Annotated in this window: 92 protein-coding genes, 16 pseudogenes and 1 other annotated feature; of the genes and pseudogenes, 60 read left to right on the top strand and 48 right to left on the bottom strand. The window is 57.9% G+C overall.

What is annotated here, in order from left to right:
- Nucleotides 1–193: 193 nt before the first annotated feature.
- The 5 genes from B9Z01_RS32955 (at nt 194) to B9Z01_RS32935 (ending at nt 6,918) form a co-directional block, all read left to right on the top strand.
- The gene (locus B9Z01_RS32955; protein WP_085489720.1) at nt 194–1,147 is read left to right on the top strand and encodes a LysR family transcriptional regulator; all 954 of its coding nucleotides are present in this window, start codon (nt 194–196) and stop codon (nt 1,145–1,147) included.
- A 275-nt stretch (nt 1,148–1,422) separates the two neighbouring features.
- Nucleotides 1,423–2,568, top strand: a complete 1,146-nt coding sequence (locus tag B9Z01_RS32950) for a DUF2827 domain-containing protein (RefSeq protein ID WP_085489719.1) — start codon at nt 1,423–1,425, stop codon at nt 2,566–2,568.
- Nucleotides 2,565–3,713 (top strand): DUF2827 domain-containing protein, encoded by a 1,149-nt coding sequence (locus B9Z01_RS32945; RefSeq protein WP_085489718.1) that lies wholly within the window; start codon nt 2,565–2,567, stop codon nt 3,711–3,713. Before B9Z01_RS32950 ends, B9Z01_RS32945 begins: the two co-directional genes overlap by 4 nt.
- Nucleotides 3,714–3,904: 191 nt before the next feature.
- Nucleotides 3,905–5,032, top strand: a complete 1,128-nt coding sequence (locus B9Z01_RS32940; RefSeq protein WP_085489717.1) for a DUF2827 domain-containing protein — start codon at nt 3,905–3,907, stop codon at nt 5,030–5,032.
- A gap of 95 nt (nt 5,033–5,127) precedes the next feature.
- Complete coding sequence (locus tag B9Z01_RS32935; protein WP_208626352.1) at nt 5,128–6,918, top strand: tetratricopeptide repeat protein; 1,791 nt, start codon at nt 5,128–5,130, stop codon at nt 6,916–6,918.
- Between the two features lie 314 nt (nt 6,919–7,232).
- Here B9Z01_RS32935 and B9Z01_RS32930 read toward each other — a convergent pair.
- A pseudogene (locus B9Z01_RS32930) lies at nt 7,233–7,663 on the bottom strand (IS3 family transposase); the annotation flags it as partial.
- Nucleotides 7,272–7,387: a sequence feature (AL1L pseudoknot), on the bottom strand. (Overlaps the previous pseudogene by 116 nt.)
- A 526-nt stretch (nt 7,664–8,189) precedes the next feature.
- Between B9Z01_RS32930 and B9Z01_RS32925 the strand changes: the two are divergent.
- From B9Z01_RS32925 to B9Z01_RS32910, 4 genes and pseudogenes are all read left to right on the top strand, one after another.
- The gene (locus B9Z01_RS32925) at nt 8,190–8,888 is read left to right on the top strand and encodes a response regulator transcription factor (protein WP_085489714.1); all 699 of its coding nucleotides are present in this window, start codon (nt 8,190–8,192) and stop codon (nt 8,886–8,888) included.
- Complete coding sequence (locus B9Z01_RS32920) at nt 8,885–10,294, top strand: FecR family protein (RefSeq protein ID WP_244196222.1); 1,410 nt, start codon at nt 8,885–8,887, stop codon at nt 10,292–10,294. The genes B9Z01_RS32925 and B9Z01_RS32920 overlap by 4 nt, the downstream gene beginning before the upstream one ends.
- Before the next feature lie 168 nt (nt 10,295–10,462).
- Entirely contained in the window at nt 10,463–11,062 is a 600-nt protein-coding gene (locus tag B9Z01_RS32915) for a DUF4136 domain-containing protein (protein WP_085489712.1), read from the top strand.
- Nucleotides 11,063–11,251: 189 nt separating this feature from the next.
- Nucleotides 11,252–11,799: pseudogene (locus B9Z01_RS32910) on the top strand (IS66 family transposase); the annotation flags it as partial.
- Nucleotides 11,800–11,930: 131 nt separating this feature from the next.
- On the opposite strand, the pseudogene B9Z01_RS32900 reads toward B9Z01_RS32910, so the two are convergent.
- The 22 genes and pseudogenes from B9Z01_RS32900 to B9Z01_RS32795 form a co-directional block, all read right to left on the bottom strand.
- Nucleotides 11,931–12,453, bottom strand: a pseudogene (locus B9Z01_RS32900) (transposase); the annotation flags it as partial.
- Between the two features lie 104 nt (nt 12,454–12,557).
- The gene (locus B9Z01_RS32895; protein ID WP_167387605.1) at nt 12,558–13,199 is read right to left on the bottom strand and encodes a DUF3540 domain-containing protein; all 642 of its coding nucleotides are present in this window, start codon (nt 13,197–13,199) and stop codon (nt 12,558–12,560) included.
- 31 nt (nt 13,200–13,230) lie between these two features.
- Nucleotides 13,231–14,280 carry a pentapeptide repeat-containing protein gene (locus B9Z01_RS32890; RefSeq protein WP_085489708.1) on the bottom strand — a complete coding sequence of 350 codons (1,050 nt, stop codon included), beginning with the start codon at nt 14,278–14,280 and terminating at the stop codon, nt 13,231–13,233.
- A complete protein-coding gene (locus tag B9Z01_RS32885; RefSeq protein WP_085489707.1) occupies nt 14,277–16,502 on the bottom strand; it encodes a DUF2169 family type VI secretion system accessory protein in 2,226 nt (741 codons plus the stop codon). Before B9Z01_RS32885 ends, B9Z01_RS32890 begins: the two co-directional genes overlap by 4 nt.
- Nucleotides 16,503–16,513: 11 nt before the next feature.
- Nucleotides 16,514–19,201 carry a type VI secretion system tip protein TssI/VgrG gene (gene tssI / locus B9Z01_RS32880; protein WP_085489706.1) on the bottom strand — a complete coding sequence of 896 codons (2,688 nt, stop codon included), beginning with the start codon at nt 19,199–19,201 and terminating at the stop codon, nt 16,514–16,516.
- A 78-nt stretch (nt 19,202–19,279) separates the two neighbouring features.
- Entirely contained in the window at nt 19,280–21,943 is a 2,664-nt protein-coding gene (locus B9Z01_RS32875) for a type VI secretion system Vgr family protein (protein WP_085489705.1), read from the bottom strand.
- A gap of 62 nt (nt 21,944–22,005) precedes the next feature.
- A complete protein-coding gene (locus tag B9Z01_RS32870; RefSeq protein WP_085489704.1) occupies nt 22,006–24,672 on the bottom strand; it encodes a type VI secretion system Vgr family protein in 2,667 nt (888 codons plus the stop codon).
- A 24-nt stretch (nt 24,673–24,696) separates the two neighbouring features.
- Nucleotides 24,697–27,465: a type VI secretion system ATPase TssH gene (gene tssH / locus B9Z01_RS32865; protein ID WP_085489703.1), complete on the bottom strand. Its 2,769-nt coding sequence runs from the start codon at nt 27,463–27,465 to the stop codon at nt 24,697–24,699.
- On the bottom strand, nt 27,462–28,484 hold the full coding sequence (locus tag B9Z01_RS32860; protein ID WP_143809132.1) for a type VI secretion system baseplate subunit TssG: 1,023 nt from the start codon (nt 28,482–28,484) through the stop codon (nt 27,462–27,464). Before B9Z01_RS32860 ends, tssH begins: the two co-directional genes overlap by 4 nt.
- Nucleotides 28,481–30,361, bottom strand: a complete 1,881-nt coding sequence (gene tssF, locus B9Z01_RS32855) for a type VI secretion system baseplate subunit TssF (protein WP_085489701.1) — start codon at nt 30,359–30,361, stop codon at nt 28,481–28,483. The genes B9Z01_RS32860 and tssF overlap by 4 nt, the downstream gene beginning before the upstream one ends.
- Complete coding sequence (locus B9Z01_RS32850) at nt 30,358–30,825, bottom strand: GPW/gp25 family protein (protein WP_085489700.1); 468 nt, start codon at nt 30,823–30,825, stop codon at nt 30,358–30,360. The genes tssF and B9Z01_RS32850 overlap by 4 nt, the downstream gene beginning before the upstream one ends.
- A gap of 103 nt (nt 30,826–30,928) precedes the next feature.
- The gene (locus B9Z01_RS32845; protein ID WP_085489699.1) at nt 30,929–31,480 is read right to left on the bottom strand and encodes an Hcp family type VI secretion system effector; all 552 of its coding nucleotides are present in this window, start codon (nt 31,478–31,480) and stop codon (nt 30,929–30,931) included.
- Nucleotides 31,481–31,609: 129 nt separating this feature from the next.
- Nucleotides 31,610–33,133 carry a type VI secretion system contractile sheath large subunit gene (gene tssC / locus B9Z01_RS32840; RefSeq protein WP_085489698.1) on the bottom strand — a complete coding sequence of 508 codons (1,524 nt, stop codon included), beginning with the start codon at nt 33,131–33,133 and terminating at the stop codon, nt 31,610–31,612.
- Complete coding sequence (tssB, locus tag B9Z01_RS32835; RefSeq protein WP_085489697.1) at nt 33,130–33,672, bottom strand: type VI secretion system contractile sheath small subunit; 543 nt, start codon at nt 33,670–33,672, stop codon at nt 33,130–33,132. Before tssB ends, tssC begins: the two co-directional genes overlap by 4 nt.
- A 29-nt stretch (nt 33,673–33,701) precedes the next feature.
- Nucleotides 33,702–34,592: a type VI secretion system protein TssA gene (locus B9Z01_RS32830; protein ID WP_167387604.1), complete on the bottom strand. Its 891-nt coding sequence runs from the start codon at nt 34,590–34,592 to the stop codon at nt 33,702–33,704.
- A gap of 200 nt (nt 34,593–34,792) precedes the next feature.
- A complete protein-coding gene (locus B9Z01_RS32825) occupies nt 34,793–35,536 on the bottom strand; it encodes a SapC family protein (protein WP_085489695.1) in 744 nt (247 codons plus the stop codon).
- Nucleotides 35,537–35,632: 96 nt separating this feature from the next.
- Nucleotides 35,633–35,989 (bottom strand): DUF6277 family protein, encoded by a 357-nt coding sequence (locus tag B9Z01_RS32820; protein ID WP_085489694.1) that lies wholly within the window; start codon nt 35,987–35,989, stop codon nt 35,633–35,635.
- Between the two features lie 35 nt (nt 35,990–36,024).
- The gene (gene tssM, locus B9Z01_RS32815; RefSeq protein WP_085489693.1) at nt 36,025–39,582 is read right to left on the bottom strand and encodes a type VI secretion system membrane subunit TssM; all 3,558 of its coding nucleotides are present in this window, start codon (nt 39,580–39,582) and stop codon (nt 36,025–36,027) included.
- Nucleotides 39,531–41,027, bottom strand: a complete 1,497-nt coding sequence (gene icmH, locus B9Z01_RS32810; RefSeq protein ID WP_085489692.1) for a type IVB secretion system protein IcmH/DotU — start codon at nt 41,025–41,027, stop codon at nt 39,531–39,533. Before icmH ends, tssM begins: the two co-directional genes overlap by 52 nt.
- Nucleotides 41,024–42,385 (bottom strand): type VI secretion system baseplate subunit TssK, encoded by a 1,362-nt coding sequence (tssK, locus tag B9Z01_RS32805; protein ID WP_085489691.1) that lies wholly within the window; start codon nt 42,383–42,385, stop codon nt 41,024–41,026. The genes icmH and tssK overlap by 4 nt, the downstream gene beginning before the upstream one ends.
- 58 nt (nt 42,386–42,443) lie before the next feature.
- Entirely contained in the window at nt 42,444–42,971 is a 528-nt protein-coding gene (locus B9Z01_RS32800; RefSeq protein WP_085489690.1) for a type VI secretion lipoprotein TssJ, read from the bottom strand.
- 94 nt (nt 42,972–43,065) lie between these two features.
- On the bottom strand, nt 43,066–43,449 hold the full coding sequence (locus tag B9Z01_RS32795) for a hypothetical protein (RefSeq protein ID WP_143809131.1): 384 nt from the start codon (nt 43,447–43,449) through the stop codon (nt 43,066–43,068).
- Nucleotides 43,450–44,255: 806 nt separating this feature from the next.
- Between B9Z01_RS32795 and B9Z01_RS32790 the strand changes: the two genes are divergently transcribed.
- Nucleotides 44,256–45,137: a bestrophin family protein gene (locus B9Z01_RS32790; protein ID WP_085489688.1), complete on the top strand. Its 882-nt coding sequence runs from the start codon at nt 44,256–44,258 to the stop codon at nt 45,135–45,137.
- Between the two features lie 183 nt (nt 45,138–45,320).
- Here the strand turns inward: B9Z01_RS32790 and B9Z01_RS36520 are convergent, their stop codons facing one another.
- Both B9Z01_RS36520 and B9Z01_RS35960 read right to left on the bottom strand, forming a co-directional pair.
- Complete coding sequence (locus B9Z01_RS36520; RefSeq protein ID WP_420814748.1) at nt 45,321–45,722, bottom strand: septal ring lytic transglycosylase RlpA family protein; 402 nt, start codon at nt 45,720–45,722, stop codon at nt 45,321–45,323.
- Nucleotides 45,723–46,017: 295 nt separating this feature from the next.
- On the bottom strand, nt 46,018–47,079 hold the full coding sequence (locus B9Z01_RS35960; protein WP_085489686.1) for a peptidoglycan DD-metalloendopeptidase family protein: 1,062 nt from the start codon (nt 47,077–47,079) through the stop codon (nt 46,018–46,020).
- 828 nt (nt 47,080–47,907) lie between these two features.
- Here B9Z01_RS35960 and B9Z01_RS32775 point away from each other — a divergent pair.
- Nucleotides 47,908–48,605: pseudogene (locus B9Z01_RS32775) on the top strand (transposase); the annotation flags it as partial.
- A 142-nt stretch (nt 48,606–48,747) separates the two neighbouring features.
- Here the strand turns inward: B9Z01_RS32775 and B9Z01_RS36735 are convergent.
- From B9Z01_RS36735 to B9Z01_RS32760, 5 genes and pseudogenes are all read right to left on the bottom strand, one after another.
- Nucleotides 48,748–48,882: a hypothetical protein gene (locus B9Z01_RS36735; RefSeq protein ID WP_275937537.1), complete on the bottom strand. Its 135-nt coding sequence runs from the start codon at nt 48,880–48,882 to the stop codon at nt 48,748–48,750.
- Nucleotides 48,883–49,284: 402 nt separating this feature from the next.
- A pseudogene (locus B9Z01_RS32770) lies at nt 49,285–49,869 on the bottom strand (transposase).
- A 310-nt stretch (nt 49,870–50,179) separates the two neighbouring features.
- Nucleotides 50,180–50,783: pseudogene (locus tag B9Z01_RS36515) on the bottom strand (transposase); the annotation flags it as partial.
- A 260-nt stretch (nt 50,784–51,043) separates the two neighbouring features.
- Nucleotides 51,044–51,610: an MFS transporter gene (locus B9Z01_RS36510; protein ID WP_244196225.1), complete on the bottom strand. Its 567-nt coding sequence runs from the start codon at nt 51,608–51,610 to the stop codon at nt 51,044–51,046.
- Entirely contained in the window at nt 51,496–52,440 is a 945-nt protein-coding gene (locus B9Z01_RS32760; protein WP_244196219.1) for an MFS transporter, read from the bottom strand. Before B9Z01_RS32760 ends, B9Z01_RS36510 begins: the two co-directional genes overlap by 115 nt.
- Nucleotides 52,441–53,152: 712 nt before the next feature.
- On the opposite strand from B9Z01_RS32760, the gene B9Z01_RS35770 reads away from it, so the two are divergent.
- The 3 genes from B9Z01_RS35770 to B9Z01_RS35260 all read left to right on the top strand — a co-directional run bounded on the left by B9Z01_RS35770 (nt 53,153) and on the right by B9Z01_RS35260 (nt 55,139).
- A complete protein-coding gene (locus B9Z01_RS35770; RefSeq protein WP_167387602.1) occupies nt 53,153–53,428 on the top strand; it encodes a hypothetical protein in 276 nt (91 codons plus the stop codon).
- A 911-nt stretch (nt 53,429–54,339) separates the two neighbouring features.
- Complete coding sequence (locus B9Z01_RS35265) at nt 54,340–54,588, top strand: hypothetical protein (RefSeq protein WP_143809130.1); 249 nt, start codon at nt 54,340–54,342, stop codon at nt 54,586–54,588.
- Nucleotides 54,589–54,908: 320 nt separating this feature from the next.
- Nucleotides 54,909–55,139 carry a hypothetical protein gene (locus B9Z01_RS35260; RefSeq protein WP_143809129.1) on the top strand — a complete coding sequence of 77 codons (231 nt, stop codon included), beginning with the start codon at nt 54,909–54,911 and terminating at the stop codon, nt 55,137–55,139.
- A gap of 1,638 nt (nt 55,140–56,777) precedes the next feature.
- Here B9Z01_RS35260 and tnpB (B9Z01_RS36990) read toward each other — a convergent pair.
- Nucleotides 56,778–56,870 (bottom strand): IS66 family insertion sequence element accessory protein TnpB, encoded by a 93-nt coding sequence (tnpB, locus tag B9Z01_RS36990; RefSeq protein ID WP_085489733.1) that lies wholly within the window; start codon nt 56,868–56,870, stop codon nt 56,778–56,780.
- Entirely contained in the window at nt 56,871–57,305 is a 435-nt protein-coding gene (locus B9Z01_RS32745) for a transposase (RefSeq protein WP_143809128.1), read from the bottom strand. It abuts the gene before it with no gap.
- Between the two features lie 202 nt (nt 57,306–57,507).
- Here B9Z01_RS32745 and B9Z01_RS32740 point away from each other — a divergent pair, with 202 nt between their 5' ends.
- The 4 genes and pseudogenes from B9Z01_RS32740 (at nt 57,508) to B9Z01_RS36985 (ending at nt 59,794) form a co-directional block, all read left to right on the top strand.
- Nucleotides 57,508–57,753, top strand: a complete 246-nt coding sequence (locus B9Z01_RS32740; RefSeq protein ID WP_085489684.1) for a hypothetical protein — start codon at nt 57,508–57,510, stop codon at nt 57,751–57,753.
- 529 nt (nt 57,754–58,282) lie between these two features.
- A complete protein-coding gene (locus B9Z01_RS32735; protein WP_085489683.1) occupies nt 58,283–59,050 on the top strand; it encodes a response regulator transcription factor in 768 nt (255 codons plus the stop codon).
- Nucleotides 59,051–59,211: 161 nt separating this feature from the next.
- Nucleotides 59,212–59,621, top strand: a pseudogene (locus B9Z01_RS36505) (integrase core domain-containing protein); the annotation flags it as partial.
- 20 nt (nt 59,622–59,641) lie between these two features.
- A complete protein-coding gene (locus tag B9Z01_RS36985; protein WP_143809127.1) occupies nt 59,642–59,794 on the top strand; it encodes a Tn3 family transposase in 153 nt (50 codons plus the stop codon).
- A gap of 213 nt (nt 59,795–60,007) precedes the next feature.
- On the opposite strand, the gene B9Z01_RS32730 is transcribed toward B9Z01_RS36985, so the two are convergent.
- The 3 genes and pseudogenes from B9Z01_RS32730 to B9Z01_RS32725 form a co-directional block, all read right to left on the bottom strand.
- Complete coding sequence (locus tag B9Z01_RS32730) at nt 60,008–61,474, bottom strand: O-linked N-acetylglucosamine transferase, SPINDLY family protein (RefSeq protein WP_167387601.1); 1,467 nt, start codon at nt 61,472–61,474, stop codon at nt 60,008–60,010.
- 446 nt (nt 61,475–61,920) lie between these two features.
- Nucleotides 61,921–62,284, bottom strand: a pseudogene (locus tag B9Z01_RS36980) (IS21 family transposase); the annotation flags it as partial.
- Nucleotides 62,285–62,329: 45 nt separating this feature from the next.
- Nucleotides 62,330–63,556: pseudogene (locus tag B9Z01_RS32725) on the bottom strand (ISL3 family transposase).
- A gap of 855 nt (nt 63,557–64,411) precedes the next feature.
- Here B9Z01_RS32725 and B9Z01_RS36975 point away from each other — a divergent pair.
- Entirely contained in the window at nt 64,412–64,549 is a 138-nt protein-coding gene (locus B9Z01_RS36975) for a reverse transcriptase N-terminal domain-containing protein (RefSeq protein ID WP_085489681.1), read from the top strand.
- Between the two features lie 1,407 nt (nt 64,550–65,956).
- Here the strand turns inward: B9Z01_RS36975 and B9Z01_RS35245 are convergent.
- Nucleotides 65,957–66,148 (bottom strand): annotated as a pseudogene (locus B9Z01_RS35245) (IS110 family transposase); the annotation flags it as partial.
- Between the two features lie 1,130 nt (nt 66,149–67,278).
- Between B9Z01_RS35245 and B9Z01_RS36970 the strand changes: the two are divergent.
- The 8 genes and pseudogenes from B9Z01_RS36970 to B9Z01_RS36485 form a co-directional block, all read left to right on the top strand.
- Complete coding sequence (locus B9Z01_RS36970; protein ID WP_085489680.1) at nt 67,279–67,743, top strand: DUF746 domain-containing protein; 465 nt, start codon at nt 67,279–67,281, stop codon at nt 67,741–67,743.
- Between the two features lie 118 nt (nt 67,744–67,861).
- Nucleotides 67,862–67,984, top strand: coding sequence for a hypothetical protein (locus B9Z01_RS36730; RefSeq protein WP_275937536.1), 123 nt, complete (start codon nt 67,862–67,864; stop codon nt 67,982–67,984).
- 60 nt (nt 67,985–68,044) lie between these two features.
- Complete coding sequence (locus B9Z01_RS36725; RefSeq protein ID WP_275937535.1) at nt 68,045–68,170, top strand: hypothetical protein; 126 nt, start codon at nt 68,045–68,047, stop codon at nt 68,168–68,170.
- A gap of 735 nt (nt 68,171–68,905) precedes the next feature.
- Entirely contained in the window at nt 68,906–69,103 is a 198-nt protein-coding gene (locus B9Z01_RS36490) for a hypothetical protein (RefSeq protein ID WP_244196217.1), read from the top strand.
- Nucleotides 69,104–69,421: 318 nt separating this feature from the next.
- Nucleotides 69,422–69,638: pseudogene (tnpB, locus tag B9Z01_RS32700) on the top strand (IS66 family insertion sequence element accessory protein TnpB); the annotation flags it as partial.
- A 102-nt stretch (nt 69,639–69,740) separates the two neighbouring features.
- Nucleotides 69,741–70,610 (top strand): annotated as a pseudogene (locus tag B9Z01_RS32695) (IS66 family transposase).
- 351 nt (nt 70,611–70,961) lie between these two features.
- Nucleotides 70,962–71,433, top strand: a pseudogene (locus B9Z01_RS32690) (IS21 family transposase); the annotation flags it as partial.
- A gap of 170 nt (nt 71,434–71,603) precedes the next feature.
- Nucleotides 71,604–71,807 (top strand): annotated as a pseudogene (locus tag B9Z01_RS36485) (ATP-binding protein); the annotation flags it as partial.
- On the opposite strand, the pseudogene B9Z01_RS35235 reads toward B9Z01_RS36485, so the two are convergent.
- Nucleotides 71,796–71,906 (bottom strand): annotated as a pseudogene (locus B9Z01_RS35235) (TauD/TfdA family dioxygenase); the annotation flags it as partial. The pseudogenes B9Z01_RS36485 and B9Z01_RS35235 sit on opposite strands and share 12 nt — an antisense overlap.
- A 179-nt stretch (nt 71,907–72,085) precedes the next feature.
- Nucleotides 72,086–73,292 (bottom strand): annotated as a pseudogene (locus tag B9Z01_RS32680) (IS110 family RNA-guided transposase).
- Between the two features lie 459 nt (nt 73,293–73,751).
- On the opposite strand from B9Z01_RS32680, the gene B9Z01_RS32675 reads away from it, so the two are divergent.
- Both B9Z01_RS32675 and B9Z01_RS36480 read left to right on the top strand, forming a co-directional pair.
- Nucleotides 73,752–74,801, top strand: coding sequence for a PDDEXK nuclease domain-containing protein (locus B9Z01_RS32675; protein WP_085489679.1), 1,050 nt, complete (start codon nt 73,752–73,754; stop codon nt 74,799–74,801).
- A gap of 294 nt (nt 74,802–75,095) precedes the next feature.
- Nucleotides 75,096–75,782 (top strand): helix-turn-helix transcriptional regulator, encoded by a 687-nt coding sequence (locus B9Z01_RS36480; RefSeq protein ID WP_244196216.1) that lies wholly within the window; start codon nt 75,096–75,098, stop codon nt 75,780–75,782.
- A 15-nt stretch (nt 75,783–75,797) separates the two neighbouring features.
- On the opposite strand, the gene B9Z01_RS32665 is transcribed toward B9Z01_RS36480, so the two are convergent.
- Nucleotides 75,798–76,244 carry an SET domain-containing protein gene (locus B9Z01_RS32665; protein ID WP_085489678.1) on the bottom strand — a complete coding sequence of 149 codons (447 nt, stop codon included), beginning with the start codon at nt 76,242–76,244 and terminating at the stop codon, nt 75,798–75,800.
- 190 nt (nt 76,245–76,434) lie between these two features.
- Between B9Z01_RS32665 and B9Z01_RS32660 the strand changes: the two genes are divergently transcribed.
- Nucleotides 76,435–77,454 carry an IS110 family RNA-guided transposase gene (locus B9Z01_RS32660; RefSeq protein ID WP_085489677.1) on the top strand — a complete coding sequence of 340 codons (1,020 nt, stop codon included), beginning with the start codon at nt 76,435–76,437 and terminating at the stop codon, nt 77,452–77,454.
- 266 nt (nt 77,455–77,720) lie between these two features.
- Here the strand turns inward: B9Z01_RS32660 and B9Z01_RS32655 are convergent, their stop codons facing one another.
- Genes B9Z01_RS32655 through mobH form a run of 3 tightly spaced genes read right to left on the bottom strand, consistent with a single transcriptional unit; the run spans nt 77,721 to nt 82,695 of the window.
- Nucleotides 77,721–78,419: an IncC plasmid conjugative DNA transfer DtrJ family protein gene (locus B9Z01_RS32655; RefSeq protein WP_085489676.1), complete on the bottom strand. Its 699-nt coding sequence runs from the start codon at nt 78,417–78,419 to the stop codon at nt 77,721–77,723.
- Between the two features lie 11 nt (nt 78,420–78,430).
- Nucleotides 78,431–80,572 (bottom strand): type IV conjugative transfer system coupling protein TraD, encoded by a 2,142-nt coding sequence (gene traD / locus B9Z01_RS32650; RefSeq protein ID WP_085489675.1) that lies wholly within the window; start codon nt 80,570–80,572, stop codon nt 78,431–78,433.
- A gap of 26 nt (nt 80,573–80,598) precedes the next feature.
- Entirely contained in the window at nt 80,599–82,695 is a 2,097-nt protein-coding gene (mobH, locus tag B9Z01_RS32645) for a MobH family relaxase (protein WP_085489674.1), read from the bottom strand.
- Nucleotides 82,696–83,328: 633 nt separating this feature from the next.
- Here mobH and B9Z01_RS32640 point away from each other — a divergent pair.
- The 8 genes from B9Z01_RS32640 to B9Z01_RS32605 all read left to right on the top strand — a co-directional run bounded on the left by B9Z01_RS32640 (nt 83,329) and on the right by B9Z01_RS32605 (nt 90,532).
- Entirely contained in the window at nt 83,329–83,847 is a 519-nt protein-coding gene (locus B9Z01_RS32640; RefSeq protein WP_244196214.1) for a lytic transglycosylase domain-containing protein, read from the top strand.
- Nucleotides 83,844–84,893, top strand: a complete 1,050-nt coding sequence (locus B9Z01_RS32635) for a TadA family conjugal transfer-associated ATPase (protein WP_085489673.1) — start codon at nt 83,844–83,846, stop codon at nt 84,891–84,893. Before B9Z01_RS32640 ends, B9Z01_RS32635 begins: the two co-directional genes overlap by 4 nt.
- Nucleotides 84,886–85,308 (top strand): hypothetical protein, encoded by a 423-nt coding sequence (locus B9Z01_RS32630; RefSeq protein ID WP_143809126.1) that lies wholly within the window; start codon nt 84,886–84,888, stop codon nt 85,306–85,308. The genes B9Z01_RS32635 and B9Z01_RS32630 overlap by 8 nt, the downstream gene beginning before the upstream one ends.
- 11 nt (nt 85,309–85,319) lie before the next feature.
- Entirely contained in the window at nt 85,320–85,685 is a 366-nt protein-coding gene (locus tag B9Z01_RS32625; protein ID WP_085489672.1) for a VirB3 family type IV secretion system protein, read from the top strand.
- A gap of 89 nt (nt 85,686–85,774) precedes the next feature.
- The gene (locus tag B9Z01_RS32620; protein WP_420814751.1) at nt 85,775–88,375 is read left to right on the top strand and encodes a VirB4 family type IV secretion system protein; all 2,601 of its coding nucleotides are present in this window, start codon (nt 85,775–85,777) and stop codon (nt 88,373–88,375) included.
- Nucleotides 88,368–89,171 carry a conjugal transfer protein TrbJ gene (locus tag B9Z01_RS32615; RefSeq protein WP_244196213.1) on the top strand — a complete coding sequence of 268 codons (804 nt, stop codon included), beginning with the start codon at nt 88,368–88,370 and terminating at the stop codon, nt 89,169–89,171. The genes B9Z01_RS32620 and B9Z01_RS32615 overlap by 8 nt, the downstream gene beginning before the upstream one ends.
- Before the next feature lie 11 nt (nt 89,172–89,182).
- The gene (locus B9Z01_RS32610) at nt 89,183–89,467 is read left to right on the top strand and encodes a hypothetical protein (protein ID WP_085489670.1); all 285 of its coding nucleotides are present in this window, start codon (nt 89,183–89,185) and stop codon (nt 89,465–89,467) included.
- 36 nt (nt 89,468–89,503) lie between these two features.
- Nucleotides 89,504–90,532, top strand: coding sequence for a type IV secretion system protein (locus B9Z01_RS32605; protein WP_085489669.1), 1,029 nt, complete (start codon nt 89,504–89,506; stop codon nt 90,530–90,532).
- Nucleotides 90,533–90,534: 2 nt separating this feature from the next.
- Here the strand turns inward: B9Z01_RS32605 and B9Z01_RS32600 are convergent, their stop codons facing one another.
- Entirely contained in the window at nt 90,535–90,804 is a 270-nt protein-coding gene (locus B9Z01_RS32600) for a hypothetical protein (protein ID WP_085489668.1), read from the bottom strand.
- A gap of 75 nt (nt 90,805–90,879) precedes the next feature.
- Between B9Z01_RS32600 and B9Z01_RS32595 the strand changes: the two genes are divergently transcribed.
- Genes B9Z01_RS32595 through B9Z01_RS32580 form a run of 4 tightly spaced genes read left to right on the top strand, consistent with a single transcriptional unit; the run spans nt 90,880 to nt 94,539 of the window.
- Nucleotides 90,880–91,626, top strand: a complete 747-nt coding sequence (locus B9Z01_RS32595) for a VirB8/TrbF family protein (protein ID WP_085489667.1) — start codon at nt 90,880–90,882, stop codon at nt 91,624–91,626.
- Entirely contained in the window at nt 91,623–92,663 is a 1,041-nt protein-coding gene (locus tag B9Z01_RS32590; RefSeq protein ID WP_085489666.1) for a TrbG/VirB9 family P-type conjugative transfer protein, read from the top strand. The genes B9Z01_RS32595 and B9Z01_RS32590 overlap by 4 nt, the downstream gene beginning before the upstream one ends.
- Before the next feature lie 2 nt (nt 92,664–92,665).
- Nucleotides 92,666–94,000, top strand: coding sequence for a TraB/TrbI/VirB10 family type IV secretion system protein (locus tag B9Z01_RS32585; RefSeq protein ID WP_085489665.1), 1,335 nt, complete (start codon nt 92,666–92,668; stop codon nt 93,998–94,000).
- The gene (locus tag B9Z01_RS32580) at nt 93,997–94,539 is read left to right on the top strand and encodes a TrbG/VirB9 family P-type conjugative transfer protein (protein WP_085489664.1); all 543 of its coding nucleotides are present in this window, start codon (nt 93,997–93,999) and stop codon (nt 94,537–94,539) included. The genes B9Z01_RS32585 and B9Z01_RS32580 overlap by 4 nt, the downstream gene beginning before the upstream one ends.
- A 132-nt stretch (nt 94,540–94,671) precedes the next feature.
- Here the strand turns inward: B9Z01_RS32580 and B9Z01_RS32575 are convergent, their stop codons facing one another.
- The 3 genes from B9Z01_RS32575 to B9Z01_RS32565 all read right to left on the bottom strand — a co-directional run bounded on the left by B9Z01_RS32575 (nt 94,672) and on the right by B9Z01_RS32565 (nt 95,943).
- Nucleotides 94,672–94,974 (bottom strand): type II toxin-antitoxin system RelE/ParE family toxin, encoded by a 303-nt coding sequence (locus B9Z01_RS32575; RefSeq protein ID WP_085489663.1) that lies wholly within the window; start codon nt 94,972–94,974, stop codon nt 94,672–94,674.
- Nucleotides 94,971–95,213, bottom strand: coding sequence for a type II toxin-antitoxin system ParD family antitoxin (locus B9Z01_RS32570; protein ID WP_085489662.1), 243 nt, complete (start codon nt 95,211–95,213; stop codon nt 94,971–94,973). The genes B9Z01_RS32575 and B9Z01_RS32570 overlap by 4 nt, the downstream gene beginning before the upstream one ends.
- Before the next feature lie 175 nt (nt 95,214–95,388).
- Entirely contained in the window at nt 95,389–95,943 is a 555-nt protein-coding gene (locus B9Z01_RS32565) for a GNAT family N-acetyltransferase (RefSeq protein WP_085489661.1), read from the bottom strand.
- A gap of 343 nt (nt 95,944–96,286) precedes the next feature.
- Here B9Z01_RS32565 and B9Z01_RS32560 point away from each other — a divergent pair, with 343 nt between their 5' ends.
- From B9Z01_RS32560 to B9Z01_RS32485, 16 genes are all read left to right on the top strand, one after another.
- Nucleotides 96,287–97,174: an arginase family protein gene (locus B9Z01_RS32560; protein WP_085489728.1), complete on the top strand. Its 888-nt coding sequence runs from the start codon at nt 96,287–96,289 to the stop codon at nt 97,172–97,174.
- A gap of 54 nt (nt 97,175–97,228) precedes the next feature.
- Nucleotides 97,229–98,020 (top strand): ABC transporter substrate-binding protein, encoded by a 792-nt coding sequence (locus B9Z01_RS32555; protein WP_085489660.1) that lies wholly within the window; start codon nt 97,229–97,231, stop codon nt 98,018–98,020.
- Nucleotides 98,021–98,055: 35 nt separating this feature from the next.
- A complete protein-coding gene (locus tag B9Z01_RS32550; RefSeq protein WP_085489659.1) occupies nt 98,056–98,748 on the top strand; it encodes an amino acid ABC transporter permease in 693 nt (230 codons plus the stop codon).
- Nucleotides 98,749–98,762: 14 nt separating this feature from the next.
- Nucleotides 98,763–99,497, top strand: a complete 735-nt coding sequence (locus tag B9Z01_RS32545) for an amino acid ABC transporter ATP-binding protein (RefSeq protein ID WP_085489658.1) — start codon at nt 98,763–98,765, stop codon at nt 99,495–99,497.
- A gap of 29 nt (nt 99,498–99,526) precedes the next feature.
- Nucleotides 99,527–100,321, top strand: a complete 795-nt coding sequence (locus tag B9Z01_RS32540) for an IclR family transcriptional regulator (protein ID WP_244196211.1) — start codon at nt 99,527–99,529, stop codon at nt 100,319–100,321.
- Between the two features lie 783 nt (nt 100,322–101,104).
- Complete coding sequence (locus tag B9Z01_RS32535; RefSeq protein WP_085489656.1) at nt 101,105–101,779, top strand: DUF3577 domain-containing protein; 675 nt, start codon at nt 101,105–101,107, stop codon at nt 101,777–101,779.
- 590 nt (nt 101,780–102,369) lie between these two features.
- Complete coding sequence (locus B9Z01_RS32530; protein ID WP_085489727.1) at nt 102,370–102,789, top strand: antirestriction protein; 420 nt, start codon at nt 102,370–102,372, stop codon at nt 102,787–102,789.
- Between the two features lie 74 nt (nt 102,790–102,863).
- Nucleotides 102,864–103,406: a hypothetical protein gene (locus tag B9Z01_RS32525; RefSeq protein WP_085489655.1), complete on the top strand. Its 543-nt coding sequence runs from the start codon at nt 102,864–102,866 to the stop codon at nt 103,404–103,406.
- Between the two features lie 117 nt (nt 103,407–103,523).
- On the top strand, nt 103,524–104,060 hold the full coding sequence (locus B9Z01_RS32520) for a hypothetical protein (protein ID WP_085489654.1): 537 nt from the start codon (nt 103,524–103,526) through the stop codon (nt 104,058–104,060).
- 298 nt (nt 104,061–104,358) lie between these two features.
- A complete protein-coding gene (locus B9Z01_RS32515) occupies nt 104,359–104,919 on the top strand; it encodes a DUF3275 family protein (RefSeq protein ID WP_085489653.1) in 561 nt (186 codons plus the stop codon).
- A gap of 74 nt (nt 104,920–104,993) precedes the next feature.
- Nucleotides 104,994–106,100 (top strand): DUF6094 domain-containing protein, encoded by a 1,107-nt coding sequence (locus B9Z01_RS32510; RefSeq protein WP_085489652.1) that lies wholly within the window; start codon nt 104,994–104,996, stop codon nt 106,098–106,100.
- A gap of 72 nt (nt 106,101–106,172) precedes the next feature.
- Nucleotides 106,173–106,625: a hypothetical protein gene (locus B9Z01_RS32505; RefSeq protein WP_085489651.1), complete on the top strand. Its 453-nt coding sequence runs from the start codon at nt 106,173–106,175 to the stop codon at nt 106,623–106,625.
- Between the two features lie 300 nt (nt 106,626–106,925).
- Nucleotides 106,926–107,537, top strand: a complete 612-nt coding sequence (locus B9Z01_RS32500; RefSeq protein ID WP_085489650.1) for a hypothetical protein — start codon at nt 106,926–106,928, stop codon at nt 107,535–107,537.
- A gap of 317 nt (nt 107,538–107,854) precedes the next feature.
- Nucleotides 107,855–110,155 (top strand): DEAD/DEAH box helicase, encoded by a 2,301-nt coding sequence (locus B9Z01_RS32495; protein ID WP_143809125.1) that lies wholly within the window; start codon nt 107,855–107,857, stop codon nt 110,153–110,155.
- 130 nt (nt 110,156–110,285) lie between these two features.
- Nucleotides 110,286–110,639, top strand: a complete 354-nt coding sequence (locus B9Z01_RS32490; RefSeq protein ID WP_143809124.1) for a DUF3085 domain-containing protein — start codon at nt 110,286–110,288, stop codon at nt 110,637–110,639.
- A gap of 235 nt (nt 110,640–110,874) precedes the next feature.
- Nucleotides 110,875–112,146: a carbon-nitrogen hydrolase family protein gene (locus B9Z01_RS32485; protein WP_244196210.1), complete on the top strand. Its 1,272-nt coding sequence runs from the start codon at nt 110,875–110,877 to the stop codon at nt 112,144–112,146.
- Between the two features lie 116 nt (nt 112,147–112,262).
- Here B9Z01_RS32485 and B9Z01_RS32480 read toward each other — a convergent pair whose 3' ends face one another.
- The gene (locus tag B9Z01_RS32480; protein ID WP_244196223.1) at nt 112,263–113,357 is read right to left on the bottom strand and encodes an acyltransferase family protein; all 1,095 of its coding nucleotides are present in this window, start codon (nt 113,355–113,357) and stop codon (nt 112,263–112,265) included.
- Here B9Z01_RS32480 and B9Z01_RS36475 point away from each other — a divergent pair.
- Entirely contained in the window at nt 113,262–113,498 is a 237-nt protein-coding gene (locus tag B9Z01_RS36475) for a hypothetical protein (protein WP_244196227.1), read from the top strand. The two genes, B9Z01_RS32480 and B9Z01_RS36475, sit on opposite strands and share 96 nt — an antisense overlap.
- 182 nt (nt 113,499–113,680) lie before the next feature.
- Nucleotides 113,681–113,971 carry a hypothetical protein gene (locus tag B9Z01_RS32475; protein WP_085489647.1) on the top strand — a complete coding sequence of 97 codons (291 nt, stop codon included), beginning with the start codon at nt 113,681–113,683 and terminating at the stop codon, nt 113,969–113,971.
- A 291-nt stretch (nt 113,972–114,262) separates the two neighbouring features.
- Here B9Z01_RS32475 and B9Z01_RS36965 read toward each other — a convergent pair whose 3' ends face one another.
- A complete protein-coding gene (locus tag B9Z01_RS36965; protein WP_085489646.1) occupies nt 114,263–114,766 on the bottom strand; it encodes a restriction endonuclease in 504 nt (167 codons plus the stop codon).
- Nucleotides 114,767–115,343 lie beyond the last annotated feature (577 nt).

Genomic DNA, 115,343 nt, shown 5'->3' with positions numbered 1-115,343 from the left:
TAGGTAAATCAATGATAAGAAAATTACTACAGGAATAACGTTTTTTTATGATTCGAGCGGTGATAACGCGTGTGCCGCGCTCCGTGTACATGCAGCGGTGGTTGATTTGTTCGAGGCAACCGGACAACAGCAGATTTGCCAATGTAGCGGGTGGAATCACCGGAGGCGGTACGTAGAGTCCCCACATTCATTTATGAAGCTAAATCAACTACGCACATTCGTTACGGTAGTCGAGTGCCGGAGTATTCACCGGGGTGCGCTGGCTTTGGGTGTGTCACAGCCAGCGGTATCAACTACCATACGTGAATTGGAAACGATTTGCGGATCTCCTTTGCTGGTGCGCAGCGCAAAAGGTGTGACGGTTACAGAAGCGGGTGCCCTGCTTCTTGAACGAGCTCGTGCAGTCCTTGCTGATCTTGAACGACTGAAAGACGAATTGGTTCGCCTGCAAAGTGGGAAAGCTGGGAACGTTTCAATCGCTGTTTCGTCTGCGATTGCGAGTGTAATTTTACCCAGCACTCTCAGGAGTTTCAGGGAGAAGATGCCGCAGGTGCAGATCAACATTGCAGAAGTCGTTGATAGCGCCGATCTGCTAAAGGGAATACGCGAAGGGAGGTTCGACTTCGTGGCCATGCAAACACCATACAATTTCTCGCCCCCTCCTGACGATATCGAGCAGCTGGTGGATGTGAAGTTTCCGTTGATTCTCGGCTGCAGAGCCAGGCATCCGCTTGCGCATGTCACATCTATCAGGGAATTAAATGAAGCAGAATGGATTTTTCCGGCCACCGAAGATGACACCGTGACGCCCCTAATCGAACAGGATCTCTCGCACTATGGTCTGGGCATTCCGAAACGCACTATTCGCTGCCGATCCAATGCCGTCGCGCTTGAGCTCTTCGAGGCATTTGATGTGGTGGGAATATTTATTAAAAAAATGTCAGAAATCACTTTCAGACGCTATGGACTCGTACAAATTCCGATTAATGAAACTCTGCCTGATTTGCACGCTGGAATTTTTCAAAGGAATGGAAAAATTCCCACTGCAGCATCCGCTCTAATATTAGAAATTTTTCTTCAGGATTTTAAAAATTTCGGGGCGGCATTCCCGGTCGAGCCTGATGACGAGCACGCTGTGCTGGCCTGATCGGCATTATTGCAGGAAGCCCCGGCTGGAGCGCGCGCGTGGCGGGGGAATGCGGCAGAAACAGTCCTTAGACAATTCAATCAGGTGTCCACGAGGCCGGGTGTACGTTGGATGAAATCGTCAATTCACAATTGTTGACGCACGTCAATTCCAATTTATCTAGCATAATTCTGGGCATGACGGGGCCTGTCAAATAAGGTGGCAGTTGCGGGCGATAATTTGATGCTTTATCGTCACGCGGGCAAAAGCATCGTTCATCGGGGTTTGTACAAAAAATGCGCATTGGCATTTCGGTTCTTACGCATCAAAGTCAAAATATATGGCAAAATGGACTTGGCCAGAATGTCATTTTTCTGGCACAGCTTTTGCAGCGTTTGACCTTTGTTGAACGTGTTTCTCTTATAGACGTTGGCGATCAGGGGGTAATGCCATCCCAGGTTGATCAGTCGGCGCTTGGTCTGCGCGTTTTGACGATGCGAGACGCTACCGACGAAGTTGATGTGATCATCGAAATGGCCGGTGCGCTTGACGTGCAATGGCTTGATTTGATGCGTGCGCGCGGAAAGACGGTGGTTTACCTCTGTTGCGGCCAGCCTTTTGCGGGGTTGGCGGAGGCTGCCGTGTTTGAAAAGCCGGGCTGCTTCTCGCGCCCTGACCGTTGCGACGAAATCTGGTTGCTCCCCGAGTATCGGGTATTTACCCAGTTCCAGCGTATGTTGCATCGGTGCCCGGTGCATATCGTTCCATATCTGTGGGCTCCGCAATTTGTGGAAGAACGCATTCGCGAGGTGGAAGCGCTCGGATACTCATTCGGATGGAAGTGTGGAGTGCAGCGCGACGGGTTACGCACCGCAATCATGGAACCGAATATTTCCGTGGCAAAGACTTCCGTCATTTCCATGCTTGCATGTGATGAGGCTTATCGTGCTGACCCTTCCAGCATTCAGGCAATGCACGTTCTCAATACTTTGCACATGAAAGATCACCCGACGCTGCTGCATCTCGCCAATTCGCTTGATCTGGTGCGTCACCACAAAACGACCTTTCACGGACGGCACGATATTGTCGGTTTCATGGTGCAGTACGCCGATGCTGTAGTTTCGCATCAATGGATCAACGAACAAAATTATAGTTATCTTGACGCGCTCTACGGAGATTATCCACTCATTCACAATTCGGACTGGCTTAACGAATTTGGAGCCGGCTACTACTATCCGGGGTTCGATGCGACGCGAGGCGGAGAGAAGTTGCGCTTTGCGCGCGAGAGTCACGATGAAAATCTCGAAACGTATCGGAATCGATCGAGGGCTGTGTTCCAGGCAATCGACCCGTTCGCGCAACACAATCTCGATGCCTACGCGGAACGCCTGATGATGCTTCGCTCGAGTGCAAGGGTATCGAAAAGGAGTAGCTACGCATGAGCGCCGCATCGAAGAAACTCGCGCACGGCAAAAAGCTGAAAGTGGGTGTGTCCATCTTTGTTCGGAAAGGGCAGCAGTCCATGTGGGAGAACGGCATTTTCCAGAACTGCATTTTTCTGGTGATGCTGTTGATGCGCTCGCCGCTCGTAGGTGCGACGTATCTGGTAGCGGGCGGCGGAAATGGGACGCCCGCTGATGCCAAGGATTTTCTGGTTGATTCACCGGTACCAGTGATTGACATGAACGAGGCGGCGGCGACGCTCGATCTGATGATCGAAATGAGCGCCCAACTCGACCGCAACTGGATTATCCCGTTCCGTGACAAAGGCGGGAAAGTCGTTTCCATGCGGGTCGGCAACGACTACGTCATCGACATTGAACGCATGGTGTTCGACCTGTCCCACGGATTGCTTATTAGCGGAGCACCTTATGACGAAGTATGGACTATCCCCGAATACGAGAACAGCTGTGTGCCGTACTTTCGTAGTACGTTCAGGGCGCCCGTCCGGCTTGTCCCTCATCTTTGGAGTCCATTGGTCCTGCGGCGCGAAACGGAACGCCTCCCCGACGGGACAAGCTTCGGATATAAGCCTCATCGGCAGCGTTGGCGCGTCGGAATTTTTGAACCCAACATATGCATGGTGAAGACCAGCTTTATTCCGCTTTTGAGCTGCGAAGCTGCACATCGGGAAAACCCGGATGTGATCGAACACGTATGGGCCTACAACACGTTCCATATGAAGGATCGCGCCACTTTCAACGGGTTCGCGCGGAGTCTCGATATCGTCAACCATGGTCTCGCGTCGTTCGAAGGGCGCTTTCCATTTTGTCAGGTTGTAGCACCGAATGTCGATGCGATCGTCAGCCATCATTGGGAAAATGCGCAGAACTACGTGTATTACGAGGCGCTTTATGGAGGCTACCCATTGATTCACAACTCACATCTGATTGGCAATTGCGGCTACCGATACAGCGATTTCGATTGCGAGACCGGCGGCGCCGCATTGCTCCGGGCGTTTTCCGAGCACGATGCAAATCTCGATGACTATCGCCATACCGCAAACAGATTTTTGCAGACACTAGACCCGGAGTCAGACGAGAACGTCCGCACCTACAGCATGGCAATCGCAGCCTTGTTTCAATAGCACGACGCACTTACCTAACTGGTAGGGCACTCTAAAAATAAGGAGCAACAGTAGAAGATGGACGTCAGAACGAAGTGCGTGGCCGTATTCTGTACGTTAGGGCTTTCCAGCACTTTCGCGCACGCGGAGGCGAGCGGGTCGTTACTCCTTGCCTTGGCAAACGACAGACATCACTGCGCAATGAGGACGCAATGAACGGACTGCGTGTTGGAATTACAATCGGCTTGCATCACGTAGCGGAAACGCTCTGGAATAATGGTATCAAACAGAATGCAGCTTTTCTGGCGGATGCGTTGCGCCATTGCCCACAGGTGAGCGGCGTAGCGCTGATCAATACAACAGACATTCCGATTACACCAGCTCTACCATGGGATCTTGCTCGCTATCCCACGGTAACGTTCGATGAGGCGAAAGACTCGGTAAATATTATAATCGAACTCGGCGGTCAGATAAGTGCGGAACAGACGGCATATCTCAAGCAACGCGATGTTAGGCTTATTTCCTACTGTTGCGGCTCCGAGTACATCCTCGCAATGGAGTCGATTATTTTCGGCAGGAAGTTATGGGGTAGCAACCTGTTCATCAACCAGCGCTATGACGGGATATGGATGATCCCTCAGATCGCAAATATGAGTCAGTCATATTTCGAAACACTGCGCCGTCAGGCGGCCCAGATCGTCCCGTTTGTCTGGAGTCCGACGTTTCTAAGCGAACGCGTGAAGGATTTGCCAAACGCAGGGGAATATCAACGGCGTGTCGGTGCAAAGCGGCTGGGCGTCATGGAGCCGAACATCGATGTCGTCAAATTCTGCCTGTACCCGGCGCTGATCGCGGAACTTGCCTACAGGAAACGACCAGACGATATCGAGATTCTGCAGGTGACCAACGCGGAGTCGATCGCTAAGGAGTCGCTTGAGTTTATTACGTTGTTGAACCAACTCGACATCGTGAGAAACCATAAGGCGGTGTTTCTAGGGCGCTACGATACACCAACATTCCTCGCGGAAAACGTCGACATCGTGATTTCTCACCAGTTGGAGAACCCGCTCAATTACTTCTATCTGGAAGTCTGCTGGCAGGGTTATCCGTTGGTCCACAACGCGTCGCTTTGCGCCGACCTCGGCTACTACTACCGCGGCAACGATGCGACTGAGGGGGCGAGCCGGGTCATCGAGGTGATTGAAACGCACGATGCTCATGCCTCGTGGTATCGCGAGAGACAGCGTGCGCTGCTCGATCGCCATCTGCCTGATAACGAGCAGCTTGTGGGAGCGTATGCCGCACTACTTGATGATTTGATGACTCGCCCCGTTCGCTGACGCGCCGTATTTCAATGGCTTCGGAATCTCCGTTCGACGTCGACGACGTATATCATTTAACCGCATCCTGTTACCCGCAAATCCGCAATTCGACGATGAATGTTCTAGATTCGCCATTTGTTCATATTGAAGATCTTCTCAACCGCGGTGACATGATTGGAGCACGCCGCGGAATTGATGAATGGATGAGGATGCTGCCGGTGGACGCCGGCGCCTTGACTGCATACGCGCATTTTCTGCGATTGAACGGAGAGCGAAAGGAAGCCGCAGCGACCCTAGATGAATCGCTGGCGATTGCGCCATGTTTTGTCCCTACCCTTGTCGAAATGGCGAGGTTGGCGACTGCCGAATCTGAATTTGAGCGCGCATGTAGTCTATACGAACAGGGCTACTCGAGGTGCTGTGAGGGGCGATCAAGCTGGCTAACAGAATGGATAGAGGTTCTGTTTCGATTGAAGCGGTACGAACGGGCTGCCCAAATCGGATCAGAACTCTGCGAGCTTAGGCCCGACGCTCCATTTACCTGGTTCAAGCTCGGTCTCGCTCACCAGATGCGTGGTGTTCATCCCGACGCGTTGATCCCGTACCAGCGCGCGATGGAGCTCGATCCGGACTATCCGTCGCTGCGTAACAATCTCGCTGTGGTGCATATTGAAATGCAACAGCTAGACATTGCGCATCAGCTCTGTCTGGAGGCGCTTACAGATGAGCCGGAAAACCACATGACGTGGACGAATGCGGCTCTTGTACTGCTTAAGCTCGGCAATTTGCAGAACGCGCTTGTTGCTGCCCAGCGGGCTTATGGTCTCGCGCCGGAATATGTGCCGGCATTGCTCATATATGCGAATGTCCTGAGAGAACTTGGGCGTAATGATGAGGCGCTCGATTCTTTGTCCAAAGCTTCCCAGCTCGTATCGGTGGAGCCATCGCTAAAGTGGGCGTTAGCTATGCTGCAATTGGCTTCGGGTGATTACCAGAACGGGCTAGCCAATCACGAGGCCAGATGGTCTGGCTCGCCGGAATTGGCGGGCCCGCAGTTTCTTCCGGAAAAACGCTGGAACAATGAGGCTTTGACCGGCAAGACGCTGTTCGTTTGGGGCGAACAGGGGTTTGGAGACGCGTTTCAATTTGTTCGATTTGTGCCGCTAATCGCGGAGAGGGTGCGGCGCGAAGGCGGGAACTTCATTTACTGCTGTTTCCGGAAAGTTTTGCCGTTATTCAAGCGTGCCCTGGCCGCGCATGTAACCCGTGTCGTACCGCACGATGTCATTCCATTACCGAATTTCGACTTCCATATCCCGATTGGTAGCCTACCGTTGATGTTCGATGTGACGCTGGATAGTTTGCCCGCTCCCCGCCAATATCTTTTGCCTGATCCTGACTGGGTGATTCGCTGGCGTGACAAACTGAAGGCGTCGAAGGCGTTCAAGGTTGGCCTTGTATGGAGCGGAAGTCGCACCCATCAACGCAATCGCTATCGGTCGATACCACCCTTGATGTATGCGCGGGCATTCAGGGGATTACCCGGAGTTGAGTTCTATAGTCTTCAGGTCGATGGAGCCGCCGAGGCCAGGCAGATGGCATCGGAAGGGCTCCGGCTCGTTGACCCGACAAATCAGTTGAGTTCCTACGACAAGACAGCCGCGCTGGTGAGCAATATGGATATCGTCATTACGGTGTGCACCTCTGTAGCCCACCTGTCTGGCGCGCTTGGGGTGAAGACGTGGTTGCTACTCGACCAGAATCCACATTGGGTCTGGATGTCGGGACGTCGGGACTCGCCGTGGTATCCCACAATGAGGCTGTACAGGCAGCGGACCTTTGGTGATTGGTCGCCTGTTTTGGACGAGGTAAAGACTGACCTTCTGATACACGCGTCTTGTTAGAGCCGCGCAAGTTACGGTACTACGATGGGTCCGATGCCGCGACGTAACCATCTCTGCGGCCGATTCCACGTCTATCAATTGAAATCGAGTCGAAGCGACCAGGTGCATGCAGGTGCGACTGGTTGTATATATGTATTTGAACCGCCCCATGAATCGTAGAGGCCGGTTGGTTTAAGTTAATACAGGCATGTCAGAAGCATTTCTGAGTTGCCTGTAGTAGTTTGCCTCAGCCTCAGCGGGCGGGATATGGCTGAGCGGTTTCATCAACTGATGACGGTTGTACCAGTCCATCCATTCCAGCGTTGTCAGTTCGACGGATCGCGAAGTTGTGCCGCATGGCGTCGGTAGCCCGACTGGGCAATCCTCAAGACCTTGCAGATCAGCTCGACTCTGAAAGTGTCGCGATGCTGATCAATGAAGGCTTTCAAAACTCAAACGGTGGTCGAACTCAGCCCAAGCAAAAAACGGGCTCGCCAGCTTGAATCTCGTTGGTCCGGCGCAGTTCCTTGACCTCGCGTTCTCGGGCCTTGATGCGTTCACGCCCGGCTGTGCACACCATCGTGTTTTCCACGGTCGACGTCGTCGCGTTGACCCAATCCAGCAATATCTGCGGCGTGCGGCAGATCATGGGTGAAATCGATTCGACTGCCGTCCACATCGACAGGTGTTCGCTACGCTGCTCACGTACCAGGCGCACTGCGCGCTCTCGGAGCTCCGGGAAAAACTTTCCTGGCTTCCTGTTCATGGCCCCATGCTCTCAAGAGTTGGAGCCTCCATAAAACCCGGTGCGTTCACTTGCTAGAACGGAATACGTGGAACGGGATATTGCCACGTCTTCTTAATGCGTGAAATCCGAGTGGTCGATGCTGGAGGGTCGGCATCTGAGGTCATATAAGACGCTTTATCGCATTCACTCAGGTTTGCAAATATTGACATACTTGGGCGATTTTTATAATTATCATCAGATGTCTTTTGCGAATCCGTGAGTGAGAAGGAGGCCGTACTCTTCGTCAAGCTATTCTCGCTGTATGAAATCATCGTCGCGGCCTCCGCTCTCTAACATGAAGAGATATGTGGATTCGAATGATGACGCAGACTGGTCGGTCGGCGTTGCGTCGAAGTACGCGGACGCAGCTCGACAAGCTGTCGGCACGCAAATGGCAGCAACCCATAAATTGGCCAACTAACGGCTATGGGGTGATCGGAAGGCGCTATTGAAATATCGAGTACCGCCATTTCACCCGTATAGAAAACTTGCATTAAAGAATGCTATGAGAATTGCAGTACTTGAGGACGATCTGGCTCATCAATTCTTTATCTATCAAACGCTACGGGATGGAGGGCACGAGTGTCACACGTATTCGACAGGAAGTGAGTTCCAGCGTGAGCTAAAAAAGCAGACATTCGACCTGCTTGTACTCGACTGGAACGTCCCAGATCTGTCGGGTGAAGATGTGCTGCGTTGGGCACGAGAAACACTGTCCGGCAGAATTCCAATTCTGTTTGTAACGAGCCGTGCGTCTGATTCGGACGTCAGTTTCATACTTGGCATGGGTGCGGACGATTACGTGACGAAGCCCGTGGGAGCGAGTGTGCTATTGGCACGTGTCGACTCCTTGCTACGGCGTGCTTATCGTCTAGATCGCTCGGATAGCCGCGAAACGTACGGCGCCTATGAGTTTGATGTGAGTTCGATGCAGGTCTTCGTGAACGGTCCTGCGGTAGTTCTCACGCAAAAAGAATTCGAGCTCGCACTGCTTCTTTTCCGGAACATGGGGCGCCCCCTTTCGCGAGCATACATACTCGGACGAGTATGGAAACATGTGACAGACGTCTCATCTCGCACGATGGACACCCATGTTTCGATGCTACGACTCAAGCTGAATTTGCGTCCCGAATGGGGCTATCGTCTTGCCCCGGTTTATGGTTATGGCTACCGGCTCGATTCGGTCAGAGGGGAGTGCGTGTGAGCATTTCTGAGCTTGCAACGGTGTATGGTAGCGCGCGTCGGCAACGAATTCTGGCAACGCTGGTTACGCGTGGCGTTCTAGCGGCATTTTGCTGGTGGTCAGTGCTGTCGTTCGCGCAGACCTGTTGGGATGGTTGCACCAGGGTCTATGTGACAAAAAACGGCGATACGCTTTATGACATTGCCGCGAGCTATCTGCGCGATCCGAGCGACTGGAGAGTTGTAAGCGAGTTGAACCGGTTGCCGTTGCCTCGACTCCTACGCCCAGGTATTTCGCTTCGCCTGCCTGTCCGCCTGCTGAAGCAGGTTTCGTTGACTGCGCGCGCAATCGCCGTGAACGGACCAGTCGAACGAGCTTTCCGGAATGGAGCATTCATTCCGCTATCCGTCGGGACGGCACTGGGAGAGGGCGATCGTCTTCGCACCGGCCACAATGGTTTCGCCACGTTTGAGTTGAACGATGGCTCGCATATCGTATTGGCGCAGGATAGTTCCATCGACATCGACTCACTGCGCCAGACGATGTTGACCGGAAGTGTTGACCGCGTGTTCGGGCTGCAGCACGGGGAAGTCACCAGCGAGGTGAGTCACGCCTTGAAGAGAGACGACCGATTTCAAATTCGATCACCATCCGTTGTAGCAGGTGTGCGTGGTACGCAGTTTCGAGTGAGCTACAACGCAACTGACCTATCGACAGCGGTCACGGTTCTGAATGGCGCCGTGGGCGTGGATGCGGCAGGCCACCTGGCACCCCCAGCAGGACAGCCATTGCAAGCCTCAGCTAAACTGATCCCGAAGAACTTCGGTAACGTCACGCGCGCTTCCGGTGAAGTGGGTGCGGCGGTGGGACTTCTTCCTGCACCAACTCTGCAGCAGCCGGGGAAACTTCAGGGCGCTGTGGCAATAACCTTCGACCTCGTGCCGCAGGCAGACGCACGGGCTTGGAAGGTAGCGATTGCCCGTGACGCGGGAATGCTCGATCTGATTCAGGATTCACGCGTGACGGCACCACAGGCCTCATTTGAAAACCTCTCCGACGGCAGCTATTTCGTCCGGGTGTCAGCAATCGACAGTCACGGGCTTGAAGGGATGCCGCGAGTGTATGCATTCGAGAGACGACTGTTCGGCCTGGAGGCGTCTGCAAACGCACGGGCGGCTGGACGCGATTACCAGTTCAAATGGTACGTAAGCAAGCAAAGCGAGGCAACACACTTTCGCTTCGTACTGGCGAAATCTCCGAGCCTCGCGGACCCACTCATAGACAAGACCGATCTCCAGGGGGGAGAACTGGTGGTGAAGGACCTGCCACAAGGTGTTTATTATTGGACTGTCATTGCGGAACGCTTTGAAGGCGGAAGGCTTTACGAAGCAGATAGTACCGTTCGATCGTTCACTCTCGCGCGATAGGCTTAGTATTAATCGTCCGCGTGCGATCGCGCCTTGGTCAGTAATGTCCAAACCTATTCATCGAAGATGAGGCTTGCAGCAGTGAAACGAAGATTGAAAGTGGAGCAAGTGAGGAACAGCTTGGTGAGCAATCGAGGAATTCGGAAAGCGATAAGTGAGACAACCTGAGTGAAGTACCTGGTACTCTATATTTCAATCGCTATCGGCTTGGCCGGATGCGGTATTGAGACGATCAAAGTGCACGTTGCTCCCTCGGCGACATCGATGGCCGGCGAGCATACTTATAGCTTTTCACGCACATCCCCTCAGGAAGCCGGCGATTATGTCGTTTACGAATCTCTCGTAGATACCGAATTGAGCAAGTACGGATTTGCTCTGACGCTTGCGGACCGAGGTTCGTATATTGTCTCGCTGGCCTATGATACGCGATATGCGAATGTGCTAATCGATGCGGGGGATCGTGATTGTTCATCGGCTCCAGGTGTTGAGCAACACGTTGGGACCAACTTTCTGGGGCGGCCAATATACAGCCATTCTCTGACAGTGAGATTTTTTGAGAGATTCACTGGACGTGAGGTCTACGGTGCCACCTCGACCGTCGAAGATACCAATCCGGAAGCCACTGCCGCAATTCCGTATCTGGTCAAAAGCGCGCTTGCGCGATTACCCTACCGAAATGGCGAAAACTGGAAAGTAATGTTCGATCGACGGATCGCGGGTGAAGTACCTCAGGTGAAGCTAATCGAGGCTGCGGGCCAATGCGAGTAATGCAGCCAGCAACGCAGTGCGAAGTGAGCCGCCGGTGATTACGCACTGGACGAAGTGGTTTGTCGCGCAGGGGTTTGCCGGTTTGCATGACGAAGCGCGCCCCAGCCCGGCCGCGCAGGTATGACGACGAGGCGGTAGCGGAACTGCTCACGAGGATACTGCATGAGGGACCGGCACGAGCCGCTTACCGTGCGAACGCCATCTGACACAACACAAAAGGCACTCGAATATATTGGCGGACTCTATGCCATCGAGGCCTCCATTCGCGGCAAGCCCGCCACCGAACGCTGAGAATACGGCAGGAGAAGGCCAGACCACTGCTTCAAGCCTACGAAGCGTGGCTCCGGGCAAAGCTCGAAACGCTGTCTAGTCGTCGAAGTCCGATACAGCCAAGGCGATCAACTACACGCTGAACCAGTGGAACGCACTTACGTTGTATTGCGAAGACGGTATGCTTGAGATCGACAACAACATCGCGGAGAACGCGCTGCGTTGTGTAAGCCTGGGTCGGAGGAATTTTTTTGTTTGCCGGCTCAGGCAGCGACGGCGAACGGGCAGCTGCGATGTACGCCCTGATTGGCACTTGTACACTGAATGACATCGATCCGCGTGCCTACCTGGACTATGTGCTAACCCACATCGCCGATCACAAAATCAACCGCATCGACGAGCTACTGCCGTGGCGTGTGACCGACAAGCTGCACACGCTAGCCAGTCCGCCGAATCCCGGCGCGTGACCGGCGGGTCCCGATCACCATCGTGCCTCACGCGTGCGCGAATGGACGAACGGCGCAGCTGAGCCGCTTACCACTGGAGCGTGAGTTCCGCTGCTGCTCAGACGGGCATTCGAAGAGTTCGGTGGCCCGATATCTGTCTGTGAGGCTCGCAACCGCAACGCCGCAAATCGGGGACTCAGGATTGTACATGTGCGTTCGCGCCACGAAACCGTGTGATGGCAAGATGGTTCGAGCGCCAGTGCGAGGTCCTTTACTGGGACGGGAGCATGTCCCGGTACCCGACGCCGCAGGCTTCGTGGTCTACCTGCCTTGCTTGTTGATGGTTCGGCAGGCAGTGGGGCAACGCCCGGTGGCCACACACGGGTGCTCGACTGGATGTCCACAGCCGTATTGCAGTCCAAGTTCGCCAGAGGCATCACGAAATGCCGTGTCGTTTCCATAACCCGCATCAGCCAGCATCACTCCGCTCGGGGTGCCGCTCTGTCTTGCCTCCCCGGCGGCTACTGACAGGCTCACGGCTACCCGGTAGTTATCCTGCTTGCCCAGTTGCCCGCAGTACTGCCGCACCACATCTGCCGAATGCTTTCCCTTCTTCGGAAAACCCGTGTCCTCGATGATCTGGTACCGCCCGTTTGACAAATCCATGTGCGGCAATGCCTAGCGCCGAGCGCTGCCGGGAACAAATAACCGTGGTAAAGTAATTTTGTTTTCTTTCCCCATTACGATCTTCCCGCCTCCGCATCAACCTGACAGCGCTCTCACGAAATATGTACTTGTGGTGCATCCACTTTCACCAAAGAGTCAGCGGTTAGCGTGGTCATTGGCGCATGTAGAGCAAGATGAGAAAGCGCTTCGATGTTAACACTGCGCGCGCAGGTCGATGACGTACCGTGTACCACCGACGTGCGGTGTTCCACCTCTTCGCGAAGAGTGAGGCTTTTCACCTTTACGCTATCGCCAATATAGGCGATTTCTTCTTCGGCTCTCACGCGAAACGCCTGAGCGCGTATTGTCAATGTCTGATTGGCTGTATCGATCAGCAGCTCCGCGCCAGCCTGCGTGCCTCGTTCGAGCACAGCTGTGATCCAGCAGGTGGATCCGTGGACGGTTGCTTGTACGAGATCGCCTTGCGCAGGGGCAATAAGACAACTCACGGCTTTGCGTGCTGGCAAGCGTAGCGCATCATCGAGTTCGATCAGCCATGCATCGGTGGATGAAGTCGCCGACGCCAGACGACCGATGACGACATGCGGGTTTTGGCTGCAATTGTCGGGCAGACGCTCGCTCGCCGGTCGCCTGATCAATTGCAAAAAGTTGCTTTGACCATCGGTCGCTATTTCATCGGAATAGGTATGAGCCGGCTCGGTGTCGGCCGGACGACCACGGTTGGAAGATTGCATCACATAGCCTCCATCAGGTTGTAGCTGAAATTCATGTGGGAGTCTTGGTTCCTGGAGAAACGCGTTGCCACCACACGGCATCGTCGAACTCCGGACGTTCATGGAAGACCGCGCCTCGCGTATCGGCCGTGGACCACGCGTTTTCGGGTTGCCCTAGCAGGTTTGCATGCCGGAAGTCGGCACCTTTAAGGAGGACGTTAGATAGGTGTATTCCTTCGACGTTGGCGTGCGAAGCTTGCACATTCCGCCAGTCGACATCACGCAACACGGCTCTCCTGAACGAGGCATTGGACAGATTCGTGCCGAGCATCACGCAATCGTGCAATCGAGAGTCGTCGAACAGCCCATTTGGTGTCGGGCTGTCGCGCCACGCTATGCCGATGAGTGTCGATTCGCAGAAAATTGCGGTGTCGAGGACGCAATCTGTGAAGAAGCCGGTTTGCCAGTTGGTCATTGCCCAGCAGGCCTCAGGGAAAACACACTCTATGTAGTCGACGTTTTTCATCTGGACTTCGGTCCAACGATTGGCGTTGCCGGAACACCTCTCGAAATGAAGGTCGTTTACCTTGCTTTGAGCAGTGACATATCGATCGATCTTGGAATCCACAATCTTGCACTGCGCTTGATAGCTATCGACGACGCTGATGTCATATAGGCCGCAATTGATGACGGTCATCAAACTAAGTTTGCTTGACATGAATGTGCATTGGAGCAAACTGCTGCCGGAAATGTGAAGTCGCAGTATTTCACCATCTATGAAATCGCAAAAACTCACACTACTTTGGTTGAGTCCGCAATCTTGCATCCGGTATAGGTTAGCCGTCATTTGCCAGATCTTGCAACGATCCCACAATACCGACTCGAATACACACTCGAACATCGTCACCTTGTCGAGATTGACGTTTTTCCACGTCACGCGGTCGAAAGTGCAATTGAGAAACCGTGTGTTTCGGACCGGACCGGTCCAGTTAACCTGAATGAAACGACAGTCAACGAACTCATGAGTGTCGATGATCCGCGCAATATCCATTCGCGAGAATGTTTGTCCGCGAATTTCCTGAGTCTCTCGAACCGTGCTCATACCGTTTTCCTGATGGGTGTCTCACATGCGCCGGCTAGCAGATTCCGGTTCCGCGGAATCACCTCGGTGCGGTCCGCCCATCCCGTTTGGGCAAACAGCATATTGCAGTCGTCGAATTGTGTATCCCGAAGGTCCGCCCCAAGGAAGAGTGCGTCTTTCAACGATGTCCTCCTGAAGTTGGCCCGCGGCATCACGGCGTTGATGAAGTTTGCTGATGTCAGATCGCAATTCTCCCAACGACTTGCCGCAGCGGAAAAAAATCGCGTGCTCAGCTTGATGAACGTGCTGTTTTCGACGGAAAGGCCGGTAGCCACACATTGAGAGAAAGAAATGTGCTTGAAGTGACACTCCCTCATTTTCAGTCGCGAGGTGTCGGATTCCTGGGAGATGACGATTGACCTGCCGTTACAGCTCGTCCAACTGCTTTCTGCCAGGATCGACGATGTGAAACCACATTTGAGCACTTGGCTGTTCGTGATTTCAGCCTGGGACAGATCACTATCGACAGTGGCGATGCCCTCGAGCACACAGTCTTCGATGTTGATTTTCCTCAGCTTCGATTTTAGGAATTGGGAGTGCACCAGTTTGGATTGACGTAATACAGGTTGTCCAAATTCAATCTGATCGAGAGTGATATTCGCGAGATCGGATTCGCGGATATCGATTCGTTCACCTCGGCACTCGGTGAATTGGGTCTGCACTATTTCACTTTGACTGATGGCAAACTGATCCAGGCAGCAGCGTTCGAGGCTGGACTTTACGAGCTTTGTGTTCCTGAAAGCGCTGTTGCTCATATCACAGTCGATAAAGACAACGTCATCAAACATCGCGGTATCGAACAGGGTGGCTTGAAAACTGCACCGCTTGAAGCGAACGGCCTTCAAATTCAGTCCGGTGAGCGATAGAGACGAAAAGTCCATGTCTTCGATATTGCAGTCTGCAAGGCCACCGGACTTACATGCGTCTCGCAAACGTTGCTGCCAGTTGCCGCTTACCTGGGCGACCGGTTTCAAGCCAAGCTGTTGCCAATCCTCTGAACTAACGGCTTGCTGAAGATTTCTCATCTCTTCGAGATCCGATTCCATCTCGTCAAGGCTCTGTTCGAATTCACGCATGCGCTCAGCAAGTTCTTTCCGGCTCGGTTTCTCCGCGCCGTTTCTTGGAAGATGAGCGTGATCCAGGATTAATTCCCAGACCCAACCTCGGGCGGCATCGGGTAACAGGTCCGAATCGCGACGTAGTCCCGAGGTGTCCTGCTCGGGAACGCAACTGCGAGCGGCAAGCGTTTCCAGCGTCGATGTGTCGAGTACGTCGTCGGGCTCCTTGAATGCCACGAATATCGTTTCGATTTCTTCCGAAAAAATCCCATTGATGCTCGCCATGCCATGCCACCACAACACGCCGATGTCCACATCTGGCAATAACCAGACCGTCTGGAGACTGACCGGTAGCCACTCGAATGGTGCCTGCTTGCCCCGGCGGATGGCGACCTGCGCAACCAGGTTCGGCGTGTGTCCGACGTATCCGATTCCCTCTGGTCCGAATCCTGCGAGTTCGTAGCGGGTACCGGCAGGCCACTGGTTGCTATTCGACCATTGATCGGACCAGGCTGTCTGGAACAACTTGAGATTGGTGTGATCAGGCCAACCCATGTGAGTGCCGTCAGCACCGAATGGGTCCAACTGCGCACGTCGCAGCGGTATCCACTGGCGCCGATCCTGCCAGTTCATTTCAATGGGGCCCATGCCTGCGCGGGAGGAAGTGACGGGGCCGACGGCCGTGAGTTTCCGCAATGGCGGTACTGCTTGACCGATTAAATTGTGCTCGTTCTTCAACGCGCAAGAATGATCTACAGGCAATTGGGCCACCAAACGGCTTCCTTCTCGAATAGTTTTGGCGCTGCAACTGACCGTCTTGAGCGTCTTGCCCAGCTGGACTTGCGCGGTCCAGTCGACTGTGGCACCGACAATGTTCCCGCACGCCGTTGTGCGTGAATGTCCTGCTACCAGCCATTCCGCAAATTCCTTGGGATAACCGGTTTCCGCGAGCATTACAGACGTGGGCGCGCGAGCGATCGCATCGCCGCAAGTGAGGGAATGCATCAGCACCTGCGGATCGCTGAGCCGAAATCCGAGGCCGAGCGACAAGCCCAGCCAGGCCTGTGTTCCGAACTGAGTGTACGCAACGCGATGAAAACCCTGCTGGGGCATGACTGTTTTCATATTTCCCTTCTTTACATCCGCATTTTCAGTTTGCGCAGATCAAGCTGCGCCGCAATTCGAATGAATCGAAAATTGATGTTAACGAGTTCGGTGCCGACATTTTTTTCTTCGAAATTAGTAATCTCGACTTGAGTCGATCGCTGTTTTTCTTCGCGTCCGATGGTCACATTTGATTCGTTTTTCACGCTAATCGACATGCCAGTTGTACTGGTTGACGTATTTGTTGTGGCCTGCGACATATTAGTCTGAGACACGCTCAATAGCGTGGTACTTTCCAATACGCCAGTGACACTGGCGTTGTTGTCTGTTATGGTCGTTGACATACCCGTTACAGAAGTCTCCTGCCCCGTGACTTTGGTCTGCTGCCCAACGATTGTCAGTGATATGCCCGCCATGGATACGGATGAGCCTGTCATCGATAGCGACGTTCCGGTCATGGACGCCGATATACCGGTCATTGAAGCTTTGACACCGATAACGGAAGTGGACATACCGGTAAGCGATGTCGAGACGCCGGTGAAGCTGGTGCTTTGCCCCGTGATGGACATTGAGATACCGGTTGCGATCACCGATATGCCCGTAAAAGTGCTGGAAATGCCCCTAAAGTCAGATTTGACGCCGGTGAAGTTCACGGATGAACCTGTCATCGATACTGACGACCCAGTGAAGGAAGCGGATATCCCGGTCACGTTTACCGAGAGGGCAGTGAACGATATTCTGATGCCCGTGAGTGTGACAGTTGCTCCATAAAGCGATGTCGTCTCACCCGTGACTGACGCAGACAAGCCCCTGGAGGAACTGCTGAGGCCGGTGAGTGACTTGTTGATGCCAGTGACGGAATTGCTGAGGCCAGTGAGGGAGTTTTTGATGCCAGTGACCGAATCGTTGACGCTGATTGCGGAGTCGCTGACACCTGTGACCGAATTTTTGACTCCATCTGCGGAATTCTTTATTCCAGTCGCGGAATTCTTTATTCCATTTGCGGAACTCTTGATTGCATTGACGTCGACAGTGGGGCGACTTGCGTCAGCCGAAGCATCACTTGTTGCTGCCGATGCATCGCCCGAGCTGGATGCTGGCAGCGCATCTGTCGTGATTGCAGAGCCAGCGACGATGGTCAGGATGCGCGCAACACTGATACTGGCATGATTGCCTACCGCAACAGACGTGTTTCGCTCCGACGTGCTCTGCAGATCGCGTTCCGCATGCATCATGAGTCGCTCATAGCCGCGATTGTCGTCAAAGGTTATCTGACTGGCAGCCGACGCAAGGCAGTTCTGCAATGACCGGGAAACCATGCCGGAATACCGGATATCGTTGGGTAAGTTGTAGGGGAGGGGATTGTCGCCGTTGTATACGATGCCGACGGCCAATGGACGGTCAATATCGCCATCTAGATAGGACACCAGCACTTCCTGCCCGACACGGGGAATCGCGACGAATCCCCAGCCTTTGCCATGTGCCGCTTTGGCAACGCGTAGCCAGCACGAGGAATCTTCCTCGGTGGAGTGGTAGCGGTCCCAGTGGAAGTGTACGCGGATGCGCCCCAGTGCGTCGGTGTGAACTTCAGATCCCACTGGACCGACGACAGTCGCACTCTGAATGCCGCTGATGCTGGGCTTGTGGAGCGTTTGCACAGGACGAAAGGCCTGTCCGTCGGGTAGGGCAACGTAGTGTGCTGAGAAATTGCTGCCGACGCTGGAGCTTGTCGGCGCTTGTTGCCACCACGATAGCGTCGTGTCGATCAGGTAATAGCGCTGGTTCAGCATTGCATTAGGATGACCGGTCAACGTGAAAGCACAACCGACGTTCATGCCCTGCGCGTTGGCGTCTCCACGAACATGCCGTCCATTTCCTTGTGCCGCATCAAGCTGAATGCGGGCCAATAGTTCACCGTGCTCGACTGTATCGTAGCCGGCAGCATATCCGAATACCTCGAATTGCCCCCGGGTACCGGCGTTGTCTTCGTACGCGGCGCTTGCCTGCAATGGCGTCGATGGTGCGAGATAGTCGAAGTCGCGCAGTACTATCTTGTCGGCTCGCGATCGGCGTACGCGATGCAGTCGCTGTATGCCTTGCCGACCGTCGATCGCGCGCATCTCCTCGGAGTCGGGAAGAAATTCCAGGACGTCATAAGGCGCGACTTGGGTGGGAAATGTCTGTGCATCGCTGATGACGATCGTATGTTTCTGTGCATCATGCTCGATACCCAGATACAGTCCTTCCTGTTGCAGAAGTCGCATTACGAAGTGAAGACAGTTCTCGCCATATTGCACGCAGTACTCTCGCGGTGGATACGAGTTGTTGAGCTCGAACCTGTAGTCGGTGAATCCGTTTTCCGTGAAAATTTCTTCAACGATTTCTGGAACCGTCATCTTCTGGAAGATATGGCTATCCCAATGAATCTCCAGGAAGGACATCCAGCTTTTTAGGGTCAGCTGATAAACGAAGCGATTGTCGAGTTCACCGTTGTCGTGAACGGAGAAAGCGTATGCGCTGAAGTAGCGTAGACCTCCCTGCCCCATGTCAATGGTGACCGACGTAGGAGAACCCAGTACCGTATTCAGATCCAGAGAAGGTATTGCGCATGCAATCTCGAGCGTATAGGTTGGCACCTCCGCAAGAGATTCATGTGCACGGAACATCAAGACGGAAACATCTGCCGGCAGTGCTGGAGCGTGAAGTGTAATCTGCTGCATGAGAGGCTCTTGTGTCGAGTTTCCAGCGGTGAACTTGCGGTCAGAGAGTAATGATGTGTCGCATCGCCGACTGGCGTCTTACTTGCAGGTTGTGAGTGCGTAAGCTTTTTTGACAGTCTCCTTTATCGTGTTTTTGATTTTGTAATCAATAAAAGTTATTTGGGAATTGGTGTCGTTCTGTTTCGTTCCCAAAAAGTTCTGACGATTCATTTGAGTAATGCCGATTCCAATACCGTTGGTTGCATTGAGTTCATTCGTCATGGTGCGCTCACTATTCACCATCGAGATGGAGATGTCGGTTGAACTCGTCGATTCGTTTGTCAAACTGGTCAACTCATCGACCATGGAGATCGAGATGCCAGTGTAAGTTGTTGCATTGCCAATCTCACTCGTCGACGAGCCGATCGTGCTGAATGACATACCTGTGAAGGACGTGCTCGTTCCCGTCATACCTAACGAGATTCCAGTCAGGGCGGCGGACATGCCAACCAGCGATTGAGAAGATCCGGTCATGGACGTCGAGGAGCCTGTCAGATTGACGCTTACGCCTGTGACTGACGTTGATGCGCCAGTCAAAGCAATCGATATTCCGGTCATTGTCGTATTCATGCCTCTCATACTGGTGCTGACACCGGTGAAAGATGTTTCGGAGCCTGTGAAGGTTTGAGAGAGACCCGAAAAATTTGTCGCGAAGCCGGTCATCGCTGAGCTTACCCCGACCATTGATAAGGACGCACCTGTGAATGAGGCACCGACACCGGTCATGCTGATGGACATTGCGGTGAGAGAGATCGATACGCCGGTGAGGCTGACGATCATGCCCGAGAGGGAAGCGTTCATGCCCGTCAGCGAGAGGCTGAGGCCTGTGGCCGATTCGCTGATACCGGTGGCGGAATTGCTGACGCCGGTAGCGGAGTTGCTGATACCGGTGGCGGAGTTGCTGATACCGGTAGCGGAGTTGCTGACGCCGGTAGCGGAGTTGCTGACGCCGGTAGCGGAGTTGCTGACGCCGGTAGCGGAGTTGCTGACGCCGGTAGCGGAGTTGCTGATGCCGGTAACGGAGTTGGCAACAGGCTTGAACGACACACCCGCATCGGATGACGAACCCGATGAGGTTGACGCGTCAGCCGCCGCTGGAGAATAGGCGCCGGTGGTGATCGTGAGGATGCGGGCCACACAGAGGTTCATGTGATTACCGACGGCGACGGACTGGTTGCGCTCGGCCGTTTGCTGGAGATCGCGCTCGGCATGCAGCATGAGACGCTCGGAGCCGCGCTGGTCATCGAAGGTGATCTGGCTGGCCTGCGGCACCTGACCGTTGCACAGGCTGCGCGAGACCATGCCTGAGTAGCGGATATCCTTGGGCAGGTCATAGGGCACTGGATTGTCGCCGTTGTAGACCATGCCGACCGCGAGGGGGCGGTCCAGCTGTCCGTCCAGGTAGGCGATGAGCACCTCCTGCCCCACGCGCGGCATGGCGACGAACCCCCAGCCCTTGCCGGCCCAGGCCTGCGAGACGCGCAGCCAGCACGAGGCATCTTCCTCGGTGGAATGGTAGCGGTCCCAGTGAAAGTGCACGCGGATGCGGCCGAGGGAGTCGGTGTGAACCTCGGAGCCCGGCGGGCCGACGACGGTGGCACTGTGCGTGCCGGGGAGCTCGGGCCAGGGTGTGAGGCGCAGGGGCCGGAAGGGCTGGTCATCGGCGAGTGCGAGGTATTCGCAGACGAAGTTGGTGCCCTGCGCGTTGCTGTTGGGCAGGTCGGCCAGCCAACTGAGCTGGGTGGAGATGAGTACGTAGCGCCGGTTGCGCTGCGCGTCGGGGTGGCCGGTGAGGGTGAAGGCGCCACCGGTGGCGAGGCCCATGGCGTTGGCACTGCCGGTCAGCAGATGCGCCTCGGCCTGTAGCGCCTCGAGGCGCAGCTGGGCGAGCCATTCACCGCGCTGCAGGTCGGTGTAGCCGGCGGCGTAGTCGTAGAGTTCGAGCTCGCGCCCGGGCAGCGTGTCCTGGGCGTTGCGGGCGTCGACCTCAAGGGACTTGCCCGGCGCGAGGTAGTCGAAGTCGCGCAGCACGACGTTGGTTGACTGCACGGTACGGGTGCGGTGGATGCGCTGGATGCCCTCGCGTCCGGCGATGGCGCGATGTTCCTCGCCATCGGGCAAAAACTGCAGGGTCGCGTAGGGGGCATCGAGATCGGCGAACTGCTGGGTGTCGGAGATGACGAGGGTCTGCTGGCTGGCTGTGTGTTCGAAGAAGAAATACAGGCCCTCGCTCTCGAGCAGGCGCTTGACGAACGTGAGGTCGCTCTCGAGAAACTGGACGCAGTACTCGCGCACGGCGTAGTCACGTGAGAGATCGAAGCGGAAGCTCGCCTGAGGATAGCCGCCAAAGATCTGTTCGACGATCTGGGGGACCGTGAGGTCCTGGAAGATCCGGCAGTTCTGATTCCTGATCAGAAAGGAGAGCCAGCTGCCGAGTTCGAGGCGATAGGTGAAGAGATTCTGCAACTGGCCCGTATCGAGAGCACCGAAGGCATAGGCCTGGAAGTAACGTGAGGCGCCTGCGCCGGTATCGATGCTCACGTTGACCTCGCTGCCGAGCAGCGCGTCGAGATCGACATCGGGACGTGGACTCGTGAACTCGAGAAGATAGTCGGGTTCAATCGACAGGCGTTCCTGGGCCCGGAAGCTCAGGACGGTCTCATCCGGTTGAAGGCTCGGTGACGATGCTTCGATCAGGCGCATGAAAGGCTCGGGGGTAGTCTAGTAGAAATGACGTGCGCTTCTAGCTCGCACGTGCTCACAGATCACGTGTTTTCGAGTTTTACGGAAATGACGAGTTCGTTAGAAAAGTAGACTTGACCTGTCGAGAGCTGGATCGTACCGGTGGCCGTTCCTGTAGATGTGTACAACAAGCTTTGTGTATTTGCGTAGCTAAGGGTCTCGCATAGAGAAGTGCCTCTCTGTGTGAACGTCACCGAGCACGACGTATTTGTTCGGGAATTTCCCGTTCTGGTTTGCGAAGTATTGGTTTGACTGATCGACAGTGTCTTCGTACTGTTGCTGATTCCCGTATTGCTAAGCGAAGTACCGATTCTGCTCGTGGACATCATGACGGTCTTGTTGGATGTCCCTATGAAGCTCGACGCAGTGCCAATCGAAGAAGTACTGATGCCTGTCGCGGATTGCGAGGTACCAGTCATCGAGGTGGATTGGCCCGTCATCGACATGGATATGCCTGTTGTCGAGGTCGAGTCGCCGGTCATCGAGATGCTCGCACCCGTGCCGGACTGAGACAGGCCCGTCAAGGAAACGGAAATGCCGGCCATACTCGTGCTCTGTCCGACGAAGCTGGTGCCTATACCAGTGAAGGAAGCGGAAAGTCCTTTGAACGAGGTAGACACCCCCGTGAAGGTCGAACTCACCCCGCTGACCGATAGTGATGCACCCGTCTCGGAAATTTCGGTTCCGGTGAATGAGGCTCGGGTTCCGGTCATGCTGATGGACATTGCGGTGAGAGAGATCGATACGCCGGTGAGGCTGACGATCATGCCCGAGAGGGAAGCGTTCATGCCCGTCAGCGAGAGGCTGAGGCCTGTGGCCGATTCGCTGATACCGGTGGCGGAATTGCTGACGCCGGTAGCGGAGTTGCTGATACCGGTGGCGGAGTTGCTGATACCGGTAGCGGAGTTGCTGACGCCGGTAGCGGAGTTGCTGACGCCGGTAGCGGAGTTGCTGACGCCGGTAGCGGAGTTGCTGACGCCGGTAGCGGAGTTGCTGATGCCGGTAACGGAGTTGGCAACAGGCTTGAACGACACACCCGCATCGGATGACGAACCCGATGAGGTTGACGCGTCAGCCGCCGCTGGAGAATAGGCGCCGGTGGTGATCGTGAGGATGCGGGCCACACAGAGGTTCATGTGATTACCGACGGCGACGGACTGGTTGCGCTCGGCCGTTTGCTGGAGATCGCGCTCGGCATGCAGCATGAGACGCTCGGAGCCGCGCTGGTCATCGAAGGTGATCTGGCTGGCCTGCGGCACCTGACCGTTGCACAGGCTGCGCGAGACCATGCCTGAGTAGCGGATATCCTTGGGCAGGTCATAGGGCACTGGATTGTCGCCGTTGTAGACCATGCCGACCGCGAGGGGGCGGTCCAGCTGTCCGTCCAGGTAGGCGATGAGCACCTCCTGCCCCACGCGCGGCATGGCGACGAACCCCCAGCCCTTGCCGGCCCAGGCCTGCGAGACGCGCAGCCAGCACGAGGCATCTTCCTCGGTGGAATGGTAGCGGTCCCAGTGAAAGTGCACGCGGATGCGGCCGAGGGAGTCGGTGTGAACCTCGGAGCCCGGCGGGCCGACGACGGTGGCACTGTGCGTGCCGGGGAGCTCGGGCCAGGGTGTGAGGCGCAGGGGCCGGAAGGGCTGGTCATCGGCGAGTGCGAGGTATTCGCAGACGAAGTTGGTGCCCTGCGCGTTGCTGTTGGGCAGGTCGGCCAGCCAACTGAGCTGGGTGGAGATGAGTACGTAGCGCCGGTTGCGCTGCGCGTCGGGGTGGCCGGTGAGGGTGAAGGCGCCACCGGTGGCGAGGCCCATGGCGTTGGCACTGCCGGTCAGCAGATGCGCCTCGGCCTGTAGCGCCTCGAGGCGCAGCTGGGCGAGCCATTCACCGCGCTGCAGGTCGGTGTAGCCGGCGGCGTAGTCGTAGAGTTCGAGCTCGCGCCCGGGCAGCGTGTCCTGGGCGTTGCGGGCGTCGACCTCAAGGGACTTGCCCGGCGCGAGGTAGTCGAAGTCGCGCAGCACGACGTTGGTTGACTGCACGGTACGGGTGCGGTGGATGCGCTGGATGCCCTCGCGTCCGGCGATGGCGCGATGTTCCTCGCCATCGGGCAAAAACTGCAGGGTCGCGTAGGGGGCATCGAGATCGGCGAACTGCTGGGTGTCGGAGATGACGAGGGTCTGCTGGCTGGCTGTGTGTTCGAAGAAGAAATACAGGCCCTCGCTCTCGAGCAGGCGCTTGACGAACGTGAGGTCGCTCTCGAGAAACTGGACGCAGTACTCGCGCACGGCGTAGTCACGTGAGAGATCGAAGCGGAAGCTCGCCTGAGGATAGCCGCCAAAGATCTGTTCGACGATCTGGGGGACCGTGAGGTCCTGGAAGATCCGGCAGTTCTGATTCCTGATCAGAAAGGAGAGCCAGCTGCCGAGTTCGAGGCGATAGGTGAAGAGATTCTGCAACTGGCCCGTATCACGGGCACCGAAGGCATAGGCCTGGAAGTAACGTGAGGCGCCTGCGCCGGTATCGATGCTCACGTTGACCTCGCTGCCGAGCAGCGCGTTGAGATCGACATCGGGACGCGGACTCGTGAACTCGAGAAGATAGTCGGGTTCAATCGACAGGCGTTCCTGGGCCCGGAAGCTCAGGACGGTCTCATCCGGTTGAAGGCTCGGTGACGATGCTTCGATCAGGCGCATGAGTGTGGCTCTCCTTCACGTCGCTCAGGGGGAGCCGGTTACGGCATCGCCAAGGTGGACCGGATCCCCCTTAGACTCGCACGCCGAGACGATTTCCGGAGTTGACGGCGCGTGTGGATGCGCGTGAGCAGTGTCCGCCACGCCCGCTGCTTGTCGAGCCTGCAACACGGCAATCTCATCATCCGAGCGAATGAACTCAACACCGAGGCCGTTTTTCGCCGACAGGAGCACGGCGCGCGGCCTGCGCTCCGATAGCTGCCCTTTGAGCAGTCCTTCCGCAATCACCGGCACGGCGGTCTGCGCAAGCAGATCGCGTGCGGCACGCCCGCTCGCCGGATGCTTCGACGCAACCTCCGCGACCCACTCGCGCACGCTTTCATCAGCCTCGAGCGCGACGCCCGTAGCCTCCAGCCGCTGGCGGATGCCTTCGAGAGAGCGTTCGGCGATGCGCACCAATGCGTCGCGGCCGAGCGGCCGAAATGCCACGACCTGCATGCGTGCGAGAAGCGGCGCTGCGAAGTAATCGGACATGGCATCGTGAACCATGCCGTTGAGCACACTCGAGCGGATCGACGGATCCTGTTCGCAAGCCTTCTCGATCTGCTCGCCCCCGAGGTTCGAGGTCAGCAGGATGAGGCAATTGCGGAAGTCGATCCGTCGGCCTTCGCCGTCTTCCATCCACCCTCGATCGAATACCTGATAGAAGATTTCGTGGACATCACGATGAGCACGATCGAACTCGTCGAGCAATACCACGCTATACGGACGGCGGCGGACCGCTTCCGTGAGCCGGCCGCCTTTGCCGAAGCCGACATAGCCGGGCGGAGCGCCCTTGAGCGTCGACACCGTGTGAGACTCCTGAAACTCATTCATGTTGAAATGGATCACATGCTCGGTGCCACCGAAGAGCAGGTCCGCGAGTGCGGCGGCCGTCTCCGACTTGCCGGTGCCGGTGGGGCCGGCAAGCATGAACACCCCCAGCGGACGCTGGGGGTCATTCAAGCCGGCGCGCGCCACCTGAAGGGCGCCGGCGATATGATGCAAGGCTGCGTCTTGTCCGTGGATGCGGGCTCGCAGGTTCTCTTCCAGATGAACCAGGTTGTGTGCATCGTCGGTGGCCATGTAGTCGCAGGGCACACCGGTCCATTCGGACAGCACGGTCGCGATTACTTCGTCATCGACGAATGGCCGCACCCACAGCGGCTCAGAATCGCGCCGGTCCAGAAGCTTCGCGGCGTAGTTATGCGCGGGGTTGTTGCGATCGATGGCCTCGCCGGCTTCCAGGGCCCCCAGCATGCGCATCACTTCGTCACGCTGCTGCTGCACCTGCGCGCCGAGTTCGGCGATCTCCACCTCCAATTGCGCTTGCCGTTCCTGCAACAGCTGGTCTTTTTCGACGACCAGACCCATGGCTTCGTCGCTGCTGCGCCAGGCGAGCGCCTGCTCGACTTGCAGTAGCTCCTCATTGAGGCGATCCAGCACACCCGGGGCCGAATTGAGTGAAATCGCCACGCGTGCGCATGCGGTGTCGAGGAGGCTGATCGCTTTGTCCGGTAGCTGTCGCCCGGGCAGATGCCGCCGTGAAAGTTTGACCGCCGCCTCGAGCGCGATGTCGGCGATGCGTACACCGTGGTGGCTAGCGAAACGTCGTGCCGCGACGCGCAACATGACTAAGGCGATGTCATCCGTGGGCTCGTCGACACTGATGGCCTGGAAGCGACGGGTCAGCGCCGCATCGGGTTCGATGAACTGTTTGTATTCGCTCCACGTCGTCGCTGCAATCATGCGCAGTTGCCCGCGGGCAAGCATCGGTTTGATGAGATTCGCCGCGTCACCGGTGCCTGCCGTACCTCCCGCTCCTATCAGTGTATGCACTTCGTCACAGAACAGGATGATGGGACAGGGCGATGCGATCACCGCGTCAAGCAGGTTGCGCAGGCGTTGTTCGAACTCGCCGCGTGCGCCGGCGCCTGCCTGCATGCGCCCGAGGTCGAGCGCCCAGACTTGCGCATTACGTAGTGCCGGCGGAACATCGCCGTGATGCACCCGCAGCGCGAGTGCTTCGGCGATCGCGCTTTTGCCGACGCCGGCTTCACCCACCAGAATCGGGTTGTTCTGGCGCCGGCGCAGCAGTACGTCGATGACTTGTCTCAGTTCGGCATCGCGGCCCACGACCGGATCAAGTGCGCCTTCTTCGGCGAGGCGGCTCATCGAGTTGGCCCAGTGTTGCAGACCACCATCGCCATTGCCGCTCGCATATACGTCGGCAGCGGGGGATGCGGGCCGGGCCGACGCGCGTCCGTCCACCGCCACCTCGTGTGCTTCCGGCCACGAGCCGGCTTCGGCCTCGTAGGCCGCGACGAGCTTTTCCAATGGTTGGCCCTTGAACTCCGGCGCGAGGCTTTCGAGCCAGCGGCGCACTCCCGTATCTTCGAGGCCTGCGAGCAAAAGATGTCCCGAGCGCACGTGCTCGCTCCCGGTCGCCGTGATCTGCACCCACCCCAACGCACTCGCCATCGTGGCTTCCAGCGTACCCGACAGATCGTGGATGCCCCCTTGTGCGGTGGCGAGGCGCGACAGTGCAGCCTGCAGCCGTCGATTGAACGCATCGGGATTAGCCTCAACTAGCTTCAGGAAACGACGAATGTCACTGTCCTTTCGTTGCCAGATGCACGATAACCAGTGGTCCAGTTCGACGAACCGATGCTGCGACGACTGGCAAAGCGCGGTTCCGTCCACCAGCGCCTCGTATACCGAGCGCCCGAGCCGGCCGAAACGTCTCTCTCTGTTCATACCTTGTTCCGTATATTCACTTCGTGCACGATCACTCTCATTCGTCTGTCCGTGGGGCTGGCCCACGTGTCGATTCCTAACCGCATGTGTCCGATTGCTCCGTTGGTGCCTCGTCGTGTGTGCACGTCGACCGCGACGCGCACGTCGAGCCGGTCGCCGATATAGTCCCGCGCAATGTCCACCAAGGTTTGCAGCTCCGGTTGAGTGCGGTGGAAATACGCGAGTTCATGCATTTCCAACGGCCCGATCAAAAGCGTGAATGCGGTCTGCGGCGCGAAAACCCGCGAACCTAGCAACCACTGACCCAGACGCGGGCGCGAGGTCGAAGCGGCGCGCGACGTCGGCACGACTTGCCAGCCACCCGTGCGCAACATGGCCTGAACGGACACGCGGTAACGACGGCTCAGAAGTTTCGCCAACTGATGCAGAGGTCGCTGACGGTTTGCGTACAGGCCGGGGTATTGCGCTCTCAAGCGGGCAATATCGGCATGGCTTCTGCCTGTACTGGCTGAGCCGTTCGCGTTGACGGCGGCGAATTGCGTCACACGGCGCACGAAGGCGTTTTCTGGACACGTGTGGCTGCCGCGCGTTGTTGGACGCATATGGCTCCAGACCTTGTAGTCGAGCCATGCGAAGTCGGCGGAGAGCATGGCGACAAAGCGCTCGAAGCCGGCATTGCGCTCGTGGATTTTCTCGCGCAGGGCGTGCTCCGTGATGTGGAGCGGCATGGGACCGAAAGGCGCAAAGAGGCCAAAGTGGCGAATCGTGACCAATAGCTGAGCTTGTTGTCCGTCGGACATCGGTGGACAGATTTCGATCGACTCAACCTCGCGCGCCGTAAAATCCATCCGAGCGGCCTGCACGAGTTTCAGCCACACCGGGCGGTGGTGCGCCGATGCGCGTGAAGATTCGACGCCCGCGGCCTTCGCTTCCTGCGTAGCGATCCGGTCCACCTCCTGCATGAGGTGGAAGAACGGTTTGGTTGGACTCAGTGCGCCACGCAGGAGGGCGGGATTCACTGAAAGGCCCCTTCGGCGTTGGCGAGGTTGCTATGCGTGCTCACATGCTGGCCGTCCAGCGACAGGACGACCTCGAAGCCGTCGTTGAGACCGACAGAGCGCGATAGTGCGTGAGCGAGCAGCCGGCCGAAAAGCCAACCCCCGCCATCGCTATGGTTCGTCGATGTCACGTCGAGGTGTAGCCGTATGCCGCGTGCCCAACCACTGTATGGTCCGCCAACACAAGGCATGAAGACCGACTCAGTACGCGACGAGCGCAGGCTCGCAAGTCGTTGTCGGTCGAGATCGTGCTCCGGCTCGGCCGCCAAAGCCAACCAGCCCAGCAGACTCCCGAGCGATGAATCGCGGGCGGAGGTGCTCACCGTCAACGGATTTTCACCGAGAAAGCTCACGGCTTCCCAGCACCGCTTTTCGGACGGCTCCGGCCGCGCCCGCCCAGGTCTCGTCAGACAGTCGATCGCGGCGGTCCCCATCGAGTCGTCCATGCGCCAGCGGGCATCCAGCATGGCTGGCGGGTCCCAGCCGCGGTCGGCCACGAGTCCCTGGAGCTGGATCGACCGTATCTCCTCCGATGAAGGTGCTTCATCCTCCAATGAAATGGAGAGAAGATCCCGGCTGTGCAGCGGGTCGTCCTGCGGACGCGGACCATCGCCACCATAGCTGCCGCGATGAAGTGTGTAGCTGCCTGGCGCGCGGCTTCCGTCACCGGGAGCAGGGCAAAGGCCCATTACCGGTGCCAGCACGATCGTCTGGCCACGTGTGTCGATGGCGCGCACGTCAGTCAGGTCGTACAGATAGTAGTCTTGGGGGCGCTGTCGGGAAACAGGTATCCAGCTGGCTATCGCATCGGAATCATACGGAAGCGGGTCACAGCGTTTGGGATAGAGATTGATAGCGGGCGTGGCGAAAAGCCTGAAGTGCTCCGGCGTCACCCGATCGATCAGGGTGGCAGGGAGCGTGTCGAGCGCGAACACGATTTCGAAGGAGCGGGCTCGTGGGCACTGCGCCGCCAGATCGCTCAGACCGTGAATATCGAAACCCAGGAAACGGGCCGGACATGCGAAATACTCGCGCAGCAAATGCAGTCCGGCAAAGCCGCCGAGATCAAGCGGTAGCAATGCCTCTTCGTCGTCGACGCCGGCGAGGCGGACCGCATTCGCGGGCAACGGTACAACGTGGCTGTGCGAATTCACCTGCGCAATGGCGAGGACCTGGGTTACGCCGCACAGCATATGGCGATGTAATTCGAAGGCGAGCGAATCGTCACCCGCCATCATCATCGACAGAGGATACGGCGTCGGCGCGACTTCACCGCGCTGGACGGTAAAGAACTGCCCAAGATCCGTCGCGCCCTCGAACTGGAAGCGCAGAATGATCAGTGCGTTAGCCTTGGCGACACGTGCAGCTGCCAACGAGGGCAGCGTCCCGACGGAACGTCGGCACTGCGCATCGGCAAGACGTAACGGGAGCATCCGCACGTCGCGTCCTGTACTGAACCGGATCGGCTGCTTTCTTCCTTCGATCGTGGCGTTCACCAACGTTCCACGCGGAATCACTTTCCCGCGGTGCGCTTCAGGTGAGGCCAGGTCGGGCCGGAAGGCCAGGTTCGTGATGGACGGCGCGGCGCACAGGAAGCCTGGCGCGAGCCGTGACAAGGCCTGTTTTGCGAATTCGACATATTCGTCGTCCATTCGACGATGTACCCGGGCGCTTAGAAAGGCTACGCCTTCGAGCAGCCGCTCCACAAACGGATCGCTGATTCCGTTCGGATGCAATCCAAGTCGCGCTGCGACCTGTGGATGCTCCTGTCCAAACTGCGCCCCTTCCACGCGCAGGCAGCGCAGCTCCTCGTTGTAGTGATCGAGCAGGGATTTCATCCACCGGTCCTCGCGCTCAGACTTGCATGGCCATGTACGGTGTCGATCCACATCATCATCTCGAATCGGCTGTCGTCGGCACTGCAATGAGCACCGATGCGCAGTGGTACGTACTCGGTGCGGGGTCGCGAAACGCCCCACTCAGCTGCTCCGTTCTCGATTTCGACGCTAAGACTCCGGGGATCGAGCCGGGGCTCGTGCTGCACGATGCTTTTGCGTATCGCCAGACACAATGCAGTGACCGTAATCGTTTCCGAGCCCTGCAAGGCGAGCGGAGGCATACCGTAGTTCAACACCGACAGATGAGCCAGACCCGCTTCACCATGGCGCCAACGCATCCCCCGGCAGCCCGCGTTGACGAGCGCCACGACATCGCGACGAATGGCTTCGTGCAACATCGTACCCCCCGCTTGCGACAGCTTGTCCAGCAGTTGCGGGCTACTGAAGAATCGTTCGGCGTTCACTGGTGACGTGTCCGTTCTGGTGCTTGATTGAGATTCGAAACAACGAAAGTAGGGTCCGGCGCGCGAGGTGCCGGACTCATCCGTCTATATGTTCATTGCCACTTTAGAGGGATTGATTGAGCTGAAGGTCATAACCTGCGGTGATGGCAGGACCCAACGATCCGTCATTGAGCTGCTCGTGGTACTCGACCTGAATACGCGCAAAGTTGATCTTGATCTCGTCGACCGGAAGCACCTGCGCCCCTGTACCGAGCGTGTTCGCGTCAGCGCCGGGAAGCGGCAGATTTCCGACCGTGCGAAATGACGAAATGAGACAGTTGCTGAAGGTCACGGTCAGGAAGTCCTTCGCCACCGACCCGCCGCCGGACTTGCAACAGATCAGCTTCGCTTGGGCGATGTGCGCGCCGGTCGCGCACATTACGAACAGCTTCGGCGACGCCTTGTTGGTCACCATCCTGAACTCGAAGTCCTTCATTTCGACCTTGCCGGCGCCGCCACCACTGCCGAAACCCCAACGCCCCGAGTTTTCTTCCGCCCATTGCCACGACGTCAACTGGATCAGACCGGCATGGTTCACATCCTGTGATTCGCCCTGTACACCATCGATGTACAGAAAATAGTCAACTAATGCCTTGCTGGAGTCATTCGTGCTCACTTTTTACCGCTCCTGTAAGAACCATGTGTTCGGTAGAGATCTGTGTTCCTGCCTGCGCTGGAGATCAACGGACCCCATCCGCGAACGGAGCAGTCCGATGTCGCCGTTTATGGCTTGATCACACCAGACTCACGTCGTGGTTTCCTTGCTCGACGGGAGCTTGGACACCAGCCGGAGAGACACGGTTAAACCCTCTAGCTGATAATGCGGACGCAAAAAGAACTGTGCGCGGTAATAGCCCGGCTGATCCGGGTTGTCGGTGACAATGACCTCGGCTGCCGATAGGGGGCGACGCGCCTTGGTCGCGTCGCTGGAAATGGAGGGGTCCCCATCGACGTATTTCATGATCCAGTCGTTGAGCCAGCGCTGGGTTTCTTCCCTTGACTTGAATGAGCCCACCTTGTCGCGGACGATGCATTTGAGATAGTGCGCAAAACGACACGATGCGAAGATATAAGGCAGGCGCGAAGACAGATTGGCGTTTGCCGTCGCATCCCCATCTTCGTAGATTGCCGGTTTGTGCAACGTCTGCGCGCCGATGAAGGCCGCCATGTCAGTGTTCTTCCGGTACACGAGTGGCAGGAAACCCGATTCCGACAGTTCATGTTCGCGCCGGTCCGAAATCGCGATTTCCGTAGGGCAGTAAAACTGATTCACACCAACCTGATTATCGCTGCTGAACGTAAAGCGCGGCAGCAGGGATACCGCACCGCCGGACTCGACGCCTCGAATTTTGGTGCACCAGCCATACAGATGAAATGCGTTGGTGATGTTGGCTGCCATCGCATAGGCTGAGTTTGCCCAGCAAAAATCCTGGTCGCTCGCAGCGTTCGTGCGTTCTTCAAACGCAAATTCTTCAATGGGATTGATATCTCGTCCGTACGGCAGACGGGCGAGAAAGCGTGGCATGGTTAGGACAACGTAACGAGATTCGTTGCTTTCGCGCAGGCGGCGCCATCCGGAATACTCGACAGCCGTGAAAATTTTAGAGATCTCACGCGGATTCGATAATTCCGACCAACTGTCCATCTGCATGATCGAGGGTGCCGCGGCCGAAATGAACGGTGCGTGCGCCGCGGATGCGATACGCGAGATTTCCGTGAGCAGCGCTACGTCTTCGTGACCATGGTTGAATTCGTAGTCGCCGACGAGACAACCGAATGGTTCGCCACCGAATTGACCAAATTCGGCTTCGTATATTTTCTTGAAGATCGGACTTTGGTCCCAGACCACCCCACTATAACGCTTCAAGGTACGATGCAATTCCCGCTTGCCGACGTTGAGCACGCGGATCTTCAGATTCGCACTGGTGTCGGTGTTGTAGACGAGATGATGCAGGCCTCTCCATGTACCTTCGAGCTTTTGAAAGCCCTTATGATGCAAGATGACGGTAAGCTGGTCCGAAATCTTGGCGTCGAGTTCAGCAACCAGCGAGGTGATCGTCTGAACCACATCGGCGTGAACGGCAACCTTCTTTCCGCGAGCGTATTGCAGAAGTGCTTCGACGGCCTTCTGCACGGCGTCCACGGCTTCCTCCGTACGCGGGCGGAACGAACGTTTCAGAATATCGCGTAGTTCGCCATCGCCCTGTACCTCGCGCTGCTCACCATCCGTACCCGCTGTTGAGGCGGTAATAGTTGCTTGCATCGTCATTTCTGGTCTCCTACTTGTCCTGGCTGATGCGCCGCATCGTCGACGTGCGAAGTCGTGCCACTAACCTCATCGGCCGTCGTGCGTTTCAGCAACTCTTCGATGACCGACTCGGCGGAAATCTTGCCGTCCATGTAGGAAATCAGTTCTGTCAGCCTGTTGCGAGCTTCCAGCAACCTAGCCAGTTCGGGGACGCGTTGAACTACGGAACCCGGTTCGAAGTCGGCCATCGAACGAAACTTCAGATCAAGATCGAGTAGCGTGCCATCGTTGGTGAGTACATTCGGAACATTCGCGCGCAGTGTCGGTTCGATTTCGGTCATTCGCTCGTCGAAGTTCTCGACACTGAACGATTCGAATTCACGGTTCTCCAGAGAAACCCGACTATCGCTGTTGTCACCTGAGAGATCGGACATTACACCGACTACGAATGGCAACTCCACTTTTTTCTGTGCGCCGTAAACTTCAACGTCGTACTCAATCTGTACGCGCGGGGCGCGACTCTTACCGATGAACTTCTGTGCATCGCTTTGACGGGGCATGGCGGTTTTCCTGTATTGATAGATCAAGCCTAGTTTCCGGGTGGCGCTTCGATCTGGGAGAGCAATTGCTGATGATTAGCAAAAAGTTCCTTCAACAAGTTTTCGAAGGGCTGATGGACCATTCTTTTTAGCCGCCGGATGAAAACAGGTGCGGGATGCCCGGGCTCATGGATGCGGTAATAGTGCTCGATTGCATCAAGGGCGGTCTCGACCTGCCCGCGCGAGACGATTTTCGCTGGCGCCGCAATAGCAGGATATTCGGGATCGGAATAGGACGATGAGGGTACGGATGCCGTCGCGGCTTCTCTCACGGACTGGACATCGGGAAGCACGAGGAGGGCGCTTTCGATCCATTCGATCGTGGCACCAGGGTCCTGTGGCCACTCTGTCTCGCTGCCATTGACGAAATCCCGGATCACTGCCAGATCGTGGCGCACGCTCTCCAGACACGCACGTACCGAGGCGAGTTGAGCGGGATGGAGATCGTTCACCTCCGCTTGCGAGGCAAGCAGGGTACCCAGCGGAATATCTTTCACGGAAACTGCTGGGCTCTGCTGCAGCAACTCGATCAACATGCGTCCACTTAACCAGCTGAGCGGAATTGCCAGAGCGATTGTGGAAGATTCATCCTCCATCGCTTTGGGAGTGAGTTGCTCGGCTGGCAAATTCAGCAGCCGCACAATGTCCTTTGCGCCTTGCGCCGCGCCCGCCAGACCTTGGGTCGCGATCATGGCGCGCAATTGCCAGATTCCAACCCGACAATCGGCGTATTGGGTCATCAGCATCCTGCAGGCGTTCTGCACCCAGATCCAGCTGAAGATTTCCTCGCCCTTTCGTAGGGGGCCGTCGCCATCCGAATCGTGGCGATTGATGGCGGCATCGAGCTGCTGGAACAGATCCGATTGTTCGATGGGGGACACTGTCGACTCCATGATATCGCAATCAATCTACAGAACGGGATGACATCTGGCGTCGTGATCCATAGCGCACGGTGAGCAGCGAAAAAATCAAGAACGCATCCACTTGACCATCGAGCGAAAGATGTCCATGCGATATTGATTCTAGAAAGCGTCAATTTTCGATATGTCACCTTTCGTCAACTTCGGTCGTTCCGTGTCGACTATTCCCAGCGCCTTTCCGCAAGAACGCCAAGGTTGTCGAGCGAAATCTGGTGAGCCATGATCATGCCCATCTGACCGCTACGAAAGAGGTCAGCTACTTCCGAGCGCGACAACGAGGCAAGCCGTTCCTGATCGACGGCATAGAAGCCTCCGATCGAATAGCTCTGTCCATCGCGGGTCGTGACATTGAATACTCTTTCATGAAGCAGTCGCATCTCGTGCAGTTTGCTGCAGGCTTCTACCGTCAGCGTCGCTTCGTTATGCAGGCTTTCGCCATGCTTAAAGCGGTCCTGAAGAAACGCCGTAGGTTGCACATGTTCATCGAACAGGCTCTCGCCTTCGCCTCGCGCCCAGCCCTCCCATGCATCGTCGACGCACAAGGCCCAGCGCTGACCTTTCAGCGCTGTGACGCCGAATGGATAAAACCGCACGAGTGCCGGCATATAGCGAGCTCCCCATTGTGCGCGGCCGTCGGCATCGGTGGAGACGAACAGGTTCTCTCCGTCCTGTAATCCCATGACGGCGACGGGTACCACTTGCGGCTTCTCGGTGTCGGCACTCTGTGATGGAATGAATAGAATGGGAAATTCCTTACATGCCGCACCGAATTCAGATCCGATCAGGCACATCACGTTGATATTCCGCACGAACTCAGCGGTGTTGACGTCCGTTGGGCAGCGCAAAGTCTTGTGCTGTTCGGCAACGATGGGAAGCAGGTTTTTGTGCAAGCCAGAGTGGATCATGATGATTCTCGAATGGGACAGCAGGCGCGCAGGGAGATGGCGGGGAGTGTCGGGAGACGACACCTCCTGCTGTCCGGCAGGTCTTCCATGCGCTCGTTATTTGCCGAAAAACGGCTTGAAGAACTCGTCACTAAGCTCTTTTGGCCAGCCTTGGGCGTCAGTGGGACGCAAGTCGTTGATATCGGGCTGGAAGTCGTATGATTTTTCGCGGCGCTGCTTGTCCTGAACGGCAGCCAGCTGATTCATCAGGGAATCTTTCACGGTGCCCATCTGGGCCAGCATGTCACTGCACGCCTTATTGACACCGTCCGTAATCTGCGATGCGTTTTCCCCTGACTGAATATCGCGCGACATCACATGATCCAGAAACGGTTGGGACATCGAGTTGCCCGCATTTTGTGAAAGTTGGTGGGCTTGCTGAATGGCTGCGAATATTTCCTTCGGGTCGATCATGATTCAGGCCTCTTGAGATGAGTTATTTACGCTTTTCAGCGAGGGCAGCGGAATGAGTCCAACAGGTTGGACCACAGGGGGGCCGGCGTTGTCAGCGCCTGCCATTCGACGTGCACGGCACCAAGCGAAGTGTCGTGCACGGTCTCTCTACGGTCGGCGGATACTCCGCTCTGCCGACCGGAATCGAAGAATCGGAAAAGAGCCCACGGCCCATCGAACCTGATGTTCGCGGTATGTCCGTCAACCGAACGCAGGAACAGGCTGACGCGAACCTGTCCGCTACTGCTGTTTGCTGCCCAGTCCGCCCGGCGCGTTTCGACACTGCCGTGAGCGTAGTGCAGGCTCGTTGTGCCGACGTCGAGCTGAGCCTCGGCGATTTGTGGATCCATGTCCGTAATGCCGATCATGACGCTGACACGCAATTTGCCTTGCTCGTCGAGCATGGCGGTGCGAATGTGATCGGCAGCCTCGTAAGCACGGAGGACTTCCGCGCTGATCAGTGGAGCTGTACGTCCATCGACACGCATCGCCTGCCACGGAGAGCGCGAGGTGTCGACGTAGGTGGCTAGTTGGTCTTGAAAATTTTTCGCGAGTTCTCCCTGCGGACTGAACAGCGCTTCGAAGTTTTGCACGCCGATTTCAGCTGACGCGGATCGTCTGAACGGATATTTCGTCATCAAACCCTGATTGCAGACGGCACGCGTCGCGCCAGCAGCGGTCCGCGACAGCATGGCGGCGGACTTGCTGACCGCCATGCTGCTGCCGCCGTTCACCAGATCAAGCATGATGCCGCGTATCGGTTCAGGCTGGAGAGCTGCGTCGGCACGCATACGCGCGAACGCGTCGTATTGGGGCAAGATTTGACCTGCCAGCATCGCGCCGTTGACCAACGTCAGTTGCCGGTATAGCGGATCGAACAGCCGGTTTAGCGGGTTGGAGCCGCCAGTCGAGGCCACCGCCTGGTCGATTTGTAATGCGATGCGCCTTACCGGGTCAAAATAATCGTCGACAACCTGTTCGTGCCTCGAGCGCAAATTGGTCCGCTCACCCGTAATCTCACCGATAATCGCACGTTTGCTTTTGTCGACGTTGGTGCGCTGACTATCGAGCCAGCCGGCCACGCCACCTTCGAAGTTTCCGGCAAGCGTGGTCTCGCGGCCAGCGAAACGCATGAGCTGAGCAAGTGGTGACTGTGCTTCCATCATCGACGCGGCAATCTGCGAAGCGTCTGCGAGTCCGCTATAGCTACGCACCGTGACGTTGTTGAGAAATACCTGCCAGTGACGAATGTAGTCCTGCAGAAATTGTGATTGCGTTGCATCGTAGAGATCCTGGACGGCGCGCTCCTGCTCGAACGTGTTGCCCGAGAGAGGTTGATCGCGCAGAACCCAACTTTCTTCCTGCATGACGTCCCTGACCGCGCCGCGCAGCTTGGGGCGAAACACGTCGAAATAGCCTGCTCGCGTGTACCAGCCCGGAATGACCGGGTCCGTCTGCGCCACGCCGTCGCGCAACCGCAGGCTGGCGGCTGCGCCAAAGCCGCCGGCCCGCGCGAGCGAAACCGGTTCGATCGAATCGGGTAGACCTTCGTCCTCGATCCTGTCGATGACTCGGGCGACCGTCGGTACCTTTGCGGCGCGCTCCCGTGCTTCGCGAACCAGGCTATTGTCCTGCGGAGTCCCCGGAATATCCTTCGCGAGGAACAGAGCCCGCAGATGATCTTCATAGTCGGTCTGATCTTCTGCATCGTACGCGCTGCCCATCAACTGCTTCCAGCGCGGCCGCATCCATCGGATGATGGCGTCCGGATCACGTTTGTCCGGATGCGCGAGCATCAGGTAGATCTTGAGCGTGGTGTACGGGTTGCCCGCGTCACTGCGCAATTCGGTTGTGAGCGTTTGCCGCACATAGTTGTAGACCTCGGGCATCAGCGTATTGCGCAGATGTTTCCGGTAGGTTTCCTTTGAGGTGTTCTCGATTCTGCGATGCTCGAAGAACGGGAAATAGCCGAGCCACGGTTCCTCGTCGATGTTATCCCTCGCATAGCGCATCTGGGCTAGCACATCGATCATTGCAGTTCCGGACGAACCGCCAGCTGACGCCGCCTCCGCAAGCCGTGTGCTTTCGGCGAAGCCGGCCCGTTCGGCGTCGATATAGTTACGCTCGTTCAGATAGGCCCACGTCAGCGCGACCAGTAGACACGTTGCGAGTGATCCACACAGAGACCAGCGTATCAGTCGCCACACCCTGGCTTTTGGTGTGAGTGGTGCCTGGCTGGAAACGAGGCCGCGCTCTGACTTCATCTGCGCGAGCGGGGTTCGCCATAGTGTCGCGAGACGGCGGATCTCCTGGTGCTCGTCCGGGCCCTCCCAGAATGTCGCGCATCGGTCCGCCGTAAGATCGACCGAGGTACCGAGCCACGCACCACGCACGACACACGACTCGCTGGCGACGTTTCCGACTACGCAGCGACTCATTACGTCCAGCAGACGTTCGCGTAACACAGACATCGCTTCGGTAAATTCGAGGAGTGCGACATTCGTCCGCGCATCGCCGCTATGTGGCGAAAATAGCTGAATGTGCTGCTGAATGTGGGCCTCGAGCTGTGCCATGATCTGCCGCAGTTGGTCAACAGTGACCGCGTGCATTTCAGTTGTCCCGGGCAACGGGAGGCTGAAGCCGATACCCTTTTCCAGAGCGCTTTCGTCGAGGCAGTTCAGAAACGGTAGGGCACCCGGTACCTTGTCCAGACTTGTCACCAGAACGTGGATTGCCATCTTCTGATCGAAGTGGTCAGCCACGTCTGCCAGCCGTTCCCGCATCGAATCGCTCAGTGCTTTGCGTTGCTCGAAGTTGGCGTGCAGCAGCCAGTCCGCATCCACGCAGATGGCGAGATTGTCGATCGGCGGACGGCGCTTGAGTTTTGCCAATGCCTTGAGTAGGTGTTGCCAGCCTGGAGAGGCATCGGACGACAGCGCCCCGCCTGGCTCGAGCCAGGCGCCATTGACGTCAATCCAGATCGCGTTGTCCAGCCGCCAGAAGTGGCAGGTGTTGGTGTGGCTGGTGTCGGACGTGTAGTCCGTCGACGCGCCGTCACCATCCGTGCTCGCAGTGGCATTGCCGCGGCGTATAAGCGTCGTCTTGCCGCTGCCGGCAGCACCAAGCACGAGGAGCCACGGCAATTCGGCGCGATGCGCGCCGTTGCGCAGGCCGAACCAGCGCGCGCGCCAACCCGGGTACCGCTTGAGCCATTGTCGTGCGAGCTGCCGGTCGAAATCCTTCACCTGCAACGTGATGGCGTCCGATGTGTCAGCCTGCTTCGCACGAGTCAGCGGTGGCACCCGGCGGGAACTCATAAACAGGCGACCCCGGAGTCGCACGAGAAGCGGCCAGAAGCCCCAGAATAAAATCAGGCCAACCAGCACCTGACGCATCAGCAGCCAGCCAAACGGGCGAAACGTACCGATCAACAGTAGCGGCCCAATCCACCATATCGTCAACGCGAGCAGACACCCCACGATGACTCGCAGTCCAATGCGTATCACGGTTGATCCGCCCTTAAGGATTGGTTGCGCAGACCCACGACATTCCATAATATTTCGACGCGGCGATTGCGCTCATAGGCCTGTGGCGTATTCGCCGGATCGATTGGCTCCGACGAGCCTCGCCCGGACCAGGTGATCCGGCGCGCGGGCCGATTCACGCTGGTGTCGGCGTTGCGGATCAACGTCTCGGCCACAATACGGGCGCGTTGCTCGGAAAGCGCGAGGTTGCTCGGGAATCGGCTCGTATGCACTGGCTGCGCGTCGGTGTGGCCCACCACCTCAATGTTTCCAGGCCACGGGGCGATGGCATCGGCGAAGCGCTTGATGAGCGGTTCAAAACTGGGCAAGAACTGGGCGTCCCCGGCATTGAATGCGCGATCGGATCTGAAGGTCAGCCGCCATCCGTCCTTATACCTTTGAGCGCTCATCCACCCTTCGCGCGTAATCACTTCGATGGCATCGGGCAGATTTTTCTCTAGATCGATAGTGTGCATGGGCGGTTCCCAAGCTGCCAGCGCTGCTCTCACCGGTCGGCCGCGGCTGTCGAGATCAATAACCGCGAGACCGTAAAGCAGCAGGAGCGCTACAAGCACCAGCAGGCAGAGCCGCGTTGCCGTCCACCAACCGCGCTTCGCGTCTTGCTGAGATACCGGGAGTGCCGCGCCAAGGGGAGAGGGTGTCTTTTCTCCCCAGAGCAACGTATTCAATTGCGAGCGTAGATCGGCCAACAAGACCGGGCCGCGGTCCAGTACCCGGTATCGACCTTGCCAACCTAAAGACAGCACGAGTTCGTATAACTCCAGCAGAGGGACTGGTAGTGGCGTCTTGGTCATCCAGTTTTGGAGATCTGAGAAAGCGTCTTCGCCACCCCATGAATCGCCATGAAACTCGACGAGCAACGAACGTTGGCCGTCATAGGGCGTCGAATGGCGGAGGCGGGCCGAATCGTTAGCCGTTTCATCTAAATACGTACACAGGAGATATGAAGCATCGTCGACGACCGCGCTCGGCTGTCCTTCCTTGATCAACCGCTCGCGAAACAGCTTGAGCTCGAGAGCCAGTTGCGACCGACTGTTCGCGTCGATCCATTGGGCGTCGTCATTGCCGCGGTGCAGACGCAACAACACCGGCATAGCGGCATTGATGATCGGATTATTCCAGCGCGCCTCACTGCGTCCGGCGCGCGTGACTGGCGGTGCAATCCGGGCCGTGCCCAATCTTACGGTTCCCGCAGGCTGCAGTGGTGTTTGCGATTCCCTGGCGGGTGCCAAGGCGGTCCGCTCGGCGGCCTCGCTGGCGTTATGCGCGGTGTCGCCGTGAGTGGACTGCGTCGTCGTATTGGCGAATGGGCTAAACAGGGAGTCAGCCACCGACGCCGCTTCGGAGCCGGCCGACATGCCGGGCAGGCGGCGCCAATCCGCGTTAATACCAGGGGTGTTTTGCATCCCTGGCATACGGCGCAGCATGGCCGCAACATCGTTCAGAAAATTCATGCTACTTTGCCCTCACGCAAGCCCCACGCTTCAAATTGCAACCCTGGAAAGTCGCCCACTACTCGTAGCGCCATGGCCGCACTGTTGACCGTGCTTTCCCAGAAGGAGTCCGTCGACTCGACTTCGAAGTAAACCGATTGCGCGTAGAAGGGAACGTGACGCGGTGTAACCGGCACCGGCATGAGACGCGCGCCGGGCAACTGCAGGTCGACCAGTTTCTGGATAGTTTCGACGGGCCCAAGCTTGATCTGTTGGGGTAATTGCACGCGCAGTGTTTCCGACGGCATCTCTGCTCTGAACGCGAAGACCAGTTTCTGCAGCCGCCATTGGCGATCGATCACGCAACGATAGAAGCCATCCCCTTGATTTTCGAAAGGCAGCGACAGCAGCGGGGTTTCGATAATCAGCGCCAGTGCACGCCGCAACGCCTGCGACAGAGCCTGAAAGCTTACCTGCAGGTTGTCGTGGTCATAGGCGAGATCGGTTCGATCGGCCACGTCCTCAAGCCCAGGAACGATCGCGAGCCGACCCAGCAGACCCATCAGTTCGACGAACAGCGATGAAGGAGGAAGGGGAGAGAACGCGTCGAGATGCCGTAAACGCAGGCGATATTCGGCCAGTGCCTGTGCCATGAGCAATTCGATCAACTCGGCTACACTGCCACCGGCCGACAACACAGTACCCTGGATTCGCGAGCCGAGTCGAAGAGAAAGAACACTCTGAAATTCGGCGCATAACGCCTTTAGTGACGGATGGGCTCGCGAGTCGAGAAGCGCCGGAATGAAATGTTCGTCGAGCAGAACGGACGATGCCGATTGGCGCCCTCGCACGCGCGCGAGCCGCAGAAAGGTTTCGTTCGAGCGAAGCTGCGATTCAAGACACAATCGTGAGTTGAGCATGCCAAGGGGCATGTTGACACGCTGTGCGGTGACGCCGGACAAACGCGCAACATTGGCGTCCGCCACCTCGGTAAGTATGGCGAAGTAACGTGCGCCGTGTGTACGCCCGTCGTATTCGACCTCACCGGTACCAAGATGAGCCATCGGCACGGCAAGACAGATTACATCGCCAGGAACCGCCCGTTGCAGATCGACATATTCCGGCAATGGGTCGCCCTCCGGTATCGAGAATGCGGTGCCGTCTGGAAACGTGCCGCGAGCCCTGCGCAGTCCAAAACGATTGAGGCCGAGCGCCTCATGGTCGATTTCGTAGTGCGTGAAACCCCACCCATGATTCAAAGTCTGCGCGAAACGATTCGCTGCGCGGTGTTCGAGGCTTCGCTCCAGTTGCTGGAAATGCTGCACCTCGATCAGCATGCCCTCATTCCACGCAACGCGGTTGCAATTGATCTGACTCATGAATGGGCGCGCTTAAAGTATGAACGGGGGTTGGTGCTGTCTGCGTGGACGAAGGATGTCACGGGGCTGAGGCCTTGGAGCGGGTGATCTGCTGTTCGTCGAGCAGTACGTTTTCCACACTGTTCCTCGTTCTTTTCGTCGCCACGCGAAGTGGTTCGGCTTTGGCAGACCTCGTGCGGAAATCCGCATCGATCACCAACCAGCTATCCCGATTGCCGGGTGCTTTTATCACTAAGGTCTCAGTGCGATTTGGCGCAACGATGCGTCGCTCACTCAACACCTGATCACCGTTCGACCGCGCGGTCGCGCACTTGCTGTCGAATTGCTGCGGCTCTGGAAGCCAGTCTGGCTCGAGAACAAGATACAGGCAGACCTCCACGGGAGACGGAATTCTACGAACGCTAGGGTTCAGATCCTTCCCGCCGGAGAGATTGACCTGGATGTTTCGTTGCGCTGATTCCGTGCCGATGACCTGTCTGTAGGTGCTTGCAATTCCGGCACCCAATCCGCAGCCGGCAAGGCAGGCCACCGCGATAAGCAACGCGGATGTATTGACCAGTCGATGAAATGTGGGGCCGTGTTGCATTACAGTCCTGGGCCGAATAGGAATCGACAGATTGAGCACGTCGCGCAGAAGGGGGATGGACCACCTGACAGCGGTATCGCGTCGTGAACGACGATCAACCGTTATTCATATACTGTGAGGTCGAACCCATCATCGTGGAAACGGTGTTATTGAGCGTGTTCATGCCTATATCGTTGTTTCGGACCACTGCTTTGCCGTCTACATACCAGCACTGGCTTCCTCGAATGGCCTTGGCCACGGAACCAGGCCTAGCACCTGATATGACCGCCTGAAACATGCTTTCGGCACCCGTGGTGGTCATATCGTTGGCCGTTGTCGTGACATCCGTGCCGTTGTACAGAATCCGCATATTGACGGGAGTCTGCATAGCAGTCATGCCCCTTGTACTAACTGCGACTGGCACGGGGGGACCGTACGGGAAGTGCATGTCAGCGGCTGCCATGAGAAAAATACTTCCACTTCTGTGGGCAACGTTCATGTTGATTCCTCTTTCTGCAATCAGGCAACGATGCCGTCAAACAATCTATAGCATCTCGATCATTAGCAAATCGTGGTAACAAGGCTGCGGGTCTTGCAGGATGAGTGGTCTTGTACGGCAGCATTGGAACAGCATATTTCTTCATCGCGTTTGCTTGCCGTTCAGATCAAACTGTAGCGTTACCGCCGCATTGACACCGATGAGTTGGATTTTAGAAATTTGACTGTTGGTCTTCGTGACTTTTTGTCAAATTGTGCGGCCTTTGACAGATGCGACAGATGCAATGGCATCGACTAGCGAGTGTCCGTTAGATGCACATCAGGGTTCTCCCATATTGCGCTTCCACGACTCCGTTGCAACTCGGTTGACTCAGGGAGAATATTTTCCTCAGCACGGCGATTTGACATCTATCGACGGAACACCGTTCGCTAGTCCGCTCATAAACCAAACAGGTGGCGTGCGTTGTTGTCTTATCCCGCCTCGATTTGAACATCGTTAATTATTGCAATCCCTGCGATTTGGTAATCTCCTCACATCTCCTGAAAGTAGAAGCTAATCAATCAACCTTGAAAAGAAGGAAAAGATGAACGGCAAACAACATGTTCTGGATGTCAGCTTGGCTCTCTTCCAATGCTCACGGTAGAAGGACGGCTAAGAAATGCGGAAGCGGCACGCGGGGTAGTAGTCGCTCGCAGTCTGGTGGGTGACCTGACTGTCCAGGCGCAAGTGGAAGATGACGTGTGTCTGCAACTCGCGCATTTGCGAACCCATCCGTCAGTGGTGGACCGGCTCGCTGAGGGGGGGAAATGATCGTGCCGGGCAGAGTCCGTTGGGCCGAAATACTACGATACGTGGGACGTCCTCTCATATGGCTGCTGATGTGGGATGTCGTGGTGACGGTTGTGTACCTGCATACGCGCGGTAGCCTGACATTTCCAGGATTGCCGTTATCGCTATTGGGATCCGTCATTGCTATCTATCTCAGCTTCCGTAATGCCGCTGCATATGCACGCTGGTGGGAAGCACGAACACTATGGGGCGCAATGGTCAATCATTCCCGTAGCTTCGCCCGAGAAATTCGTCTTCTGTTGCCGGAAGGCTTACCCGGCTTGACAGAGGAGCTAGTGCGGAGACATATCGCGTACGTGCACGCGTTGCGTTTGCATCTGCGGCGCGAGCCACCTTGGGATGAACTTGCTCGACGGCTAGCGCCGGGCGAGGTGCTGAGACTGAAAGGCGTTGCAAATGTTCCAAACGCAATTATGAATCGAACTGCGGAAATCATCGCAACGCAAACGGGATTGGACAGCATAAGGCTCGCAACGGTGACTCGCACGATGAGTGAATTGTCGAATGCACAAGGCGGTATGGAGCGCATCAAGAATACGCCATTTCCCAACCAGTACTCAGCTTATCCTGTCTTTTTCACCCACGCTTTCTGCTTTCTGATGCCGGTGGGTCTGGTCGGGTCGCTGGGAGTCTATACGCCGCTGGGCTCGACTGCGGCCGGCTTTTTGCTTCTTGCACTATTGAAGGTCGGAGATGATATGCAGAGCCCTTTCTCGAACACGGAGAACGACGTGCCGATAAATGCCCTCGCACGCGCTATTGAAATCGATCTGCTCGATTGTATCAATGAACCTCACGCTTTGAAGCCCGTAGCGGTGGAAAGCGGCGTCCTTTGGTGACTGAAAATGGGTTAGCATTAAGCGGTCAGATACGACAACAGCCGGAATCATCGTCGAGAGCTCGCTAGCTGAACGCCGCCCCCGGTTCCGACTTGGTCATGCTCGAAATTCGAGAGTGAAAATTCGACCACGCAATGCGGGCGATCGTTTTATGGATAACAATATTTCTATTGAGTGCGGCGACTAGTATCTGTTTTTTGCTGAATTCAAAATAACGCGTGGCCCCCCGGACGGATCGACGCTCGCAATTTCGACCCACATCGTGCCAGCGGGCTGAAGATTTAAAGCCGTCGCCGACGCGTACGACAAATCGATCACGCGTCCGTGGACATAAGGCCCTCGATCGTTGATTCGCACAATGACTGATCTGCCATTAGATGGCACGCTGACGCGCACGTATGAACCCAATGGCAGGGTACGGTGAGCAGCCGTGAAGGCGTACATATCGTAACGCTCGCCATTGGCCGTTCGCCTTCCATCAAAGGCTTTTCCATAAAATGATGCAAATCCAGTCTGCAGGAAACCTCGCGTATCCTTGCCATTACGAGGCTGCGGTTGAACTGATGCGGTGAACTTCTCGTCCATCAGTGTCGGAGCCGCCTGCGGTTTGATTAAAACTTGTGGGGGTGAATCTTGCGGAGGAGTGGGACCAAGGGGTTCATGTGTCGACTGCTGCGACTCAAGAACATCAGGTTTTGAATCCGGCGCTGCCGGCAGCGCGCAGCCTGCAATGCACGCGAGCGTAGCAAGCGTCGTTCCGTATGAAGCTCGACATATTTTCATAGACGTGAGGTGCGCGTCGCGTGACGAGGCATGACCGTGCCACAAGCGAGGCTTTGTAGAGGAAAAAAGTGAACAGTGCTGCTTTGTTGAAGCGCGGTCAGTTGAACGCGTGGACCCCATTGTTAGCGTCTGGTTGAACGGGCAGAAACATCAACGGGTCGACAGGATCGCCGTTGTCACGAATTTCGAAACTGACGGGAAGTGGATTGCCATTGTCCGCGACACCGACCTTTGCGATCTTTTGACCTCGTGTCACCACGCTGCCTTCCTTTATCAGGAGTGTTCCGTTGTTTCCATAGGCGGTGAGGAGGTGGACGTTGTGCTTGATGATGATCAACTGGCCATATGTGGCGATGCGACCTCCCGCGTACACGACGCGGCCGCCTGCGGCGGCTACGACGAATTCACCAGTCTTTCCTTCGATTGTGATGCCCTTTGTTTTTTTCGCTTCGAATGGAATTTTGACGGTACCGTGCAGTGGCCATGCAAACGTTGCCCCGTGTAACGATCGTGTTTCACGAGTGGCTCGCTCCGAAGCCGTTTCGTCGACGTTTTGTGGAGTCGAGGCATCCGCCGCACCCGTGTGTCCGCAGGAACGAGAAACCTGCTGTGTGACATCAGTCGGAGCAAATTCGGAGAGCTGCGGCTGTTGCTGCATACCAATAGTGATATCACCGTCGCAATCTCTTTGCGCTTCCACAAGGGGAGCGACTATGGGAGGAGCGACGTGCACCACCTGACCGGCCAACACTGAGCTGTCCTCGTCGATTTGATTCCATAGAGCAATCGCCTTAGCGTCTCGCCCGAAAGCAGTCGCAATACTTTGGAGCGTATCGCCTCTGTTGACCTTGTAGAACCCGGCGGGGACATTGGGACTGGCTGCGCACGCGTTAACTGGCGCGGGGCTTTCGGGGTTGGCTGGCGGTGCGGGCAAATCTGATGCCGCACATCTACCGATGGCGAAGAAAGAGACCGCAAGTGCAATAATATTTGACAGCCTGTAATTGCGAGTTATCCATCCTGTTCGTTGTACCGCTCGGTTGCGTGAACCGTACCGAGGTTCAGGCACTGTTACACATATGCACGGCTGGAGATCGTAGGATTGGGTTTCGCCGAGGTCGGTATGCAGGATATCTACTCGTTTGTTTATCTCGACCATTCGTATCTAGTCCGGTTCAGTTGACCGCGTGGATGCAACGGCACATCACACTCCCGAGACGATATAGATCTGAGCGCGCTGTCTCGCATCAAGATAGAATTCGTCGGAGAAGTCTGTTGCCGCAACTTGAGATCGAAGTACCTCGGTTGCAGCGATCAACGAGGCGATTCTAGTTGCCGAATGTTGATGAAGTGGTCACAGATTGTCACTAAATAAGATTGCGAATGCGGGTATGCCGAATCCCGCGCGCTACACGTCAATCTCTTCATCACGAAATCAGGCGACCCGATTTCAATCCTCTTTCGACCAGATGAGATCGCCAGTTCTGTGTACGTGATAGATCAAGTATCTATTGCCTCTTAATCTGCCATATCCAGAACAAACAGTAATGACCGGTCACGGCAATCCTCAAGGCGGAGAGCAGACTGGAAGCAGATTTCTCGAGTCGGATGGAGCATCCGGTTTCCAGCCTACTGCGATCATGATCGGCGATACGCGTTTTATGAGAAACCGGACGAATAGGAAACCACATTGAAGATTTGTGTTTTCAATTGTTGAAGAACAGTGAGGCCGCCCCTCGTAAGATTACTTCTTTGCGTTACATTTCGTTACTCATGTAAGGTTATCCTTAAGATCGAGTAGAGGCCATCTATAAGACCGTGGCTCTTCTCTCTCCCGCGCGCTGTCATAGTCGCGGGCCTGCTGATATGAGGGAGTGCGTACGCTGTCACGTTAAATCGTCCGCGAAGCAATACCGTGGGCAACATGCGTCTGCTCAGAAGCCGGACCGAACGTGGCTGGACTTCGGTGATCGTGCCCGTCGACTAGAACGTTCAGAACGTCGTGGATACAAAGCACCATCTGATCGTGGAGTACGAGGTGACAAATATTGGAAGCGATCAAGGGCAACTCAGCAGGATGGCAAGTTCTGCGGAGAACGCGATGGACAGGCCAAAGCTGACGGCGCCGGATGAACGAGGCTACTTCAGTGGTTCGGACATCCGAAATTGCGAATTCGCCGGGATGAAGGCGTATGTCCCGAAACCACTCACGTCAGTGTCAGGGAAGAAGCGACTCTTCACCAAACGCGACTTCATCTACTTTGCTCGGAACGATGAATATCGATGCCTAGCCGGTGAGCGCGCAATGCTGCGATTCAAGATCCTTGAGCATGACATGAATCTGCACGTGTATTGGTCCAGCGCTCGCCCACGTTGCCATCTCAAGGGGCAATATTTGCCCAACACCACCGTCACATCCGACGATGGGAGCACGAAAATGTACTGGAAGCCGTGCAGCGTCGGCTCGACCAGAAGCTTGATGCAATGATCATTCGAAGAAGCACTGTTGAACACGTCTTCGGCACGCTGAGGCAGTGGTTGGGGGTCACGCACTTCCTGACCCGGACGCTCGGACGGGTGAGCATCGCAATGAACATTCAGGTGCTGGTCTACAATCTCAAGTGCGTCCTGAATATAATCGGAGTTGCCGGATTGATGAAGTCGATGAAGATGGCTGCAAGCTGAAGCCCTGAGAGATTTTTCGCGACCGCAATGTTCGATTAGCGCAAGCGCGACTCATCTAACTTGATCTGTCCAGCCCGCAACCGCGCGCTCAGTGGCGGAAATGGAGTTTCCATACGCCCTCGGCTGCTTTAGGCCCCATTGTTCAACCGGGCGCCGGCTTGACGAACAGGTACTGCGCGTTTGCCAACTCAGAGATGGCGGTATTCGCCAGCGGATAGTCGCACCGCTCGTTGGTGACGATTTTGCGTGGCAGCATACGGCTAAAAAGCCGTTTCATTGCGGTCGTCGCACCGTCTCGGCGGCAGGATCCTCAAGGCCAGCACTATGTTGATCGGCTGTGCACCACAGTGGATAAGGCTCTCTTCGCGGCAGAAATCCCGGACTGTCGTGACGCTGTGCCAATCCGAAAGGCGGGTCATCTTAATTCACAATCCTCAGCACGTGTCTTTTCTATAATGTTCGTGGGCAAGTCATGCTTCAAACTTCGTCAAGGGGCTTGCCCATCGAAGCCCCGAACGGCCATTTTTCGGGGCTTCACTTTTTCTAGCCCTTACGAAACGTCATTGTCTTCGTCTGTCTCGACGTCGGGAGCATCAGAAGCACTTGAACAAAAAGATCAGCGGATCTCCGAGATAGGAGGATGAGGCATCGGTGGGACTGACTGCCCAAGGAATGACCTTTAACAGCCGAGTTTGAGAAACGCTTCATGAATGTCAGTGCGACGTTCGAAACGAATATGTAGCCGGTCCAAATGGTGCAACCAGACACGAGTACGTTTGACGACCCAACGGAATTCTCCACAGCCCCTGGGGTGAGGGTGGCCGCGCCGTGCAATGCTGATAGGAATACCGTGCTCGCGAAGGATGCGGCGGTATTTGCCGTGGTCGTAACCGCGTTCTGCGTAAACGCGGCCAGGACGGCTCAAAGGTTGCCCCCGCACGCCGCCAATCGGCACGATGGCCTTGATGAGCGGAACCAGTTGTGTGATGTCGCTCCGGTTGGCGCAGGTCAGGATTGCCGCGATCGGCGTGCCGTTGGCGTCGGTGGCGAAGTGATGCCTAGAGCCGGGGCGCGCTCGATCAGGGAGGGGCAGGCCAGTTTTTTTCCCACCCCAACCGCAACTCATTTCCGCTGATAAGTCTTAGCAGCGAATGCCCGTCTTCAGCACGAACAGGATGCCTGCCAAAGCTGCGTGATCCAGTACTGGTTTGTGGCCGGGGTACTTGAAGCGACGCGGCTTTGTCCGAGGCAGCAGTGGTTCGATTGGTGCCTACAGTTCGTCGTCGATGATTGGCTTACCCATCTCCTCGATCCGTCTGTCACGATGGTCAAGATTAATCTATGGTCACCCCCATTTTTTGCAACATTGATGTTGATGTGTGGGTGGTTTGCAAAAATCTATTCGACGCCGTTGTGAGGGACGTTCTTCGCGCCACGACGAGAATCGCGCCTTGCGGTCCTGATAACAGCTGCAGCTTCAGGAAGCTCGTTAGCCTTTCAGGATTTCCATCGAGCCGTTTAGCCATTCACGTCATCAATTATCCGTGGTCGCAAAACCAGACCGATTGATTTCATCAAACTATCGGCAACAGTTCGTCACGACGCTGGACTGGACGCCTTCGTTCGAACACCGTGTTAGAGCTCGCAATTGCCCATGTAATTCGTGCAAGCTTGCTGGCTAGGGCACAAGCAACTACACTGGAATGTCGTTGCACAAGCATTGTCCGAACGCAGTCGACCACACGCCCGAACTGCCTGTCTAGCCGCAGCATAAACGCTCGGGCACACTGGACCAGCAGATGGCGGATATTCTTGTCATCTCGCTTAGAGAGTCCAAGCAGGTTCGCTCTATCGCTTGTACCGTATTGCTTTGGTACCAGCCCCTTGCAGCGATGAAATCTTAGCCGCATCGGTACTGCTTTCCGTCACTGTACTCTGATACAAGCGGACTGGCGGTAAGGGGGGAACACCGGGAATCGTCAGCAGGCGTTGCCTAAAACTGATCCTCAGCCAGTTACCGATCGAGCTCTTTATCGATATCGCCGATCTGCTGGGTAAGATATTTGAACGCCGATCGCGAACTAGGGCTTGGTGAACCCGGTGCAGTGCTGCGAGCGTTTGCTGCAATTCGGTTTTCGGGATCACAAACTGCATCGAAGGTCGCGTAGCAGCCTCGCAGTTAGAAGCTGTTCGCTTCAACGCGGTGATCGGTATCTTCGATCATCGGCTCGTTGCCGTCGGTCAGCTCAACAAGGTGGTCCGGTTGCCTGCATGCAAAAGGGGCTGACTATCTTAACGCCATTGCAAAAACAGGCAAGCCATGGATGAGTCCATCCAGACGGCTTGCCTGGTAAAGCAGTTACTCGTTAGCGAAGAGGAATGCAGGCGGTATCCAATGCGGTGCGTCGCTGTGAATTTTATCGCTTGCGGGAATTTCGTCAGGTTCCGCGTTCACACCGCAAGTTCTCTCTCCTGGTTTGCTGGTCGTGTTCTATCTGTTTTTTCGCCTCTAATTCCAACGTGCCACGGTGTGCAAGCATGCAAAAGATGATGCACAGGATGGTTCCGCCAAACAGCATATAAAAACTTACACTCCAACCATAGACATCCATGAGCTTGCCCATTATGGCCGTGCCAAGAGTGCTGCCCACTACGTAACTCATGAAACCACGTAAGCCGACCGCTGATCCGACCGCAAACGACGGCACGACCTCCATGCTTTGCACGGAGGCTAGGAAAACTGGCACATAAATCAGGCATCCAATCACGCCGCAAGCGATGGTCACTCCGGTCAAGGTAGACGATTCCCTGTAGAAAAGCAGTGCGCAGAAAATACCGGCCATGCTGATTATCGCAAGAGGCATCCGCCGTCCCTTGAAGAACCGATCACTCAATACACCGGCAAAAAGCGTTGATGGAATCGCTGCCATTCGAAAACGGCAAAAGAAATACTCATTTGTGCCTTGGTAAAGCCCTTGGCTTGTAGCAGATAGATGGGTAGCCAGGTAATCACGCCAAAGCGGATCAGGTAAACGAAGGAGTCGACTAACGCGACGTACCACACATGTTTGTTGGGCAACACGTAGCGGCGGAAAATCTCCAAGGCACTCATATTATCCGGCGCGTGGTCGCCTCCCTTGACCAGATTTTCACCTGCTTCTGTGGGCAGGATTTTCTCCAAAGGCGGCAATCCTTCGTTATAAGTCGTGCCGGCACCAGTCATCAGGACGACCAATACCACTATTGCCGATACTGCGGCCGGCGCGCAGTAGCTCGCAGCCCGCCAGTGCTCGGCACCGAATAGAGCGAAGGCGCCTACCGCAATCGGCGCGACCATTCCTGCGCCCACGTTGTGAGAGATTCCCCACACGGCACTAATGCGACCGCGCTGGCTCCGCGGAAACCAGCTCTCAATCGTGATAAACGCAGGACCCGCGCCCATGCCCTGAAACAGCCCATTGAAGATCACGAGCACGACGAACATCCAGACTTCCGTTCCGAATCCCATAGACAGATTGACAATACATGATAAAACCAACCCGAACATCATGTAGTATTTTGGGTTGAATTTATCGGCCATGACGCTCATAACCCCTTTGCTAATGCCATAGGTGATAAGCAAGCAACTGCTGAGAAGACCGACGTCGGTTTTGCTCAAATTAAGTACCTTCATCAGATAAGGTGTGGATAGCGTGAAATTGGAACGAACAAAGTAGTAAGCGGAATATCCGATGAATACACCAAAAAGCGCGCGCATCTTCAAGGAAGCGTAGCGGCTTTGTACATTTGACTGCGCCACCGATGGCTTTGCTCGTGAGAGCAAGAAATTGAACATCTCGAATAATCTCTCTGCGGATATATTTGAAGTAACTGAAAAATCAATTTTTCACGTTGCGGTATTCCTGTGCAGAGCTGCCGTCGTGCATGACGGCAGCTCTGTTATCTGCGAAAAATCGAACGGAGTGCTTACTATTGGAATTTCGATGGTAGCGCTGACCAATCATTAATTCCAATTGGTTGTGCCATAAATCATTGCCGCATCTTTTGGCAGAATTTGCTGATTTATCGCGGATGGCAGGACTGTCTTACGGTGAAAATTCTGCCTATTTCTGAAATTCTTCTTTATGAATCAGCACCAAAAATGTCGATGTGAAAATGCACCAATCATTCTGTTCAAAAAAATTGTAATATGGCATAGTAAATAAACACACCTCGCTGATCCGATTTTAATGAAATTCGGCCGTAAATCGATATGCTCAATGACGCGAAATCCAGAGTATGACGCCTTGTCATAAGATTTTAGGAATAGGAATTTGTACAAAATCATCCTCCAGAATGGAGGCAGCGCTTAAACATAATCTGGATTTTTGTAACGAGTGGCGTCCATATTTATCAAAGGAGCTGTCACGGTAAATTTGCTGCGACGCAGTGGCGCGCAGGACATGCACCTGTCCAGAAAGCGGACGAAACCTGGCTGGACTCGGTGAAACATGCCGAGAGATGAGGTGTCAGGCAAGCCGTTTGCGACTAGGTGAGGCGCGTAGCTGATGTCGGCTGAGCGCGAAGTGCTGCCGGATCGGGCGGCACTTCGGCTGGAAAGCCTGAATACGCCGGTGATCGCCGATGCCTCGCAAGTGTCGCTCGCGTTCGCGCGGCAGCTGATGACGGCTTTGGGTCCAATTGTTCACCCAAGCGCTGGTTTGACGAAAAAGTGCTGCACGTTCGCCAACTCACAGATCGCGGTCTTCGCCACTGGATACCCGCCCCACCGGTTAGTGACGATCTTGCGTGGCACCCTGGACAAGCTGCCAGCATACGGTTAGATGTCGTTTCGCTGCAACCTGTAGCGACGTTTCAAAAAGTGACATTCTCATTCAAGTCCACTCGTAATCTATTTCAAAGGAGTTAGGGCATTTCGGACTCAGGGTGTGTTATGCGTATTTTGAACGAGCAAAACGTATTGACGTGATGGTTAGGTCTGGCAGCTCGTTCGATCTGGAGTTTCCAGGAGCGATCATCTTTTCGAATATTTTTGAACATAAATTTTGATGATTGCGGCGTCAACGGTTCGGCTGGCAAGTAGTCAGCTATTCCAGCTTGAGCGAGTAATCATATCAATGAAAGTACATATCAATGCACAAAAATAATCGCATGGCTGAGCGATAATAAGACTGCGACAGTCGACAGATTGTCGAGAGTATCGCTATAAGGTCACGTGACGTATCTCGCGCAGTTTAATACTCGGTCCGTCGTGGTAGCATCGAACGCATCCGTACAGCCGTAAATGGCCCGAAAACACTTCCACTGTATCGTACGACAGGCAAGCCGTTGCCAGCACATGATAAGGATGTTGTCGAGCGATAATTCGAGGAGTTGCTCACGGCTTGGGGTATTGCGTCGAGGAATGAACGTTGGCAAGCGCCAATGGTGAACTGAGCCGGCGCTTTCTCAACGAAGTGGCTAGTCATCTGCAGCCAGGCGGAAGGGTTGTCTTTACCTATTCGAATTATGCAGATGAGCGCTTACTGGATCGCAAAGATTGGTCGTTCTAGCCTGTTGCGTGCGATTACAACGGACTCGGACAGTATTGGCGAGTACTACTAATTTCAAAACCGAACTGAGCACAAGCCTCAAATCCCCCGCTTTCATAGCTCTGGCTCGCATTGAGTGCGTAATTATTTAAACGATTTGACGAACGTTTTTATTCCTTGAAAACCTATATGAAAGACAACCTATGAAAAAATTCGTCCTCGGTGCCATAGTTGGTTTGTCCTCTGTTAGCGTGTTTGCTCAATTTGGACAACTATTGGAATCTGTAAAAAATCAGGCGAGCCAAGCGGTTCAAACGCAGGCGACTCATGCTACCCAATCTGCGACGGATGAGATAGTCCAGGGGCTTCAGACGCAAGTTCATCAGGGTGTGCAGTCGGCTCGTTCTCCTACTTCAAGTGAGCAAGGGCAGAAAAATGGGAAGTCGGAGTAATTTTGGCTTCGACATGGATCGCGAAGAACTGCCTTGGAGATGAACCGGATCGAAACAGATGGAAAATCGGTATTCTTGCGCGATCGCATTGCAACGTGAGGAGTTGATAGCTCTCTCGCATGGTCACCGATATTCGTTGAAAACCTTCATGTTATCGGAACGTGGGGCAGCAACCATTGCTTTTTTGTGATGGTAGTGATCGTGGTGGCATGTACGGTCGCTTCTCTCGTATTGGCACTGATCTTTGCAGTTCTATTACCACACATGAACCATAGCTTGTCAATCCGCCATATTCGGCGGACTGGCCCGTTGTTGTTGCGATGGCTATCGCGATCAATCAAACTGGCGTGACGGTGAACAACATCGCCCTAATGCGCCTTGAATTGAGGTTTCGCAGAAATCGGCAAGCGCAAGATTTGACCCTCAAGCAGTTGATCGACTTTAGGCATATGCCACGGGTCGGTGAAAGAATCCAAATCGTGATTAATGAAAAAAATGTTGATCGTAGTGTTTATGTTGGTGTGCCGAACGACGTAGATCCACATCGGTGACGTCTGTGGTGAGACGGTGGCGGGTAATGGCCCGATGGGTTTTGCGTATGACTCGATAGAGAGCACGTCCTGCAGAGAGGTGACTGACGATCTGTCATATCCCGCTAATCGCAGTTATCGTATCCGCGGGTTGCAACGGAGCGATAGTGTAGCGGCAGGCTTCGTCGATCGAACTATTAGGGCATCCCGGTTGGGGCGTTATATCTGCGCTTACTCTATAGGGCGTTATTGCCCGTAACATTGGATAAAGGCACAGTGCCACCAGGTGCTTTTGCAGAGTTCTGTTGCGAAGGGTGTATTCTCGTCCGCCGGTTGCAGTTTGACCTATTCTGACAGGAAATGTCTGCTTCGTGGCCGCCTTGCGGTAAAGGGCTGGCTTTCGTCAATGCGTCATCAGCGCTATGGCGGATAGGATCGATATCGTGTGAAGCGGTATGGTGATTCGGGTATGGGGTTGTCGGCGCCAGATGCGATGACAGCGAACTGATCTGCGTTATTGATAGGTGCAGTCTGCTTGCTCGATTGCAGATGCTAGCGCTAGCTTTATGTCTTACTACAGGCTGTAAAGCGTCAATCAAAAGGTCCGCAGCAGCATCAACCTCACAACGTTTTCAGTGTGACGAACGGGTGTGAATCGCTAGCAGCGATTCCCGCGAGAAAGAATCCGCCAACTGTCGTGATAGCAGCGCCAGTGAGGAGCCAATCCTGTTATGGTTGAATCTTCAGACAGGAGATTGCGCTTTTTTTGGCGGAACACTAGCTGCAAGCTCGAGAGGTACTGAACGACGATTCGTTACTACGAGCCCGTTCCTGTTTCGAGGCTCCCAGTAGCACATCGAACATATGGCGCTCCAACTGAGGCACGTCGTACGCTGTGACGCGGCATAAAGCGCATTGATCTCCGGGTGCAGGCAAACACTCGGCGGCAGCATAATCCATCCACGTCCAAATGATTCGCGCAGGTAAGCGTGAGGATTCGGACCAGGCAGAGCCAATCGGCCTTCTATTGGGAAAAAATATGTTGACATGATTTTCTCTATTGGTTCGGAAATGGAATTGGAATTTCAGATATTGTCATTAATTGGTTGTATTTGCCGTGCCCTGTTGGCGCTACGAATTAGAGTCACGATGTGCGTTCGCGCAGCGTCGATCAGATAGACAGGTTAGCGGACTACGCCTGCTGGTGTTGTCAACCATTGTAAATCGACGACTAAACGATCTGATTCAAAGAGAATCTACATGCCGTGTCGCGGCGTTGTAGTGGTCAACTGATTTCGGCCGGGCAGTTGGACCCCCTAACTATCGATTTCACCTCGTAGGCAACCATCAAGTACGGAATGAAGCTTATAAGCATCAATCTTGGGAAGCATTAATTTCACTTGCCTACCCAGAGGTATTTCTATCAATTGTGTGGTGCAACTCGGACGCGTCAGTCTGGTGCTCCTGAGTCTTTGGCGACCATTAGTCAATGAGTAAGCTGAAAGATCTCGAATGGTTGTTCTACGGCGGCAGATGGTCCGCATATTTGGCAACCGGCACCGTGGCCGGCGGTCCTGCGGTTGGGATGCCCTTGTCGATGACGTGCGCCGACACCGGCGCGTAATTCTTCGATTCGCTAGCAGGGTGAGGCCAGACGAACTAACCTTGGTTGAGCCGTCGCGCTGCCAGCCAGATACCGATTCCGTTGTAGACCAACACCTTCAGGCGGTTGGCCTGCCGGTTGGCGAACAGCTAGGCATGGTGCGGATGCGCAGCGCCAAATACCTTGACGACTCGAGCCAGCGCCGTATCGAAGCCGACTCGCATATCCAGCGGATCGACTGCCAGCCAGGGCTCATCAATGCGGATCTCAGACGGACGTGCGTTCCTCGTTTCCAGCGGGAGCGGCACGAATGCCGGCGCCTCTGCCGACTGCACCACCGAGGTACTGCTCGGAACTAGCACGCGCTCGTTTACTTCGGCCTGTTCTACCCAGCGTCGCAGCGGATTCGCATTCAGTTTGTGATGCAACGCGATGGCCGCAAGCGCTCCCGTGTCCCTGACAGGCCGCCACCACCTGAGCTTTGAACTCAACGCTATAGCGACGGCGTTGACGCCGACCAAGCGGTACTTCTTCAACAATGAAGGGAAGAAAATCGTGAAGCTCAAAATTTCAGCTCTGTTCATCCTCACAAGTATCGTCGGCACTTCGGCGGCAAACGCGTAGCGGACTGTTCCGTTGCACTGAAACGAAAATATCCAGACGCCGATAGGCGTTATCACGCTGCAGGACAGCTATTTCGACAATGATGCCTCACGGTGCCTGTACAACGTCATAGACTACGAGCGCGCGAGCCACGCGTACATTTGGAGCATATCGCTCGTAAGCATGACCGCGTGGCGCAACAACGAGAGAAAAGCCTATGGTGTAATCAGCGACACGGATCGCGTTGTTCTGGGATCGCTTAAGGAAGAGCGCGGTATCGCCACGAGCAATCTCATCACGCCGTATATCTTCAATTTCATCAACCTGAAGTCCGCACCGGTCGAGATCAAGTATCTGCTCGGCAAGACGGCGGGGGCGTGCTTGACTTCTGGCAGCAGCCCGTGGTCGATTCACTGGAACTCGCCATGAAAAACTCACCCCTCATTGATCACTTCTTCTCTATCGCCCTGACTACCTGTCGGATCTACGCGGACAGGCTTCGTTCGTATCGCGGTTGTGCTTGCCAAGGCGGTGGCGTGGGTCCAACCGGGCTCTTCTCATTTATTTAAGAAATCCGTTAGTTTCAGAGAATTTTGGCGTAACAATCGATGCCATATCAGCATATTTTTTCGCGAAGACTCGTTAATGAGAGCGTTGGCTCATCCAAAGGCGCGTCAGGCAGGAAAAGTGGAGATTGCCCCCCACGCTGGATAAATACCCCCCGTGTGGGGGGCTCTTTTGACGTTTGACAGAACTTATCTTAATTTAATCAAATTCACAATTTAGCGCGAATGTCCGTGCGAGGCGGCGAAAGTCCAATCGTCACTGAATCCCAGTCAGGAGGAGACCAACCTTTCGACTGGTCACGCGTATGGTGCCTCAGTTCGATGCGCCCTGCTTGCTTCGTATATCCGATGCAGCACGGGCAGTTCTGTTGGCGAGAGGTAAAAGAGGAAATATGAATATCCTGTTGGTAGAAGACGATCCCGCTCAAGTTGCCGCGGTCGAAAAAGCGATGGAGTTCTCGGAACACGCGATAAACAAGGTTAATCGAGGAGAAAGCGCAATACGCTTCCTGAAAGCCAACGAGGTCGATCTTGTTGTACTTGACTGGCAATTACCTGGAATGACCGGTTTCGAAGTGTTGCACTGGATACGTCGCAATCTAGGCACCGACCCGGCGGTCCTGTTCTTGACTAGCAAGGTACTCGAAGTGGACGTTGTGCAGGCACTTGAGGCTGGCGCGGATGAATACGTGGTCAAACCGTTTCGAAGGACAGAACTGGCTGCGAGGGTCAGCGCGCTGCTTAGACGCACGCGGCGAAACGAAAACCCAGTAACGACTGTAACTGTCGGCCCCTATAGCCTCGATATCGCACAACGCAGTGTCTCACTTCATGGTCGGACGGTCGAGCTGACGACAAAAGAGTTTGATGTCGTTGCTTTCCTTTTCAACAATGTTGGGCGAGTCGTCTCAAGAGACCTTTTGGCGAAGCTTGCGTGGGGTCGCGAACTGGACAGTAGTTCACGTACGGTTGATACGCATATTTATCGCCTGAGGCAAAAATTGTCCCTGCGACCTGAAAACGGCATTCGCCTTTCCACCGTCTATACGCACGGATACCGGCTCGATAAAGTAGCTTCGCCGACGACGGACGTAGCACTATATGCATCGGACGACCCTGGAGCAGCCTCCCTGAAACACCAGACACAGTCTCCCACCTAAACTAGCAGGTAGACATGAGACTGTGCTCATGGGATGGTCACCCCCGTCTCAGTGACAAGAGTCGGCTACAGAGGTAATCACCGAGGGGAGGCAATATCGAAGCAGTCACGACTCCGCTGGTTCGATCGGCCTTGTTCAGCGTCAGCACAGCATAGGTGGCAAGCATGAGCTGGGCTGTGACTACGGGCGGTTACACCCGCGATATGGTGCGCGACGTGATGCCTCAGACGGTCGAACCGTTTCGCGAGAGTGTTGACGGCTGACAGCGAAATCGAGTGGCTGAGCGACAACGGTTCCTGCTGCATCACCAATGAGACGTTGACGTTCTCGCGGAAAAAGCGGCCTGAGGCCGGTCATGACACCCGTCGGAGTTCAGCAGAGCAACGGGGTAGCCGAGAGCTTCGTCAAGACGATGAAGCGTGATTACGTTTCGTGAATGCCCAAGCCCGACGCCAGAACGGCGCTGCAAAACGTGGCCATTGCGTTCCGCTACAATGAGTCGCATCCGCATAGCGCCCTGAAATACTGCTCGCCACGCAAGTTTCGCCAGCGAGAAAGTTCTCCAACCTAAGCGTAATCGCATGTCCGGTCATGCAGGGGCAAGTCCAGCTGCGGAATACCGTCTATCTTGAGCGCGTAATTCCCGCAATGCATGAGCAGGGCGGGACTTCCGACGAAACCCTGCTCAAGCACGTCTCGCCTATGCATTGGAATCACATCATCCTCACCGATGACTACGACTAGCGGAAAGACAGGCGTGTCGGAAAAGGAGGATTCCGGCCGCTACGATCACGTGCGGTATCGAATTAAGTTGAATCTACTTGTCGGAAATTCGCACCACTAGTTCAACCCTCGTTCGGAATCTGTCCCGTGTACAGCCCCGCCTTGCCGTTTTTCGATCGCATATAGAGCACATTCGAAGAATGCCTTTCAACCGGAGGTTAGCAACAGTCAAGCTCACAGTAGCCGTCCGGCTGACGCACTTCTCTCGCTCCACAAATCGAGCAATAAATTTTCAAAATCTCTGGCATACGAACAAACATCGAACAATGGCAGGCTCATCCGCCTGGAGACCAGATGAGACCGGTATGCCGCTAGCGCTCGCCGGTCTTCAATCAAACGGCTCGCCAAATCCACATACTCAGTCTCACTGCGTGCCGCCAGTTCTGACAACCCAGCTGCGTTTAGCAAGGATGCGGCGACTCTTGACGCGAAGGTTTCTCCAACGAGTGTGAGGACTGGTACACCGGCCCACAGGGCATCACTGCTGCCGGTGTGTCCACCGTACGGATGTGTGTCCAGCATCAGATCTGCACATGAGAGCCTCGTTATGTGGCGCGGAATCGCTTCAAGTGGAGCAAAGTACATCCGGGCTGGATCTATGCCGCGAAGCGATGCCTCAAGCCGCAGGTTTTCGGCAACCGTGATCTTGGTCTGCAGGAGCCATAGTACGCATTGTGGATGTTCGCGTAATATCCGGCACCAGATGTCGAACATCGTGGGGGTGATCTTGAACGGTGAACCGAGATTCGCGAGAACAACCCTGCCTTCCGGTAGGCCAAATTCCAGCCGCGTACATTCTTGCGGTAATGGTCGATGGCGATCGTTGGGCTGATACGAGAAGGGTAGTCGTGCGATTCGCTCGGAATAGTGGTGCTCGAATTCGGGCGGCACGATTACGGAATCGGCAATCAGGAAATCGACCGCTGGAGCACCGAATCCGGATGGGTTGTAAAGATAGGCCACCTGAATCGGTGCGGGACGCTGCGTCAGAACGCCGACTCTGGGGTCGGTCAGGTTGCGGATAAAGATCAGAATATCGATTCCATCCTGCTCAATCATCCGTGCTATCTCGTCATTCCCGATGTTCGACACACAATGGAACCGATCGAATGCCTGTACGGCCCGCCGGCGTATCGGATCATCAATCGATGATCCACTATCGTAGGCAATGTATTCGAACTGGTTTCGGTCATGCTCTTCGATCAGACCGATCATGAGGTGCATGGTCGCCTGGTTATAAAAGTCTGCTCCGAGGAATCCGATCCGAAGTCTGCCAGCCTTAGCTGTTACGTCCAACGTGCGCTGGGCAGAAGCATTTCGTGGGTGAACAAATCCTTGCATATGACGTTGGCTCGCCTCAAGCAGATCGTCTGCCGTAAAATACGGCGATGCGAGAAGCGGTTCACCGATCGCGAGCCCGCCCTTGTGCCTGAAGGTATCCCTCAGAACGCGCTGCAAATAGTCGTAGCGCTGCCAATTGCAAACGTTGAGAGAGCAAACCAGTTCCTTGCAAACCAGATCGAAATCACCAGGGTTCCATTCGTTCACTTTTTGGTAGATCCGGCGCGCCTTGTCTAAGTCACCGTTTTTCGCATATTCATCGGCTAGCTCAATCATCGCGACCTTGTTGAACTGTTTCATGACCTTACGCGTCCTCATTTTATCCGCTAAACAGGTTCAATTATGCAACAGCATCCGTCGATCATTGATTCAAAACCGGTGCGGCCCAACACTGACGTTGTAGAGCGCCTCAATGGCTACAACCCATCATGAAGATGGTATCCGACAAGGTAGCTGTTCCCGCTGGCGCGCAGCGCGCCCGATCAACACCTCGTGCGATCTCAATCACATCGACAACGCATCGCGCTGGAACCCCAAACGCCGATTCTCGTCAGCGCCGGAGGCCGCCCGATGCCGGCATTACAGGCGTACGTCTAACGGATGTGGTACATCAGCTCTTCTTCAACGCAGTTGATATGCTTCAGGACGAACATCCTGCGCCGGCCGAAAGGCTGGATTGTTCGAGTTCGTACTGGATGTTCGTAACCAAGCCACGTGTGCGACAGCGTACCTCGCGCGCGACCCTAGGCCACGAGCGAGAACGCTTGCGACGCGTACAGCTTCATGTGCGCCCCCTGCAGCTTGCGGTAAATGCCGCCGACAACCAGTCTTTCCTCGGACCAGTCGAACTGGAGTGCTTCGCCCAGATCGATTTGTAACGGCACAAACACCGACTTCGAAACCGCGTTGCCTTTGCGTTGCCACCAAGTCCGGAGAAGCGGTCACCCGCGAATAGCCGCGTTCGTCGCCGCCTGCCTTGATCTCCTGGAATAGCATCCAAGTGGTGCGTCACTCTTTCTTGAGCCGCCTTGCGTCCACATTGATTGCCTGCACCAGCGCCTCATGAAACGGCGTCAGCCAAGTCGACTGCTGGCGCCGCTGATACTTCGGTTCTTCCAGAACCGGCTCTCTTGAAAACGGAGTGGGTAACGGGGCTCATCGGGCTTGCTCATTAAAGCGTGAGAGGTCGAGTTTTCTGGCGATGAGGAACAGGACGGTGCGCATGGTTTCGAAGCGAGCGTACCCGTGTGCTTTGCGCTTGGCGGCCTGAGACAGGCCGTTGATGGCTTCGATGAAGCCGTTGGTCTGGCGCGTCTGAGTCTAGGCAACAATGCCGTCGAAGTGTCGGCGAATCAATCACGCCGCGTCTTTCATCGGTTCGACCTTCGAGCGCATGACGTTCGTACACCACTGGTGCAACATCGCCGACACGACATTGATTTGCTTGCGCTCAAGAATGCCGCGCAGTTGCTCGCGGTACAGCCACGCCTGGGCGGTGCGCTTGGTGGTGTACTGACTGACGAGCGCCCCGAGGTCGGTCAGTTGGGCGAGATTCAGTCTGTTCGCGTCTTTGAGCAGCGTCCAGCGCATGCCTTTGAGTTTCGGGTCGACCTTCTGTTGCTGCCTGCGCACCGTGTCAAGCGCCTTGGACGCGTGAACAACGACGTGAAACTTATCAAAGTTCAGTCGCGCGTCGGGCAGATGTTCATTGACGCCCTTGATGAAAGCTGGCGACATGTCGATGCTGACCGAGCCGATTTGCTTGGACGTGCCACCGTGTTTGCCCAGATAGGCCGCAAAGCGTTCAATCGTGCTGGCATCCTTGCCGGTCGTGACGAACATGACCCGCCGCGCCTGCATATCGGCGACGAGTGTCAGATACTCATGACCGCGCCGATACGAGGTTTCGTCAATCGCCACGGCCGTCACCTCAGACAGGTCAGCCGCCGCGAGTGCCAGCTCCACATACCGCGAACAGATGGCGTGTACTCGATGCCACGACAGGTTGACCGCACGTGCGACAGCGGCAAACGGCATCTGCTGGACGAGCATCAGTACGAGTGCCTCGAACAGCAGCGTAAAGCCGCTGAGTTGGCCTACCCAATCAGGTTCGACCAACCGCACCGAGCCATCGGGCAAGCGCACACGCGGCACCCGCACTTCCAGAATGCACTCGTGCTGGAAGAAATTCAGGTGACGCAGACGCTTGATTTGCGTGTCGTGTACCGGATGCTCACCGGCAACTCCAGCATAGGAAAACCGGGTGCCCGCGACAAAGTCCACGGCAATGGTAGGTTGACGCTGAGCCGCATCAAAGTCAACGGCTTGCACGCACCAGGGCGCGGTCATACCGAGAGCAGATTCGAACAGTTGATTCGTCATGGTTGCTTTGTCTTGCGTGGCTGGTTGCCGCATTCTGCTGCAACCAGCCACCGTTCAGCTTATCGATTCAGTGCGCTTCAAGGGTTCGCTTCGCCGGGCTCACGCCCGCCCTTGACCCGCTAAACCACCCACTGAGAATTCAAAAGAGGCCCAGACCTCCATGTCCAGGTATTTGCTCATCGTGTTGCGCGACAGGCTTGTGATACGCGCTATCTCGCGTACCGACTTGTTCTAGCGGTGGAAAATCCGCCATACCTTGCCAATCATCGCCATCGGCGGTCATCCCCAAACACCCTACCCGAAAAACTAGCAGGATAGGTTGATTACCCGGCGCAATTTTCGGTCGGCGTGAACAGATCAGCGCGAACTACACTTCGCGGAACACGTCAGTTTCCAGTGCGAAAGGCAGAATTCACAATTGGTGAGACACAATCCGATGAGGATCGGTAATGTCCTATGACATGCTCCTCTAGGTCACCAACCATGAAAATTCCAAGCGATCTCTTCATTGCCTCAGGCCTTTTCGCCGTGGCTGCCTGTGCGACGACCATCATCATCACGATTTGGCAACTCGTTCTACAGTAGTTTCGATTCGATTTCTTCTTGAGTTCATTTTACAGATTTGCAGAATTGTGTCGCCGACATTGAATGCGGGTTCGCGGACGCGCTACGCCGAGACTGTACTGCCACAGGTGCAACCTGAAGGTCGCTATTGCAACCGTCTCGCCGATAGAAGTTGGACGAGACCTACTGATCTGCCGGCAGTAGCTTACTTAATCGTGCGTCGCCGGTAACGGGGGCGGAGTATTGAGGACAATAACCGGGGGCCGCAAGGCCGGGCTAGCCGACCAAGGAATGTCGTGGCACAGCGTCAACTCGCGCACGACACACGCTGCGGTCAAAAGAATGCAGGTGTGTATCGTGAAGGCGACGCAGGACGGTCGCTGGAACAAAGTGAAAGTCCCGCAACGGCTACTAACAACCTCGGTATAAAACAAAGGCCCTGCTGTATGCCGAGTAACGGAAAACTAGGGGAAAACGTACACCGGGAGTGGATCGCATGCTATGGACCACCCCGGATGCCAAATATAAGGCGCTAGAGTCATTAAAGCGGCGCGGTTGCTAGCCGATGCCGCTGAAGCGAACCTGTATCTCCAAGGGTAACGGCAAGCTACGCCCGCTGAGTATCCCGACGATGCGTGACCGGGCGATGCAGGCACTTCACCTGCTCACTTTCGATCCGATATCCGAAACGACCTCAGGCGCGCGGTCCTAGGGATTCCGAAAAGAATGATCCACGCATGATGCGGTAGGGCAGTGCTTTATAAACGCCCGCTTTCACGGCAACCCGAAATATCGAGTTGCACCGGAATCGGCGCAGTGAATTCTCGAGGCGGACATCCGCGGCTGCTTCGACAACATTGACCGTACGTGGCTCATACAGCACGTGCCGATGGACAAGACCGTGTTGGCGAAATGATTGGCCGGTTGTGCGCCACCGGGTTGGCACACAACCGGCCTTTTGAGGCTTGGGCCGTATGCGGGGAAGCTCGCCTGTACGGTTCTTAGGGGCGGCCGCACAGCAGTGTGCCGCTGCTACCCGACCTAACCCGGGAGCTACGGACGTAGTCAGGTGCGTTAGCGAAACATTGACACGCAGGCCACGTGTCAGGACCAAATAGCAGTATCGTGCAAGTACCGATACGCCGAGACGAGTCCTCCCCATTCGGCGCTTCGCGTTTTTCGGCCAACAAGCCGAACCATCAAGGACGAATTAAACAACCAGACTGGGATCTCAATACTGGAGACGTAGGAACGCATAGTGCGTACAGCTGTACATCGGTCGAAATCCAGCGGCACAACAAGACAGGATTTACGCGCAATGTTCAGAAAATCCAAGGTTTGACTATTTTCGTGAAAACGCCATTCCGGAGCGACGGTTCCGAAGTAATTGTAAAAAATCCTGTCGTGTTTCATATTCACTTCATCCGCTTCGTGAATTCACGAAATTTCCATTTTAATCAAAAATAATGATATCAAATCCTAGCAACAAAGGGTTTCATGAATCTGAATTATTGTCACGTAACTGGATAAGTGCCAGCCTTAAAGAAATCACTGACTCTGTTCAAAAGTGACAAAGAATCGCCGGATGGGACAACCACTACGTCCGTCAATCAAAGTCGGGATACTTGAATTTTTGAGGCTGTTTGAAATAAAGTGTTGGCACACTGTTGAGTCTCATGTGTCCACGACATGAGCCATTTTTTTTAATTCAAATTTTCAGAGAATGTCAGCCGCCAAGACAAAACGGTAGTAATGAGATATCGTTTCACTTTCGGCTATAAAAGATCGAGAATTGAATTACAATCCTTGGTTTGCTCGCTTATATAACAGCCTCTTTCAGGCGTGCGGCAATCGGAAATCAATAGCTTCGAATACCGTGCGCCGTGCAGCAGCCCATGCAATTCGAGCCAGCTTGTTGGCCAGCGCACAGGCCACAGCGCTCGAGTGTCGTCAGGCGAGGAGAGCACGCACCCAGTCTGCAAGAGGGCCGACTCACCTTTCGACATCACGCATGTAGGCGCGTGCACACAGAGGTGGCCGTGCAAATTTGATCGGTCGGATAGGTCGAACGCTCGGGGCCTGTTTTTGCAAGTAGGATACACGTCCCTCGCTGTGGCGATCTCGAACATCAACGTGTCCGACCTGATGGGTAACGCGGTACACGGGCTGTTTGTCGACGATGGATCAAGCTCGTGTCCGTGGGCTGGCTACCGCATTCATCTTTCCATCGCGGGGCTGCCTCGCTCCTAGCCATGGAGATCACGCAATTGCGTGATCACAAAGAATCTCGAGGATTCCCTTCGTCGTGCCTGGTGCCGCGTTACCGGTCAGGTGGAAGATGTCGGTTCTGCGATAAAGCCTCGTGGCTGCGGTTTACCTGATAGCAGACACGCGCGAGTACTCAGACAGGTTGCAGTCGAGTTCCGATATCTCAGATGAAACCGCATAATTCGCGGCCGATTGCCGTACAGATCTTGTTCTGATGCAGGCCCTGTGCCCGAGACTGGTGAAATCTGTGACAGAGCCGAAGCTGCGCTTTCCAGGCAATGTCCATGATGCGTTGGGGTTGACCTTCCGGGCGAGGCCGAAGGGATTCACCGATTCTCACTGGCAAGCCTCGCCAGAAAGTTATCGAGCGCGCGGCGGCCCAACGCGGAGGTCGCTGTCTGTCGGCGTACGTCGACAAGGAAACACCGCTGCAATGGTCGTGTGTCGAAGGGCACAGGTGGTTTGCGCCATGGTTTCGCGTCAGCAAGGAACAATGGTGCCATCTGTGCACCGTCAAGGCACGCACGCGCACGGTCGGACAGATGCAGGATTTCGTGCAATTGCTCGGCGGCCGTTGCCTGTCGATAGTTTATTTTAGCCCCACGGCAAGATCGAATGGCTGCGTGGGAAAGGGCACGCCTAGCACACGACAGTCAACAGTGTCTGGCGCGGCAGTTGGTGTCCGGAGTGTACCTAGGAAAGCAGGCACATGGCACGTCGCCACCAGCGGGGCCAGGGCGCGGTGCCGAGCATGGGATAACGGGCATGCGAGCCTGGTCGGAGGAAGCGCTGGCTGCGACCGGGCATCGCCTGGCGCGAACAGCAAGCGACCGCGAAATACGACGACAGGCTCCCCGAACGACGGATAGCCGGTCGCAAACCCTGTCGTCGTGAGTGCAATTGTGAGCGAAATTTCAGGGCGACATCGATCCGGCAAGGTAGATGGCGTGGCAGGTGAAGACCGCGCGCTTACCACATTTTTGAACGTGCGCATTGCCGCATTGCTTTCGTCGAGCCCTAGTCCTCGACCACGGGGTCCGCGCTGTGGCGCGACGCGAATCGGCCTCGAGGGACGCGTCGGCGGACGCCGTCTCCCGGTGTTCAGCTGCGCCGGCTGCGGACGGAAATACACGCGCTTGCACGGCACGTCGCTCGGCGGACGCCTGGTCGTGAAGTTCGAGATCTTCGTGTCGCTGCTCTCGCAGCCGCTCAGCTGTACAGAGGTCGGTCACCTTCTGGGAAGCCTGCCTGTTCACGTCGGCGAGCAGGTGAGAGCGTTTCGCGCCTGGTTGCTCCAGTTCGATCCGTCGGGCCGGTGGGAGGGACGTGTGCGCTTGGGCGAAAGACTCACGTAGATAAGGCTTACTTCACTGCATTTCGCGGAAACGGGCGTGTGCGAGAATATAGTGCTCCTGCGCCGCTTGACCGCCCGCGCGGTCCACCATTGAGGAAATGATGCAATTACGAAGAGTCATGTTTTCGGCGCTGTTTATTGCCGTGTCGTTACTGCTCAGCGGCTGCGGCCTGTTCGGCTGCGGCGCTTCGGGAACCAACGGCGCAGCTTTTGGCGGCTGCCACGCAGGCACGCGGTTCTAGGCGGGCGGCACCAACACGCGCAACGAGACTGCTGCACGAAAACGCTTCGCGGTCCTGCTGGTGGCCTACGCCGTCGGCGGCCTTGTGGGCGGATGTGACGAACAGAAGGTGGCCGATGCGGTCTACGCGGTCAAGCTGGACGCCATTGCGTTCGGCAAGTCGATAATCCTCGATGTGCGCCGCTAGGCTGGCGGGTCCGGGACTGGCTGGCAGAACGACGACGGCTCACAGTGCCCGGAATATCCGCGCGATCCGGGGTCACGGTCACTTTCGTGCCGTTTACCGGGTTGGAGCGACCCAGGCGCGACGAGGCCTAACGGTCAGACCTTAAAATAATGTCTATTCAAATCAGATAGTTTCTATTGTTTTTTTGTACTGCTCGAAGACTTCAACGGCAGGGCTTATCTGAACAGCATTGGTTCCGGCCGGGTTATATCGTGAGGTTTGATGCCGATAGGAAGTTCGGGTTGGTTGGCGTTACGACCGCGCAGTGAACGGTTGGGCGAACGCTTCGATGAGTGGTTTCAGGCAATCGAGGGACTTTTCGCTCGGGTGATGGTGATTGCCGGAGTACTTCCATGGAATGACGTCGGGCACCGGCCCGGCCGGCACCGCCGGCGATCCTTTCGCAAGCAGGTTACGCACGGTTACGTGCCATGAAGATCTCTACACGAAGCCGCAAGCCAGGACGGCGCAGGCCGACCTAGATCAGCGCACGGGCATCATTCCGAAGGCCTGCGGAGACGGATGTTCTGCTTGCTGTTACCAGATGGTGTCAGTGCCTACCTAGGAAGAAGAACTGTATGCGATCCATTAACGACGCTATTCCAATGAAGGCTGAGAGGTCAGATGCTAAGTGTCCGCGTGGGCACATGGACACTTACCTCAATGACAGAGAAACAAGACCTTCGGAGCCGACTGATGATCGGCATCAAGCGGGATGGGCGACGAGAGTTTAATGAGGCTGCCGTGCAGGAACTGGTCCAGTTGTACCTGAATCTCGACGTATCGATTGCGCGGCAATGGACCATGGTGTCAATCCAAATCAACTTCGACGATGGATCGCTCACTACCAATAGCGACAGATTCAGGACCTGCCGACAGATCAGGATTCTGTGATCGTGGGTGGCGTCTCGATCGACATTCCAGCACAGCGAGGTGCTCACACCTTGAGCGCGGGTACCGCGTCGGCGTTCGTGCCGGTCATCTCTTCGCCACCGCCCATGCTCGTAACGCCCCCAGCACTACCTGCGTCGATATCGACAATGTCGCCGGGGGGCATGTGAGGCTGCCCGATGGGATGGAAACTGACTTTGGCGATGCGAGCCTGAATGAATTGACGACGCTCATGCAGATGCCGGGGAGGATGCCGTGTTCCGGTTCGACGAAAGCCTGAAGGTCTACCTGCATCGGGGTCCTGTCGATTTCCGTCATGGCATGAACAGTCTATCGATTCTCGTCGAGCGGGCCATACGCCTGAGCCCGATGGACTCTTCTCTACGTGTTCGGAAACCGGCGTCGTGACTGGATCAAGATCCTTGCTTGGGATGGCAACGGATTCTGGTTAATGATGAAGCGACTCGAGGCAGACCATTTCATCTGGCCGGACAACAAGACGGAGGTCGTGACGCTCACAGTAGATGTCCTGCATAAATTGCTCAGCGGCGACGATATCACAGTAATCCAGCGACAACATCCGAAGCGGGAATATCCGCGCGTGAGCCGACCATTGCGTCGGCATACCCGTCTAACGGGTATGCCGATCAAGGTCTCCATCACCGCTGACGAACTCAATGCATTGCTCGCGATTCGCGAAGAGCACGATGCCCTTCGGGCTCGAACACGAAGAGGCTTGCGGAAGAACGGCTACGAGCTTACAGTCGTGAACTGTTCGGCGCAAAGAGTGAAGCGCGCCGCTCAGACCAGCTCGGCCTGTTCAATGAAGCCGAAGTACTCGACAAAAGTGCGACTCTCGCCCAAGAAGATACGCCAGAAACGAAGGCCGGCGCACACACGCGCAACAGACGTGGCCACTGCAAACCGCTTGATCCCGGTTTGCCGCGTGAGGTCGTGCGACACGCACTGCCTGAAAGCGAACGCTTCCGCACGCGCGACGCTCATGCGCTCGCCCGATCTGCTTGCGACGCGCTTCATCAAGCTGATCGGAAAGTTGTTTGCCTCGAGGCGCGCACTCAAGGCTGGAATGCGGTGCGGCGGCAGCGCATGCGCAGGCGGTAAGTGCCCATGTGCTAGAAGCCATCGAAAGGCTGATGATCGAGCAATCGCCTGACGTTGTTCCTCAGAGCCCGCTTGGCAAGGCACCGACGTACCTGCGCGAGCAGTGGCGAAAGCTGGTCCGTTATACTGAGGACGGTAGTTGGCCCATATCGAACAATCCCTGCGAAAATTCGATTCGCCCGTTTGTAATAAGGGGCCGCGGGTAGCTGTTCTCGGACACAGTCAACGGTGCGAACGCCCATCTGTACTCGCTCGCCGAGATCTGTAAGATCAGTGGCATCGATCCATACCGATACCGCCCTAGCTGTTCTAGCGCCCCCCGCTAGCAAAGAGCGTCGACGACTACGACGAGCTGCTGCCATGGAAGATGCCAGCGGTCTTGCACTAACGCACCATCTTACATTCACCGGAGGTAGCATAGCCAATCCAGAGCAAATCAAAGCGTACATCCAAGATGCGTCAGGTCAGCTGGTACCCCTTACTGTGGACTCGCTCGTTCTGGAATTCCCACTAGGCGATTCTTTAGAGGTTTCCTGGGGAATGCAGCATCCCGATGACCCTCGTCCAGTATGTCTGGAAGCATGGGTTGTGCGTCGCGTTTCAAAATCCCTGTCGGAAGAAGAAATCAATGCGCGAACCCTTACGACATCGGTTGCGCTTTTACCCTCAGCCTCGAATCTCGTACTCGTTCATCCGTACTCGTACCCCATCCGCAAGCGTACCTAAAAATCGACGCTAAGAGATCGTGTACGACAATATGAAGACGGTGATCCTGAAACGCGATGCTTATGGAAAGAAACAGCACCGATATCATCCTGGGTTCGCGGGCTTTGCCAAAACACCAAGGGTCCATGCCTCGCGTGTGCAGGCCATACCGCGCGAAGACGAAGGGCAAGGTCGAGCATATGAACGGATACCTGCGCCACAGCTTCTGGGTCCCGTTGGTTTCAATGCTCAAACAGGCAGGGCTCACGGCCGACTGCGGCCTGTGCAATGAGCGTGTCATACTGTAGTTGCGGGACATCGCCAACGTCCGTATGCACCGCACTACCAAACGAGTTCCGGCCGAGATGTTACTTGAGGAGCGGCCATATCTTCTGCCACTACCGGCATCATACGTGGGACGATCTGTTAGAACGGGAGCGACGCTGCATCAGCAGCCGAAACCAGCATCACGGTACGCAACGTCGGAGTGGAACAAACCGTTGTAGCCCCCGTTGTCTATCTACGACGCGTTCAGCCGCGCAAACGAGGTAAGCGCATGACACCGCAGCTCGGACGACTGGCCGTGCTGTACAAACAACTCAACCTGCCGCACTTGCCCACGTAGATTGCGCACCTCGGTCAGATGGCCGCGAAACGCGACCTCGGCTATCTCGAGCTGGTCTTGACCAGCAATCTTCCGTTCGGCCAGTGGGATCAGACTTTCGCCGACGACGCGACGCTCACGGCAACGCTCCCCGACCGGCTGCCTCATCACGCGCACGTCGTACCGATCTCCGGCGACTCGTACCGGCTGAAGGAAAAACACCACACGCCATTTCAGCAAGGCCGCACGAATCTGCGCGACCTAACTCGGCTGTAGTTTCCGCGTCAGATCGACGCCGTGAATCTCGGCGCCGATATGCGCCGACAGCGGGTTGATTTCGATCGGCTGTACTTCGTGCAATGCGGCTGCACTCATGCGAGGCTCCTGGAGAGGAGAAACGTAAGCGGTGTCGGCTCATAGGCCGCGGACGTTCACGTTAAATTCGCCAGTGCCCGAATCCAACCAATCAATGCACATAAGAAAATCAGCAACGCTGCGAACGTTGGTGGGCGGACACGACCAGTTCGTCGCGAGGGGGGTCCCTATGTCTTTCATCAAGTGTTAGGGGCTGACTTGGGTTGGTAAATGGTGCCATCACGCAGCATGGCGAACAGGACGTCGCAGCGTCGCCGTGCCAGTGCGATGAGGGCCTGGTTGTGGCGCTTGCCTTGCTGGATCTTGCGCGAGTAATAGGCCCGCGAGACTGGGTCTCGTAAGGCCGAGAAGGCAGAGAGGAACAAGGCTCGCTTGAGCACCTTGTTGGCCCCGTCTGGATGGATGCTCGCCACGGATCGACGAGCCTGAGCGCCGGGTGACCGGCGCGAGACCAGCGTAGGCCGCCAGATGCGCGGCGGAGGCGAAGGCTTTATGGGCGACTTCGGTCAGGAGTCTGGCGGCGGTCCTGACGCCGACTCCAGGCATGCTGGTCAGGACCGGCCAAAGAGGGTGAGCAAGCACCAGTCGCTCAACTTCGGCGGCGATTTCGTCACGCTGCTTGCGCAAGGCGGCGAGTTGCTGGGCCAAGCGTGGCATGACGATGGTGGTGGCCTGCGTGCCGGGCACGATCACGGCTTGCTCGTTCAGCGCTTGAACGATTTCGGCCGCCAGGTTCTTGCCCATACGCGGTGCGAGCTTGGTCAGGCGGTTGGCAAGCGTCTTCTCGCTGGCAGCGGCAAGTGCGGCGGGCGACGGGTAGCGCTCAAGCAGATCGAGCACAGCCGGATGGTCGAAGCGTGGTCCGAGAACGCGCTCGAGCGCCGGATGGATCTGGGTGAGCAAGCCGCGAATGCGGTTGCTGGTTTGAGTGACCTGAGCAGCGAGATCATCGTCGAAGCCGCACAGCATGGTGAGCTCGCCGAGTTGCTCGTCGGCCAATCGAAGCGAGCGTAGCGTATGCGGCATCGAGCGGGCGGCTTCGGCAATGATCGCGGCATCGCGGGCATCGGTCTTGGCTTCGCCTGCATGCAAATCGGCGATGCGGCGCATGGCCAGTCCCGGCAGATAGGCGACGAGTACGCCTTCAGCTCGGGCGACGGCCACTGGAAGCGCGCCGCTGGTGGAAGGCTGATCGACGACGAACAGGAGTCGACCGTGAGTCTTGAGTTCCGCGATGAGGGCACGCAGCTTGACCTCATCGTTGGGTAGCGCCTTGTTGTACAGACGCTTGCCGTTTCGATCGAGTGCGACGACGTGATGCTGGCCTTTACCGACATCGACTCCGACGAAGACATCGACGGCATCACGTTGCTGTGTGTCTTGCATCGCAGTTTGTGCAGAGTGAACGGATTAGCCTGCAACAGCGGTGGCAAGTCTCGGCACCCACGTTACGGACGGCGTCGGGATATCCCGGCCAAACCCCTATCAGCGATCACCAGCCACCCACCAAGCCCGGCGACAACACCCCCCGGATCATGACTGCGACTGGGGGCGGGAATCATACCGGGCCTGGCTGGCCAAAGCCCCGATTATCGGGGCAGGAAGATAGTAACGGGGGGGGGGCGGCTCGCGGGATCGCTAGCGCTTTGCACTGGTGTTCGCGTCGCAGCATGAGTTTATGTGCGCATATAATTTTACATAAGATAAATTATCACCTGAATTGATAAAGTACGATGCTATAGTTTTGTTTCGGCCAGTTGGCCGTTGGGCCTTGTCGGCCTCATGCCACCAACCGGATAATTGACTTTTGATGATCTAACGATTAGTGGGTCGCGCCCGCAACGTATGACAAATGACCTGACAAACCTCGCAAAAAGTGAGGACTACCGCCGCTGGCTGTCCGAGTTGAAACAGCGCGTCGAGCGCGCTCGTCAGCGTGCAGTTGCCAATGCGAATCGGGAGCTGATCAAGCTGTACTGGCAAATCGGGAGCGATATCCTTCAGCGGCAGCAGAAACAGGGATGGGGAGCCGCCGTCGTTGATCAGCTTGCGCGCGACCTGAAATCTGCATTCCCGGATATGCGAGGTTTCTCGCCGCGTAACCTGAAATATATGCGGGCCCTTGCCCAAGCGTGGCCGGACCCGGAATTTGTGCAGCAGCCTGCTGCACAAATTCCGTGGTTCCACCTTTGCACTTTGCTCGACAAGGTCAAAGATACCGCGCATCGTGAGTGGTATGCCGCCAAGGCGCTCGAACACGGCTGGTCGCGCAGCGTACTGACCATGCAGATAGAGACGGCTGCACATGCGCGCGCCGGCAACGCCATCACGAATTTCGCTGAGCTACTGCCACCTACGCAATCCGATCTCGCGCGCGACGCCCTCAAGGATCCGTATATCTTCGACTTCCTGGGTTTGACGGAGAGCGCTCAGGAGCGCGACATCGAGCGCGCACTTACGCGGCACATTACGCGCTTCCTGCTCGAGCTGGGTGCGGGGTTCGCGTTCGTGGGGCGCCAATATCGGCTAGAGGTGGGTGGCGATGAATTTTTCATCGACCTTCTTTTCTACCATCTTAAGCTGCGTTGCTATGTCGTCGTCGAACTGAAAACTACGCCCTTCAAGCCCGAATACGCGGGCCAGTTGAACTTTTACCTTTCCGCGATCGATGCGCAAGTCAAGGCTCCCGAAGATCAGCCGACCATCGGACTACTGCTGTGCAAGGAAAAGAACCGGCTCGTCGCGGAATATGCGTTGCGCGGCGTGGCCAAACCGATGGGCGTGGCCGAGTACCAACTAATTCGTGAGGTACCGCCGTCGTTGGAAACTCGCTTGCCGAGCATCGATCAGATTGAGGCCGAACTACGTCCCGATCTGCCGGAGGGCGCTGCGTAGATATTCTCGGACTGCACCGCCGCCACTTTCACCGATTAAGCCTCAAATTAGGCAAGATTGCGCCTTGGCGAACGCACAGCAGCATGACGTCCAATGGGTAAGGCCAGCGCGTTGCTCCCTTCCTTCATCGTGCCACCTCCGCCTTTGTGACTTCAGCATATCAGACAGCCTTGCCGCCACAGGACCTTTCATAGGAAACGCGGCGTTAATCTATCGGTGCAGAGATATGAGGCCTACAAATCACCGCCGTGGCTAGCGCGTCAGAACCTTCTCGACTACACCGAGAATCTGCTCGTGAGCCTTCAGCAAATGGACCTCAAGAAGCTTCACGCCAGTAGCGCCCGTTTTCTTTCGACAGGTTTCTACAAATACCATATGTTCCTCATGTGTGTTCTTGCGGATCGGAACTTTGAGCACTTGAAAACGAAAATAGCGAAACGAACCACCATACGCCGTGCAGCCACTGAATGTCAGAAAAACATCCCGCTGAAGAGTTCCCTACGGCTACTCGGCGTACGCATCAGTGTACTGGAGAACTTCACAGGTCCTCGTGTCGTTCAGCCCTATCAACCGGAATTGTTCGAGACGTCTCTGGCCAACAAAGCGGTAACAAAGTGTAAATTCAAACTGTCACATCGCACGGTCGATACGCTTGGCAAGCTCATCGTTTCACCTGTTCCATCACGATGTCGATCCCTCGTGTCCATTGCAGCGAGACGGGCTCCATGGATAATCGAACATGACCAGGGCATCCCGGAGTCGAGCAAAATGGACCAGGTAATGCGCATGAAGGACGTCGTCAAGAGAATCGGCCTCTGCCGAGCCACCATCTATTCGATGATCAGCCGCGGAGAGTTCCCGCGCCCTATACGCATCGGTGAGCGTGCGACTGGGTGGCGTGAGTCCGAACTGGAAGCGTGGCTTGCCAAACGCTCCGCAGCAACGGAGCAAGCGGCACGACCCTTTCCCAAGGGTCACTGATCTCCCTTGCGGAAATTACGCATCACTGGCTACCAGCATCGTCCCCCTGCATCCGAGAGCCCCGCACCGACAGACATAGCACAGCCTGATCTCGTCGTCGTGCGGTTCGTCGGTCATCAGCTGGTAGTCCAGAAACAGCTCATCGCCAGACGCAATTGCCGCTGATGCATGAATGAACACGCGATCGTCGATCTCGACTGCCTCGCAATTTGCATTGCACGAGTGATTGAGCCAGCGCGCGCTGTTTCCCCGTTGCCCACCATCGATCACGCGTCCGTCAGACAGGCCGAAGAACCAGGTGTGACCGGATGCGCCCTGCTTCCGGTATTGCCTAACCGCTGTTTTCCAGGCGATCAGCTCTCCCTTGTATTCGAGAATCCGTTCACCGGGTTCGAGCGCCCGAAGCGCGAATACGCCCCGCCCATGTACGGGCGAACGCCGGACCACCACACGTCGCTGCATGACCTGCCTTTCCTCTCTCTCATTGTCGACGTGAAGTATAGGGTGACCAATTGCGACCTACGTGTAATGGTATGAGCGCCTCCCACCCCGCGATGACTGATTCAGGCAACATGGTATGAATGAAACTGCATCAAGGTACGAAACTTCCAAATGCAAGTAGGTGTTTCTGAACTCAGCACAAGGAGCGAGCATGAAGCCAATGCCAGTCGGTGTCGATATCGCTAAAAGCGTCATTCAGGTGCATTACGTGGACAAAGAGACCGGAGAGGTCGTAAACAAAGCCATCAAGCGAGCCAAGTTCCTGGAATTCTTTGCGAATCGCACTGCATGCCTGGTTGGTATGGAGGCAAGTGGCGGCGCCCATCATTGGGCGAGGCGGCTTATTTCGATGGGACATCAGGTCAAGCTGATGCCCGGTGAGTTTGTGAAAGCCTTCAATATCCGGAACAAGAATGACGTGGCAGATGCCCATGCAATCTGGCGTGCGGTTCAGCAGCCCAGCAAAGCCGTCGCCGTGAAATCCGAAATGCAGCAGGCGATGCTGGCGTTACATCGCATGCGTTCGCAACTAATGAAGTTCAAGTTGATGCAGACCAACGCTCTGCGCGGACTGTTGGCCGAGTATGGCGAAGTGATGGGTGCTGGCGCGGCGAGCCTTGCGAGGGCGATACCCGAGGCACTTTCCCGGTTGTCTGAACGGTTGCCTGCCGTGCTGATCGAGAGTCTACGTGAGCAGTTCAACCAGATCGACGCGTTGAATCAGAGAATTGATGCTCTGGAACGGCGGATACGGGAACTGAGCAAGAACGACCTGGCCGTCAAAGCCATCAGCGAGATCTCCGGTATAGGATTCCTGACCGCGACGGCTGCGGTAGCATCAATGGGGGATGCTAAAGCATTCCGCTCAGCGCGGGAATTCGCTGCCTGGGCTGGCCTAGCGCCCAGACAGGTCGGCTCGGGTGGCAAGATCAACTTGCACGGGATCAGTAAACGGGGTGATCAGTATCTACGAACGCTCCTGGTAAATGGGGCTCACAGCGTCCTCCTGCACGCAAAGAAACCTAGCGCATGGGTGACCCAGCTCAAGGAGAGAAAGCCGATCAACGTCGTAGCAGTCGCATTGGCAAACAAGATGGCAAGGCTGATCTGGGCCGTCCTGGCTCACGAACAACCGTACGATAGAGATCATATGCGCGCGAAACCGGCTTGAACGAATCGTGGCAGATATTTTAGATTCCTAAAGAGTTGAACTCAGGAAGGTTGCACAGGCAGCGTACGTAATGGCAAGACAGGTCAGACCGGGACTCACGAAACCTGAAAGAAATACTGAACCTCGAGTTCGCACGTGTAATGAGGTGTGGGTCAGCGGATTCCATTAGGGCCAGTGCCAGAAGGATTCGCTACATTCAGGCCGAATATATAGCTGCAATCGATCCTGTTAGTCAGCACGACGACGGCCTAGCAAACGGGAGGCGCTCATATATATTTCTTGAAGTACTTGGCCATGTTCCACACTGCGAGCAGCATCATTACCGATACCGGCCAGAATAGGAGGTACACCGGTAGGCAAAGCGGTACCACGAGCCACAGGAATGCAGTCAGAGGTATCACGCCGAATGCAAGACCATGCTTTGCATGGTGATAGCGGGTCGCAGATTCGTGGCCTCCCTGCGCCCGCCTGACATGACGCGCCACCAGCCCATCCGTGAGTGCGACCGCGCTCGCAAGTACGAACTGTGGAATCGTCATCAGCAGCATCGAGACGCGAACGCCGAACAGCTTTATCCCGGCCATCGCGACGATCAATACCTCGCGTGTCGATCCGGCAAATGCTGGGTGCAGCATTGAACCGAGTCCCCGCTCCGGCAACGTGCCGGCCTGCCACGCCCGCGCCGAGGCATCGACGCCCGTCCAGCCAAACCAGCTCCAGTACGCGAGGTCCGCGGCACGTCTCGCGAGTTCGCGATCCGACGTCTGATCAAGGTAATAGCGGACCAGCGCCTCGATGCTCCCCACCGGATCGTCCACCCAAAAAAAGTGGGCCGCCGCGATATCGGCGAGCACCGACAGGAGCGATGCGAGCAGCAGCCACAGAAGCCCATGGATCGTCAGATCGACGATCCAGAAGAACGATTTCACACCGTCGGCGTTGCCATCCCGGCGCGTCGCGTTCATGCCCGCTCCTCTCAGAACCCGGCGCCTTTGCCCTCGACCGCCCAAGGCTCGTTGGCCGACGGCTGGGCACCGGTGCCGACAGGCAGAAAGCTGCCCACCGCGCCGCCGATAGCGTGCGGCGCCACGCCACCCGCGTCGTCGAACGGCGATACAGCCTGCACGTAGGACGCGTATTTCGCCCGCATATCGGCCACCACCTCGTCGAGTCCGGGCAACATGATCGGGTCGTTTTCCTCCAGTAGCGGCAGCCGCACCTTGACCAGCTGGCCGCCTTCGATGAGCGCAAAGGCCTGCCCCTTCGGCAACTGCGTGAGATCGGAAGGCTGCAACGTCGGCACAGGCCGTACGGAGATCTGGTCGTGCGTCTGCGCCGTGAAATGCACGCCCTCGCCCCGCCGCACCGCATCCGTCGCTGACGAGACGAGCGTCAGCGTCCTGACGTCGACCATCGGCAACTGGTCGGTGAGAATCTTCGCGGTCGTGACGTACTTGATGCGCAGCATCACGAGCGTGTTGAAGTTGCCGAAGATCTGTTCGGCCTTGGCGCGCGAACCGATCTTTGCCTCCACATCGGCGCTCGTCTGCGTGTAGGCCGTCACCTGATAGCCGGCTCCGCCGGCCTTGTTCACCATCGGCACAAATTCGTCGCCGACCAGCTCATTGAATTCGTCTGCATGGATCGATACGCGGCGCTTGCCGCTGACGCTGCTCTGACCATAACTGTGTCCATACTTGTAGATGCGCCCCGCGGTCGACGTGAGATCCGCGAACATCGCATTGCCGACCACACCTGCGACCTCGAAGTCGGACAGCGCATCGAGCCCGACATAGACAATACCGCCGCGGTCCATCACCCGGTTCCAGTCGAATACCGGACGTGGATCATCCGGATCGCTGAAGTCGGGCGACAGCAGCTCCGACGTACGGCCAGTGGTGAGCTTTTCCAGGAGCGGATAGAGAGATGAGATCAGCTTGTCGAAGTACGAGCGCTCGTTGCTGATGACCGACAGCAGACCATTCGCGATCGGGTCAGTCCAACCCTGCTGACGGATCAGGTTTGCAACCTGCAGCACCTCCTGGTTGCGCTGCAGACGCATCGCCTGCTTCGCCTCTTCCTTCTCCAGCGGCTCCAGACCGTATTCCCAGCCGGGGTGATCGCGATCAAGCCAGAAACGGAAGTAGCGCAGCGCCAGCCCGTCGATGTTCACCGCATTCTGGTAGATCATCTCGTAAGTCGGACGGATACCGAGTGCGCTCATCGCACGGGCCATCACGTTCACGAAACGCCAGACAAAATCACGGAACGCGGCCGATTGCCCCTCCTTCGGCAGGTTGCCCGCAATGCGGGTCGCGACCTCCGTGATCCGCGAGTAGGTGCCGATCGGGCTGTAGCGTGCTGATTTATCCGGGTAGCCCAGATGGAAGAACGTGAATTCGCTCTCCCGACCACAACGCGTCGCCTCCGCATACATGCGCAGCAGCAGGTCAACGTCGCCCTTCGGATCGAACACGATCACGATATCGCCGCGACGGATGTCCTGTGCGACCAGCACCTCACACAGCCGGGTCTTGCCCACGCGCGTGGTGCCAAGGACGGCCATATGGCCGACACGCTCGCCCAGATGGAACCACACATCGCGCTCCTCAGGCTCGACCCCGTGCAGCGCGGGATCGCCGCCAACGGGAGGCAATGGCGCGACGGGATTCCACCAGACCTGACGGCGCGTGATCTGCGCGAGTCGTCCGTCGGGATAACGCCGCTCGTGATCCCGCGCGTGATCGTAGAGATCGTTGCGCGCAAGCAGTCGCCGGTTCTCGGGAAGACGGGCCTGATACAGGCGCTGGGTGTGGATGCCACCCCACCGGAAGCCGCGGCCGAGAAACACTTCCCTGTTCGAGCACGGAATCATCGCGGCCGGAATCACATACTGCGGAAGGCACCGCAGGTTGCGCTGGAAACGGATCAGTTGCCAGGCCTGCCTTGCACGCACCCAGGCCAGGACGAGCAACCCGAGGGTTGTCACACCGCCGGTCGCAGGGGTCACAAGGAACAGCGCGGGATGGGACCAGAGCACACAGGTTGCGACGAGCGCGGCAACTGACGACAGCAGTTCAACGGGTCGGCGAAAACGGTTTTCGACTGGATAGGCCATCGCTGCCCCACTGCCGCCCGACGCGCCTACGGCTGCGGCAGGTCGTCCGCCTGCGCCACCTTCTGCTTCGACTGGATCATTGCGTTCGGTGGCGGGACCGGATTGAAAAACCGCTCGGGCTCCGGCACGAGCATCACGGACAGTTGCCGTCCGCCGGCGCCCTTGATCGTGTAGTGCAGAAGATAGGAGCGTGCGACCCCATCCGAATCCGCCGCCACCGGATAGCCGGACTTCTGGAAATCGCGCTGCACCTGTTTCCAGGGTTCCGGCGTTCGTCCGTCATCGGTGGAGGTCTGTTCGATCGCCTCGGGGTGGGCCTGCGCAAAATCCCGGAAGACAGCGGGAGTGACGAGCAGCATGCCTTCGCGCACAAAGTGCACACGCGCCATCGACTCGTTGTACGGCAGTGCGCCTCTCGCAATGCCCTCCTGCACCCAGGCCATGAAACGCTCGGCGTTCGGTCGCGGCTGCCGTCCTCCATCCCGTGAAGCGACCGACCGCACCGGCACCCTCGCTTTCTGTTTCGGGCGCATGGGCGACGTGACCTGGTCCGGTACCGGGCCTGGCTGTTCCCGGTGGCGAGCCGTTTCCGCCTGCAAGGCAGAAGCGCTCTCTGTGTCAGGCAGGAAATCTGGCGTCCCGATACGCGAAACCGGCCGCGGGACATTTGCGGTTGATACCGACACAGATTCGTCGACTGCCACGTCTGGAAGGTCGGACATCACCAGCAACATGGGCGTATCCCCATGGACCGCAGTTGCATCCGCCGGTCCCCGTTGCTCCGGCTCGCTCCCCTCCACGGAAATGGACTGTACATCTACAGCACTGTTAGCCGTTGACAGTTCCGCGTCCTCTACCGACGTCAGTTCCGCATCCGTGCCGGCCTCGACCACCCGTACCGCGCCGGGCGGTAGTGCGTGGGGACACTGACCCGCGTCGGTGTACAGCCGCTCAAGCGCAAAACGCAGGACCGTAAAGGTCTGCTTCCAGGTCCCAACCGTAACCTCGATAGTCCAGATCGCGCCGCCTTCCCGCGCTGGAATGAGAGCTCCGTACTCCTGCCACGTGTCGAAAAGCCGGTTATTGTCGGCCGGGATACCAGCCGCACCAGGCTGTTGCTGTTCGTTCCGCGCCAGATAGCCCCGCACGGCCTCGGCGAGTGTCTTCGCCACACACCACAGGGATTCGCCGTCGCAGTAGGCGGTGGCGCCCGCACGGTTCATTGGCACATCTCCTTCGGCAAGCAGCCGGCGCAGTCCGCCCATTAGCCGCTCGATCAGCGGAACCGTTCGGGCCGTTGCAAACCGGGTGCGCGGACCCGTGAGCAGGTTCTGCGCTACCGAGAGCCGGTCCGCCTCGCCGACAATCTTCGCGAGCGCCCCGTCCTTCGCCGCAGCGTAGCCGGACAGATACGCAGCGAGTTCGTCCAGCACGGGCGGATACTGCGCGAGCCAGCCGAGCGAAACCGACGGAACGAGACGCTGAAGCATCACGATGGACAGCCGCTCGTGCGCGCCATAACCCCGTTGTGATGGTTCCGGAAAATCTACCCGGTACCACTCGCTGCCCTGTTCTTTCATGCTGCCCGCCAGCGGTACCCAAGGCCGCGCGGCCGTGCCGCTCACGATTTCAACCTTCAGGTCTGCCAGGGGTTTGCCGATGTCGTGGAGTAGCGCGGCCACCAGCACGGCGTAGCTGCAGCGCGCACCGTGCTGCAACTGGTCCTCGGGACTGGCACCGAGCGGCAGGCGGTAGCCCTCGCCGAAATGCAGCGCGTACCACGCTACCTCGAGCAGATGGATCAGCAGGCCACCGGGCTGCGCGTGGTGGTGAGATTCCGATGCTGGCAGCAGTTGAACGAATTCCGTCAGTTGCTGGATTAGCGGGGCGACGTCCCTCTGCTCACTCTCGACCGACAGGCCAAGGCTGGATTCAATGTGGCGGACCGTGCCCTGCATACCGGTTCGCACAAGGAGTTCACCCGATCCGAGTACCGGTAGATGCTGCGCAGACGGAGGCGGCCGCCGTGACCCCGATGCGGCAACGGACGCCGAGGGTATCGGCAGCTTCTGCGAAGCCGGCGAAGAGAATCCCAGCCAGGTCAGGGCGTTACTGGGTGCCATCTAGGGTTGTCGTGGTGATGGAAGATTGGAAAATCCAGGTCAAGCGGAGTACGCAACACCTCGCTTCATATCTCCACAGTACGCAGCCGCCCTGACTCACAGTCTGGAATGACTGCACGACAACCGGTCGTCGCATGCAGTCATGTCGCACAGGCGGACACGGTCAACCGGGTGCCCCTTTCCTGGCCTTGTGCGGCGTGCGCCGCGGCGTTTTTCTCCCTTGCCGCAACACCCTTTTTTGCCCTTCACCCTTTGGTCCTTTCAGCGGGTGAAGCGTCTCATCCGAAGCTTCACCCGCGGCCTTTGGATAGGGCCCTTCCCTTTTATCCGCCTTTTATTTCCCTTCCTTTGCAGCCTTTCACAAACGCCTTTGCATCGTGCTGGACAGCCCACATAGGTTGATCTGCTTGACGGGCAGTCAGCAGGAAAACTGCTGTCCTGCCCGCGTACGCAGGCAGGTATCCGGCCCATGCGCAAGCCGTCGCTGCCTACAGTGAACCCGTCGGTCCGCTCCCCCTTGGGCCGACGCGCGCTGTTGGCCTGCCGGAATGCTCCCCGCGTCAGGCAGGCTCTTTTTCCGTTCACTGGTGCAGTGTGGGATGGTGGCTAACGCACGAGGTCAAGGTGAAGCATGTGCGAATCGTTCTGGCGGGTGCAGTGATGGGTGGACTGGCCTTCAGTTGCCGGGCCGACTGTATGGATGACGCCGCGCGCTTTCATCACGTGAACGCGCGGCTCGTGCGTGCGATTGCCATCGTCGAATCCGGACAGCACGCGAACGTCGTTCATCTGAACACCGATGGCAGCACCGATATCGGACTGATGCAGATCAACAGCCGCTGGCTTCCGACGCTTTCGCGCCTAGGTGTCTCGCGCGCGGACCTCTGGAACCGCTGTACGAATGCCTATGTCGGCGCATGGATCCTGTCGCAGAACCTGCGCCGCCTCGGCCTGAACTGGGATGCCGTAGGCGCCTACAACGCCGCGACGCACGAAAAGCGCATGGCGTACGCGCGTCGCGTGTATCGCGCGCTCAACACGGTCTCGCCCCTGCCGCCCTCTCCGCCCAGTCCATCCGCTACACCTGCGACGCGGACCCCAGGGCTCATCGCGAAGCTGTTCCAGCCCCTCACGTGGGGAGGCGGTCAATGAGCCGGCTCACCTACGAATATGCGATCGAGGTGCTGAACGACTATCTCGGTCCCCTGCAACCGATGCTCGCTGATCCCGACGTGCAGGAGATCATGGTCAACCGCGCCGACGCGATCTTTGTCGAGCGCAACGGAAGCATGGCGTACGTCGCCGGCTGTGAGCTCGATCCGGATGCACTGGACCGCTCCATCACGATCCTCGCCAACGTCAATGCGAAGGAACAGACGCCACTGCTCGACGCGCGCCTGCCCGGCCTTCGCATCGCTGCCGCCCGGCATCCCGTCGCCGTCCACGGCGACATGATGTCGATCCGCAAACACTCGCGCCGCCGCATTGGACTCTCAGATTACGAGCGCAGCGGAGCGTTCGACGTGCTGCCGGGTGCTCAGTCACTGACTGCGCGCCGACGCAATTCCGCGCTTCTGGAGTGTCTGGCTTCCGGCGGCGCCGCCCTGTGCGAGTTCTTCGAATGGGTCATGTGCGAACGCATCAACATCGCATTCTCGGGCGGCACCTCGTCGGGCAAGACCACGCTGCTCAACGCGATGATCGACGCCATGCCGCAGGCTGATCGCGTCATCACGATTGAGGATACGGCGGAACTGCAGGTGCACGCGCCCAATCACGTCGCGTTCGAGACCAATCTCGCCATCACAGTCCGCGATCTTGTGCGTTTCTCGTTGCGCGTACGCCCGGACCGCATCATCGTCGGCGAGGTCCGCGGCGCCGAAGCCTTCGACCTGATGGAAGCGCTGAACACCGGACATCCCGGCTCCATTGTCTCGTTCCATGCCGACTCGTCCGACACCGCCCCGGCCCGGCTGGAGTCGCTCATCCGAATGAGTGACGAAGGGCGGCTCCTGTCGATCGACGACCTGCGCCAGAAGATCGCCTCCACGTTCCGGTTCTTCGTGCACGCCGAGCGTCAGGGTGCGGTGCGCGGTCCGGTCGAAATCCGCGAAGTGCTCAGCGCCGAGGGTGGCCGCTACCGGACCCGACGCCTCTTCTCCCGCTTCGCCTCCCACGAGGAGCAGGTCCATGCATGAGCAATATCAGCGCGGTCGGCTGGCTCGCAACACCGGCCGCGTCATCGCTGCATTGCGCCACCACTGTATGGATCTGCACGCTGCGTGGCGAACCGTTGTCACCCGTCACCACCACGCGCTGCGTCTGCTTTTTGCAGCCCTCTGGCTCGGCACCATTCCCGCCGTCGCCCACGCCGGCATCTGGAACGGCGGGCTGTGTACCGTGTATCAGGACGTGCTCGACAACGAACTGCTGGAGGTCGTCTCGCTCTCCGCGCTCGTCGGCTCGATCGTACTGTGGCTGCTTGATGACGGACGCAGCAACATCAAGACACACGTGCTGCGCGGCGTGCTCGGCACGCTGGCCATCCTGAACATGCCACTGCTCTGGGCGCAGGTGTTCAATCACGGCGCCGCGTGCACGGGCAGCATCTGACGGAGGCTGATATGGAAACGTCTCGCCCGGCCATCCACGATGCTTTGAGTGATCCGGCTGATCCGTCGGACCCGCTTGCAGCGCGCATCCGCAAGACCATGCTCGAACCGTTCCTGCTGCTCGGCATCGACCGCAGATGGTGCGTTGCTCAAGGCGCCATCGTCATCACGTTCGCGGCAGGTCTGCGCAATGGCTGGGTGCTGCTCGCGGTACTGGTAACGCATCCGGTACTGTGGCTCGCCGTGCGGCGCGACCCCGACCAGATCCGCTGCTATATGAAATACAGCCGGCAGGGTGACTACTACGAGCCCCGGCCGTTGCTGCGCCAGAAGATCAATGCCCGTCCCAAAGGCTTCGCCCGGGGGATGCCGTGCTGAAATCCTTGACGACCCTCTCGCCATTCGACGCCGAGTCGCTTGCGCGTGTCGCGCAGCGCACCGACGGCGACCGCCGCTCCACCGCCGAGATGGTGCCGTGGCTGTTCCGCTTCAGCGAGTCGCTGATCATCAACAAGGACTCGTCCGTCATGGCGACCTGGGAGTTCTCGGGCCCTGATGCCGATGCGCTCTCGACTGGCCACGTCCTCGAACTGATGGAGAACCTGGTCACGTCGCTGCGCGACATCGCGCGCCGGCCCGTGACGATTTGGTGGACGGTGCACCGTCGCCGCAGCGCGCGGTACCTGAGCGTACCGATGCCGGACCCCGTTTCGCAACGCGTCGATGACGCCCAACGCGACACATTCGAGCGGGGTGCGAACTATGCGAACCGTCACTTCGTTACGTTCGCGCTGGCTCCCGAGGTCGGCATCGACCGGTTTGCGGGCAAGGTCACGCACGGCATGACGCACGACCGTCTGTCGATCGTCCAGGCGATGGTACAGGCCGTGCGCGGCACCTTCTCCGACCAGTACCTGTTCGCGTACACCGCTTCGGAGCTGGCCGCCGTCGTGGAGACCTTCGAGAACATCCTGTCCGGATTCGCTGCGGGTAACCCGCGGCTTGCCTGCCACCGGCTTCAGGGCGACGCGCTGGGTGCGTTCATGCACGCCTGCTGTTCGCCACCCAGCGATCATCTGGCCGCTGTCCCGATCCCGGACATTCCGGCACTGGACCTCGCGATGTGCGACACAGAGGTCCGTCCCGGTCACGACTACCTGCACCTCTACTCGCACGGCCGCCAGCGCTTCGCGATAGCCGCAGGTATTCCCGCTCGCCGTGACTTCTGGCCGGACAGCGTGCTGCCCACGAGTCTCGACGGCCTGCTGAAGGTGCCGGGCGAGCTGACGGTCAGCCACTGCTTCCGGCTCACCACGCCGACCGCCGCGATGCGCTTCATCGACAGCGTACGGCGCTATCACGAGGGGCGGCGGCTCGACACGCGTTCGCTGCTGGCCGCTACGCTGCGCGGCGGTGACACGTCCGGCGCACGCCAGAACCAGTCCCGCTCCACTGCCGCAGACGACGCTAACCGGCGCATCGGCAAGGTCGAGATGACCGAAGAGATGTATGGGTATTACAACCTGTCGGTCCTTTCCTTTTCACCCGTTTTCGAGACCACGCCATTTGATGATGGCATCACAGTCGAAGCAGCGTGGGCGCAGACGGTCACGACACATCGGGCCGTCGAGGAAGCGCTGCGCGCAGCGCACTTCACGCCGGTTCGCGAAACCCTGCACGCGTTCTCGGCCTTCGCGACCAGCATCCCCGGCATGTGGCGTGAATGCGCACGATGGTCGTTCATTGACACGGCCACACTGGCACGCCTGCTACCGCTGCGCGGCGTATCGGACGGACACCGGATCAACGCACACCTAACGAAGGAAACCGGCACCCTCTGTCCGGCGCTCGCCGCATTCCCGACCGAGTTCGGCACACCCTACTGGTTCACCGCGTTCCTTGCTGACGTCGGGCACATGCTGGTGTGCGGGCGTACCGGCTTCGGCAAGACGATCTTCATGCTGCTGTGTGCGACGCTGTTCCGCAAGTATCCCAATGCGTGGCTGTACGGGTTCGACAAGGACCTCTCCATGCGCATCCCGACGATCCTGCAGGGCGGGCGCTACCTGCAGTTCGATCATGGCGCAGCCGGAACTTCTTCGGACGAGCGCGCGCAGATGAACCCGCTCGTGCTGCTCGCGGACCTCCGGCACCGCGAATTCCTCGTCGAATGGATTGTGATGCTCGTGCAGCAGCGCGGGACGTACCGTGTCACCGCGGGAGATCGCCGGGAGCTGGAAACCGCGCTCGCCGCCACACGCAGCCGCGCCGACCGACGCCTGTGGCGGCTGCGCACGGTCCACGCGTCCCTACCGGCCGGTCTGCTTGCCGACGAGCTGGCGCTGTGGGTCGGGTCCGCCGTCCATGCGCACTATTTCGACAACGTGAGCGACGGTTTCGACCATAGCTCGAACTCCGGCCAGTGGGTATCCATGGCGACGGACCGGATTCTCGCCAGTCCAGCCATCGCCCGGCCATTCCTGTCGTACGTGACGTACCGCATCCAGGATTCGCTCGAGCAGCGGCGCGCCACGGACGTGATCGGCCCTACGCTTGTGATGCTGCCGGAAATCTGGAACCTGCTGGACGATGATGCCTTCGCCGCGCAGATCGGCAACTGGATTGTCACGATGCGCAAGAAGCTCGGCTGTGTCTGGATGGATGCGCAATCGCCCGAGCAGGTGTCGACCTCGAAAATCTGGCCGCAGATCCGCGACAACGTGCTCGTGCGCGTATTCGTGCCGGTCGAGAACTTCACCCCATCGGCGAAAGCCGCCTATCAGCGCGATTTCGGCCTGTCCGACGGGCAGATCCGCGCGATCCAGCAGCTCGTCGCCAAACGCGACTACTTCATCTCAGAACAGGGTGGTGCGTCGCGCCGTATCTCGGTGCCGCTCGACCCCATGTCGATCGCCATCCTGCGATCGGAGATGAGCGCCCAGCTTATGTTCGACCGGTACCTGCACGCCGGTCGCCCCGACTGGAGGGAACACTACATCGAGGAAGCGATGGGACAGGCCAGCACGGGTGCGACTTCAGCATCCGGGCAGGAGGTCCATCATGCATAAGCCAATGGCTCGTGGCATCGTGCTCGTCGCCGCCCTTTCCCTGATCCTGCACACTAGCGCGACTCGCGCCGGCGGTGGCCTCACCGGTGGCGCGACCGAAATCACACAGCTACTAAACCATGCCGAACTGGCTTCTTCAGTCGCCCAGCAAGCGCAGATGGTCGAGCAGAACGTCCAGGCGCAGATCACCCGCCTGCAGCAGTACGTCACGATGGTCCAGAACCTGAAGCAGGTTCCCGCTTCACTGATCGATCAGACCATTGCCCCCTACCGCTCACAGATCACGAGCTTCCAGTCGCTGTCCACCGCCGTCACCGAGTTGCAGCAAGCGGCCAGTGCGACGAACGGGCTCTTTGGCCGCAGCCTTTCCGAGATGAACTCGACGGGCATGTCGCCCGGACAGTGGCTGTCGGCCTACACGTCGCTCGCCTCGACGCGCGGTGGTCTCTACCAGCAGCAGTTGACACAGGACATGCAGAACCTCGACACGCTCGCGCAGCGTGCGCAGAACCTGCAGCAGATCCAGTCACAGATTCCCGATGTCACGGGCACCGTGCAGGGCCTGCAGATGCTGAACCAGCAGTCGAATGTGCTGGCCGGCGAGATGGTCGACCTGCACGCACTCGTACAACGCCAGGTCGCGCAGCAGATGCAGGACCACATCGCACAGTCGCAAGCCCAGGGCAATACGGCGCAGCTTGCTGCCGCGCGCGCCGCGGCGCTCGGCCAGACCAACCAGCAGGAGCAGCAGACGACGCAGGGTGCGCCCGACTTCGATCTGTTGCAGGACCAGTAGGAGAACCAGGGATGCTGCTGCGCTGGCTGATCCGTCACCTCTGTACGACACCCGCCGAGCTGCGCGTGGTGCTGTACGCACTTCACCAGTACCGCCTGCGCAGCCTGTTGCCATTTGAGCAGCGTGATCCCCACTGGACGTTCGACCGGCGCATCACCCGCAGCGTACGACTGTCGCTGCTCGTCGGACTGCTGGTCGTGCATGTCGAGAGTCCGCAGGTTTTTGCGGCCGCCTGGATCGCGCTGCCTCTGGCCGTGCTGCTCGCGCTACTGCGGCTCGGCGGTGCCCTGCGGTAGCGCACCGCTCAACCGGGACACGATCAGGTCAGGACCATGAACGACGTCATCTCCGTCCTCAATGCGCTCTTCACTGCAATGCAGGCGAAAGGCTCGAGCCTGCAGACGCTCTTCCTGTCCGACGGCATGGATCTGCTTGCCGCGCTCGGCCTGATCATGGCGACGTGGCACGCATTCCTGTGGCTGCTCGAAGGCGACTTCCCCGGCTTCTTCGCGAACATGTTCCGGCATCTGATCCGGTGCGCCGTCATTCTCGTGATGCTCACGGCCTGGTCCAGCACGGTGCACGGTTATTTCGTCGACAACATGCAGACGATGGCGTCACGCGTTTCCGGCGGCGAAGGCAAGCCTGGCGATCTCCTGCGCGCACTTGTCAATGCCGCGTCGACCATCATGCAGGGCGTGCGCACAGAAGCGGCCCAGGTGTGCGAACAGGTGCCCGACATCACGCCCGATGGCGTCGTGATCCCGAACACTGATCATCAGGTGTGCGGCGCCACGAGCGATGCCGGGGCAAATTCGGCGGGCCTGAACTCCATCTGGACGCTCGTCAAAAACCTGCCACTGATCCTGCTCGCGTTTCTCGCGAAAGCTCTTGCGGTCATCGCGATCGCCTTGATGACGATGATCTTCGTGGTGGTCGTGCAGTTCGGCTCGTTCCTGCTCGACATCGCCTTCTGCCTCGGGCCGGTGCTGATTCCCTGGTATGTCCTGCCTGCCGGAGAGTTTCTCTTCGACGGATGGCTGCGCTTCACGATTTCCGCAGGACTCTTCAAGGTCGTCGCCTGGCTGATGATGGCGATCGTCAATGGTGGTGTGCTGCCGGGCATCCAGAGCCTCGTACAGCAGGCCGCCGTGCAGAACGGCACGAACAGTGATGCCTATTACGCGACGAACTACCTCGCGATGCTCGCGCTCGCGCTGGTCTGCGGTGTCGGGGCGTTCATGATGTGGCAGGTGCCGGATATCGCACGAGCTCTCGTGTCTGGCAGCGGTGGCGGCGGATCGGCTGGCTTCGGCAAAGGGTTAATTGGACGAAACGTCACACCTAAATCATTGAGGTGAATTCAATGATGCCGATGCTTCGAACTCTCTTGAATGACGTAGAAAGTAGTCCGCTCATCGTCCAGACGCCGCTGCCGATCCATGTCAGCACGCAGCGATTCCTCTCTCTCCTTGGGTGTGGTGCTGGCCCACGCCCAGGCAATGAATGCGATTGCGCCTGCAAGCATCATAGCGACACCGAAATGCTGCGCGCCGACCTGATACAGGACGAACGCCGCAAACAGCAGGATCGGCAGCACGAAATACAGCAGGATGATCTTGAGCCTGGCCATGGCTGCATCCTCACAGCAGGTGAACTGGATCCCAGTGTAGCATTGCAGGCGCGCGCTTGCCGGAGGGGTTAGGCCATGCGCAAGCGCCTCTCTCTTCGCGCCGCCTCCGGCACCGAAACCTCGGGTGCAAATCTCGCGCCTCCGCCGAATACCGGGGAGGCGGTCTCAGCCTGGTTCGCAGCGTTCCAGCGCCCCGTCTGGGAAAAGCGCCTCGCGATCAAGGTGGCCGCTGCCTTCGCGCTGGTTGCGGCCGGCGAATGCGCGGCGCTGATCGTGCAGGCTGCGCACAGCGGTCCCCGCCCCTATTTTGTTGAACACGACGAGAAAATCGGCGCGGTGTGGGTTTCGGACCGCTACGCGGAGACCTACTCGGTCACCGCGGCGAACAAGCGGTATTTCCTCGTGAAGTGGGCCTCGCGTGTGTTCACGATCGAGGCCGGCAGCCAGGACACCCTCACGCGCCAGATACCGGCAGCGTTCGGCTGGACGTCGGGCGCCGCGACACAAGAACTCGAAACGTACATCACCTCGACCGACCCGGTTGCGCAGCGCGTCGTGCAGACGCCCGGTCTCATCCGCGAATTCGTCGAGAACTCGACGTCGTTCTCGCCGGACGGTCAGGTTGCCTACCTGATCTTCACGCTGATCGAGAGCGTGAACGGCAAACCGTCCCGACCAAAACAGATGCTGCTCACGCTCAGCTTCCTGCTCGCGCCCGAAACCCTGAAACCAGGTGAAGAGAAGGACAACCCGATTGGGCTGCGCGTTACCCACTTCAGCCTCACGCCCTACCTGGGCGTCAATCCGGGAGCAACACAATGAAGAGCGTCGTCTCCGCTGCGTGCAGCACTGTATTGTTCACTGCATGCATCTGCGCAGCCCGGGCACAGGTCGCGGCGTCGGAAGCCGCGCCCGCTGCACCGTTGCCCGCGAGCGCGGTGACCGCCATCGCGCCGCAGTCGACTGTGGACACGCGGCACGCCCTGGCGCCGCATTCGCTAGCCCGCAGTCCTTCGACGTCCCGCGCCCACATCAATGGCCCCAATGGTCCCTACCCTGCACCCGACGATTCATCGCTCGTCGTCTACGACTACGATCCGGACTACCGGTATCCGGTACTCGTGCGCACGAACGAAGAAACCCACCTGGTCTTCGGGCCCGACGAAGAGGTCGTTGGCGTCTATCTGTCTGACACCAACAAGCGCTGGCTCGAACATACCGCGCTCACAAAGCGCGACGTGTTCATCGAGGCACGTCTGCCTGCACTCGACAATGCAGCGACGGTCATCACGACGCGCCGGCGCTATGAGCTGGACCTGCGCTCGTCGGACAATGCCGCCGTGTATCAACGCGTCTCCTGGCACTACCTGGATACCGACGCGCAGATGACGGCGGGACAGGTCTCGCCATTCGGGATTGAATACCCGGGCAACGTTCCCGGAGGAAGCACCACTGAGCCAACAGACGCCGGTGTTCAGGTAGGATCGCCCACCCCAGGCGACGTGCGCGCAGCCGGCCCGCGCATCACGCTAGATCACGTGAACTTCGACTATCGCGTCGACGGTAGCGCGCCGTTCGCGCCGGTGACCGTATTCGACGACGGACGCTTCACATACCTTCAGTTTCCCCACCACGCCGAACTGCCCGCCATCCTGATGATGGATGAAAAGGGACAGGCTGAGATCTCGAGCTTCATCCCGCTGGGCAACGATTTTTTCGAGGTGCAGCAGATTACGGCATACGGCCTGCTGCTCAGGCGCGGCAAGGAAGAAGTGCGTGTCTTCAACGGCCGGGGTCATGGGTGCGGCCTGTTCGGCTGCGACTCAGCCCGCATGAAGAACATCTACGGGAAGTCGTGATCATGGCAGCTCCCGGGAACGGCGGCGTCCCGCTCACGCAGGAACCTGCGAAACTCACGCGCATTCGCCGCAATCTTGCAAAAACGTTGCTCGTTGCGCTGTGCTCGGCGCTCCTCGCGATCGTCCTCGTACACGCGCTGTCCCATCCGCACGAGACCGCGGCCGAACGGCGCGAGCGCGAACAGATCGAGGCGGATGTCAGGCAGCCGAAAGCTTCGGCCGATGCGATCCGTAAGCGCCTCGAGGACCAGTACAACCTGGCGCTGACTCGCGCAGGTGGCGCGGCGTCGGGCGTGAGCGCCCCAGTGGGCGGCACACCGCTCGACGGCATCCCCAAAGGCGCGCCCGGAGACGATAGCGGTCCACTCCCCCGAAACTATCGGGGTGCTGACCATTCGTCCGGGACAGGCGACGCTGATCGCCTCGCATTGCAGCGGCAGATCGAGGCCATGCAGAGCCAGTCGCTGGTTGCCTATGAGGATACCGGCAGCGGCTCCAGCAACGCGTCCGCCGCAAAGGATTTTCCACCCGATCACATCGCAGATGGCCTTTTGCAGCTTTCAACCCGGCAGACAGCGCCCGGCAATTCGTCTACAGGCAGCATCCCTGAAACGCCCTCGTCGGGGCAGTCCTCCGTGAACGTATCCACTGCCACCGACCGTCGCAACGCCGACTGGATCAGACAGCAGGGTGAAGGGAACGGCGACGACGCACCGCTGATCCCCGTCCCGATCACCTCGCCCTACATGGTGATGGGCGGCACGCCGATTCCCACGGTGATCCTGCAGGGCGCGAAGAGCGATATGCCAGGCACCTTCCGCGCGATGATCGATCGTGACATCTACGACAGCATCGACGGAAGCTGCAGTCTGATCCCGAAGGGGACACGGATTCTGGGCCGCACCAATAACGATGTGGCGATCGGTCAGGACCTGATGCTGATGGCCGCTACGCGGATGATCTTCCGCCACGCCACGATGCGGCTCGACGGACTGACCGGCAACGATCCCGACGGCGAAGCGGGTGTCAGCGCCGACGTCAACAACCACTTTTTCAGAATCTTCGGATCGACGTTCCTCATCGCGGGCGTGGCGGCCTGGATCGGTCACAACCAGAGCCAGTCCAACGGCACGACGATCAACATCAATGGCGGTGCGTCGACCGATCTGTCAGAGGCGGCAGCGCAATCGCTCTCCCGGACCACGCAGACCATCCTCCAACGCAACATGAACATCCAGCCGACGCTGCGACTGGAACCGGGTCAGCGCATCACATTCATCACGCAGCGCGACATGATGCTGCCACCCGGTGTCACCGATGGGAGTTGCCACCGATGAAACCCTTCACTGCCCTGCTTTCTGCAGCCGTGCTGCTCACGGGTTGCCTGCTTCAATCGGCCTGTGCCGAACCGCCGTCTGCGACGGGACCGGTCTACGACTTTGACTGGCGTATCAGCGGCGCAGCCGAAGTCCGGCCATACCAGGTGTTCGACGACGGCCAGAAGATCTATCTGCAGTTTGACGATCCGGAGCGCGTGCCCGCCATCCTAGCGGATACGCCAGGCGGACGAGTGCTTCTGCGTTGGCGCCCCGATCCACCCTACGTCGTGATTGACCAGGCGGAAACGGCACTCGTGTTTCAGGCAGGAACCCGGGTGGCGCGTGCCGTGCGTGCAATCCTCAATGGGCCACCAGCCAGTGCACATTTCGGAGCGGTTGCACCAGGCCGTGCCACGTCTTCCGGCTTTGAGCATCGGTGGCCGTCATCTACCGAACCGCGCCCCAGGTTACCGGCATATCCATGCGATCAACAGGAGACCCGGCCGGACGCTGCCGTCGAGCCCCGTGATAGCCGCATGGATGGTTATGGTATGTGAGACGCCCCTCGGGCCGGTCCTGACGAGCGACACGAATGGCCGTGCCTCATGCACTGGACGATCTGACGTGGCACACGTGCTCGCGTAAGTCACAAGGCCTGCTTTGCGGGTAGCACCAGCGCGCCAACACATCTAGTTGTCGTCGCCGAGCCTGCCCGGAATATCCATCTGTTGATGCAGGATACGGATGACGTCGACCAGAGCGTCCGATTCCCTGAAAAACACGACATGCATTCCAACCAGCGCTTTCCGGTAGCCTTCCCGCACGTCTGCGGCGGACAAGCTCGGCTGGGTACCGTCGGCCAGGCCGACAATGGTACTTTCGATGCTCAGGATGTAACGCTCGGCCTGCGTCTCCCCCCATCGGGCAACCGTGTAATCCCAGATGCCGTCAAGGTCGCGTTCGGCCGCGGGCGAGAGAACATACGCTCTCATGCGGTCCTGTTCCGCTTACCCTCGACGTACCTGCGAAAATCAAACGGGCGCGACGGCCCGGACTGTTCGCCTTCGATCAGCGCGTTTCGCAGCACCTCCAGCCTCGCCTCCTCGGTCTCGAGCAGGCGCAAGCCGGCGCGGACAACGTCGCTGGCCGTGCTGTAACGGCCGCTGCGCACGCGGTCATCGACGAATTCCGAAAAATGTTCACCGAGCGTGAACGATGTGCTTTTGCTCATGACTCTCACCTCCCGGGCCAAGGATACCAATTTCTGGTATTTGATGCCAGAAGTCTCCTCTGGGACATATTCCGGGAACTTGTGCACATTCTTTTGCAGACGTTTGCAAACCGGTGTCGACGAATGGCAACAGGTTCGACCAATTGGGGTATGTACTTTCTGGCCGCCTTCGCCTTCATTGGGGTGCTGTTGGTCTATGCACCCTTGAATCGTCGGCGTTCACGAATTTCCTACCCGACGGTGGCCTGGTCGCCCGTGTCGATATCGAGCCAAAATTCCTCGCATCGATCTCAGCCACAACTTCGGCTACTTCTAGCGTTGCGAAGGCATGTTGAAGCACCGGTCGCCCAGCTTCCGTCGCGATACTGTAGCCCCACGCGTTTCGTGGCAGCCGCCATCCGATTTCTATTTCGGGTCCTACGGCATCGGTAGGAATCAGGAGAATCCACCCTAAAAAGTCGGTCGGGTTGCTACGAAACCTAATAGTCCAATAACCCATCCCCGCAGGGTAGCTGGCGAGTGTGCGCGACTCCACGAAGGCTCGATGTTTCTGGCGATCCGACCATGGACCCGCGACGAAGCGTGTCACCTCTGGATCTCGACTCCCGCAGACCAGCCGCAGGGAAGCGATCGTATCACTCGTGTCGTGCCCGGGTTGTGTGGCGGCGGCCGCCACGACTTTCGGGAAGGACGAAGTCACGGCCTCGCGAGGACGCTTGCCTTGCAGCATGCTGCAGGTCGACACAAACCAACCGGTAATCCGGAACGGGCAGTACCGGTGGCGATGATAGATCGATACTGTCTTCTGTATGCGCTCACCTTACGTCTGCTCCGCCAACGTGACAGAGTCCTGCCCTTCTCCCAGATGGGGACGCCACGGTCGCAAGTCGGTCACTTTCACCTCGACGTTCCCCGGGCCGCGTTCGATCCGTGACCGGCGAGCGCGGCTCTTGTAACGATTTCATATCGCAGTGCGATATTTTTTTGCCGCTTTGCGCGACAATCGAATCGCACTTATGATCGGCCTAACTTCTTTTCGATACGGAGTGCCGCCGATGTCATTTGCGACTTTCATGGGTGTCCCGTCGAGGCAGGAGGGATCCGCTCTCACTCCCCGTGCGTGCGTCCTTGGCGTGCCGTTCGATTGCGGCACTCATCCGTTTCGGGTCGGGTCACGCGAAGGTCCGGATACGATCCGACGCCAATCTCGACTTATTCGCCCCTATTTTTCTGACCCAGCGGGAAAGCCGGCAAATCCGATCGCAGCGCTCGGGCTCGTCGATGCTGGCAATGTCAATTGCTTCGCGGGCGACGTCGAGCGCAGCTATCCGCTCATCGAGCAAGCCATGGATGAGGTCATCGCCGGGGGCATGATGCCGATCACGATGGGCGGCGACGGAGCGGTGACGCTCCCGCAGTTGCGCGCAGTGAGAAAGCGCTATCCGGATCTTGCGGTACTGCACATCGACGCGCACACGGACACTTACGATCTCGCCGGCTTCAATACCGCCACTACCTTCACGCGCGCATCGGAAGAAGGACTTGTTGACGTGCGCAACAGCTTTCATGTCGGAGCTCGCGGAACGACGTTCATGGACGGCGTGCTCGGCTTCGGGCGTTCGCTCGGCTACAACATTGTCTCCTTCGCCGAACTCGACGCCGATCCCGTTGCGTGTGTCAACGCAATCCGCGAGCGCATCGGCCAGCGTCCGGTCTATTTGTGTTTCGACATGGACATTTTCGATCCATCGTGCGCCCCCGGCGTGTGCACGCCCGAATGGGGCGGTCTGAATCCGAAGGAAGGCATTGCGCTTCTGCGATCGCTCGCAGGTTTGAATTTCGTTGCATTCGATGTGAACACCGTGTCGCCTGCGCAGGACATTGGAGAGACAACCGCGTTCCTCGCTGCGAGCGTGCTATTCGAATGTTGTGCACTGGCCGCGCAAACACCAGCGCGCTAGTCGTTGCAAAAAACACTGCGATTCATCGTCGAATCACCTGCCTGGAGACCCGTCATGACTTGCTTGAAGCCGCTCTCCCTCCTGATCAGCGCCTGCCTCACCGTCGCCGCGCTGAACGCCAATGCTCGCACGCTCGCCGAGGTCATGCAAACAAAGACCCTGAACGTGGTAACGACTGCGGCAAGCCCACCGCACGGTTTTCTCGATCCGTCGACTAACTCGTTGCAAGGCATCATGGTCGACGTTGCAAACGCAATCGGAAAGCATCTCGGCGTAACGGTGCAACTGACGGACGTCCCCTTCGATGGCCTGATTCCGACGCTAACCTCGGGTCGAGCTGACCTGATGGCCGCCCCGCTGTTCATTACGGAAGACCGCGCGAAAGTGGTCAATTTCACATCGCCGATTTACGGCTGGGGCGAAGGTGTCGTGATTCGTAGCGGCGATACGAATCGCTATCGCACACTGGCCGATTTCAAGGGCAAGAAAGTCGGCACGCTGGTCGACAGTATCCAGTACAAGATGATCAGCGCGCTGCCAGGCACCGATGTATCAACCTATCAAGACTATTTTTCCCTGCTCGCGGACGTGCGTGTTGGTCGCATTGATCTCGGCGTGGTGGATCCGCCGAGCGTGCTCTATCAGATCAAAGCCAAATCGATTCCTGGTGTGAAACTCGATTCCGGCTACCAGGCGCAAAAGAAGTGGCTCGTCGGCGCGTGCACGCAAAAGAGCAATACCGCATTGCTCGCGTCGGTAAACGACGTGATTGCGAAGATGAAGCAGGATGGGGAACTGCACGCGATTCTTGCCAAATGGGGCGTTGCAGACCTCGAAATTCACTGACGCGCACTGCGCTCGCTCACGCTTGAGGTTTCGACATGACTATCGACACGCTCATGACGTATCTGACGCCCTTGTTGCAGGGCGCGTGGTGGACAGTCGCGCTGTTCGCCGCATCGTCGCTGCTTTCAGTTGCGTTGGGAATCGTGGTGTGTTTGTGCCGGATATCGTCCCGGCCTGCGCTCCGTTCAGCTGCGAAGGTTTACATCGATGTCATTCGGGGCACTCCGCTTCTCGTGCAGTTGTTCTTCATCTACTACGGCCTTCCCGAACTCGGCCTGGTGATGCCGGGTTTTGCCGCGGGCGTGTTGGGCTTGGTGTTGAACTTCGGCGCATATCTGGCAGAGCTGTTCCGTGGTGGCATTCAATCGGTCGACAACGGGCAGTTCGAAGCATCGCGCGCGCTCGGCATGACCGCGGCTCAGCGCATGCGCGTGATCGTCATGCCGCAGGCGTTACGCACCATTTTCCCCGCGCTCGGCAACTATGCTCTTGTGCTCGTGAAGGATACGTCACTTGTCGCGGTGCTGAGCGTGTACGAACTCATGCGCGCGGGTCAGATGCTTGCCGGCGCAACGTTCCAGGCGCTGCTCGTCTATTCGCTCGTCGGCGCTATCTATTTCGTATTGTGCAGTGTGCTCTCTTTCTTCTTCAGACGCGCCGAGAAAACACTCACGATACCCGGCTACTGGGACGGCACGGCCGAACACAATCCCGTCGCCAAAATTTGAAAGGAGCATCGCGCATGGAACCGATCATATCGATGCGTTCCGTCTCCAAGTGGTACGACGCGTTTCAGGTTCTCGACGATATCAACCTCGATGTGCAACCCGGGGAAAAGCTCATCCTTTGCGGTCCGTCCGGATCCGGAAAATCCACGACGATCCGCCTGCTAAACCGGCTGGAGGAACACCAGAAGGGCAATATCGTCGTGCGCGGCGTCACGCTCGACGACGATCCCACGAATGTGCGCAAAGTTCGTGCGGACGTTGGAATGGTGTTTCAGCACTTCAACCTGTTTCCGCACCTCACTGCGCTGGAGAACTGCACGGTTTCGCTGAGACTGGTACGCAAGCTCCCGGAAAACGAGGCGAATACGCTCGCGATGCATTACCTCGAACGCGTAAAAATCGCGCAGCATGCCAGCAAACATCTGGGGCAATTGTCGGGCGGCCAGAAGCAGCGCGTTGCGATCGCGCGCAGCCTGTGCATGCAGCCCAAAATCATGCTGTTCGACGAACCCACCTCCGCACTCGATCCGGAAATGGTGAAGGAAGTGCTCGACACAATGGTCCAACTTGCTCGCGACGGAATGACGATGATCTGCGTCACGCACGAAATGGGTTTCGCGCGCGAAGTGGGCGATCGTGTTGTGTTCATGGATCATGGCAAAATTGTCGAGATCTGCGAACCGTCACGTTTCTTCAGTGCTCCGCAGTCGACACGCGCACGCGAATTCCTCGGCCAGATCGTTGCCTGAGGATCGCAGGACCAGGACTTGGGGCTCAAATGAACGATATGGCGCACAACGAGGAATCTCGCCTCTACATCAACTCCCTCGCGCGCGGCTTGCAATTGCTGACCGCATTCACAGCGGACCGCCCGGCGATGAAACTCGGCGATCTGGCGGTGGCCGCCGGAATGACCAAAAGCGCCGCGCAACGCTTCGCCTTTACACTCGTGGCGCTCGGTTATCTGCACAAGAACGAAGCCACCAAAGTGTATTCCCTCGCGCCGAGTTCGCTTGAAATCGGGCTGCGCTATTTGCAGACCAACCAGCTCATCAAGACCGCGAACCCCTATGTTCATGCGCTCAATCGCGCCTGCCAGGAGACCTGCATTGTCGCCGAATTAGACGGTCACGATGTCGTCTATATCGCTCGTTTCCCGACACATCGCGAGATGTTCGTGAACATGCCGATTGGCATGCGCTTGCCGGTCTATTGCACGGCGACCGGACGCTCGATTCTCGCCTGCCTGCCCGACGAGGCCGCCTTTGCGCTGCTCGCGGCGTGCGACCGGGTGGCCTACACGTCGGAAACGATAACGGATCTCGGGCGACTCAAAAGCCTCCTCGTTGAAGCCCGCGAGCGCGGCTTCGCGTGGGCCAATGGCGAGTACTACAACGGCGACATCAACATCAGTGCGGCTATTCTCGCACCCAACGGGAAGCCGATCGGCGCAGTGAACATTTCGGCTCCTTCTACACGCTGGACGCTGGCCACTGCAATCGCGGAACTTGGACCTCAGGTCGTCGAGACTGCGCGGGCGATAGCAAGTTCGAATCTCGCGCCTGCCCGGTAGCGTCGCTATTCGACGGAGGTGGGATTGCCACCGCATCGCAATCTCATGCGCGCGAGAAGTTGACTTGCAGGCTCCTCATAGATGCCTCGCTGGAAGCTTGCTACCTGGCGCTTCCTCATCGCCGGCGCAGTGTAGCTGCCACCGACACTACAAGGAAGACGGCCGGTTTCGCGCTCCCGAACGTTTGATTAAAGGGATCGTGACTGTCCGCAACGGGTCGAGAGTGTTAGTTCGCTGATCCAGGAAGCTGGTGTGCCGCCGCTCGACCCCGCCAACGTCGGCAATCCGCCGCCACATCGCCGACATAGAACCCAGTCCTCCCCGCTGACGGCTATGGCCGATCTGCTCGCATTGACTATTCGGCAGGTTTCGGAGTGGACGAGCGGCAGTTCCTGGCCGGTTTAGTACCGACGCAGGAGAGTCGACGTGGCGGATCACGCAGCATACCCAGACTGATCATCCACGTGATGCCTCGTGAGACATTGAGACGCCGGGATTCAGCTTAGTGATATTGACTCGTCCTGCAAATCATTCATTCAGACAGCAACCTTGATTTTTCTATATTGCCGCCTATGATTCCGGACTGAAGTCGCCCGCTGGAGCCCATCCAGCATCCTTTGCAGTACCGTCGCCCGTGCGACACCTTTTGCGGTTACGCTTCGTCCCATCGTCTGGACCACCGCAGGTCGTCTGACCAGAAGCTTCCTTGCTGACCCGTCTGGGGAATTGTCATTCCCCGGCACGGGTACTGGCGATTCCCCTTTTTCGTTCTGGAGAATCGTCATGAACCAGCCTGTCGAATCCCGCAAGTATTTCGATCTTCATCTGCGCGGCCTCGGGTATCTGTCCCGCGTCCGCGATGTCACCGCCCGTGGCAATGGCCGCAGTAAAGCCAAACCCTTTCTCGCATGCGCAATCTCCGCGTTTCACGGCGACCCGAATGTCGAAAACGGCATCGTCTACCTGCCGCTCGATCTGATCGTCTCCGGCGAAAAAGCGAAGGAGGCAGTCCACTCCGTCATGAACGACGCCAACGATCCGGACGTGAAGGTGCTCGTCGCCTTCCGGTCCGGCGACCACTATATCCGTACATTCGAACGCACCGGCAACCGCGCTGGCGAAACGGGCGCCGTCCTCAAGGGCCGTCTCCTCAAGCTCTTCTGGATCAAGGTCGACGGCCAGGAAGTCTATCGCGACGAAGGCGACGACACTGACGTCAGCGCCGATAGGTCCCAGGAAGTTATCGACGAGCATGAGCCGTCGACAGAATATCGTGACGACCACGACACGCCTGCGGCCGGAGAACCGGTCGACGGTCGCGACGGCGAAGAGTCCGGCGAGAACGCACCGGCAGCCGACACCCCATCCGGACGCGCCGCGCCGCGCAACAACCGCTATCCACCGCTTCGCCGTCAGGGTGGTGGTCACGTCCGTCAGACTGCTGCCGGCAACCGGTAAGCCGCAATACCTGACGTCCCCCGCTCACGCGGGGGAATTCTGTCCACGCCGGGCCGGTCTGCCGGCTTTCCGGAGCCACACACCACAAGACGCTCCGGAAAGCCGGTACAGGCCCGTGGCTTATTGCCTGGGCCCACGGCGGCCCCTTCACGCCGTGCCGTTTGTGCTGGACGGCTCGCACCGGTCCAGACAGATGCCTGGCAGCCCACTGCCTGCCAGGCGTTATCCGTGATTCACCGTCCAGGTCAATGACGAATAACCGTTTCACTGCCGGCCTGCCAGTTGCAGGCTCGTCCGTCGTCACGAGAGGCGGCACGTTTTGCAGTCCTGTCCGGCGCCACTGTCTGCGCGGCTGCACCCGGCAAACCCGCCAGGTCCGGATTGTCTTCCCCGCCTGGCGTTCGCGCGCCCGAAGGGCCCGGCTGCCTCTTTTCACGAGGCAGTTTCTACTGCCCGCCGCACCCAACTCTCCTGCCCGTCAGTCACGGACCGGCATCCGCGTCACTGATGGCGTTCGCTTTGTTCAACCCACGCGGGGAATGCGCTTCCCCGCCGGGGCAGTCGTCCTCCGCCCTTTCCTGGAGGATGTCATGAATTCAACCACTGAAACACACGCCATCGTGGCTACCCTCGTGCCCGAGGAACGCCGCATGGAAATACTGCCGCGCTATTTCGGCAGGCACATGATCCGCGGTGAGATTGCCGTGTACGTAGCGATGGAGTCGCTTTGCGACACCTACCGCGGTGGATTCTGGGACTACATCGAGCTGTCCAACGGCACGTTCTACATGGCGCCACGCATGGATGGTCCGCTGACTATCAGTTGCAACGGCAACGGCTATGCTGGCGAGATGAGTTGCGACGCGGCCGGTATTGTCGCGACGCTCTTCGCGCTGAACGCCATGGCGTGGTCAACCGAAGACGAGACATTCACCGATCTCTATCACCGGCTGCTTGACTTCGTGCCGTCCCACCCCGAGGCTTGCGAGATCTTCGCCGCCATCGACTGACGACTCACCATTCCTTCCCCCTTGCGGAACGCAGCCCGCAGGGGCGCGTCTCCGTACTCTTCCCGGAGACAACCATGTCAACCTGTGCACTCCTCGTTGCCCGACCGCGCGACACGCAAAATGTTCTCCGCAGACCCAGCACACTGGGCCACGCGGCGAACTGGCAGGATGAGGACAGCGATTCACCGCAGCCGCTCTTCGAGTGCCGCGACGGACGATCGCTGCCGCGCTATACCGACCGGAACGTCAATCTTCCCGACGGTCTTTACCTCGGACTCTTCAACGGACGCGACGCGCCGCTCACTGCATCGCCCGGATCTGGATTTGACGGTCCACTGATCGGCCGTCTGCGTTACTGCCATACGATCGAGGCACGCGAAATAAAGCTTGAGTTTCTCGATCCATTCGAAGGCCGCCTGTTCTTCCCGGACATGGAGATTGTCGCGGGACCCGACGGCCACGTCCCCACGGGCCGGATCACGCTGCCAGTCCAGTCCGGGCTGAGCTCGGGCGCGATCGTGTTCGATGACCGGTACTTCGCCGACTGGACAGTTTTCATCATCAGCTCAGTGCGCACCGTCATCGGTCGCGACCTCCGCTCGCAACAACGGGTGTGACCGCGGCCCTGCCGCTGCCTCACCTCTCCTTCAACTGCACCGGCTCAATGGTGCGTTCCCCGCGGGCGTCGTACCCGCCCCGGGGATGATGCGCCGCTTCACTTCATGAGGTGCATCATGGGATGGCTATTTGCTCATGGGCAGACCCGCTCGCAACTGATCGAACGTCTGACCCGCTACGAAGAACACAACGGCACGACACGCCAGTGTCTGCGCCACTGCACCAGTGGCAACGTGCTCTGGACCGTATGGGAAATCGTGCGGCCCGATGAGGCGCCGTTCCGCTACATCGGCTGCAATCTGCTCGCGTGGGACAAGGGCTGCACCGGCTGGGGATACAAGGATATGTGCGAGGAAATGGAACCGTTCTATTACTCGTGTCCCCTGGCCTATCTCGACATGGTTCCGCCCGTCTCCCCCGGATGGCGCGAACAGGTCCGCGCCTGGCACGCTGCGCGCTCACGCGCTCTCGCGCCTGGCGACGTCCTGACGCTCAGCGGACTATCGATCAGCGAAGCCGTCGTGGTCAGCCGGCAGCGCCGTACGTGGATCGTCGAAAGTGACGGCCAGCTCTTCCGGTTTCCACCGCGTCTCTTCCGTCACATCATCCGGCAGCGGCGCGCAGACGAATCTGCCACGCAGCCCACCGCGTAATTCGTATCGATTGTTCCCGACTGTTCCATTCCGCCTGGCTTCCATGCCAGGCGTCACTCCAGGCGCGTGCACGACTGACGCCCGTCTGGCATGACCGGCTCCTGCTGATCTGCCCGATGCAGATCCGTCCACGTTACGCGACACCGCAGTTGCCTTCCGGCGCCACTGTCTGCGCGGCTGCCTGCCCGCCATCGACACCCGATAGCGGGCAGACGGAATTCATCCGCAAGCAATCTTTCCCAACCAGCGGGACGCCATGCCCGTCAGGGGCGCTCCCGCCTCATCTCGTGGAGGCATCATGATTTCCCTTTCCGGCACGCTCGACGTGCGCACCATCAAGGGTAGCAACGGCCCGTTCCAGGTCGGCGAACTCACGACGTCCGTCGGCGAGTTCAAGGTCAAGGACAAGGTCCTCGAACAGTTCGAGCCCGGCGCCTACACGGGCACCTTCCTGATCGACAAGATCTACCCACACAGCTACATGTGGTACGGCAAGGTCACCGTCGAGATCCGCGCGAGGCTCGCCGATGTGCAGCTCGACAACGACGAACCGTTCAGCGAAACCGGACAGGCGCCCGCCTCCACTGAACCGGACCCGGCCGACGAGGAACGTGCACCTGGCACGGCGGCCACTACACGCGCCGATGACGCTCCTGTCTCCGCTCAGGCTGGTAGCGACCCGGGTGAGCTGTATCTGCCCGACCTGTTCGGGACGGAATTGTCCGACGCCATCGTGGCCAGCGAGCCCGTGAAGCTCGATCCCACTGTTGAGCGCGGCGTGTTCCGTCAGCAGCGCGACCAGCTTCGCGCATTCGGCTACGCCTTCCAGGCCTCCACCCAGACCTGGCTGAAGGCCTGATTTCCCAATCGCGGGCGTGCCGGAACTTCAGTCCACCGACACGCCTTTCCGTCTGCATACCGAAGGAGTTTCACATGGCCCTGATCTTTCCCCGCCTCGCCAGAAATTTCATCAGGAATGGCTATTTTCCGACCGACGCCGTCACGCTCGGCCGGATCATCCCCGCCCTTGCACTGGCCGATCCCGACCGTCCCGTGCGGCTACTCGATCCGTGCTGCGGCGAAGGCGCTGCGCTGCGCGACCTGAAGGACGCACTCGCGATGTATGCGAGCACGCCCGACACGCTGCGTGCATTCGGCGTCGAATACGACCGCGAGCGCGCATGGCATGCGAAGGACGTGCTGGACACCGTGGCGCACACCGACGTCCACGACATGTTCATCACCGCGCGCAGCATGGGTCTGCTGTTCCTCAACCCGCCATACGGCGACGTCGTATCGGACAAGGCACAGACCGGCGAGCGTCAGCCGGATCGCCTCGAAAAGCTCTTCTACATGAAGACGGTCCCGTGGCTCGCATTCGATGGCGTGCTCGTGCTGATCGTGCCGCACTACGTCATGGATCGCGAGTTCGCGACCATGATTGCCCGCAACTTCGCACACGTCGCCGTGTTCCTCGCACCCGACCAGACATTCAAACAGCTCGTCCTCTTCGGCGTCAAACGGCGCGCCGGCGGTGTCGACAGCGCACTGGCTGCACGTCTGGCCCGCATCACAGAAGGCGAGTTGCCACCGGAACTGCCCGAACACTGGACGGCAGATCCGTACCGCATTCCTTCGACGGCCGGCGAACACGCGTTCATGTCCACCCGGATCGATGCGCCGCAACTCGAACATGAACTGGAACGCCTGCAGAGCGCCACGCTCTGGCCACAGTTCGCCACCATGTTCGCTTCGAAGGCGGTCGTACCGCGCCGGCCACTGCGCGACCTGTCTGACTGGCATCTCGCCCTGGCACTTGCGGCCGGACAGATCACTGGTGTGGTTACCGGTACCGACGGCACACGGCTGCTCATCCGTGGCGACACCATCAAGCAGAAGGAACAGGAAGTCCAGATCGAAGAAACCGACAAGGGCGACATCCGGACCACGATCCTGATGCGCGACCGTTTCGTTCCAACGATCGCGGGAATCGACTTCACACCCGGCCCAAACCTCGGCCGCATTGTCACGATCCGCTGATGCGGATGACTTCTTTAACCCTGCGGGCCCTCGCCCCGCAGGAGCGGGCTCCGCACTGACAGGACTCGCACCATGACTGATGCACATCACCCGGAGCAACGCCTTCCCGCGTTCATGGTTGGCTACAGCCTCGATCGCACCCACCGGATTGTCGTCGGCATCCGGGCTGCAAACCCCAATGCTGCCTGTGCTATTGCGCACGCGGCGTTCAAGGCCGGCACGCTCTGGGACGATACGCCCGACAGACCGCTGCTCTACGACGATGATGAGGAGATCGACGGGCAGACCGTGCAATTCGATGCCACACCGGTGGCCATCTGGCCACAGGCCCATCCATCGGTCGCCGCATCGAAAGTTCGGGCCGCTGCGCCACGCCTGCTCGCGCTGGTTCGGCTTATCGGGAGCCGGTTGCCTCACGCGACGATGACCGGAACGTGGCATCCCGAAACCCTGTTGATGATGACGCTCACGGCTGGACAGGCACGCAAGCTTCACGCGCTGCTGGAAACGCTGTTGGGCTGTTGATCTGCCGGTTCTCTTTCAATCCCTTGTGCGCCCCGTCCGGGGCGCTTTCCCGGACCGTCGCAGACGACGTTCGGGGAAAGCGGTTTCCGTCACAATCCGCCGTAGCAATACCCGCTGGTCTGCCGGCAGCCGACCCGTCGTCGCCCGTTACGCGACACCTTTCGCAGTATCGCTGCAGCCTCTTTCCGGCGCCTTCGTCTGCGCGGCTGCGGCTTCCTTCGGGAAGCCCCGGAATTGTCGTTAAACCCGCCCGGGCCACCCACCCGGTGGGTGCCCCGGACACTTATCCGGGAGCATCCCATGCTATATCCCGTCAAGGAACTGCAGGACATCTTCGTCGATGCCTGCGTGCGTACACCCAATGGCGAACTCGCCTTCATTTCCGTGTTCGGTCGTGATGGCGCCGTCCAGCAACTCTACGCGTCGCTGCATCTGGGCATCCAGGAGGGCGGTATCCGCCAGATCACGCTGCTCGATCCCGACACCAGCCAGACGCTGGCAGCGGTTCCGGTCGGTGATCCCCGGCGGCTGGACAAGTACAGCGGTCGCCTGCCGAAAGACAACCTGTTCGGCAACCTCGTTCATACATGGATCTATGACGAGTCGCTTCTCAATCCGTCGAAGGCCACTGGCTCAGCCTGGCTGCTAGTCGACCGCGAAACGCAGACGCACGACGTCGAGTCTCTCGAAGCCCGCACCTGGTCGCTGATCGAACAGCTCAGTCCGCTCCCGCTGCTGCCGCACTGGCGCGCGCTGGTCCTCGGCATGCTCGGAGACCAACTGGTGAACAGCCTCGACCAGACACCCCACACACCCATCGGGCGTCTCCACGCATCCCAGATCGCACTGCCTGACTCGTTCAGCGGGGCGATCTCCGGCTTCGTTCGCAACGGCTCACTCGGGCTCGACTGACCCGCGGGCATCCGTCCTCAGGCCACACAGGCAGCCATTTATTTCTTTGACAACCCGCGGGGCGTGCATCCCGTCCAGGGAACGTGTCGCCCCGTATTCTGGAGGTACATCATGGCCAATACGTATTACGACGGCACGGGCGTCCTCGTGCTCGATCATGTCACCCGTGTCATCACGGCACTGTTCCGTGCCTTCCTGCCCGATCCCGACTGAGCTGGGCTACACCTCTCTTTCTTTTCCCAACCCGCGCGGGGATACACCGTTCCCAGCCGGGTTCCTGGTGTATTCCCGCGCCTGTTCTTCTGATGAGGTATCCCATGGAAACCCTTGAACCGTCACTCGAGCCCGTCAGCAATCCCGTGGAGAACGGTGATGCGGTATCAGACGGCGAAACATCCATCATTGCCTTGCCGGCCTTTATCTCGAACTTCGGCGCCGGCCTGCTCGACGCCGTACGTCGGCAGAATCCATCCATCTACGATGGTCAACGCCCTGCACACTGGGACGTCCTGCTCGATGACCTCTCGCGCCAGCCGTTCCCGGCGCAACGCGAGGTCATTCATGCGATCACGACGCTGCTCACACAGCATGCACCGGGTGGCGTCATCAACGCCGAGATGGGAACCGGCAAGACGCTGATGGGTATCGGCGTGGCCGTCCTGCTGCATCACTGCGGCTATCCGCGCACGCTCGTCATCGCGCCGCCCCACCTCGTCTACAAGTGGCGACGCGAAATCAGAACGACGGTGCCAGGTGCCCGCGTCTGGATCCTCAACGGCCCGGACACGCTGCGCAAGCTTCTGCAGTTGCGAGTCATGCGCTCGAAACCCACAGTAACGGAGTTCTTCATTCTCGGCCGTGTTCGCATGCGCATGGGATTCGACTGGAAGCCCGCCTTCGCACGCCGTGTCGCCACACTCGACATGGAAACCGACGCGATCACGCGCGTGTTTGCCTGCTGCCCATCCTGCGGTGAGTTTGTGTGCGATGAGGATGGCAATCCGCTGACGCCCACCCTGGCTCGCACCGCACTCAACGAAAAGCGCCGGGCATGCAGTTGCGGCGAACGGCTGTGGACCCTGGCGCCCAAAGGCCAGGGCACGCGCTCGATGCGCGAGCTCGTCAAGGGCGCATTGCTGCAGATGCCCACCGTTGGCGACAAAACTGCCGAACGCCTGCTCTCCCGTTTCGGCGAATCGATGCTCGCTGACATGCTTCAGGACAATGTGTTCGAGTTCATCAACCTGATGGACGACAGCGGCGAACTCGTCTTCTCTGACCGGCAGGCCAGACGTATGGAGCGTGCACTGGCTCACACCGAAATCTCGTTCGGCCAGGGTGGCTATCAGGCCTCTGAGTTCGTGAAACGCTATCTTCCACAAGGCTACTTCGGTCTGCTCATCGCCGATGAAGGCCACGAATACAAGAACGAAAACTCCGCCCAGGGTCAGGCAATGGGCGTACTCGCCCGCAAGTCGTCGAAAACCCTGCTGCTCACCGGCACGCTGATGGGCGGCTACGCCGACGATCTCTATCACCTGCTCTATCGCCTGAATCCATCGATGTTGATCGAGGACGGATTCAACTACAACAGCAACGGCTCGATGGCCGCAGCAACGATGGCCTTCATGCGCGAGCATGGCGTGCTCGTCGATATCCACAGACAGGTCGATGAAGGTTCACACCGCACCGCGAAGGGCGATCGCAGGAGCGTCTCGACGGTCAAGGGTCCTGGTTTCGGCCCCAAGGGCATCATGCGGTACGTCGTGCCCTACACGGCCTTCCTGAAGCTCTCGCAGATAGGTCAGAACGTCCTGCCGCCGTACGACGAATCGCTGCTACCGGTTACGCTGTCCGATGAGATGGCCGCAGCCTATCGAACGCTCGAATCGACGCTCACATCGGAACTGCGCGCCGCACTACGCTGCGGTGACAAGAGCCTGCTCGGCGTGGTGCTCAACGCACTGCTCGCGTGGCCGGAATGCTGCTTTCGCCCGGAACTTGTGCGACATCCACGCACCAAGCGGATTCTCGCCAGCGTGCCTGCCTTGCTGCGCGACAATGAGCCTGGACCGAAGGAAGCGGAGCTGTTGCGGCTTGTTCGGGGTGAACTGTTGAACCGCCGACGCACGCTCGTCTACACGACCTATACCGGCACACGTGATACGTCGGTACGACTGAAAAATCTGCTCGATGCGGTCGGTGTCAGGACATCGGTGCTGCGCGCAAGCGTCCCTGCCGAAAAACGTGAGGACTGGGTCGCCGACCAGCTGGAGCGTGGTGCAGAAGTCATCATCACGAACCCCGAACTGGTCAAGACCGGGCTCGACCTGCTCGAATTTCCGACCATCGCATTCCTGCAGTCCGGGTACAACACGTACACACTGCAGCAGGCCGCAAGGCGCAGCTGGCGTATCGGCCAGACGCTCGATGTCACCGTGCGGTTTCTTGCCTATGAGGACACAGCGCAGATGCGCTGCCTGAAACTGATGGGCCAGAAGATCGCCGTTTCGCAATCGACTTCCGGCGACATGCCGGAATCCGGTCTCGACATTCTCAACCAGGGCGGTGAAAGCATCGAGGTCGCCCTCGCCCGCCAGCTTGTGAATCAGGATTAGCAGGCAACACGGGCTCAACTGCCGCCGCTCGCCTTTCCGTATGAACCGGTGAGCGTCGCGGTACGCACTTTTTCCGCATGCGGATCCGACGACCCGCCTCATTCTTCCCAAACTTCTGGAGGTCATCATCATGATCTGTTTCACCGCTTCCGATCTGCGCCCGGTGCTCATCGAAGCCCGTTCCCACGCCTGCCCCGTTATCCTCGTCAAGGATCAGGGCGTGTACATGCTGCCGGAAAGAAGTGACGCGCCTGCCAATGGCCAGCCGCGACAGATCGCGTATGCCGTTGGATGCAACCCTGACACGGTGCCGTTTGACGAATGGTGGAATCGTGCTCTCGCAGAGTTTGGTGGTGACGATTTCGCCGAATATTTCGATCACGACAACGCCATCTTTGATCGCGTCATCAATGACGGATGGAATCTGGAAATCCGGGCGGACGCAAGCCACCTCTATCTGGATGCGGTCGAGCCCGGAGCATGACGAGTTCGTCCGCCGGTGCCAGCGCATTAACCCGACGCTGCCTCTGTTCTCGCAAGAGACAGGGGCATTCTTTTGTCTGCGCGTCGCGCATGTGCGCTCCAATTGGCGGCGAATGTCCTAAGATGCGTTTGCACACCCGAACAATACTGTATGCCGACAATCATGTGATCCAGTCGGCCGGCCAGCAGCGCGATTCGAAACTGCGACAGCAGCTGTCGCCTCTTCATCATGCCGCGTGCTGACCGTCATGCAGAACATCCCGTTACTGTCATCGCTTCGAGCCGTAGTTGTACGGCGAGCCGGAACATCGCTCTGGCATTGCCTGCCCGCAGCGGCCACCGGCATCATGGTTGCTGTATTGGCCTGGTATCCGGGGCATCATGCGCTCATGCTGCTTGCACTGCCCGCCGCCTGGTCTAGGTTACGCGGCCGGCTGGCCGCATTCACGATCTGGGCGAGCTACTACCTCACGGGTGCGCGTGACATTCCCGTTGTGTGCGAACGGTTCTTCGCGGGCTACCACGAACTCACCCGGCCCATTGCCTTGACGCTCGGTATCGCTTTGTGGCTGCTGCAGGCCATCGTGCTTGCGCTTCCGTGGACGATCCTGAAACCCGATCCGGCCGCATCAGCAATGAGCCATGCGTGGCGTACGGCGCTGGCAGCACTGGTTGTCACGGTTCCTCCCGTCGGCATCATCGGATGGTTGTCGCCCCTGTATGTGGCGAGCGCGCTGTACCCCGGCTGGCAGCTTGCAGGCATGATCCTCGGTATCGCTACGCTGTCTGCGGCGGCTTCGCGACAATGCGGGCCGAGGGCTTGGCTTGCGTGTGCAGTCCTCGCTGCACTGTCGGTCTGTGCGCATTGGCAATGGGTGCCTCCGGCCCCACCCGCCGGATGGACTGCGGTGGATACAACACTTGGTCGCTTTGACCAGTCCACCTATTCTTCACTCTACGCGCGCACCCTGCAACTGCGGACAATCGTTCACCGTACATTCGCAGGCGACGCCCGCGTGGTGATCCTGCCCGAGGAAATCGCCGGTCTGTGGCGCCCGGCCATGGCGTTATGGTGGCGTCCCGATATCGAGCGCATGCGCGCAGCGGGACAGACGCTCGTGGTCGGCATGGATATTACCGTGAGTACCACGCCGCTCCGCTACACCGACAGCGCGGTCGTCACGGGCACCGGACGCGGCCGGCTGGACAGCCGGCAACCCGTGCCGGTCGCGCTATGGCGGCCAGGCGGACAGATGAGCGCTATCAGAGGTTACATCGGCCAACCCTATCTGACGATCGCCGGCCGGCGTGCCGCGATGTCGCTGTGCTATGAGGACCTGCTGTGGTGGCCACACTGGCGAGCGCTAATGGACAGGCCCGACGTCGTGATCAGCCAGTCGAACGGATGGTTCGACGCAGACCTCGCGCTTGCAGGGATACAGCAGCAGGGTATCGCGTCAGTGGCACGTCTGGCGGGCGCACCACTCCTGCGCGCCACGAACCGATAAACGGTCGGCTTATTTGCGTACGCCGTTCACTGCGTCCTTGAATGCCTTGCCTGTTTCCGGTGTTGGCATATCAATCGTTGACAGTCGATGCAATTGACAAAATACGCGACGCCGTGTCAGAAGCGAGCGCCGTCCGGAACCCGTGCCGAGGCGCGAAGCCACCGCTGTTTAACGAAGCGATCGAGCGGCATCGCATAGCCTCGCGCAATCAATATGCTCATGGCAGCCGACAACACCAGATAAACGCCGAGCAACAGCAGTTTCTCATTACCGTGCGTTGCCGATGGTGAATACAACGTCCGAAGCCCGCCGAGCACAACGAGATGGAATAGATAAAGCTCATAGCTGAGTTTGCCGCTCCAGCGCAGCGGCGCTGACAGACGAGCGCTTGCGCGAGCACCATTGGCATGCGCGCCGATCAGCAACACAGCTGTGCCAAGTGCAATGCCGGTCACCCCGAAGACGTGGCTTTGCGCAATGGGCCACGCAAGATAGAGAATCATCATTCCGGTGACCGTCAGCCATTGCGTGATGCGCATCGCGAGTGCGTGCCACAGAGGCCGGTCCGCCAGCAATGCCGTACAGCAACCGATCGCGATACCGTCGAAGCATGCGAAGTACGCATAGAGGAAACCGCCTTCATCGCCCGAATGCGTCGCACGATATAAAGGGCCGATCGCGACGACGAACGCCCAGAACGCGAGCAGTCGTCTATCGCGGCGCAGCGCGATACAAAGCAGTGGAAACGACAGGTAGAACACCTCTTCGACCGAGAGCGACCAGAGCACGCCGAGCGCATAATTGACCCAGCCGTACGAACCGATCAGTACGTTCATCCAGAAAGTCAACGACGCCAAATTGACGAGCCAGAACGACACAGGCACGCCAAGCGGCGCATGATTGCCAAATATCGGCACGCTGGCCGCCGCCAGCCCGTTGACCAGGACGAGCAACAGGAGCAAACAGGGCATGATGCGCGCGATACGCGACACATAAAAAGCGCGCGCGTCGATTGCGCCGAGACAGCCCCATCGGCGCCGCGCGTTTGACGTGATCAGATAGCCCGAGATGACGAAGAACATCGTGACGCCGTAGTTGCCGTTCCGGACCACGGCATGCACGACGTCCCAGCCGAATGCGTGCGCGACGGCCGTATCGCGCAGGACGTAAGCGATATTGAAGTGATGCAGCAAGACAAGCAGGATCGACACTCCACGCAGCGTATCGATCCGCAGATTGCGCGGGCCCGCGCTCATGGCCTCTGTTCTGCCGCCGCGTTTGATGCGGATAGCACCTGCAGAAACGCGTCGCGCGATTGGATTGCGGCCTCAGCAGACCCAGCCGCCTCGTGAATCCGGACACGGCTGCAAAGGGTTGCTCGACGAGACCGTCCACACCGTTGACAATTGATTTTCATTTCGTAGACGATATCGCACCCATGTTGAGAAGAGAAGTATTCGTCACGTTTCTCTGTATGACATTATTCGCAGGCCGCGCAACTGCGGAGCAACCACAGAGGCCGCCAGGACCGGTAATGATGGTCCATTTCGATTACTACCCCAAGGACCGGGCGCGAATCCGCGTCCTGGAACATCAGCTAGAGCGCTCGATAAAACGTGCGGGCGTCGGTGAGCTTGGTGAGACAGAGTTTCATCTTGACGGCAATGATGGGTATTTGTATATGTACGGCCCTGATCCTGATCGATTGTATGGAGTGGCAGGTCCAATCCTGAAATCGTCCAAACTGATGACTGACGCCGAAGTCACGAAGCACTACGGTTCCCGCACGGAGACGTTCATGATGCACCGAGACGGCATCCGGTAACGACTCGATTTTCGAGGTTTCAGCGGGAACCTCATTTCGAAAGCTCGTATTGATCCTTCCCAGCACCAACCGGTCATGACCGTCCGCTAACGAGAGTGTGGAAAGATCGTTGCGGATCGATTTATGCCTTTTTCATACCGGGTGCGGTGCGCGATTCATCGAGGTAGCCATCGGACTGGCCTCGGCCAAGAGCCGCCAATGAACAATTGCAAAGACGGACGTTCAACGTCGGTATTTACCGGTGGACCGTAAGCCATCCGGTGGAATGCATTGTTAGGCAGTCCGCTCATGCTATGAGAGAGATTTTCTGAGTAGTGAATGCCAGTTGCCGAAGATATATCCATCAGCGGTAGCGTAGAAGTCCCTGTTGGTGCCGATAAATCTCGGTTGCGTCAAGGCTCGAGAAAACTCTGCCGAATTCAGCCGGCTAACTTTGCCCCACATGTCAGCGGTCATGTGATACAGGATATGCTCAACTTGGTCGTCTGGGAGAATACGAACAATCCCAATGCCGTTTGCACGAGCGTACTTTAGGGCCGATTGCTGAAGTGCACCTGACACTACCATGAGCCCTTTCCTATTTGCGCCGGTGATCTGGTCAAGTTTCGCTTTGAACTCTTCGACGTCGTCAACAGGAATTGAACCCGAGTAGTCCTTGCATTCGCATACCCAGAGCACCGACCACTGGTCAGAGCCTGGAATCCAGACCTCGATAGAGATATCAACGACGATGTCGCTGTCGCGGTCCCTTGAGTAGTAGCTTTTTTTTTGAACGCACGACCAAGCTTCGGCGATAGCCCTAAACGATCATTGGCCAACTCTCGCTGCACGGCCTCGAAAACGCGATCCTCAAAGGCATTTCCCTTTGCAACTGACGACATGAAGACTCCCTAAAGTAATGTAGTTCGTACTAACCCGCTGGCTATATCCGGCGCCTGTAGTTTAAGTTGGCGAGGAGAATCCTACTCGGCACCCCTCCTGTGTTGCGCGTTACACGGCCACTGGTACAGGTCCGTGAGCGAATTCGTTAAAAACACGCTATAGCCCGCGCACCGAGCAGGCTTATATTCAATGGGCGCACGCTGTTGAAATGACACGGTTTGCGGCATCCGTGAGGCATACCGTGCACCTTTTCGGGCGCTTTGGCCTTGAACGTACCATTTTGCTGAGTGACGGCTTTGTGGTTTTTATCTGAATGGCGGCTCAGGGTCGACCAGAGCCGACCGCTGTCGCCCCGGGTTCGGCCAACAACGGCCGGTCGAATCTTTGACGGTAATCGGTCAGTCGTTACTGTGCAGGTTTGTATTGAGTCCACCCCAGCGGGCGGCATTAGTCGGTAACACCTCGACTGCTCCGGTTTGGCTGTTTCGAC

Origin of the sequence: Paraburkholderia susongensis (genome assembly GCF_900177725.1) — a bacterium.
GTDB lineage: Bacteria > Pseudomonadota > Gammaproteobacteria > Burkholderiales > Burkholderiaceae > Paraburkholderia > Paraburkholderia susongensis.
This window is presented reverse-complemented; position numbering and strand designations above follow the sequence as displayed.

What these genes read in the sequence shown, in the direction of transcription:
- B9Z01_RS32510 (WP_085489652.1), top strand. Translation starts at nt 104,994, where the DNA reads ATGGCCCTGATCTTTCCCCGCCTCGCCAGAAATTTCATCAGGAATGGC.
- B9Z01_RS36735 (WP_275937537.1), bottom strand. Translation starts at nt 48,882, where the DNA reads ATGAAACGGCTTTTTAGCCGTATGCTGCCACGCAAAATCGTCACCAAC.
- B9Z01_RS36490 (WP_244196217.1), top strand. Translation starts at nt 68,906, where the DNA reads ATGATCGGCATCAAGCGGGATGGGCGACGAGAGTTTAATGAGGCTGCC.
- B9Z01_RS32540 (WP_244196211.1), top strand. Translation starts at nt 99,527, where the DNA reads ATGAACGATATGGCGCACAACGAGGAATCTCGCCTCTACATCAACTCC.
- B9Z01_RS32610 (WP_085489670.1), top strand. Translation starts at nt 89,183, where the DNA reads ATGCTGCTGCGCTGGCTGATCCGTCACCTCTGTACGACACCCGCCGAG.
- B9Z01_RS32505 (WP_085489651.1), top strand. Translation starts at nt 106,173, where the DNA reads ATGACTGATGCACATCACCCGGAGCAACGCCTTCCCGCGTTCATGGTT.
- tssC (WP_085489698.1), bottom strand. Translation starts at nt 33,133, where the DNA reads ATGACGATGCAAGCAACTATTACCGCCTCAACAGCGGGTACGGATGGT.
- B9Z01_RS32885 (WP_085489707.1), bottom strand. Translation starts at nt 16,502, where the DNA reads ATGAAAACAGTCATGCCCCAGCAGGGTTTTCATCGCGTTGCGTACACT.
- B9Z01_RS32630 (WP_143809126.1), top strand. Translation starts at nt 84,886, where the DNA reads ATGCATGAGCAATATCAGCGCGGTCGGCTGGCTCGCAACACCGGCCGC.
- B9Z01_RS32875 (WP_085489705.1), bottom strand. Translation starts at nt 21,943, where the DNA reads ATGCGCCTGATCGAAGCATCGTCACCGAGCCTTCAACCGGATGAGACC.
- B9Z01_RS32870 (WP_085489704.1), bottom strand. Translation starts at nt 24,672, where the DNA reads ATGCGCCTGATCGAAGCATCGTCACCGAGCCTTCAACCGGATGAGACC.
- mobH (WP_085489674.1), bottom strand. Translation starts at nt 82,695, where the DNA reads ATGGCACCCAGTAACGCCCTGACCTGGCTGGGATTCTCTTCGCCGGCT.
- tssK (WP_085489691.1), bottom strand. Translation starts at nt 42,385, where the DNA reads ATGAGTCAGATCAATTGCAACCGCGTTGCGTGGAATGAGGGCATGCTG.
- B9Z01_RS32570 (WP_085489662.1), bottom strand. Translation starts at nt 95,213, where the DNA reads ATGAGCAAAAGCACATCGTTCACGCTCGGTGAACATTTTTCGGAATTC.
- B9Z01_RS32655 (WP_085489676.1), bottom strand. Translation starts at nt 78,419, where the DNA reads ATGAACGCGACGCGCCGGGATGGCAACGCCGACGGTGTGAAATCGTTC.
- B9Z01_RS32560 (WP_085489728.1), top strand. Translation starts at nt 96,287, where the DNA reads ATGGGTGTCCCGTCGAGGCAGGAGGGATCCGCTCTCACTCCCCGTGCG.
- B9Z01_RS32550 (WP_085489659.1), top strand. Translation starts at nt 98,056, where the DNA reads ATGACTATCGACACGCTCATGACGTATCTGACGCCCTTGTTGCAGGGC.
- B9Z01_RS36475 (WP_244196227.1), top strand. Translation starts at nt 113,262, where the DNA reads ATGCACGACGTCCCAGCCGAATGCGTGCGCGACGGCCGTATCGCGCAG.
- B9Z01_RS32795 (WP_143809131.1), bottom strand. Translation starts at nt 43,449, where the DNA reads ATGAACGTTGCCCACAGAAGTGGAAGTATTTTTCTCATGGCAGCCGCT.
- icmH (WP_085489692.1), bottom strand. Translation starts at nt 41,027, where the DNA reads ATGAATTTTCTGAACGATGTTGCGGCCATGCTGCGCCGTATGCCAGGG.
- B9Z01_RS32575 (WP_085489663.1), bottom strand. Translation starts at nt 94,974, where the DNA reads ATGAGAGCGTATGTTCTCTCGCCCGCGGCCGAACGCGACCTTGACGGC.
- B9Z01_RS32800 (WP_085489690.1), bottom strand. Translation starts at nt 42,971, where the DNA reads ATGCAACACGGCCCCACATTTCATCGACTGGTCAATACATCCGCGTTG.
- B9Z01_RS32495 (WP_143809125.1), top strand. Translation starts at nt 107,855, where the DNA reads ATGGAAACCCTTGAACCGTCACTCGAGCCCGTCAGCAATCCCGTGGAG.
- B9Z01_RS32945 (WP_085489718.1), top strand. Translation starts at nt 2,565, where the DNA reads ATGAGCGCCGCATCGAAGAAACTCGCGCACGGCAAAAAGCTGAAAGTG.
- tssF (WP_085489701.1), bottom strand. Translation starts at nt 30,361, where the DNA reads ATGAAATCCCTGCTCGATCACTACAACGAGGAGCTGCGCTGCCTGCGC.
- B9Z01_RS32515 (WP_085489653.1), top strand. Translation starts at nt 104,359, where the DNA reads ATGATTTCCCTTTCCGGCACGCTCGACGTGCGCACCATCAAGGGTAGC.
- B9Z01_RS32520 (WP_085489654.1), top strand. Translation starts at nt 103,524, where the DNA reads ATGGGATGGCTATTTGCTCATGGGCAGACCCGCTCGCAACTGATCGAA.
- B9Z01_RS32620 (WP_420814751.1), top strand. Translation starts at nt 85,775, where the DNA reads ATGGTGCCGTGGCTGTTCCGCTTCAGCGAGTCGCTGATCATCAACAAG.
- B9Z01_RS32665 (WP_085489678.1), bottom strand. Translation starts at nt 76,244, where the DNA reads ATGCAGCGACGTGTGGTGGTCCGGCGTTCGCCCGTACATGGGCGGGGC.
- B9Z01_RS32890 (WP_085489708.1), bottom strand. Translation starts at nt 14,280, where the DNA reads ATGAGCACGGTTCGAGAGACTCAGGAAATTCGCGGACAAACATTCTCG.
- B9Z01_RS32955 (WP_085489720.1), top strand. Translation starts at nt 194, where the DNA reads ATGAAGCTAAATCAACTACGCACATTCGTTACGGTAGTCGAGTGCCGG.
- B9Z01_RS32950 (WP_085489719.1), top strand. Translation starts at nt 1,423, where the DNA reads ATGCGCATTGGCATTTCGGTTCTTACGCATCAAAGTCAAAATATATGG.
- B9Z01_RS32825 (WP_085489695.1), bottom strand. Translation starts at nt 35,536, where the DNA reads ATGATCCACTCTGGCTTGCACAAAAACCTGCTTCCCATCGTTGCCGAA.
- tssB (WP_085489697.1), bottom strand. Translation starts at nt 33,672, where the DNA reads ATGCCCCGTCAAAGCGATGCACAGAAGTTCATCGGTAAGAGTCGCGCC.
- B9Z01_RS32580 (WP_085489664.1), top strand. Translation starts at nt 93,997, where the DNA reads ATGAAACCCTTCACTGCCCTGCTTTCTGCAGCCGTGCTGCTCACGGGT.
- B9Z01_RS32490 (WP_143809124.1), top strand. Translation starts at nt 110,286, where the DNA reads ATGATCTGTTTCACCGCTTCCGATCTGCGCCCGGTGCTCATCGAAGCC.
- B9Z01_RS32475 (WP_085489647.1), top strand. Translation starts at nt 113,681, where the DNA reads ATGATGGTCCATTTCGATTACTACCCCAAGGACCGGGCGCGAATCCGC.
- B9Z01_RS32740 (WP_085489684.1), top strand. Translation starts at nt 57,508, where the DNA reads ATGACCGCGTGGCGCAACAACGAGAGAAAAGCCTATGGTGTAATCAGC.
- B9Z01_RS32935 (WP_208626352.1), top strand. Translation starts at nt 5,128, where the DNA reads ATGAATGTTCTAGATTCGCCATTTGTTCATATTGAAGATCTTCTCAAC.
- B9Z01_RS32595 (WP_085489667.1), top strand. Translation starts at nt 90,880, where the DNA reads ATGCGCAAGCGCCTCTCTCTTCGCGCCGCCTCCGGCACCGAAACCTCG.
- B9Z01_RS32605 (WP_085489669.1), top strand. Translation starts at nt 89,504, where the DNA reads ATGAACGACGTCATCTCCGTCCTCAATGCGCTCTTCACTGCAATGCAG.
- B9Z01_RS32745 (WP_143809128.1), bottom strand. Translation starts at nt 57,305, where the DNA reads ATGAACAGAGCTGAAATTTTGAGCTTCACGATTTTCTTCCCTTCATTG.
- B9Z01_RS32820 (WP_085489694.1), bottom strand. Translation starts at nt 35,989, where the DNA reads ATGATCGACCCGAAGGAAATATTCGCAGCCATTCAGCAAGCCCACCAA.
- B9Z01_RS32735 (WP_085489683.1), top strand. Translation starts at nt 58,283, where the DNA reads ATGAATATCCTGTTGGTAGAAGACGATCCCGCTCAAGTTGCCGCGGTC.
- B9Z01_RS32530 (WP_085489727.1), top strand. Translation starts at nt 102,370, where the DNA reads ATGAATTCAACCACTGAAACACACGCCATCGTGGCTACCCTCGTGCCC.
- B9Z01_RS32660 (WP_085489677.1), top strand. Translation starts at nt 76,435, where the DNA reads ATGAAGCCAATGCCAGTCGGTGTCGATATCGCTAAAAGCGTCATTCAG.
- B9Z01_RS32730 (WP_167387601.1), bottom strand. Translation starts at nt 61,474, where the DNA reads ATGAAACAGTTCAACAAGGTCGCGATGATTGAGCTAGCCGATGAATAT.
- B9Z01_RS32585 (WP_085489665.1), top strand. Translation starts at nt 92,666, where the DNA reads ATGGCAGCTCCCGGGAACGGCGGCGTCCCGCTCACGCAGGAACCTGCG.
- B9Z01_RS36975 (WP_085489681.1), top strand. Translation starts at nt 64,412, where the DNA reads ATGTCGTGGCACAGCGTCAACTCGCGCACGACACACGCTGCGGTCAAA.
- traD (WP_085489675.1), bottom strand. Translation starts at nt 80,572, where the DNA reads ATGGCCTATCCAGTCGAAAACCGTTTTCGCCGACCCGTTGAACTGCTG.
- B9Z01_RS32760 (WP_244196219.1), bottom strand. Translation starts at nt 52,440, where the DNA reads ATGTTCAATTTCTTGCTCTCACGAGCAAAGCCATCGGTGGCGCAGTCA.
- B9Z01_RS36730 (WP_275937536.1), top strand. Translation starts at nt 67,862, where the DNA reads ATGTTTTCGGCGCTGTTTATTGCCGTGTCGTTACTGCTCAGCGGCTGC.
- B9Z01_RS32525 (WP_085489655.1), top strand. Translation starts at nt 102,864, where the DNA reads ATGTCAACCTGTGCACTCCTCGTTGCCCGACCGCGCGACACGCAAAAT.
- tssI (WP_085489706.1), bottom strand. Translation starts at nt 19,201, where the DNA reads ATGCAGCAGATTACACTTCACGCTCCAGCACTGCCGGCAGATGTTTCC.
- B9Z01_RS32895 (WP_167387605.1), bottom strand. Translation starts at nt 13,199, where the DNA reads ATGCAATCTTCCAACCGTGGTCGTCCGGCCGACACCGAGCCGGCTCAT.
- B9Z01_RS32535 (WP_085489656.1), top strand. Translation starts at nt 101,105, where the DNA reads ATGAACCAGCCTGTCGAATCCCGCAAGTATTTCGATCTTCATCTGCGC.
- B9Z01_RS32790 (WP_085489688.1), top strand. Translation starts at nt 44,256, where the DNA reads ATGATCGTGCCGGGCAGAGTCCGTTGGGCCGAAATACTACGATACGTG.
- B9Z01_RS36985 (WP_143809127.1), top strand. Translation starts at nt 59,642, where the DNA reads ATGCAGGGGCAAGTCCAGCTGCGGAATACCGTCTATCTTGAGCGCGTA.
- B9Z01_RS32600 (WP_085489668.1), bottom strand. Translation starts at nt 90,804, where the DNA reads ATGGCCAGGCTCAAGATCATCCTGCTGTATTTCGTGCTGCCGATCCTG.
- B9Z01_RS32555 (WP_085489660.1), top strand. Translation starts at nt 97,229, where the DNA reads ATGACTTGCTTGAAGCCGCTCTCCCTCCTGATCAGCGCCTGCCTCACC.
- B9Z01_RS35960 (WP_085489686.1), bottom strand. Translation starts at nt 47,079, where the DNA reads ATGGTCGAGATAAACAAACGAGTAGATATCCTGCATACCGACCTCGGC.
- B9Z01_RS35770 (WP_167387602.1), top strand. Translation starts at nt 53,153, where the DNA reads ATGTCGGCTGAGCGCGAAGTGCTGCCGGATCGGGCGGCACTTCGGCTG.
- B9Z01_RS32625 (WP_085489672.1), top strand. Translation starts at nt 85,320, where the DNA reads ATGGAAACGTCTCGCCCGGCCATCCACGATGCTTTGAGTGATCCGGCT.
- B9Z01_RS32925 (WP_085489714.1), top strand. Translation starts at nt 8,190, where the DNA reads ATGAGAATTGCAGTACTTGAGGACGATCTGGCTCATCAATTCTTTATC.
- B9Z01_RS32500 (WP_085489650.1), top strand. Translation starts at nt 106,926, where the DNA reads ATGCTATATCCCGTCAAGGAACTGCAGGACATCTTCGTCGATGCCTGC.
- B9Z01_RS35260 (WP_143809129.1), top strand. Translation starts at nt 54,909, where the DNA reads ATGGCTATCGCGATCAATCAAACTGGCGTGACGGTGAACAACATCGCC.
- B9Z01_RS32675 (WP_085489679.1), top strand. Translation starts at nt 73,752, where the DNA reads ATGACAAATGACCTGACAAACCTCGCAAAAAGTGAGGACTACCGCCGC.
- B9Z01_RS36520 (WP_420814748.1), bottom strand. Translation starts at nt 45,722, where the DNA reads ATGGACGAGAAGTTCACCGCATCAGTTCAACCGCAGCCTCGTAATGGC.
- B9Z01_RS32565 (WP_085489661.1), bottom strand. Translation starts at nt 95,943, where the DNA reads ATGCTGCAAGGCAAGCGTCCTCGCGAGGCCGTGACTTCGTCCTTCCCG.
- B9Z01_RS32590 (WP_085489666.1), top strand. Translation starts at nt 91,623, where the DNA reads ATGAAGAGCGTCGTCTCCGCTGCGTGCAGCACTGTATTGTTCACTGCA.
- B9Z01_RS32635 (WP_085489673.1), top strand. Translation starts at nt 83,844, where the DNA reads ATGAGCCGGCTCACCTACGAATATGCGATCGAGGTGCTGAACGACTAT.
- B9Z01_RS32940 (WP_085489717.1), top strand. Translation starts at nt 3,905, where the DNA reads ATGAACGGACTGCGTGTTGGAATTACAATCGGCTTGCATCACGTAGCG.
- tssH (WP_085489703.1), bottom strand. Translation starts at nt 27,465, where the DNA reads ATGAACAGAGAGAGACGTTTCGGCCGGCTCGGGCGCTCGGTATACGAG.
- B9Z01_RS32545 (WP_085489658.1), top strand. Translation starts at nt 98,763, where the DNA reads ATGGAACCGATCATATCGATGCGTTCCGTCTCCAAGTGGTACGACGCG.
- B9Z01_RS35265 (WP_143809130.1), top strand. Translation starts at nt 54,340, where the DNA reads ATGAAAAAATTCGTCCTCGGTGCCATAGTTGGTTTGTCCTCTGTTAGC.
- B9Z01_RS32615 (WP_244196213.1), top strand. Translation starts at nt 88,368, where the DNA reads ATGCATAAGCCAATGGCTCGTGGCATCGTGCTCGTCGCCGCCCTTTCC.
- tssM (WP_085489693.1), bottom strand. Translation starts at nt 39,582, where the DNA reads ATGGAATGTCGTGGGTCTGCGCAACCAATCCTTAAGGGCGGATCAACC.